Here is an 86716-nt window from a genome sequence, read left to right as displayed (position 1 = left end):
ATCATGAAAGATGCTTTCAACCGTGACTAAAACAGTTTCGGAACTCTCCACAATGAAACTCATTGATATTTATTGTTTATATAAATATGAGAAGAATACCAATAAGAACAAACAGACTTTCCATTCCAACAAAGTCTTCCAGATACTTTAATACAAAAAACTTGATTGCGGAGAAATTTTTTCTAAAACGGATAATATATTCATACCCCCCCCCCCTTCTCTCTTATATAGATATATCATCCGACTTTTTCAACAAAACGTGAGCTTATTTTTCCAGTTTGTGAGAGGAATTTGTTCATTAGCTGATGCATTAAAGATGGATTTTTCAGTTAATAGCTTTATAGTTTCCTTTTGAATTAATATTTAGTATTTTTATGTAAATCATATTTTTTATAAATTATTGTCAATTTTATAAGTTTGTAGCATACGGAGATTATTTTCTTTAACATCCTTTCTTACTAAACATTGCTCAAAATTGAGGTGTCCTAAGCCTTTAATTGCAATAGCTCTTTGCAACCCCAAATTATATAAAACTTTACCATCTTCGATAGTCAAATTAATAGTTGTATAATTTCCTTTATGATTATAACAACCAATAGCTAACAATCCCCATAATACTTTAATTTGACCAACATGCGCCATCAGATTATTAACAGAAAGTAACTCTAATACACATTCCAGATCTAAATATTTCATATTAATTCTCCTTAATATCAATATAACTTTCAAAGGTAACATCTTTTAATGTAAAATTAGTATTTTTTTGTGCAAAATTTGCTTCCATTTCTTTCTTGATAGCTGATAAATCAGGATAAAATTTTGTATCTATCTGTCTGAGAATAAAACGCGAATAACGATATTTTTCCCAAATTTCATCAACTTCATGTGATGCTGTTAAAGTCAGTAATTTTTTAAGGTCTTTTTCCTTCACAATTTGTGTATTTAAATATGTTAACATCCCATCTATCAAATTACGAATACTCCTCAATAAATCCAAACTACAAACATGAACAGCTAAATCCAAACACCATATATAATACCGTTCTTCCTGATTGGAAAAAGTTACAATAAAATGAAACTTAGGTAACTGAAAAATTTCTTTTGCTTCGATAGAGAAGTCTCCTATCCCCATTACATCGAGCTTTCCCATAAAAAGATCAACAAATCCTATAGACATATTTCTCTCCTTATTTTTTTCAATGGCCTCCCAACAGAGTTTTTGCCTTATCCACAACTGCCCAAACCGAAACACCATATTTTTCTTTCAATTCTGTTGATTTACCTGATTCCGTAAACGTATCAGGAACACCTACAATACCCACAGGAAAACAACGGGATGCAAAATATTCCGCAATAGCGCTCCCTAAGCCACCAATCACACTATGATTTTCTAATGTAATAACAGCTTTAACCTGCTCAGGAAGCTGATCCAGATGCTGTATATCTAAAGGTTTCAATGATCGCACATGGATCAATTGAACCCCAATGCCCTGTCGACTTAACTCTTCAACACTATCAAGTGCCTGTTCTAAGGTTGAGCCATCAAACAACAATGCAATATCATTACCGGTCGAAGTAATAAGTTTATTAGAAATATCAAAATTACTATCTTCTTCATCGCGATAAATCAAAGGTACAGGTTCCCTAGAAACTCGAATATAATACATACCATTATGCCATGCAGCATAACGCAGAGCAGCTCTGACATCATTTTCATCGCACGGTAGAAGAATATGCATATTAGGTACACAGCGCATCAAAGCCATATCTTGTGTTGCCTGATGACTAGCTCCATCAGGACCAGCATCCAAACCAGGATGAGTAGCCGCAATTTTAATATTCAAACGTGCATAAGCAGCCTGCCTAATTTGAGTCCAAACAGTACCAGTCGCAAAAATAGCAAAATTAACATAAAATGGAATGAAACCTTCCAATGCCAATCCAGAAGCTGCACTTAATGAGCTTTGTTCGCCAATTCCCAATTCCCAAAAATGATTTGGTGCTGTCTTATGAAAATCCAGAGCAGAAGTTGACGAACCTAAATCATTATCGATAACAATAATATTTTTTTGTTCTTTATAAATACCAGCCAGTGTGCTGCCGATAACTGCTCGAGGAGCTGTTTTTCCATGAATTTGAACCATTATTTTCTCCTTACTAACTCAATTCAGCTAAGGCTTTCTGATAAGATGCGCCATTCAGTGTTATTGAGTGGCTATCCGGATTATTTTCGAAAAGTGACACTCCTTTTCCTTTTATGGTATGCGCAATAAACACTACAGGTTTTTCATACGTTTGGGAGAGTCCTTCAAATGCATCGAAAATCTGCTGCATATCATTGCCGTCTTTGATAATACGGGCATCCCAACCAAAAGCTGAAAATTTATCCTGCAAAGATCCTAAATTAATTACCTCATCCACCGGATCATGTGATGACAACTTATTACAATCGATAATAGCTACAAGATTATCAAGTTTGAAGTGAGCTGCTTGCTGAGCGGTTTCCCAGATTTGACCCTCGTGAAGCTCAGCATCTCCGCATAACGCAAATACTTTATGAGTGTTGCCAGTCAGTTTACGGCCATAAGCCATCCCCATCGCAACAGCCAAACCTTGGCCAAGAAGCCCTGTATTCATTTCCATTTCAGGAATTTTATTAATGTCCGGATGCCCTTGAAGCCGTGAATTTAATTGTTTAAGGGTACAAAATTCGTCCTCTTTGACACAGCCGTAACTGTAAAGAATAGCATAAGCCATTACAGCTACGTGACCTTTCGATAATATCAAACGTGAACGTCCGGGAGCATTTAGATCAGAAATAAACATAGCATAGACAGCAACAGCTAAATCCATTGCTGAAAATGATCCCCCTAAATGTGCCACAATATTACTTTGATGCATCATTTCTATCAAAATCCTACGTGCTTGTTTAGCCTTTTTTTCGAGTTCTGTAACAGAAATTTTAGCCATTTTCTTCCTCTGTTTCAAAATATTTACTATATAAAGAATTATAATATATTGTATAAAAATGTAAAACAAATGTCAATAATTAAAAAAAATATCTAATGTTTTACAAATATCGGCAAAAAACAATTACATTAAAATAGATTTACTTTTATTTTACTATATAAAATGAATTTTGCAAGCATGTTAGTTTAATGATAGAAAAAATTATAAAACTTTCTGGAATAATATAATAAAATAAATTGGAATTTTTTGTTGTAGTTTATAAAATATCATTCAGGGATATTGTTTATAAATTATATGTTCCTAAAAATTGAAGTTGGTATATTTTTTATTATCTACGACAAAATAGCAAATCTTAAATTACAGATTTGCTATTTTGTTTATTTGCCCGAGACAGGAGTTGAACCTGCACATCCGTTACAGATACAAGATTCTGAATCTTGCGTGTCTACCAATTCCACCACTCGGACTTCTTTTCATATTCTAAAGCAATTAAGAGATTTTTTCAAGAATTTTAGCTAAAATATTCCTAGAAATGAAAAAATATACTATAATTGAAAAAAAATAGAGGTCCTTATGATTCCAGAGCTTTACAACTCCGCCACACGAAAAATAGAACCACTTCCTCAAAAACAGACATTTAATATTTACTCCTGTGGCCCTACCGTCTACGATTTTGCGCACATAGGAAATCTTAGAACTTTTCTTTTTGAAGACCTCTTGATACGCAGTTTAAAATTTCTTGGTTATTCAGTCAACCACGTCAGGAATATTACTGATGTTGATGACAAAATTATTGAACGTGGCTACCAAAAAAAACTAGAGTGCCAAAAAATCACAGACCTTTTTAGCAAACATTTTTTTGAAGATCTAGAAACTCTTAACTTTGATCAGTCCAGCACAACCTATCTCAAAGCAACCAACTACATCCCACAAACGATTGTATTAATCCAACAGTTGATTAATCGAGGGGTTGCCTACGATAGCGAGGATGGAGTATACTTCCAAACAAAAGCCTTTCCAAAATACGGAGATTTTCCAGGATTAGATTTAAAACACATTAAAACAGGAGCTTCTGGCAGCGAAGAATTTCTCGATAAGCAAAATTTAGATGACTTTGTCTTATGGAAAAAACACAAACCTGAAGATGGTGAAATTTTCTGGGAGAGCCCTTGGGGCAAAGGACGTCCGGGTTGGCATACAGAATGTGCAGCAATAGCAACAAACACCTTTCCCGAAGGTCTTGATATTCATACAGGTGGCATTGATCTCTTGTTTCCGCACCATACCAACGAAAAAGCACAGTACGAATGCTTATCCAATAACACGATGGCAAAAATCTGGCTTCATACCACTCATTTGTTGGTAGACAATAAAAAAATGAGCAAAAGTTCCGGTACTTTTTATACGCTTAAGGATCTACTCAGCAAGGGATTTTCGGCGCGTGCGGTACGTTTTTATTTACTGACAGGAGCACATTACCGTACACCTTTGAATTTTACTCTCGAAGGTCTGGCCGCAGCTGAACAATCGCTTAAGCGACTAGACAATTTTATTCATGAATTTTCAGCCAAAGATGCTCCTGATCCTCAACTTAAGATTCGTTTTACAACAGCACTCATGAAAGATTTTAATATTTCAGCTGCTATGTCGGAAATTTTTGAATTAGTAAACGATTTTTTTCAAAGAAAAAATTTTCCTGTTCAAACAATATCCGATTTAAAAGAAATCAATAATATATTAGGATTTCTGAGATTCGATAACAGTGAAACATTAACACCTGAAGAAAAGCTTCTATTTGATATGCGAATAGAAGCTAGAGATACTAAAAATTGGATTGAATCTGATCGTTTACGTGACGAATTACTTAATTTAGGAATCGAAGTACGGGATTCAAAAGAAGGAACTTCATGGCGGCGCCTTTAATTTTAACAATTCGTAACAACTAGAGAGAATGTATCCGTTCATAAAAATTCTTTATAGAGTCTGCAATAGCTCGATAATTTTGAGTTTCTAACAGTTCTTTCTGAAAAATAGAACCTTTCACACCCACTGCAGCAATACCAATACGAAGCAATTGCAAAGAAGTATACAACGTTAATCCACCTGTCAACATAAGTTTGATATTTGGCATATGCTCTAGCAGTGAACTGACCGAACGTAAAGGGGCTTGACTGGCCGGAAATAGTTGAATTAGCTCGGTACCTGTTGTTTGGGCCTGATAAATTTCTGTAGGAGTCAATCCAGAAATAATTGCAGGAATTTGATATAAAGATGAAACAGTTAAAATTTCTTTAGCCATCACAGAGCTGACAATAAACTTAGCACCACCGCGAATTGCTAGTTCTGCATCTTCCGAAGAGTATAAAAATCCAGCACCTAATTGAAGCTCTGGATATCGAAGCGACCATTCTCCCAAAAGTGAAGCGGATTCCAAATGGTTTTTAGACCGAAAATTTACTTGCAACACTGGTACTCCTTGATTCAACATCACATCAAATAACGCAAAAGGATTTTTAAGACTGTCTAAATCTATGATAGGTAAAAACTTAAGATTTAAAATAGTTTCAATAGGACTCATGATATTCTCCAAAAATTGATATTTGGTTTTTTTGATAAAATATTTTATACTTTATAAGAAAGAAAATTTTGGAAGCCGCCATGAAAAAAAATCAGCTCTTCGACGACATTAAAATCATCTCCAATAACAAAAAAGCTTATCACGACTATGAAGTTCTGGAAAAATACGAAGCCGGCATAGTCCTCAAAGGAACTGAAATAAAATCGGTACGTGAAGGCAGAGTCAATCTAAAGGAAAGTTATGTTTTAGTCCGAAACGGTTCCGCTAAAATTCTCGGTATGAATATTAGCATATATAAATTCGGCAACTTAAATAATCATAATCCTTTACGGGAACGCACTCTCTTGATGCACAAAAAAGAAATTATCAAACTGGAACAACATTCCGCACAAGGTGGACTAACCATCATTCCCCTTTCAATGTATATCAAAGGACGATTAGCGAAATTGTCTATCGGATTATGTAAAGGCAAAAAACTTTACGACAAGCGTGAAAAACTAAAAGCAACAACTGTCAATCGTGAGATCCAAAGAGCCCTTAAAAACGCTCGACATTAAAATTATTACTTTCGCATACCGAACAACTTGGATCATCAGGCAGCAGCTGGACATGACAACCAAAAACCTCACGCATGACGCTTTTTGGCAAATCATGCGTTGAACCAATATATTTAAATTCATTCATGAGCAATGCAATTCTGTCGGCAGATCCAGCAATCGCCCCAATATCATGAGAAATAATAATAATTCCCATATCTTTTTCCGAACGCAGTGTTGAAAGCAAATGGTAAAAGCGGTCGATAGAAGTGAAATCCAATGCAGTAGAAGGTTCGTCCATAAACAAAAGCTGCGGCTTGCTGGATAAAGCTAAAGCAATCAGTGCCCGCTGCCGCTGCCCACCCGATAAATCGCGGAACATAGAATATTTTTTATCTTGCAGATTGACTTTAAGCAGTGCTTCCTCCGCCTGAGCATGTTCTTCAGGCGTGAGCTTTTCGAACCAAATTTTTCTAGCTTTAAAACCTTGAGTCACAATATCATATACGGTCAAAGGCAATAAAAGATTAGTATTATGATGCTGAGGTAAATAAGCAATTTTTCCTGCATAATGCTTGATAGCACGTTTGGGAGGCATTCCTCCAATTAATATACTACCGCTATCCGGACAAAGAAACCCCAAAATCGTTTGCAATAAAGTTGTTTTACCGCTACCGTTTGGTCCGATAATGGCTAAAATTTCAGGATATTCCAATGAAAAATTAATATTCTTCAACACAGGTTCTGTATGATAACGCACAAATAAATTCTTAACTTCAAGTGTTAGCATAATCCTTCACTCCCGGAGCGCATTTTTTATTTTGCTACATATATCTTTTTTATCTGGTATATCAAAAATTAATATTTTCCGCTTTGATTTCAACCCTGAAACAATATGAATAGATTTTTTGGGACAAGAAAGAAGATTTGAAAAATAATCTATTACGGCCTTATTAGCTTGACCATCAACAGGAGAAGCCGTGATTTTGAGTTTTAACCCTTGATTTTCGCGGATTAAAACCGTACGCGAAGACTTCGGCACAACAGTTAATTCCAGTTTCATTATATCAACGCAATACCAGATTCGCAAGAATCCTTACTAAAAATTCCAAAAGATTAAGAAAAATCATCATGTAAAACGGAGAAAAATCAATAATACCAATTCTAAGTGGGGGTAAAACTCTCAGCAATGAAAAGTATACCGGTTCAATGAGAGCATCGATAAACCGAAAGAGAAAAAAGGAACGATCTACAGGAATCCATGTTGATAAAATCCAAATAAAAAACACAATATTATAGCAGTATATCAAGAAAAATAAAAACTGAAATATTTGCACCATACAGCGAACTCCTTGCAGATTTTATCGGTAATAGCAATTAATAACTTAATTTTTAGTGAATAGTATCTGCCCTAAACGCACCATGGTTGAACCTTCAAGGATTGCCCATTCAAAATCACGACTCATACCCATAGACAACTCTAATTTAGGTAAAGAGTATTCTCGAATTATCTTTTCTCCTATCTGACGCAGAATCGCAAATGCATGACGGGTTTGAAATTCGTTCGCATCTAAAGCCCCAATAGTCATCAATCCAGAGAAAACTCTGCATTTTTAGAATTCAAAAAAATTTCAACCATCTCGCCCAGCTGGGCAAGAGAACGAAGACCATGTTTAGCATCATCTTGAGCCGTATTAATTTGAATAAAAAACTTCTTTTTAACCAATAATTGATCAACTTTAGTACAGAGCCGTTGCGCCTGCTTCAACGACTCAACAGTTTGGATCACATCAAATAGTTTCAATGTATTATTTTCTTTATTTTGCTGGAGGGGTCCAATTAAATGTTTCACAAATAAACGAGGCTCAAGTTGAGGAAATTTTTCGCGCGCTTCTTGAACTCGATTCTCACCAATATTAACAATACCTTGATCAATAAGTTTAGCTGTCTCTTCAGGAGAATGGTTCTTAGTGACCCCGAGAACCGTCACTGTATCATAACGCCCTGCTACAGCAAGAGCATGATCAATACGTTCAAAAACGGCTTCAAATGGCATGTTTCAATGCTTCCTCTTTACGTTTAAGAGACTGTAGTTCCCTTAAAAACAAAAACACAGTAATAATTCCCATAAGTATGTTGGTATAAGAAAACGAATACCAAACACCTTTAAGACCCATAATTTTAGGAAGAACCACTTGAAATACTAGCGAAAACACCGGATAAATCAACAACAAAAAATAAGATTCCTTAGCATGACCCATAGCTTGAAACGCTTCAGCTACTACTGTAAAAAATGCCCAACCACAAAAAGAAAATCCAATTATTTGCATAATTTCGCGACAAAGTGCGATAACATTGATATTACTTGTGAACAAGCGAAACAAAGGCGTCGGTGCCCACAAAAACAGCAGTGTAATAATAACAGAAATTTTGAAGGCAAGGCCTGTCATTTCAAGAACAATATCCCGCACCCGCTGATAACTATTAGCTCCGTAATTAAGGCCAATTAACGGCTGGCCTCCAATTGATATACTAACAATCAACATAGCAGTCAATGGCAAAATACGATTAACGATCCCAAAGGCTGATAGTGCATTGACACCGTAAGGGCTGATATTCTTAACGGCAACAGCCATTGTGAAAGAAACTAATAATAACCGCATTCCCGAAGGTGTCCCAATAACAAGAATATCTTTTAAAACTGTCGGACGGAATTGATGCAGTCGAAAACGAGTATGATAGACTTCGGAAACTTTTCTCAACGCAGCCACAAAAACAATAATTTGTGAGATCGCTGTTGCAAAGGCAGCACCTTTAACACCCCAAGAAAACTCCATAATAAACAAAGCATCTAAGAAAATATTAAGGACTGCTCCTAATAAAGTCAGACAAGTAGACATCATGACTAAACCTCGACTTCTCAGTATGCTGAGAAGAAGATTATTAACAGGGAGCACAAATCCTGTCCATAAAATGATACTGCCATAATCACGAGAATATTGCAAAATCTCATTGGTTGAGCCTATTGCGCGTAAAAAATCATCCAATCGCAACAGCAAAGCAAAACAAATAATACTATTTATAATCAGAGATGACCAAAATGCATGTACAGCAACATCAACAGCATGGCTATCATTACCAGAACCCAGAGCACGTGAAATAACCGATGCAGCACCAACACTGAAAAATAAAGCGGTAGCAATAAAAAAGAATTGTATTGAATTGATCACGGAAAGTGCTGCTAATGCTTGATTGCCGACAAAATGTCCGATAAAAATAGAATCAACCGTATTATAAAGCGCTTCGATAGTACCAGCAATCATAGACGGCACCGAAAGCCCTAATAACACTTTAGGAATATTGTCATCATGAAGAAATTTTTTTGTATCCGACATGAATTCTCCTATTTTTGAAGTTTGGCTCTAAGGAGAGGCAACTGTATTCTCAGCATGATAACCGCAAGTGTAAAATTGATGAAATCTGCGATAGGAAGTGTCATCCAAATACCCTTCAAGCCAAACCACATAGGCAGCGCCAGGAATCCGATAATATGAACCAGCGGCCTAGAAACCGATAAAAATAATGCAGCTTTGGGATGACCTGTTGACTGCATCATGCCAACAATAATCATTTGACAACCAAACAAAAAGAACAACGAACCCATAATCCGAGAGGCCCGTCGCGAATAATCAATGGTTTGAAGATCGTTCGTGAACATTTGGAACAAGCCCGCTGGAGCCAAAACAAAAACAATGGAGCCTATTAGTGCAATAACTGTTGAAACGCTGATTGAAACTGTTAATGCTTTGACTATTCTGTCATAACGTTTTGCGCCAAAATTAAATGAAATAATCGGCTGGACACCCAAATTACAACCAAAAATCGGCATAAATGCTAAGTTGACAATACGGTTAACAATCCCATAAGCAGCAAGTGGTACAGTTCCATAACTCTGCAAAGCTCGGTTAGCAACAAAACTCATTAATGAAAAGGTACCCAATCGAAGTCCTGTCGGCAACCCAACCATAATAATCTGAGATATCAAAGAGCGATCTAAGGATGCATGTCGGAAATCCGAGCTCTTAATGGCATAATTTTTGAACATGAAATAAAATGAAAGTCCTAATACTACAATCTGTGAAAGCACTGTTGCAACAGCTGCTCCTTTGACACCCCAACAGAATCGAATAATAAATAGAGCATCCAGACCTATATTAATTAGTGCTCCTGCAGAAATTAAAATCATTGATAAATTAGCCAATCCTTTTGCACGCAGTACGCCAGACATCAGTGCGTTAACAGATGGTACAAAGCCTGTCCATAAGATTATGCCAGCATAATCTCGAGTATGTGATAAAAAACTTTGTGCTGAACCTAAAAATAACAACATTTGGTCCAGAAAAAAAAGCATCGACCAAGATAAAATCAAACTAAGCCCAAAACTTAAACTTAGCCCGTAGATCAAAACAATATTGACCATTTGATAATTTTTAGCACCAAGAGCCTGCGAAATCAATACCCCTGTACCAACACTCATCATTGCACCGACGGCTACCTGAAGCATTTGAATAGGATTATTGACCGTCAACGCTGCTATTGCCTCGCTGCCAACGTAATGACCCACAAAAATTGAGTCCACTGTATTATACAGTGCTTCCATCAAACTTCCGACCATCATTGGAAACGATAGTTTCATTAGAAGTTCAAAAATATTATCACTATCTAAAATAGCATTTTTATTGTGAGATTTACTCATAAGTTCCTCTTTTACAAGTCTTGCAATGCATGCTGTTTACGGGTTAGGAGTTTGAACTCCTTATTCATAATGACAGCCGTAAGCAGTGAATTAGTGATGTCGGTGATTGTAAACGTATACCAAACTCCTGCCATTCCAATAAATTTTGGAAGAATGTTCATTGTAAGCACCATAATAATAGGACGTGCAAGAGATAAAATAAACGCTTCCTTAGGATGTCCAATCGCCTGTAGAGCTCCGGAAGAGATAATTTGGTAACCGTACATAAAAAAAGTCAGACCGACAGCAAAAGAAATCTTTTCAGCATAGGTAATAATTTCAGGAGAATCCGTAAAAAGCCGGAATAAAAATACAGGTGTCATAACTAGCAGTATCGACGGAATCAAACCAACAATAGTACCAGCAACAATACCTTTTTTAATAATTTGTTTGACTTTTGAATAATGCCGAGCTCCGTAATTGTAACCTATCATCGGCTGAAGGCCGAGATTGGATCCAAAAATAGGTTGATACGCCAAATGCATCATTCTATTTACAATGCCAAATGCCGCAACAGCTTCCGCACCGTAAGGTGAAAGCTGCCTATTTGCAGTGAGGTTCATAAGAGCAAAAATGCCGCTGCGCAAAAAAGCAGGCCCACCAATCAACAAAATCTCTCCAAAAAGCCGAATACTTAAGTTTTTACAATTTAAAGAATTAAACTTTAATTGATATTCAGAAATTACCATATTCAAGGCAAGAATTGTCACTAACATTTGCGCACAGATTGTGGCCCAGGCTGCTCCAGATACACCCCAACCAAATATAATAATAAAAAGAGCATCCAGAAAAATATTCGTTAAAGCTCCACAAAGCATTAAAATCATAACTTTTTTGGATAATCCTTTTGCACGAAGTGAGCCACCTAAAATGCTATTCAATGGTAGGATAAAACCTCCCCACAAAATTACACTTCCATATTCTCGCGAATAACTAAGAACTTCTTCAGATGATCCGATAGTTCGTAAGATATTATCTAAAAACATTAACATTAGCCAAGACATAGATAAAGTGGTTAAAAATCCTATAACAATGCCTGTAATGAGTGTTTTTTCGACTTTAGCATGATTTCTAGTTCCGAGTGCCCGCGAAATAATAGACGCAATACCTACAGAAAACAACGCACCAACAGCTAATAGACCTACTTGTATTGTATTATTTACTGCCAAGGCTGCCAAAGCCTTGCTTCCGACAAAATTCCCAACAAAAATAGAATCTACTAAGTTATAAAGAGCATCAAAAAATCCGCTGACCATCATCGGAACTGATAAAATAATCATTGATTTGATAATATTATCGGATGCCAGCAATTTTTCAGAATCGGAGGACATGTTCACCTCTCAGGGAAATCCTATAAAACCAAGAACTTGATTACTTAGATTGAGTCAAAAGATATACTTTACCCATCGCAAAATTACCCCAAGATGATAACGGAAAACGGTCTAACATTTCTTGATATGCTTCAACCGCACCTTCAATATCATTGAGAATTTCTTTATTACGTGCCACAGAAATTAAAACATAATCACTCAAATAATTTTTTTTATCTGTTTTGAGAGCGCTTTCATAACTGCCAATAGCTTTGGCAAACTGCCCTTTTTTTTCGTAACTGATGCCCTCTGCTATATAAACCACCGCTCCCCAAAAATCAGGATGCTTTTTCTTAACCTCATCCAGATAGCCATCAACATCATATTGCAATTGGTTCGTGCCTTGTAAAGGTTTAAGGATCGGCTCATCGGAAATGCGTATCAAAATTAGAGCAGCTCTCGCTCCTGCAACCGTTCCTGCATAATCCAATGTAAGTGTATCAACTGTTTCAAGAGCACGCTGATAAACTTTTTCAACCGTAACCGTATGCTCATCGCCGGGAGTATGGACATGATTAGGTTGTTGAACATCCTGTATTACAGCAGAAATATTTTGCCATGCCTCATCGAAAAGGTCTGCCGCTTCATCTTCCTTATTTTTATGAGACTGATAAACATACCCCGCTGCAATCGAAGCTGCTAAAATAGCTCCTAAAACGCTCAATACTATTATTCGTTTTCTTATTAACGCGTCCATTAGAGCGTTGATATCAAAGCCTTTCATAGATGCCTCTTATTTCCCTGATTTTTTGACAGAATCTAGCGCAGCTCCTAAAATATCGCCCAATGTCGGATTTACAGTTTGCGGATTCATATGTTTTGCTATATCCTGCTGTTCCTGAACTTTCTCAGCCTCTTTAACACTCAGCTCAATACGATTCTGATCAACATTAACACGCCGAACAGCAGCTTTAAGTGTATTACCTTCTTTATACAGAGATCGTGGATCATTGACATGTTCTCTCGATAACTGCGATACGTGAATAAAAGCTTCAAGACCACCTTCAACTTTAACAGTCACGCCATCCTGTGAAACACCAAGCACTGTCCCAGAAACTATAGCGCCGTTAGGATGATTATCGGCAAAATTTTGATATGGATTTGCCGAAAGCTGTTTAATACCTAGTTGTAACCGTTCTTTAGAGGAATCAATATGCAGAACTGTTGCCGTTACAGGATCGCCTTTTTTGAAGCGCTCTGTAAGATCAAGATCTGTGTTGATCCAGTCAATATTTTCTTTACGGATAAGACCTTGAATGCCGTCATCAAAGGCAACAAATATCCCAAAATCAGTAATTGAAGTGACAATACCTTCATGTTTAGTTCCAACAGCATATTTTTGAGCTGCAGAATGCCAAGGATTTTCTAATAAATCACGCAGTGAAACAACTATTTTTCTTGTATCAAGCTGTATTTCTTTGATTTTTACTTCGATGCGGTCACCCAAATTAAGTAGGCGCTTAGGGTCGGAAACACGCGATGTCCAGCTCATTTCGCTAACAGGAAGTAGCATTTCAACACCCTTATCATCTTCAACAATGACAAGATTCCGCGCAAAACGCACTGTTTTTGCAGGTACATTATCACCAATACGGTGTTCTGCAACAAAAACATCAAACGGATCTGGAACAACTGCTTTACGGGATACTTTAACAGACCGTTTTTGAGGGTCGATGCTTTGTACTGCCACTTCAAGAATGTCACCTGGCTTAAGGACATCCTGCAAATTTCTAACATACTTCCAATCAAATTCTGTGACATGCATAAACATATTCACACCTTCAGCAGTAAGCAAGGCAAATGCTTCTTCGACACTTTGTACTTTAGCAGAAATTTTATCACCGGGATTGTAACCAGAGCTGAAACTGTCAAATGATTCTCTTTGTGAAATGTAACGAGCTTTACGTTCGGAGACAACAATACGAGAACCTTGACGATCTCGTTTAATATCAAGCACCAAAACAGCAAATTCTTTTCCTATAAGATCTTGCGGATTCTGAACAGAGCGGACATGCGATATCGGTAAAAATGCTCTTACACCTCCGATGGATACTTCATAACCAACAAGCTGGCTATCCTTGCTAACTAAAACCTCAACTATAGCTTGTAGCAGAGAATTATCCTTAAGGGCTTGACGAATATTTTCCATAGCCTGCATTTGCATAGCTTTTTTCATCGAAACATAAGGAACACCGTCTTTATCCCCTGTGAATGCAACCATTACAGTATCGCCAGGAGACAAATCATTAACCGTCTCAGACTCTGGAAGTATTACTTCCGTTTTACCGCTGCCACTGAGAAAATATTCGGCATCACCTTTGCTTATGACAGTCCCGGAAAACAAACCTCGTAAATTCACCTCAACCGATTTATCCTCATTCATTGCCTGGAGGAAAATATCGTCTTGTATACTCATCGCCAAACCCCGCTACATAATTTTCAATCATTTTCAAATCACTCTAATTATCCATGATTTTTTCAAAAAAATCAAATTTATCTTCAATTAATAGGAATTTCTATACCGGTCAGTTCGAAATCGCCAGCACTCCTCGTACCGTCATAGCTGATCGTCTTGAACGACACTGGAATATACTTGCCGTCAAACTCTTTCCACACAATAATAATCGCAAATTTTTTCTTTTTGTCCTCAAAATAATCCAGCCGTTCGACCAGTCCAAGCTTACCTACCCGAAACATATAAGCCACTTCCGCATCACCTTTGTTGAAGCCGACCTGCATAATATCCGGTTTAGGCTGCGCAATAACAAACAATTCCTGAAAACGCCAGTATCCTGAACTCGAAAGCAATGGCAAAAGCATTTCATTGATATGCCGCTCGTAAGCAGAAAGCGCATTTTCATAGAAAGAATCCGTATTTTTTACTCTAAGTTGCAACCCCCGATCAGCATGAAACTGCACTTCAACAAAATAATCCCCGGAAGGAATTTTTTCACGGAGCAATTTTTTCGATCCGGCATCCGTCAAGCGTGCTGAGAATTCCTTTGCCGCAACACCGCCCGCATGCTTAGCTCTCAGCTCCAGAAAAACCTGCCGTTCTGGGGACAACTCCTGTCCAAAAACAGGCATAACTACCAACAATATCCATAATAATTTCATAGGCATTCCTAACTGATTATTTTTCTTAAAAAGCGGACAAATCGCGAATTACGCCACCATTCCAATGTGCGCTCGGCAAGATCTTTTGTTTGTTTAGTTTCATCCTGGATATTTGATTTTGCCTGATTTTCTGTGATATTCGTAATCCGAAGACGCACTAGCCCATCCGACCCATATGATGCCATTATTTCACGACGCCGACCGGCCCCTACATAACGGGCAATACCCTCTTTTTGATAAGTTTCTGCTTCGATTGTCAATGTTTTGTCAGGATTGAACCGAACACCCAAAATACCGTTTGAGCCGTCAGCAATCCAAATAATATCTTCGTAAACATACAACCCCAACCCTTCACCTATCAAATTCAAATGAGCAACAAACTCTCCGGGAACATTTCGAGCTTTGCGTTCATAGATCGTCAAGCCATCGAGCCGATCGACAACCGCAAGATATTTTCTCCTATTCACCTCAAACGGCACTACCGATTCAACCTCAGAAAATTCTCGTGCGATTGTTTTGAGAACTTTACCGGAATTTCGATCTGCCACCGCAAATCCCGCAGTACCTGCTGCCAAATACAAAGTTCTGGCATCGGCTGTCATATTGCGGACACTCGGCATAATAAGGTTGGTTTTGACCAACTTAATGCTTGTATCAATCTTGTAGCGCGGCAGCAGCCGGAAAATTTCCGCCAAAACCCGAGTATCAATAGCATTAATAATCTCAAGATAACGGCCTTCCTGCCAAAAACGATACAACTGCTTAGGGTCAAGTCCAGAACTTTCAAAAAGTGGCACCAGTTTCGTCAAAAGATTAGCCTGGCTGAATAACGCTTCGAAAAGGGCTGTCATTTCGGGAGCACTCAACGCCATCAATTGGGATTTGAGTTCGCTCTGACCGTCCAACCCTATCCTTCGGCCTAAAAATTCTGCTGTTGCTTCGATTTCTTTCCGTGCGTTCGGGATCGGCCTTCGGTTTGTGAATGGATTATAATTAGTATCATGCACTTCCTCAAGATCAACCCTATACTCAGCCAGAAGATTAAGATTCGACAAATAGGCCTCTTCAAAAAGCGTTTCCGTAGGTTTGCCGCTTTTGACAGCATCTTGTACAGTATTTTCAACATTTGAAACCAGCCTGCCAGGATCCTGTAAAACCTCGCCTAACCCCTCCTGCGACAAAACATTGCCAACTCCTGCCACAATTGCATTGGAATTTTGCAGAACAATATCCACAACATCGGCTACAACAACATCTTGAGCAAACTTGATAGTATTCGAAACATTCGGTTGGGCTTGGATTTTATTTTTTTCTTCAAAGGCACGTTCAATCAAGATCCTATTTTTCTCCGACAAAAACGGAATGTTGCTTAAAAAGTTCTCAGGCAAACTACCTCCCTCAAGCAAAAGCCGCAATAAAGCATCAGAATTAGTAACAGACGCAAGGGAATTGCTTTCGGACGGAGGAGCAAGCTTCGAAAACAGACGTGCTGGCAGCTCGAGCCCTGAAAGTGCTACATAGTTAACTAGCGAAGCAATATCCGGCTGCTCAAAAAAACTGTTAGAACTATACGTGAGATGATAAGTGAGAACGCCCAAATATTCATTTGCAGCAATGATACGAAAACCACCTTCGGGGTCAGACGTAGTGTGAGTGCGCCTAATACGGAGATTAGGTGCCACCTTTAGCGAACCAAGTGGGCGTGTGTATTCAGGGGAAATCTCAGCTGCACCGATTCCACCGCCGCTGACGGTATCGTAAGCAAAAATCAAGTTGGTCGAACTAGGGGTTTCGATAATTTCGATTGTGCGTACAAAAACTTGCTCCAAACTACCGGCATAAAGATTAGTGAGAGAAAGATTTAGCGCCGGCTCGACAGAATCACCAAGCATACGGTAGACCAAAATACCACCCGACCCTGCTGCAACATAAATGAGATCACCATACAATTCAAAGCTACGGATTTCCTCATGAGCAGGAGTCATTGTGCGGCTGACCGTTACCAGAGGATAAGCTTTTGTTTCGTCATAAGCAAGATTTACACAGGATGTAAAAAAAATCAGCGCTGCTATCAAAAATTTTTGAAAAAAAAATTTCACAAGTCCTCGTTTTTGTTATGCAAATATTTTAAATTATAATAACACACGCCGAAAATATCAATATTGAATCCGGATTTAAGGAAATATTTATTTGCAAAACAGACGGTTTATGGATATACTATACAAAGAAAAACAATTTTCGGAGGCTGCATTGATGAAGCACTTTGGATGGATAATTTTGCTATGGGCAGGATCGGTATTCGGGGTAGATCCGACGATCCAAGTAAAAGTTAACCCTCAAGCAATAGGTACCAACGAAGTGGCAGAAGTGTTTGTTTCTGTAACCGGCGAATCCCTCCAACATCCACCCGTTTTGTCAGCCGAACCCGACGGTTTTGATATTGCGTTTACAGGGAGCTCATCGCAAACGCAAATTTCCATTATCAACGGTAGGCAACAGTTAAAAACTTTATATTCTTATATTTATCAAATTGTACCGAAACGATCAGGGATTCTCAGCATTCCATCATTCATCGCAACTACCAAAAAAGGTAAAGAACTTTACAGCCCGCCATCCAGCATAGATGTACAAAATACAGGCTCTATCAACCTCCGACAGAATCGATTCCGCACGTTCGATCCTTTTGCACCTTTTGCGGACGACCCTGGACAAGCATTTCTGCAGTGGCGCATTTCCAAAAGCAGGGTTGTTCAAAATACCGGTCTGATCGCGGATTTGTATTTATTTACAGACAATGAGCATTTTTTGAATAATCTTTCGCATCTGCGGTTGATTGAACGACTGCGTTTTGATGGAGGTATTGTCCATGAGATGCAGTTGCCTGAAGAAAAAAATATTATCAATGACCAATTTGGTGGTGATCCGTTCAGTGGAATTTTGCTGAAACGATTTATTTTATTTCCTTTGGAAGTCGGCACTTTGAATGTTCAGTCGCCTATCCTCTACAATAACAATGGCCCATTCAGTGCGCAGATTTACGGGAATCCTATTCAGATCTATTCTATGCCTGTCACTAAAAAATTGTCCTACATTGGAAATGAACTAGAAATTCAAAACGAACTGTCAGTAGAAGACGCTACCGTTTCTGAAGAAATAACTATGACTGTTATCATCGAAGGCGACGGCAATACCGATTATTTTTCGAACCCATATTTGGATATGAAAATCGACGGCTTGTTTATTAGCGAGCCCCAAAGCACTGTTGAAGCCGGCATTGATGAAAAAACAGCGGATATTTTCATGCGCAAAATCTTGAAATATACGTTGATCGCCCGCAAAGCCGGAGAATTTACGATTCCGTCAATTGAGTTGGAATATTATGATTTCAACGGAAACAAGCATAAAACCGCATCCGAACCCCTTTATTTTTCTGCGCAGCCGAGCCAATTGACAAGTACTTCAAAGATGCAATTTCCAAGCCTACCGACTAAAGATTATAAAATCACCTACTATCCAGGCTGGCGCTTTATTATTCCGAGCGTCTTGATCAGTATTTTTTGGGTATTAGGCGGCTTTTTGAGCTACAAAAGACGTCAGAAATTGAAAATTGATCCGGGATTTGCGCGGCTTACGCAGTCAAAAAAACGTCTCAACCATACACTGAAGAATGCAACCGAGGCGCTTGAAAAAAAACAATTTAAAGATGCCACACGCCTACTAAAACAAGCATTAACAACATTCTGTATGGATAAGTTTGGATTACTACAGACAGCATCTCAAAAAGAGATTTTAGATACTTTAACAAAGAGAAATCTGAATCCCGGAGCCATCAAACAATTTCAAAAATTGATCAGCGAACTGGAATTTTGTGCTTTTGGCGCAGAACCGAACGATCAACAAGTACAAAATTATTTCTCGCAGACTGAAAATCTGTTGGTTCAAATAGAAAAATTGAAATCAAAATAATTTTATTTTCTGCGCAAAGGCAGCAATCCCAACCATTTTCGGAGGCGTATCATCAGGCAGCCGAATACAGCTTCATAAATGATACTGCCATGCAACTTAGTTTCGCCAACGGTACGGTCAATAAATATAATAGGCACTTCTTTGACATTGAAACCACCGTAATAAACTGTCGATTTCATCTCGATCTGAAACATATATCCACGCGCATGAATACGATCTAAGTCTACCGTATTGAGTACATCTGTTTTGTAAGCATTGAAACCGCCAGTGAGGTCAGTTAAGGGTACGCCGGTTGCAAGCCGAGCATAGATATTAGCGCAGATACTGAGAAATAAACGTTTGACATCCCAATCGAGAACTCTCACTCCGTCAACATAACGCGAACCACAAGCGGCATCCACACCATTTTTCAAGGCTTCGACAAAACGTTTTAAGTCGGATGGATTATGCGAAAGATCAGCATCCATCTGTATGACAAAATCATAATTATTTTCCAAGGCATACTTAAAACCGGCAACATAAGCCCGTCCGAGTCCGTTTTTTTCGGAGCGGGAGAACAAAAATATCCGCCTATCGAACTCGGGATTTTCGCAGACCAGACTTCCTGTACCGTCAGGCGAATTGTCATCCACAACTAACACATCCAATTCCGATTCGTTCATGATGCGCGGGAGGATACGTTCAATATTGCCTGCCTCGTTATATGTGGGTATTATTACTATTCCTTTCATACTTACTCCCACTAGATTATAAGCAAGTAAAGAAAAAATTTCAAATTAAGAAATATGCTTGCAAAAATCAGTAGCTTTAAGTATAATTAAGGGACTTTCTTTAATTAAAGGATTTGTTATGAAATATAAATTACTGGCAATATTGTGTACTTTTCTTTTGACAATTGACATTCAGGCCACCGAAACCAAAATAATTTCCGACAGTGGCTTTCAGAACTTATGGCTTTGGCAGCTTTCAAACACATCAATGACCGACCAACAAGGAATTTCACTGTCAAAAGAGTCGCGTTTGGAATTTGACACGCCAGCAATCCTTTGGACCATGGAAGAAGTTAATGGTTTGTTGTATCTTGGAACAGCTGATGAAGCACGTATTATTCAAGTTAACTCAGACAAATCCAGAAAAGAAATTTTTCGGCATACAAACAAGTCATTAGTAGGAGATTTTGCAGCTACAGAAGATGGATTTATTGCTGCATTTTCGCCCGACGCAGAACTTATTCGTTTCGACCGCAATAAAAAACCAATCACCAATCTGACTCTTAGCAATACTTATATTTGGGACATTATCCCTAATCCCAAAGGCAGCTATGATATTCTTACAGGGCTGCCAGCACAGATTTATCGTTATCAAAATGACTCTCTTACTGAAACGGCAGAATTCGACGATGAAGAACATCTTATTAAAGGCTTATATATTGGTTCAGATTTGTGGGTACTGAGCGAAAAAGCTCTCTACAAAAAAACAGACGATAAAATCACTGCATTTGCTGGATTCAGCGGCATAGCAGCAGGATTTACTTATCATGAGGGAGTATTTTACGTTATTCAGTCGATCACAACACCCGCAAAAAATGACGAAAACAATAAAGACCAAATTATCAGTTCGCTGCTGGCGGTTAAAGAGGATGGTTCAGTTCAAGAATTAATGAGTCTTCCAGGATTTTATTTTACGGCTATTGCAGCGCAAAACAAGACAATTATCATTGGAGGCGGACAGTTCGGTCTTTACATAGAGTACGATACAGTCACTGGCAAGAATTTATTTTCGACGCTGGGTGAAGGTAAAGTATTGACTATTCTCCCTTCAGCTGAAAAAATGAAAATAATGACCAGTGATCCTTCGGTAATATGGACCGTTGAAAATAAAATTGCACGACAAGGAATCTTTATTTCGGAAGTATATGATGTAGGACTAGTATCGACTTGGGGTACATTTAATCCCAACGTATCCACACCACAAGGCACAGCTATTAAATTTTTTGTACAGAGTGGCGTAACAAAACATCCTCTCTACTGGACCGATTGGCAGGAAGTCACACCCGGCAAAAAAATTCCAGCAGCTCCAGCTCAATTCATCCGCTACAAAGCCCAGCTCTCATCGGATGGCAAAGCTACTCCATATGTTTATGGGGTTGAATTTCCCTATACCCAGCACAACCTTGCCCCTAAAATTAACACGCTTTTTATGGAACAAAAAAATAATATCCTGAATGTATCTTGGAACGCTTCCGATCCCAACAACGATAACCTTATTTTCGACGTATATCTTGCAGCGGATGGCATGCAGAAAATAAAAATCAATCACGAACCGCTGTCGGCAACAAATTTTAGTTTTTCAAATGATGCATTTCCATCAGGAGTCAAGCGCATTACGGTGGTAGCTAGCGATCTGCCATCCAATTCTCCCGAAACAGCCCTTACTCATGAATTGTCTGCTTTACCAGTAATGTTTGATAGTGAACCTCCTACTATTGGCGAGATTCTTCTCAAAGACGAAAACAGTCATTGGGACATCAGAGTTACTATAAGCGATCAGGAATCTCTTCTAAAAGAAGTAGCTTACTTGATAAATGGCCAAAACAGTACAATTATTTTGCCGGAAGACGGTATTTTAGACGAAAAAACCGAAATATTCCGGTTTAAACTACCAAAAAGTCAAGGATTTTTCCTCCAAATCCAAGCAACTGATACTACCGGCAATCAATCTTCAAAGGGTATATTTATCAGGCAGTAATGGAGAATTTATGAGAAGAATCTGCCTTTTAGGAGCCACAGGATCTGTAGGCGGATCTGTGCTATCAGTAATCAGGCAATACCCCGAATTATTTACTTTGTATGGATTTTCTGCATGGAGCAACATTGGAAAAACCATTGCACTTATTGAAGAATTCGCTCCAAAATATGTTGTTCTTGCACAGGAACATCCTGATTTGCCATTAATGTTCCCGAATGTGGAATTTATGTTCGGCGAAGAAGGTATCGTCGATTTAGCGATGCACGAAGAAAACGATACCATTATCAATGCTGTAACGGGGACAGCGGGATTTTTGCCATCACTAGGGGCACTCAAAAAAGGCAAAACATTAATTATCGCTAACAAAGAATCGCTGGTAGCCGGTGGCAAATTTCTCATCGAGGCCGAAAAAAAATACAATGGCTCTATCATTCCGCTCGACAGCGAACACCTAGCTTTATTCGATCTCCTGCGTGGAAAAGAAAGTTCAGAAATCGAAGAAATTATTTTAACGGCATCAGGTGGCCCTTTTCTACACAAAGAAATTAATGAAACTATTTCCATTGAGGATGTTCTGAATCATCCGACTTGGAAAATGGGAATGCATATAACAGTCAACAGCGCTAATATGATGAATAAAGGCCTCGAGCTCATCGAAGCTATATATCTTTTTGGAACGACAGAAGATAAAATTCGTATTTTAATACACCCACAATCGCTGGTACATGGAGCTGTACATTGTAAAGGAAGCCACTGGCATATGCTGGCATCACCTACAGACATGAGATATCCTGCATTATATGCACTATTTTTTCCAGAAACTCCGAAAGAAGCGCCTTTTGGTATTTACGATCCAACCCGTGAACCGCTTGAATTTTTGGAGCCGGATGAAAAAAAATTTCCACTTTTGCCGTTTATCCGCCAAGTAGCACGAGAAAATGGTGTACTTCCCGCGGTATTATGCGCTGCTAACGAAGTTATTGTAGAAAAATTTCTTGAAGGTCGTATTAAATTTTACAAAATCCCTGACTTAATTCAGGAAATTGTTGAAAATTATCCTAATATTGCTAATCCTTCTGCCGAAGAGATTTTAATTGCTGACAAAAAAGCTCGTATTCTTACACTCGAACGAATCACCTTTAAAGGTGATGATCTCCGATTATAAAGCCCGTTCCGCAAGATAAAGCGTATTTTCCAATAGCGAAACAATAGTCATCGGCCCAATACCACCCGGTACTGGAGTAATAGCCTTGCACTTTGAGGCAATTCCAGCAAAATCAGCATCACCTTGTATACGATATTTTTTGGGGTTATGGGAATCGGGCACTCTGTTAATGCCAACATCAATGATAATAACACCATCTCTGATCATATCAGCAGTTATGAGATTGGGACAACCTGCAGCAGATACAATAATATCTGCTTCGCGGCATAATTGTTTTAGATTCTTGGTTTTTTTATGAGCAATACTTACTGTCATATCATGTTGAAGCAGCAAAAAAGCTGCCGGCTTGCCGACGATATTACTTTTCCCAATAACCAGTGCATTTTGCGATTCCAATGAAATATCCATGCTCTTCAGCAACGTTAAAATTCCTTTAGGTGTGCAGGGCGAAAATTCGGAAACACCAGCAAATAAACGCCCTAGATTCAACGGATGAAAACAATCAACATCTTTTTCTGGTAAAATCGCAGAAAGAATATTTTTTTCGGAGATGTGTCCCGGCAACGGTAGCTGCACCAAAATACCATGAATTTTGGGATTTATATTTAACTGCTCTATGCAATGTAGCAGTTCAACTTCAGAAATTTTTTCGCTCAGAAAAACAGGATGCGAATAAAAACCCACTTCGCTGCATGCTTTAATTTTAGCGGCAACATAACTGTATGAAGCCCTATCCGAACCTACGAGCACTGTTGCCAAACCCGGAGTTAAATTTTTATCGGCCAGGATACCTATAATTTGATGTTTCTTTTTTTCTGCAATTTTTTTTCCGTCTAATATCAATATAAACTCCTTAAATTACGATAATATAAAGAAAAAGGTACTATTATGAAAAATGATATGCTTGTCATCAAAGGCAAATTTCACTTCAAAACTAGTAATACATATGGATTTTTTGCTATTCTGCTGGATTTAGTTCAAAAATCACTGTTTGAGGATTATATTTTTGTTTCACATTTCAGTGACATCAACCAAATCGATATCAAATTGATGTGGCTGATCCTTGAGGAGCAGATTAACAAAATTTTAATGCGTGGCAGCTATGCAAACAATATGACCACCGAATTTAAACGTATTTTTTCTGACAACCTAAGCGGTGATTATGGTTTGGCACCAGGACTGATTGTAGACTACCAATTGCGAAACAAGGAAAAAATCCGCAGTACTTTAGAAAATTTTTTTACCACCCTCCAAAAAGATAAAAATTTTTCTATTGAGCTAGAATTTGAAGAGACAAGTAAAGAAAAAATCTTAGCAGCCCGCGAAGAACGTAAAGCTATCGAAGCAAAACACGCCAAAGCTCAACAAAAAAAAGAACAACAAGCTAACACACCTTTTGAGATCGCGCCTACTGATCAAATTATTCCAGCATCTCCTATATTTTCACCCATTAATGGTATTTCCTGTTCATTACTTACAAAGGGCATGAAGATTCTTATGCGATTAGATAACAGTAGCAAAAAAGGTCAAGAATGGATTGCTTACTTTCATGCATTTGATGAAGAACAAAATATGCTTCTTCCTTTAATCGGTACAATTGATCAGATTAAAAAAGGAGAGAAAAATCAATATCATTTTCTTATTCTCTATGGCCCTGGTCAAATCACACAATTAACACTTGACGATAGGTTTAAGATCAAACTATATGATCAATTTTCAAATGAACGCGTGATTGAGCCGATTACTAAAAGTATAGTTCCTGATTTTCATGTTGTTAATTCTATTTCTGACCTGTTCCGTGATAAAAATTTCACTCAATTTCTCATGTGGAGTGCGATGCTTATAGTTCTGCTACTAGCTGCACTGATTTTGATCATCTAAAAAACAAACAATAATGATCCAATCCAAAGTATCAGCACTAAAACATAGATACTGTACACAACCCAACCTTTTTTCATAAAATTCAGCACGGCCGTTATTAAACTAACTGCATATATCGTAAAAATCGTATAAATAACATCAAAAGGTACTCCCTGCCAAAAAAAGTAATCCCCAGCTAACGAAGCTGCTCCAAACACCATCAAATTAAAAACATTACTGCCAAAAATATTTCCCAAAGCCATATCGTTCATATTCTTTTTGACCATTTGAAATGCAGTCACCAGCTCTGGTACGGATGTTGCAACTGCCAGTATAAGCGTTCCAACAAAATGAGCCCCTAAAGTATATCCAAGATACGGCAGCTTAATACGTGAAAGCTGCTCGCACAAAATTACTAGGATCCACGACAAAAAAATTAAACTAATTGAATAAAATACAAAATTAAGCAACGTATTTTTAAGTTCTACTCCGGTTTTTTGATTGTCATCAGGGTCAAGGCTGAAACTAATATACATAAGAAGACAGTACACTAAAAATATAACCGCAGCAACCATCCATTTATTGAGAAGAACGTCATATGTTTTATGGAAAAAAATGATAAAGCTTACCAATGTCAGCATAATCAAACTAGCGATCATCGCAAAAAAAGAAGCTTGAGAGAGGATTATTTTTTGTTTTCGAAGAATAAGGAAAACAAAAGCCAAAATGGAGATATTAGCAGCGCTGGAACCAAAGATACCTCCGGTTGCAAGGCCTAACTGCCCATGGGTCACAGCGGTAAAAGTACTGACTATTTCAGGAATTGATGTAATAATAGCAACAATTAAAAATCCGATCCAAGCTCCCGATAAGCCAGTACTTTCAGAAAGACGCCCGGCATAAAAAACAAGTCTCTCACCTACATAAAATATAACAAGTGCAGTAATAGCAACACCAATCAAGACAGCAAAAAAATTATTCCATAAAAACACGAAAGTCATAAAGAACAACATTCCAATGATGGCTACAAATTTAACCAAAGAAGTAAAAAAATCAGAGGTAAAAATTTTATACAAAAAATTGTCCATAAACATTCCTTTTATTGACGTACTAATTGACAGGCTGCAAAATAAATTACAACAGCAACAGCAACAATCAGCGAACCCGGCGCTATATCCCATACAAACGACAACAAAACACCAGTAAGCATAGAAAATAAAGTAAAACAGAACGCAATCATAAGAGTTCGGATGGTATTTTTTTTCCAAAGCAACGCAAAAGCAGCGGGCAAAACAGTCATAGCAGCAACAAGAAGTACTCCTACAAGCTTTATTCCTAAAACAATACTAGCAGACAAAGCTGCATAAACCAGTGTATCCCAAAGATCGGAGTTGGCTCCTGCTACAATAGCTCCCTGTCGGTCAAAGCTAAGATAAATAATTTTACCAAAAGCTGGCACAATAATAAAAATAACAATAGATGTTAGAATAACTGCAGTTATAAGATCAGTATGGGTGATTCCGATGATGTCGCCAAACAAAAAACCCATTAAGTTAAACCCCGAACCGCGGTTGAGTGAAAAAAGCATAGTACCGAAAGCCATGGCCGCAGAAAATAAAAGACTGGTATTTGTTTCGGGTGTGAGATGACTTTTTTTGGAGCTCAGCCCCGCTAAAACTGTTAACAACATTGAAAATCCAAGTGTTACGGGAAAAACATTCCAACCCAAAAACTTTGCCAGCCCGACACCTCCAAATGCCGCATGTTCAGTGCCAACAGCAAGAAATGACAATTTTCTAACAACAATGATAAATGATATCAATGCAAAAAGTATCGACAAAACAAAGGAAATTCCAACAGCATAGCGAAAAAAAGAAAATTGCCACAACATTTCATACTCACTTTAAGTATTTTATAAATGATACAAAAAAAGGGAAATATTTTCAAGAAAAACGACCATAAATTCAGAAAATTTGACAAAAAAGAAATTAAAACATAAAATAGAAAATAAATATTTTAAAAAAAATTCTTCATAAAACATTTAAGAATCACTCGACTGATCACAGACTCTAATTTATGGAAAGGATGCTTAATGAAAGCACAGCTGTTTGTTGTGGGCACACCTATCGGTAACCTTGAAGATATAACATTAAGAGCTATACGCACTCTGCAAGAAGTACCCATTATTGCTTGCGAAAATATACCCCGTACCTGTATTTTATTAAGCCATTTAGGTATAAAAAACAAAAAATTATTAGAATGCTCGCCGGCAAATGAAGTGAATTCTGCAAAAGGAATAATAAATTTCCTGCAACAAGGAAAAAATATTGCATTAGTGAGCGATGCGGGCAGCCCGTGTATTTCGGATCCTGGGTTAAAAGTAGTTCAAGAAGTCAGCGTTGCTGGGTATGATGTCATTCCAATTCCTGGTCCGTCAGCACTAAGTACTATGCTTTCTGTTGCAGGAATAAGCGGTGATATTATTGTTTTTTTAGGGTTTCTATCAAAAAAAGAGGCTCAAATACAAAAAATATTAGTACAATATGCAAAAAAGAATACGATTATTGTAATTTTTATATCCTGCCACAGGATAAAAAAATTCTTAAAAATGCTCAAGGATTTACAAATTTCTGCCGAAATTAGTTTAGGGAAGGAACTCACAAAAATATATGAACATATTTACAGAGGAACTCCCGAAGAAGTCGAAGCACAATTGAGTGAAAAAGAAAAAGGTGAATTTGTTGCTACGATCAAGCTTGATGGAGAAATTATTCTTCCAGAAGCAATTAAACCTTTTTCAAAAAAAGAAAAAAGAAAACTAAAAAATATACAGAAGATTTAACAGGAGGTTCAGAGAATGGAAATCAGAGGCATTAGCGGTGTTACTCCCCCCGAAAAACCAAATTCTCTCAAGACAGATCAAGCTCCTTCTTCTATAAAAAGATCAAATAATGATGATATACTGAAAGTATCTGATGAAGCACGCTTTCTAGAAGATGAAGCATTTATCAGAGAAATTTTAGCTAAAACTCCAGATATAGATGAAGTGAGAATTAAAGAAGTCAAAGAACGCTTAGAAAATGGATACTACGACAAACAAGAAACTATCAATACATTAACAGAAAAATTACTTAAAGCATTGGGGTTATAAAGGAGCACGATATTGTTCAGTTATCTTCTGAATCCATTAGAAGATCATGAAGATCTTCTTCATTAAAGGTTTCTAAGATTTCATGAATTTGCACAGCACGGCGTGATCCAAAAAGTCCTGGTTTTCCTTTAAATTTAACATTTCTACCGATAAAAATATCTACATCAGAGCTTACACTATTATCAAAACGAATCACATCGCCTTCTTTCAGCATACTTACTTCAGAAAAAGATAACGTTGTTTCAGCCAACTGAGCAATAACTGTCAAACGGATATCATTCAATTGTTGTTTAATAAAATTAATATGTTCCGCTGTTACACCTCGGTTGATTGCAGAGTACCAATATTGAGCAGAAAGCTTATTAATAATTGGTTCGATCGTAATATACGGTATACAAAAATTAATCATTCCCTCTACTTCGCCAATTTTGGTATCGAAAGTTGTTAAAATCACCATACTGTTGGGTGGAACAATCCCTACGAACTGCGGATTTGTTTCGATGTTACCTAAGCGCGGGCGTAGATCCATCATATTTGCCCAAGCTTCCCGAAGATTTCCTAAAAGTCTCACTAAAATACCTTCAATAACAGACATTTCGATATCCGTCAATTCTCGATTTTGCTTGAGTGTTTCTCCCTTACCACCAAATAATCGGTCAATGATAGAAAAAGTAATAGCAGGATCTACCTCGATCACAGCAGAACCTTTCAACGGATCCATATTTACAATACCTAAAGTTGTAGGCGAGGGTATCGAACGAGTAAATTCTTCATAAGTGAGCTGGTCCACTGAAACAACATGCACCTGTACTAGTGAACGAAGCTGTGCTGCCAAAGATGTAGTTGTCAAGCGAGCAAATGTTTCGTGGATCATTTGAAGGGTGCGAACTTGGTCTTTCGAAAACTTGTCAGGCCGCCGAAAATCATATACTTTTAAACGCTTTCTGTTGTTATATGATTTCGTAGTGGTTTCGTTTTGAACCTCATCATGAGGAACAGGTGCCCCGGAAACCGCCGTAAGCAGAGCGTCGATTTCATCCTGAGACAAAATTTCTGTCATCGGTGCTATCCTTATCAGTTATTTTTAAGAAACAGTGAACTCTGTATAGTATACTGCTTCAACTTCGCCGTTTATCAGAATATTATTGATAGTCCGCCGAATTTCTTCTTTAAGCTGTTCTTTTTCTAAAAACTCATCGATTTGATTTTTTTCTTTAGAGTTCAAAAGACTAAGGATAATGTCCCTAATCTGTGTACCTCTGTCCGTAAGCTCCTGCTGAAGCTGTTTATTGTTGGGATTGTAGCCTAGCGATAATGCAACCCGTACAAAATAACTAGCATCAATATCAGCAGTATTAATTTTGAATTCACCCACATCATAATATGATAATGGTGCAGGTTTTGGCTGAAGTTGGACAGTTATAATATCTTCATTGCGTTCTTTGGAAGCTCCCCCTTTGAATACGACAAACATAATAATTACCGACAAAATCACGGAAATTAATATAGGAATAAGATAAGTTAATACTTTTTCAAGCAGTTTAGCAACAGGACTGGTAGGACGGGTCTCCTCATCAAGACCGTCTTCAAAAATTTCGTCATCTGTCGGCATACGCTCCCCCACGAATTATTCTAATTATATAGTATATTATACATATCTAAAAAATGCAAAAATTTCAAGCTACATTGCAAAAAAATGAAATATTTTGTATAATAGAGTCCAAAAAGGAGAAAAAGTTTATGATTTACAAGCATCAAAATGGAAATTTTTCAGAAAACACATGGATTTTTGTCAACGACAATACCAATGAAGCAATTATCGTTGACCCTGGTAGTGACATGCTTCAAGTATTCAAGATACTCAATGGCAAAAATGTAACGGATATTTTCATTACACACGGCCACATCGATCATATTTTAGGTCTTGCCGAAACAAAAAATAAATATCCAAATGCACGAATTGTTGCACACGAGCTAGCCAATGAAACTCTTCCTGATCCTCATAAAAATTTATCTTATCTCTGGGGATACCCTATTACGGCACCTAAACCCGATTATACTTTCTCAAAGCAAGGAACACAAATTGAGGCTGCAGGCCAGAAATGGAATTTGTTCCATACGCCGGGGCATGCTTACGATCATGCTGTTTTTCTGGGTGAAGACGGCACATTATTTGGAGGTGATGTTCTTTTTCAGGACGGAGGTATAGGACGTGTCGATTTTGAAGGATCCTCTCCATCAGATATGAGCGAAAGCTTAAAATTCGTCCTCAATTTTGATCCTAAAACTGTCGTACATCCCGGACATGGTGATACCTTCTTGATTGAAGATGCAAAACCATTTTTTAATTTTTAGGAAAGTGCTAATAGCTCTTCATGAACAAAGTCGACAATTTCGCGGACATATTCCCGGGAAAAATTCAACTCAATACCTGCTGTTTTATAGATATCAGTCAAAGATTTTTTTGTGCCTGCATTGAGAAAATCTTTATAAGCTTGTACTGCTTGTTTCGGGCTGCACCGGAAAAAACGATATAACGCCAACGCACCAAGTTGTGCAATACCATACTCAATATAGTAGAAAGGTACTTCAAAAATATGCAATTGGAACATCCATTGAATTTTGCGGAATTCTTCCAACCCAGACCAATCAACACCGGTACTTGCTGAAAACCGGTCAGACAAGCGAATAAAAATTTCCTCACGCGCCTGAGCATCTGCATTTTGAGTGTATATTTCCTGCTGAAACGCATCAACTGTCATGCACCAAGGAAAAAATCTCAATGCATCTTCTAGTTGATCCTTTTGGGCCTTTCTAAAATCCGCAGGATCCGTATAACAAATATTCCAATGAGGCATAGTAAGCATTTCCATGCTCATTGACGCGAGTTCAGCAGATTCCATAGGCAGCTCGAGAAAACTAGTGTAAGGATGATTCGCACGCGCAAACTCATGCATAGCATGACCAGCTTCGTGGACAAGCGTAGTGAGATCACTGTGGAGACCGACCGCATTCATAAAAATAAATGATGCTCCGTACTTGTAAAGCGGATAACTATAACCACCAGGAGCTTTATTTTTGCGATTGAGAAGATCAAGCAGATCTGAATCGTTCATATTTTGGAAATTTTGACCGAATTCGGGATCAACTTGCGTGAGAATTTCCACACCTTTCGGAGCTAAATCTGCAGGATTAGCAACCGGTTTAAGTACTTTTCCATCCAACGGAACCGCCATATCCCAAGGTCTAAGTGTATCAAGATCAAGTATTTGTTTTCTACGATTGTTAAACTCCTTAATAAGAGGCAACATTTCATGCTCTATCGCATCGTGAAATGCAAAAACATCATCTACACTATAGGAAAAACGGCCTTTCGCAATATGGACATAATCACGGTAATTGGAAAACCCAGCATTTCGAGCAATTTCCTGACGCAAAGCATACAAACGGTCAAAAAGTATATTTAATTGCTGCTTGTGCCCCATCATTTTTTCGGAACGAATCTTCCATGCCTGTTCGCGGATATTTCTATCCTTGTCTTTGAGAAAAACTCCCATTTCCGGTAAAGTTTTTTCTTCACCGCGGAAATCGACAGTCATTCCCCCGCTAATGGTTCGGTATTCAACACCTAATTCGGATTCACGCACAGCAAGCGGAATATTTTCTTCGCGGAAAATATCGTGATCTTTCTTAAGAATCATATGCAGCAAAGCTCCTATACTGCCATACTGTTGCACCCATTCCTTACAGGCAGGAGAATCAAGAAATTTCGACTTAAAATTAAAATCTTTCTGTGCATAATAAGCAACTATGTTCGCCTGAAAAACAGAATATTGAGAGGCTAATGACTTGTCGGCAGTATTGCACGTCATCGCTATGTATATTTCAGCACCGAAATCAGCAATTTTATGCGCAAGTTCATCAACTTTTTCCAGAAAAATCGTTATTTGCTCAGGCGAATCGAGAGGAAATTTTTCTAACTCATCCGTCCAACGCTTGAGATTGGAAATATCTTCAACATCCAGAGCTTCCAAGAAATAATGTTCTTTACGGATTGGTAATTTCATTTTGGCTCCTTTTTAATCCCACATTGTATGTGCGGACCGAGTTTTTTCGAGCTCGCTGAGGATTTCTGCAAGTTTTTCTTTTTCTTTCTCAACAACAGAAGCTGGAGCTTTCGATAGAAACTGCTGATTTGCCAGCTTGCCTTCAACCGAACGGGCAGCTTTTTCGAGACGGGACATTTCTTTTGCAAGACGCTCTTTTTCTTTGTCCTTATCAATCACGCCACCCAAGTCCAGAAATACCTGAAAATCAAATTCGGATCGCACAGCTTCACCAGGCCGGGCCGTACGATTTAAGGAAGCAATTTCTAGGGAAGATAATTTCGCTAGCTGGCAGAAAACAGAAGCATTTTCCGCAAAAAACGGAGCTAAAACATCATCTGCAGCAATAACGCATGAAGGTCGCACTCTTGGAGGAATAGAACTTTCAGCACGCAACTCGCGCACCATATATAAAGCTTGTTCAAGGCGCTTCATACGGGCATTTTCATCAGAAAATTCCTCCAAAAGAGGATCATAAACAGGATATTGACTGAACGCCAAATTTTGTTTTCCAAAAACTTCACGATACAATTTTTCAGTAAGAAAAGGCATAATCGGATGTAGAAGTTTTAATATTCTAGAAAAAACAACCATCATAATAATCCATTTGCTTTCATGGATGGAAGAATCATCCTGATTGAATGAAAACTTTAAGCTCTCGATGTAACGGTCGCAAAAATCGTTCCAAACAAATTCATAAATATCTTTTGCTGCTTCGTTGAAACGAAACTTATCAAAATGATCCCGAACTTTATGGATAGTTTCGTTCAGCCTGAAGAGTATACTTTTATCAAAATCGTCTTTATCAAGCAGAAAATAAGGAGCTGTTGTCCCAAACAATATCTCATAAAGAGAATTGTTTTCAATAGCTTCTATTATATTAAGATCTCTATCTATTTGAGATTTTTCAGGTTTGTTGATCAGTGCAAACCGGGCTGCATTCCAGATTTTGTTAGCAAAGTGCTTGCCGAGTTCGACCTTTTCGGAAGAATACAAAATATCATTTCCTAGCGGCGCCAGTCGAATCATTGTATAACGCAACGCATCAGCTCCATATTCTTTCATGATATCCAATGGATCAGGAGAGTTGCCTAGTGATTTGCTCATCTTGCGGCCAGCATCGTCACGAATAATCCCAGTGAAATAAACATTCTTAAATGGAATTTCATGCCGAAAATGCCCAGCTGCCATAATCATGCGCGCTACCCAGAAAAATATAATATCCGGACCCGTAACCAACGTATTTGTAGGGTGATAGTAATTTTTATCTTCTTCATTCAGATGCACCGCATATGACCAAAGCCATGAACTAGCCCATGTATCCAGTACAGATTCGTCCTGAGACATTGCAGCACCGCACTTGGGACAAGAAATCATGACTGTTGTATCCGCATATTGATGCCCGTTTGCGCATGTAAACACGGGAATCCGATGTCCCCACCAAAGTTGTCGTGAAATGCACCAATCTTTAATATTATCGAGCCAGTAAAAATAAGTTTTTTTCCAATGCGCAGGATAAAATTCTATAGAACCATTCTCAACAGCAGTTTTTGCTGGTGTAGCAAGATTCTTCATTGACATAAACCATTGTTCCGACAACATCGGCTCAATAGGCACATGCCCGCGCTGAGAATAACCAACCTTGTGAGTATGTTCTTCGATTTTTTTGAGAAGCCCAAGGTGTTTTATACCCGCAACCACGGCTTGACGAGCTTCAAAACGGTCAAGTCCACGGTATGACTCGGGAACATCAGAACTCATTTTTGCTTCTTCGGTCATGATAACAGGCATTTCCAGCCCGTGCCGAAGCCCGACTTCATAGTCGTTCGGATCATGGGCAGGAGTAACTTTAACCGCACCAGTTCCAAATTCAGGATCAACATACTCGTCGCCAATAACAGGCAGCTCACGTCCCACAAACGGTAACACTGCCCTCTTTCCAATTAAATGTTGATAACGCTTGTCTTTGGGATGCACCATAATTGCAACATCCCCAAACATCGTCTCAGGACGGGTTGTTGCAATAGTGATTGTTTCATTTGAATCTTTAATAGGATAAGCAAAATACCATAAATAACCGCGTTCTTCGATATGTTCTACTTCTTCATCGGAAATCGCCGACTTCGATACCGGACACCAATTGACTATTCGTTTGCCTTTGTAAATAAAACCCTCATTATAAAGATCCACAAAGCTTTGGAGCACATCATGAGAATATTGTTCATCCATCGTGAAGCGTTCACGATTCCAATCGCATGATATACCCAGCCGTTTCAGTTGATCGTTGATAATGCCTCCGTATTCGTCCTTCCACTGCATCGCATATTCTAAAAAACGTTCACGTCCTATTGTTTTTTTATCGATATTTTGACCAGCAAGCCAACGTGTAACTTTAGTTTCAGTAGCAATCGACGCATGATCCAAACCTGGTATCCAGCACGCTTCAAAGCCATCCATACGTTTGTAGCGAATGAGGACATCTTGGATCGTGTTGTTGAGAATATGCCCCATATGCAGCATACCCGTAACATTAGGTGGCGGCATCACAATCGTATAAGGCTTCTTGAACGCGTTACGCTCCGAGCGGAAACGTTCAGTTTGAACATCTTCAAGCGCCATATTTTGTTCAAAATCGTTGGGATTGTAGTCGGGCAATGATGGCACGGCATCCTCCTGAAAGTTATATCTTCTTATTATAAGCACAGACATTAATATTGTCAAGGACTTGCGCCGAACGGGTATGATCGGTTATAATAAGAAATGAATTTTGATGTAAAACGCGTTTATATCCACTACCCGTTTTGCCTGACAAAGTGCCATTACTGCAACTTTGCTGCTGGCGTGCCTCCCAAAGAAGAATTTCTAAAGCCGTATCATGATGCTTTGCTTTTGGAAATTAATGCCTACCGGGAAATGCTGACAGAGCCTTTAGATTCATTATATTTTGGAGGTGGCACTCCATCGCTGATGCCGATTCCTGATCTTGAAGCTATCCTCCAACAGTTCGAACCATTGATTCGATCCGAAACAGAAATCACGCTCGAGGCAAACCCTGAAACTGTCACCTCAAAATTAGCACAAGCATGGGAAAAACTCAATATTAATAGGGTTTCGCTAGGTTGGCAGTCTATGAATAACAGCATTTTGAAATTTTTAGCTCGCTCAGGTAACGCTGAAGACAATATCCGTTCATTTGAGACGCTGCGAAATGCCGGATTTAATAATATTTCTGTTGATAGAATTCTTTCTGTTCAACACGATACAGAAGACGACTTTTTTACTGCCTTGGAAGCTTGCATGCCAGAGCATATTTCAACATACCAGCTGACCATAGAAGAAAAAACTGTACTTCATGCATGGACGCAACAAAAAAAATATCTTCCACTGACCGACGGAGCTGCTTTAAAAATAGAAGCTAAAACCGAATCACGACTTGCTGAGCTTGGATTTGAACGCTATGAAATTTCAAACTACTGCCGAAATAAAAATATCGGCCGACATAATACAGGATACTGGAATTATGATTATTATTTAGGTCTTGGTGCTGGTGCGGCCGGATTTTTGCCAGAAGCTCACTCATGGGGGTTACGTTATACAAATCCATTCTCATTCAAAAATTATTTGAAATCAAATCGGCCAGCCGAATCCGAACAAATTCATCATGAGACAGCTGTCAAAGAAGCTTTAATGTTGGGAATACGTCGGCTTGAAGGAATTGAAAAACATTCTTTCGAAAACCGCCTAAATATCAAATGGGACACTTTGTTTCCGAACGGCACGGATCCTCAATTTTTCGACGACACCCCACAGCGACTCATCTTAAAGCACTCGATGATTCCACTTGCCAATCCTGCTGTTCTCAGTTTATGGGAGGCTTTAAATTTGTCAATTTTTTCATAAAAACATATAATATCAGAGAAGGAGAGATATTTATGCTGACATTAAAAGATTACAATAATGCAATTTTACGTGAATTTACGGAAACCCAATTCAAAAAACATAAAGAATTAGTCGAAACAATTGCCGAATTAAATGATTTCGGTGAAGACACCGGCATTAATGCTATGCTACTTTACTATATCGCTTTGCTTACTCAAATTGAAGAATCATGCACATTCGGCAGCAGCGACATGTCATTCAAGATGACATTCAACCAAAGCATTTTATACGATCTCGCTGGTGAACTGTCTCGCCTGTGCTACAAATATAGCTGTCCAGTCTCTCATGAGAACGACTGGGAAAACGAACATCCTTAAACTTGCTTGACTTCATAACCATTAAGAATAAGAATTTCTGGCCTATACTCGAAATGGATCGTGTCGTAAAATAGCCACTTGCCACCCCAGACAAACCCGTATTTTTCAAAAATTTTGACAATTTCAGCCAGCGGAATCCAACGTCTGGAAAGAGGTTCACGCACCCAGTCGACACGTAGTTTTTTTCTCCATAACCAATAAACATTTTTTTTAGTATTTCTGCTGTCTAAAATATCAATACCTATACCATAGGAATGCATGCTTCTTAGAGACGAACTCTCAACCTTGCGCCAGTAGAACGAATAAACTGTATCAATCCTTCGCAGAAAATCAGCAGCTTCCTTATTAGTCCCAGCAAGAGCAAGAATTTCACGCTCAACACATTTCAACGGTTTATACGCTAGACGATGTACACGTACTTGCTTTCCTAAAAAGCGACTTTTTATAATATTTTTATTAGTATCTGTATGACGGCGCATTGCGTATAAAACCTCGTGATACTCAGGATGATAAGGTTTTCTACTTTTGAAATTCACCGCATTCAAGGCTCTAACTTCATCATCCGAAAGCTTTGACAAATCCGGTACCGATTCGGGATACACGTAAAATGTATTTGTCCCATATTTTTCCCAGTCCTCACGGGCGTTTTCCGGCAAGATTCTATTACTAATCCAGTAAAATACTTTACCGTTAACAAGTATTGCTGGATCGACAGAAGTATTTTCGTAAGTTGTAACAATCGAAGGATATGATTTTTCAAGAGCCTTAAAAACATCTGTTCCGGAAAAATTTCCAAATGCAGTGCCATGTAGTAGAAAAACCAACCAGACTTTTTTCATCGAAATTTACTTTTCACCATCCCGCGCAAAGTTTTAATTCCTTTTTTATAAGGAGGATAACGAAACGGAAGCTCTAAACCAAATCCTTTACGAAAAACACCAGCCGAACGCGAAAATGCTTCAAATGAGAATTTCCCATGATAATTGCCCATACCACTGGTACGCACCCCTCCAAACGGCAGGCTGTGCACTAAAATCTGTGAAATCGTATCATTAATCGCAGCTCCTCCAAAACTAATATTTTCCAGCATAGTGCGGATAAATACTTCGTCTTTCGAGAAAACATAAAATGCTAAAGGATATTCACAAATCTGACGAATTTTATCAAGCGCATCTTGTTTATTAACATAAGAAATAACAGGCAATATCGGACCGAAAATTTCATTAGTCATCACAGAAACGCTTAGTGAAAACGGCTCCAAAAGCGTCAGCTCAAGCAGTAAATTTTTATCATCCGAACTGCCTCCAGTGATTATTTTCCCGTCTTTGAGATAAGCTTTTAATCTTTTGTAGTGGTGCTCGTTGATAACACGCTGATAACGGCGCTCTACTTTATACTCTTCCAAAACACCAGAAACTGTATCAAAAAACTCATTTTTTATAGATTCCGGTACCAGTACATAATCAGGCGCAATGCAAGTCTGACCACCATTAATAAATTTGCCCCACAACATACGTTTCACAGCTTTTCTAAGATCTCCAGCAGGCATTTCATCAAACACGCAAGGAGATTTGCCCCCAAGTTCCAATGTCACAGGAGTGAGATGTTTCGCGGCTTTCTCCATGACAATACGACCAACTTGCGGCGATCCCGTAAAAAATATCTTATCGAAATCAAGTTCCAACAAGGCTTTATTGGTATTGATATCTCCTTTAACTACAGTAATATAGGCAGGATCAAAATATTCACGTACTGCTTGTTCTAGCACGAACTCAACATGAGGTGTCAACTCTGAAATTTTGAGAATTATACAATTTCCTGCCGCAATCGCACCTACCAGAGGTAGCAAAGACAGCTGAACAGGATAATTCCAAGGCGCCATAATTAATGTTACGCCAAAAGGTTTTTGTACGATTGTTCCATATCCATCAAGAGTCGTAAATTCACGAGGAACTTTTTTAGGTTTTATCCATTTTTTGCCGTGCTTGAGTGCACATTCGATATCGGCAAGCACCGGCATAAATTCGGATGAAAGTGCTTCGAATTCACCCTTTGCTAAATCTTGTTCCAGAGCTTCCAGAATTTTAACCTGATAAGTCTCCAACATTCTTTTGAGATTATTCAGTTGCTGCGCTCGAAACTCCCAAGGCAAAGGAGCTCCTGTTTTAAAAAATTCATATTGTTTTTTCTTGATATCTTGTACTTGTTTTACATGCATTGAAATCCTCCATAAATTATAATTCTGAACGTATTAATTTTTTTGCCAGACTAACAATTTTATCAAGAACTTCGCTAGGAAATATATGATCTGTGTTGATGACAATAGCATTTTTAGGCACACACAAAGGGCTAATCGCGCGATTTGAATCATCATAATCACGGCAGATCATTTTCTGAAGCAATTGATCCTTATCTACTGTAATACCTCGCTGGAGCAACTGCATACGACGACGTTCAGCTCTGATTTCAGGTGAAGCATCAAGATAAATTTTAAGTTCCGCATCCGGAAATACAGCAGAACCCATATCACGTCCTTCGGCTACGATATTAGTGCCACGCGCAATAAGCCTTTGTAAATCTTGCATCACCGAACGCACATAAGCATTTTGACTGACTTCGGAAGCACGTTTGTCGATTTCAGGAGTGCGAATCAAACTACTGACATTTTCTCCGTTAAGAAACACTTTTCCATCCCAAAATTCAACAGTAAAATCGGACAACATATCATGATTCAAAAGCTCTTCCAATGTGAGATTTTGTTTGTCCATAAAATAAGCAACACAACGATACATCGCACCCGTGTCTAACACCATAAATCCCAACTCTTGCGCTACTTTTTTCGATATAGAACTTTTACCTGCTCCTGCAGGTCCATCAATTGTTATTATCATAAAATAATAATAACATATCTTAAATTTTTTGTCCAAATTATGCAAAGTACCCCCAACAAATGTTGGGGGTACTTTGGGCCTAGAGAATTTAATATAGTTCCCGATCAGAAGTAGGAATAATAAAATCCACCGTCGTAATAATTTCGGCTGGCATTCTATGATAAACCATGCCTTCAATTTTCTTCTTATTTTTCTTGTTTTTATTTTTGCTGTTGAGTGTTTTAAAGTGCTCTTTTACCGTCACCAAGTGCAGTTCTGGCGCACCTTTGCTATCATTGTTCATACGAATATAAAAACCTTGTTTTTTCTGAACATCCTCATTGGTAGGGTTTTGTTTCGGTCCGTAGAATACTAGAAAATCTTCTCCTTCTCTTTTCAAGATTGTATACATACTTTTGCCTTTGATATCTTTCGAAATCCCATCGTAAATGAACACAGTATTAGTATCATCAAACATCAAATCTTCTTCGTAGTACGATAATGTTCCTTGATTTTCGTCGGTCCAAGGTCGATAAATCCCATATGTTCGGTACCACGTCCCCATTAAATCTTTAGGTTCCAATCCGAATCCAGAACCCACAATTCCTAATCCTAATAAAAGCAGCAATAATTGTTTCATTACTCACTCTCCTTTTCTATACTTGATAAATCAAAGTTAATGACAGTATGTCTTTTCTGTCAAATTTAAATCATGACGATTTTTCAATATCCCGACAAGTATCATATTCTAAGAATTTGATTTTTCTTAAGAAATAATTTCTTGATATCCTTGCAAAAAAAATTGTTTATTGTTAAAATATATTTGATAAGTATAATTTTTGTTAAGAGGTTTTTCCATGAGAAATTTGTGTTGTTTCCTTTTCAGCTTGGTTTCTATAACCTCTTTATATGCACAAGATTACGGCTACGAGAATGCTGCAGATTACGATTATGCTTACGGAAATTACAGTGATTATCAAGAAAATCCCGTAGATATACAGTCTGATCCCATGCTGGCACCCATAGAAGAAACAGAACCAACACTTCCTTCCTCCGATCCTAGTGAACCTATCGATCTTAATAATTTTACTCTTGATGTTTTTCCACAACCATTTCCTTCTACCCCACCCTCACCAGAAACACTGCCTCATATTAATTCCATGTCCTCTATAATTGCTCCCGATATGTCTCTCCAAGATATTATGAATAATTTTGCTCCCAAAGATGAAACTTATATCGGCAATGTTCAATTTTTACCGCCGGAAACAGCAGTAGGGATTTGGTGGCGATTTTACTCACAGAATACATCTGTTTTCAATATACCTTCCGTTAACGAAGAAATGATTATTATCAGCACTAATGCTGATGTTATATGGCTCCAAGATGTAAAGACGAGTTCTTCCGTACGCTCTAAGTCACAACGGCTTCTTAAATTAGCATACTTTAATTTAATGAACCACATGTTTTTTGTATTTTACTACGATGGACAGGATCCTTACAATCAAAAAGTGCGTGAAGAACAAGGATTTTTTGTGAGGATTATCAGCGAACAAGGCTTTATGGAAATGTCCAAAAATCCAACATTTCCACGCGATCAAAGCATTTATTGGCGCTACCAACCGCAAAAGCTTCCCAATCTAGCAGAAACACCTACTGTCACATCTGAACCCACTCCTGAAACCAAAACTCAAAAAAAGAGGGCTAAATGAAACATTTAATCTATTTATTTTTTCTGTTTTCTGCGCAAATGCATGCCCAAGAGCAAGTCACTCATGCAGTCTTGATTGGAGCTTGGTCTTACTTTTACATAACAACAGATTCTTTCGCTCAGGATAAAAACATCGCTACAGAACAACGGCTTATTTTCAGAGATGGTCAGAATGTGACGTTGAATATCGTTGCAAAAGAACAAGAATATTTTCAAAATACATCTTATGAATTAAAATATGCGCTGTCGTTACGCGATAATGTGCCTTACTTAACGCTTTTCTCTCCAGAAAGTAAGGAAATTTTAGGAGCATATGTGCGTATGCCTTTAGATAATGCCCTTGAATTGGCTTCTGATCCGGGATTTACTAAACAATCACAATTATATAAACGCAACAGTATTTTGCTGCCTGGCCAAATTTCTCGGCCGCAACGCGGACCAAAAGTGACATCACCACGCTGATTACTCAGGAAAATGCGAATTGATTTTCAGATAGTCAAAAGACAAATCAGATGTCCACAAAAAACTGTCGGCAGTTCCTTGATTTAAATTGACAATAATTGTGCATTCCATAGGTACCATTTCAGCATGTGCGGAAGAAATAGCTGCTGAATTATCTTTACCCTGATTAAAAAGAACCAAATCATTTAATTTTATTTCAACACTATTAAGATCAAAATCGACGCCACTATAAGAAATTATTGTTAAAATTTTCTGCCATCCTGAATGCTGACCAAAAACTGCAGCCTTGAATTGATAAGATTCAGCAATAGCACGCACTAATTTTTCTGCCTGGTTCGAATCAGCAGCTCCTTGTACTTGAAGATGAATCATTTTTGTCACACCCAAGCCATTTTTTATCAACACCTTACCAAGTTCGACTAAAATTGTTTTAAGAACACTCAAAAATTTATCATATCGAGGATCCTGATCAGAAATAATAGGTTTGTTTTCTGCCATGCCATTTGCTAACAAGAAAACACTATCATTTGGACTAAGATCATTATCGATACAAATTCTGTTCAGCGATCCAGGTAAGCTCTCGGACAACGCATGACTTAAAAGTTCTTTAGAAATAGAAATATCTGTCGTTATAAAACAGAGCAGCGTTGCATGCATTGTTTTAAGGTCGGGTTTGATCATGTTGGCTCCTTTAGCCGTCGCTCCGATCCGCACTTTTACTCCGTCTAAATCAAACTCACAGGCAATATTTTTCTGACGGGTATCAGTAGTCATAATGCCAGAACAAAAATTACGGATATTGTTCTCAGATCCGATGATTGCTCCTAAACGTTCGATCCCATAGCGAATGCGAGTCATATTAAGAGGCAAGCCTATAGCGCCTGTAGAAGCTAGTAAACACTGGCCCGAAGCAATACCCAATACTTCCTCCGCGATTTTCAACATTTCATATGCATTATTTACACCTTCCTGCCCAGTAAGGCAATTGGCATTACCGCTGTTCACCAGAATAGCCCGAATCTTATTACCGAAACGTTCTTTATCAACAGCAATATGCGCACCCTGAATGCGGCTAGATGTAAACGCCATAGCAGCATTGCAAGCAGTTTCACTGATTAACAGTGATATATCTTTAAATCCTCCGACTTTCAAGCCACATGATACACCCGTCGCTCGAAATCCTATTGGTGATAGCACACCTTCTTCAAGATAACATATTTCTGGCATGATAGCTTCCTTGTTATTGATTTGCAAGCTTTTCCCGCACTAAAAGATCAATTTTTTGGAGTTTTTCTGGATCTGATTCTAAAGCCTGAATAACACTATCACGGCCTTGCGCAATACGCTCTTCACCCTGATAATACCAAGAACCTTTCCGCTCGATAACACCCAATTCCGAAGCCGCATCGACAATACAAGCCACACTAGAAATACCCTCACCAAAACGAATTTCAAAGGTAGCGGTTTTATGAGGAGGAGCCATTTTATTCTTAATTACTTTAACAGAAACGAGATTGCCGATAATTGTTTCGCCACGCTTGAGCGCCTCTTTACGCCGGACCTCAATTCTCACCGATGAATAAAATTTCAATGCCATACCGCCGGTTGTTGTTTCTGGGCTTCCGTAAATAACGCCAATTTTCATACGGATTTGATTGATAAAAATAATAGCACAATTAGCTTTGCTCACAATGTGCGTCAACTTGCGGAGTGCTTGGCTCATCAGACGGGCTTGCATACCCATTACTGAGTCTCCCATATTGCCTTCAATTTCGTTTTTTGGAACCAGTGCTGCAACCGAATCAATCACAATTAACTCAACCGCCCCGCTCCGGACCAATGCTTCAGCAATCTCCAATGCCTGTTCACCGTTATCAGGTTGCGAAATTAACAAATCATCAATATTAACACCGATATTTTTCGCATACTCGGCATCAAGCGCATGCTCAGCATCAATGAATGCACATGTCGAACCTTGTTCTTGAGCTTCCGCAATAATACTCAGGGTAAGGGTAGTTTTTCCTGAAGCCTCTGGTCCGTAGATCTCTGTAATACGTCCGTAAGGAATCCCTCCAACTCCCAATGCCAAATCCAATGTTAAAGCGCCAGTCGGAATCACTGGAACCTTTTCAATTTCACGAGCACCCAAACGCATTACTGCGCCTTTGCCATATTGTTTTTCTAGCTGACCTATAGTTGCATCAAGAGCTTTTTTCTTATCTGCACTATTGTTTTCTACTGCTGTTTCTTTTATTTTTGGTTCTTTCATTTCGCTCATCATGTACCCCTATTTAATTAAATATATTATACATGATTCTCCAAAATAGCGCAAGAATTCTTCAAACGAAAACCTCTATTTCTGATAATTTAAAACTTGCGATTAAAAAAAAATTCACTTATAATAATCAAGTTCATAAAAAAATCTGGAGGATTTATGCGTTTTTTCCCGATGATCGTCTTATTATTTTTACAACCGGCTTTCGGACAGAGTATCACGGTGTTCAACGCATCGTCTGTTGCTGACATTATTGACAAACATTCGGCAAAATACAAAAGTTTCTCGGGACGTTTTGTATACAAAAAAAACAATCGAACCCAATCAGGAACCATTATTTATGCAGTACCTGATAAATTAGTAATGCAGTTTGGGACAGCAAACGATCCCCAAAATCAAAAAATTATTTCAGACAGCAGATTTTTATGGATTATTGACGGTGACATTATTGGACGGCAATCCCTGGAAACAGTCGCAAATCCTCTTGGTGCCTGGAACATTAAACGTTTGATCTCACAATACACCCCAACTGCTCCTGATACCGGTCTTGAAATCATGTATGGTTCGATGCCGGCTTATAAAATCATTCTTGAACCTAAAAAAAATACTACTAGCTTTCGGCGTATCGAGCTTATCGCTGAAAAAAGCGGCCTTATTAGGCAGATTAGCGGAATATCACGTGTCGGCATCAAAACAGAACTATCAATATCGTATAATGAATTCAATCAGGAATACGACCAAAAACTTTTTCTTGTTGAGACCACCGAAGATTCGCAAATTTACGATAATATTTTTAATTAGGACACCGTTATGAAAATAAAATTTTTAATTTTACTACTGTTGTCGTCAGGTTGCGCTATTCAAGGAGAAATTTACCGACTCCAGCAGCGTATGAATCCTTGGATGACTTTGCTTTCGGATGAAGAAGACCAACTTTTTGCTTCGAACAACACAAATGAACTCGGTGCAATTATAGATAACAAAGAAAAACTTGATCCCTTTTTTGCAAAAAAAATGAGAGAACTCCGTATTGCCGAAGCTATTATGAGTTTTGACGGCACTCAAACAGCTCATTTCTACTATCACGTACTTTTGAAAGATCTTGCAAAATTTTCTTACCATGATTTTATGAAAAACCTTTCACCTGATGAGTTAGATATTTTTCTTGCAGAAAATAGACAATTTAAAGATAATCCCTTCTCTAGCAACAAAAAAATAATAAAAATTATCGAAGATGCGAAAAAAAATTATGGAATGACCGGATTCAACGATATACAGATACTTAATTACTACCGAACAATATCTTTACCAGCCATAGTTTTTCCTGTTGTTTACGATTTATTGGCATTTCTTGCAAAGTATGGGGCACTATCTGATTTTATGGCAGGTGATTTCAACCGAACAATACAAAATTTATCTTCTATTGAAAAAAATAAAAAATCACGGCGTGTTCCAACCCGAAAACAAGCAGAAAAAGATAGCTTAGAATGGAAAAATATCATTGAACGTACACAATTTTTCAGTATTTCCGACGAAAAATTATTAGAAATTATTAAAAACGTTATTTTACCAGAAATGGATCCTGATATACGAGAAAGAACACTCAGTAATATCAGCACACGTTTTGGGGTGGATCTATGACACAGGAGCTTCAAGTCCTAAGTGAACAACTCAAAAAAGAATGTGAACGTCTAACAATGACAGATATAATTATTTACGATGTTAAAGGGATTAGTCCATTAACTGACGTTGTAGTAATTGCAACGGCTGATCATTTTCTTCAGCTGGAAGCAGCACGAAGAAGCCTTTCACAAATTGCAAAGCAAGCTGGTTTCAAACTTCAAAACCCTACCGAAGATTACTCTGAAGGCTGGTTAGCTATGGATTTTTCTGATTTAGTAGTACATATTCTTGTTCCAGAGAAACGTGATTTTTATGATCTCGACAGCTTGATGTCAAATATCAAACAAATCAGGAACATTCCTGATTTTTCAAGCGAAGACCTTAACGATGGGTCTCCAGCTCCCCTAACCCATAAACAGCTCAGAAAACTCAAGGATTCATTAGATATCTTTAATGAGGATGAATTATAAACCCTTCAGGAGGCATCAATGATTAACGGTATTTGGTTATTTTTTATTATCACAGGAATATCAGTATCGATAGCAAACGGGACGATCAATGCCATTACGGATGCAGCTATTGAGTACGCTAAAATTTCTGTCGAAATTGCTATCGGATTGGTAGGTACTATGGCATTATGGTTAGGTTTGATGCGTATTGCTAAAGAAGCAGGTATTATTAGCGGGCTTGGCAAATTAATCCAGCCTTTACTAAAGAAAATATTTCCCGAAATTCCTGACAATCATCCGGCAATGGGAAGCATTACAGCAAACTTAGCAGCTAATTTTTTTGGGCTGGGTAATGCAGCAACACCGCTTGGAATCAAAGCAATGCAAGATTTGCAGACTCTCAACAAAGAAAAAGATAAAGCAACAAATTCTATGGTTATGTTCTTAGGAATCAACACATCCTCTGTGACCCTGATTTCATCAAGTGTAGTTGCATACCGAGCAGCAGCACACTCTTCGAATCCAGCGGAAATTGTTGGCCCTACAATAATTGCCACCTCGATCTCAACATTAACAGCCGTTTTAGCAGCAATGTTTTTTCAGAGATTATCCATTTTTAAGGATTAGGAGCTGCCAATGTTTATGACAATTATGACAAAAATTTCTGCATATGCGATTCCGACAATGATAGTATTGATTCCATCCTATGCTTTTTTTGTGAAAAAAATAAAAGTTTATGAAGTATTCTGCGATGGCGCAAAAGACGGTTTCGAAACTGCAGTAAGAATAATTCCTTTTTTAGTTGGAATGTTGGTTGCTATTGGGATTTTGCGTAAATCTGGAGCTATTGATCTGATGGTTCAATTTTTCGCACCGTTGTTGGCACCGTTGGGTGCGCCAGCTGAAATTCTCCCACTCGCTGTCCTTAAACCCCTGTCAGGTGGAGGTTCTGCGGGAGTATTAACTGACTTATTTGCCACATATGGTCCCGACAGCTACATTGGACGTATGGCTTCCATTATGCAGGGATCCACAGAAACAACTCTTTATGTTCTAGCAGTATACTTCGGAGCAGTGGGTGTACAAAAATCCAGACACGCTGTTGCTACAGGCTTAGTTGCCGATTTAGCAGGGATGATTGCTGCTGTCATTATTACTAATATTATGTTTGGTGCCAAATAATGCCGGCCAAGCTCCGCAAAGGTGGAAAAATTGCTATTGTTGGATTAGCCAGTGCAGGTGATAAAAATCTTTTGGATCAAGCAGTTACAAATATTAAAAATTATGGCTACGATGTTGAGATAGATCCAACTTGTTTCCTCAATTGGCATGGTTTTGCAGGATCCGATCAAGAAAGAGCAAAAGCTCTTAATAGATTATTTGCTGATAATTCTATTAATGCTATTATGGCCATGAGAGGTGGATTTGGAAGCATTCGTATTCTAGACCAGATTGACTATTCTGTTATCAAAAAAAATTCCAAAATTTTCATCGGTTTTAGTGATATTACATCGCTGCATATGGCATTTTTTTCTCAAGCGCAACTTCAAACAATTCATGGTCCTATGGCTATTAGTAATTTTGCTCAAAAAGACGACATAACAGCACAATCATTATTTTCTTTAATGGGAGGCCAAACTAAAACTTTATTGTCTGAACTTAATATTCTTAAGAATGGTACAGCAAAAGGCGTCTTGATTGGAGGCAATTTAACTGTTTTGATGTCCGGACTAGGTACAAAATATGATGTTGATTTTAAGGGAAAAATTTTATTCCTTGAAGATATCGGGGAAGCAAGTTATCGTATTGACCGAATGTTAACTCAGCTCCTTTTAATGGGCCGACTTCAAGGATTGAAAGGAATTATTCTTGGAAACTTCAAAAACTGCAATTCATCAGGAAATGAATTATCGCTTCAGGAAATTTTCGAGGAAAAATTTTCTCGTTTCAATATTCCTGTTGTTTACAATGCTGCAGTTGGGCACTGTACTCCAAATTTAAGCCTACCATTCGGTACAGAAGTTTTGTTGGATACTCAATCTAAAACACTCACTTTAATAGGAAACGCAGTTCGATGACTTTATTAAACTCACTGAAACCGATCCAAAATTGGCTTATTGATGTCAGGCGTGACTTTCACCGGCACCCGGAGTTAAGCGAAAAAGAATTTCGAACAAGCAAAAAAATTCAGCAATATCTGTCAGAAATGAATATTCCCTATCAAACAGGCATTGCTTGTACAGGCATTATTGGGAACATTTCGGGAATTTCTTCTAACATTAATATTGCATTAAGGGCTGATATAGATGCCTTGCCGATCCAGGATGCAAAAATCTGCAGTTACCGTTCGACAGTTGAAGGTGTGATGCATGCATGTGGACATGATGCACATACAACAATCTTACTGGGTACAGCAAAAGCATTTTCCTCAGGTTTGGTAGAAGCTCCTTGTGAGATTCGTTTAATTTTCCAGCCGGCAGAGGAAACAATAGGCGGCGCCGAAAGAATGATTCATCAAGGAGTTTTAGACGGAATAAATGGTATTTTTGGATTGCATGTCGATTCCAGCCTTGAAACAGGTAAAATCGGCATAAAATACGGAGCATTAAATGCTTCATCCGATATGATTACCATCAAAATTTCAGGAAAAAGTGGACACGGTGCTTACCCAGCGGATACAGTAGATGCCATAGTAATCGCAGCTCAAGTAATTAATGCTTTGCAGACAGTTATTAGCCGTAATACCGATGCCCGCGAAACAGCTGTATTAAGTTTAGGGGTTATTTCGGGAGGTACCGCTCGAAATATTGTTGCTGATGAAGTTGTTATCGAAGGAACTATTCGAACCTTATGTCCCAAAGTAAGAGCAACTGTAAATGAAAAGGTTCGTGATATTGTTGAAACTCTCCCTAAAGCTTTCGGCGGACATGGGGAATATACCTGCCAGCCGGGATATACGTCATTAATTAATCATAATTTTGCAGTTGATATTGTTAAAGATAATGCAATCAAATTACTAGGAAATAACTCAGTTTATGAAAAAAAGGCTCCAAATATGGGAGTGGAAGATTTTGCCTATTATTTGGAAAAAGTCCCCGGTGCTTTTTTTCACTTAGGAGTAGGCAATCCAAAAAAAAATATTACAGCACCTGGACATAATAAATATTTCGATATTGACGAAGATGCTCTTATTCTTGGAGTTGCAATGCATATTCTCAATATTAAGAGTGCAACGGAATACTTTCGCTCTTCAGGTAAGGAACTAACACATCCGGAATTTTGATAGAACCGTCTTCTTGTTGGTAATTTTCGAGCAAAGCTACCATCGTACGTCCTACTGCTAATGCAGATCCATTCAAAGTATGAACAAATTCATTTTTTTTCGCATCAGGTGATTTAAATTTAATTTGCGCACGCCGAGCTTGAAAATCACGCATATTGGAAATAGAAGCAATCTCACGATATGATCTTAAAGAAGGCAGCCAGACTTCTATGTCAAAAGTCTTAGCAGCCGAAAACCCCATATCTCCTTGACTTAACATTACTACACGATAAGGAAGCCCTAATTTTTGCAAAATTGCTTCAGATGTTTCAAGCATGCACTGATGTTCTGCATCGGACTCTCCCGGACGGCAGACTGTTACTAATTCTACTTTATTAAATTGGTGGACTCTAATTAATCCCTTTGTTTCGCGCCCATAAGCTCCTGCTTCCTTTCGGAAAGAAGGTGAAAATGCTGTAAATCGAAAAGGAAGTTTATTACCATCAATAATATCTTCACGGTAAATATTTGTCAAAGCTACTTCGGCAGTAGGATTCAAATATAAATCACTATCTTGAATTTTGAATAAATCTTCACCAAATTTTGGAAGATTTCCTGTACCATATAAAGCAGCAGAAGACACCGCAAAAGGCAACCATATTTGTTCGGTGCCAGCTGAAATATTATGATCTAGCATAAAATTTATCAATGCAGTTTCAAGCCGAGCTCCCCAATTACGCAACAATGGAAATCCCCGACCGGAAATTTTTGCTGCTCGTTCTGGTTCCCACATGTTAAGAATTGTTAAAATTTCATCATGGCTTCGGGGTTCAAAATCAAAATCTCGAATTTCTCCCCATCTTTTAAGCTCGCGATTCGATAATTCATCTACACCAACAGGAACATCATCATCAGGAATATTAGGAATTCTTGATAACATATCTTTTACACTATTTTCGTACTGGTGTTGTTGGGCTTCAAGATCTTCAAGATCCGACTGCAGACTATTTACCTCTTCCAATAGACCTTTAATAGACAATTCATCACTTTGAGCTTTCGCTATGCCCACTTGTTTTACTAATTCATTCCTTTTCTTGCGATATTGGTCAGCTTTTGTCTGCAAACGCTTTCGGTTTTCATTCTCTTCAATAACATTATCTATTAACTTGACATCTTCGATCCGGTATTTTAATAGTTCTTTTATTTGCTCCATATTCTGAGATAATTTGTTGATATCCAGCATGAATTCTCCTCCTAAGCTACGAACGATAACGCTCTAAAATCAATTCCACCCAAGTAGGTGATACTTTAAGATTTTTAGCAATATCACTAACACTCCAATTTTGTTCATGAAGTCGTACAATATTTTTAATTGCTTCATCTCCTAATTCGAGCTTGCCATTGCCAGGACTACCAACACCTGTCGCGGCTCCGACCCGTTCTATATTATTAATGGCTTTAGCAACCCACTCACGCATTTTATCCAAGCGCTTCATTTCTTCATCAATATGAGCTGTTACATGTTCGAGCTCGCTAAGCTTGGATACAGCATTACGAACCTGTGTTTGATCCCCAGCAAGCTGATGCATTTCTCCTTGAATCAAGGCTAATTTATTCTGAAGTTCTCCAGAGAAGAGGTCAATCGCATCCAAACGGCTAATTAAATCTTCTGTACTTTCACCGAGCCGCGAAATTTGATCGATATTTTTCAACATCTCCTCAACAACGATCTTTCTATCTTCAAGAACTGCAAGCGACTCCTGCAAATCATTATACGATGCTAAGTTTCTCATTAAAAGTTCTTGTATTTCACGAGCATGATCTTGTTCTTCCTTGAGTACCTGAAAAATTTTTGCTGTTTCCTTTGCTTCATCCATGACAGAAACTAAAAAATCCTGAATATTCGACGCTTCGATCGACTTCTCATCAAGACGTTGAATATTACTTTCCACAACATCATTATATTTGCGAAGATCGTCAATTGTTTCTTGGCTCTTGATATGAGAATCCTTAAATGTATGCACAAGAGTATTCATTTCTTTACGGATTGCTTCGATCTCTTGCAAGCGCCCACTGAGTTTTGCTGCAAGGTTTTCGGCCCGCTCAAGCATTTCGGTTTTTTTCATAAGGCTGTGGAAATTTTTATCAACATCTCGAACTCTGCCACTCAACCGTTCGAATTCTTTATTAACCTGGTCTCTGACAAGCCTCTCTTGATCCCACAACTCCTGTTTGATATTTTTCATATCCGACTTTGCCTGTTCCACATGATGCATAAAATCATCCTTATTGCTGCGGAGAAAATTATCGGTATATTTTTTAAGCTCATCAATACGGCGTTCTGTTTCCTCAGTAAGGCGCAAAGATTCAGACTTTAAATTGTTTAGAGACGATGTTTCTATATCACGCATCATATGCTTGATTTCGTCGATATCGTTTTGAATATTTTGATAGGCCGAACGCGCTTCACCCAGCGTGTCATCAAAATGTTCCTGCCAAATTTCACGATCACGGCGATATGTTTCCGTGCCTTCATCAAAAAAAACTTGAATATTCACTTGCAATTCATTTTGCAGGTGCTGTGCTGTCTCTTCCATTTGCTGTTTAATGGTAATAATATTTTGTTCTCTATCTTTCTGGAGTTCTTCACCCATTAAAATAATTTTTTCTTTTTCGCTGTCAAAACGGTGAAGAATATCTTCTAATTGCCTGTCTAACAAGCTGATAGCATCAATTTTTTGAGATACCAACTCTGATAAGTCTTCAGATTTTTGAGCAATAGCATCAATAATTTTCTGATATTTTTTCTGATATTCGACTTCTAGAGTTTTTGTTATTTCGCTGATGCTTTGGAACATACGTTCCTGATTTTCTTCACGAAAGCTGTCCTCAATACGCTGCATATTTTCTTGAGCTTTTTGGCGCACAAATTCTTCAAATTCCTTAATTTTTTCAAGAATTTTTTCTTGAGACTGTTTTAATATATCATCGGCGAGATCTTTTGTACTATGCACCGATGTTTGGAGTTCTTTCAAATTAATCTGTACTTCTTTTTCCTGATTAGATATCTGCTCAGAAAAACGCTGAGATAACTGTTTAAATTCGTTTTCCAGGAACTCTTCTTGCGCAATAAACGCACTATGAATACGATCTAATTCGCTTTTTACGGTATCGATTTTATCGTCGAGATTTTTTTCTATGTTTATTTTAAGGCTACTGCCTAATAATTCCAAATCACGTGATAAATAGCTCACACTGTTTTCCAAATATTGCAGTCTTTCCTGAAGCACTGTATCAATGTTTTCACTAACCTGATCCATTTCTTCTCGAAGCTTGGCTTTCGCAAGACGGAAAAACTCATCTTTTTCCTGCAAATTAGTTTCCATCATAATTTTTTCTTCTTCAACCTTCTCACGAAGGCCTGCCCACATGTCATAAACTTCTTCAATATTCGTCTGAGCCATTGTACGCGCATGGGCCAAATCAACTTCAAAACTATCTTTCAGATTATCGATGCTAGCTTCACTAAATGCTTTTAAATCATTGATCTGACCAAAAATCAATTCCGAACGCGCACTGAATTCCTGCATTTGTTCGGCAATTTGATGGTCTTTTTCTCGAAGATGCTCGCGGGCTTGTTCCAAATATGATGTCAAATCTTTTTGCATGTTGGCAAAAAAAGTTTTTAATTCCTGTTCACTGTTATCTTTAAGACCAGCAATGGTATTATGATAATCGTCACGAAAGTGTTGCATTTCCTGATGTAACGTATCGAGCTCACGGCGTCCGCTTTCTGCATGATCTTTCATGTTGAGAATTTGTATAATTCTGTCTTCAATATCGATAAATTCAGCACGGATACGTTTGTATTCAGCCAACGTATGACTAACATCACCTGACTCCAAACGCAGTGCTTCAAATAGTTCCTGACCTTCAGCAAGGTCCTGGTCAAAAATATCAACTTTTTCCTGTAAAGTTTGTGCCAGTCTATTCATACGATCAACGACAATTTCTGAAGCAATCATTTTATCTTGAAAATCCTTTTCTTTTTTGCGCACAAATTGCTCGACTTTTTTTTCTGCCTGCCTGATGTAATGCTGCAGCTCACGGACCGACACATTACGCGCATCGGTCAGTCTGAAGTAAAACATCAACCCGCTGAAAAGAAAAAGAGCAGCAACTACTACCCATATCTCCATAAAAACGATTCCGCTCCCAGTGATTACTGCATACATTATAACGCCAAACACAAAATATTTCAAATGCGGGCAAAGAATTATTTTCGGTTCGGAAATTGATTTAAATGCATTTTTTCCCTATAATTTAAAATATTTTAAGGAGCTTTCATGAAAACTGAATTTTATCCTCAAATCCTCAGTCTTGCACCTGCTTGGAAACGACTTATTGCTTATTTAGTTGATCTTACTTTTCTGCATATACTGGTGATTTTCCTCATTATCAGCACATACGGCCGCGAATTTTCTCTGGTATTTAACTACATCGAACAGCATGGAGCTATGGAATATATCATCAAAGAAGGACTCTTTAAAGATAAACTCGAAATCATTCAAGCCAGCCCAGTTGCTGTTCAAAATATGCTTTACTTACAACATTATATTTTCACACAGTATTTTTATTTAGTATTCGTATTTTACAATGTAGTATCGATTATTTATTATGCTTTATTTTGGATGGGTACGGGTCAAACTCTCGGTGCTAAATTACTCAACATTAAGGTTATTTCCGTTAACGGAGAACCAATTTTCTTAGCCTCCAGTATTATGAGATCGTTAGGTCTGAAAATTATTGAAATGTGTTATGGCATACCGGCACTTTTCATGATTAATCCTATTTATAAGCAGTATTTTCATGATAAAATATCAAATTCGGTAGTCATAGAAAATAAAGACTGGCAAAATATTATCTTTGAGAAACCCGAAAATGGAAAAGCTGCAGAAAATATAGAGAATCATTAACAAAATATTAGTCCAAAGGAATCGAAATACCAATTTCGCTTTCTTCTGTAAACTGTTCTACCACAGCTGCCGATGTCAAACCTAAAATACCTGCTGCTATCAGAGCTGAACCAATAATAATATGTTTCACCATTTTTTGGTTGCGCTTATGATTATGTATCGTATGAACCATATATCTTTTCTGTTCTTCAGTAGGAGCAGGTATATCACTGTGATGATTACGATAAAATTCTTTTAGCAGTTCGTCCATAGTATGGTCGATCAGCCGGTATTCTTTGTTATGCATGATAGACTCCTTCGGTCATAAGCTTTTTAATTTTTGAACGTGCTTGATACAAGCGGTTTTTGATAGCGGTTTCTGTAGTATTTAACATACTAGCAATTTCCTTAATCGGATAGCGCTCATAATAATAGAGATCAATAACTTCTTGCATATCTTTGGTCAGAGACCCGATCGCATAATCCAAAAACGAGCGCACAACAACGCTACTTTCTGTATCACCAGAGTCGGGAATTGTTTCGATACCTTCTTCATTTTCACCGAAGACGGCAATATTTTTCTTATCTTTAGCGCGCTTTTTCGATACCTTAAACGCGTAATTCAACACAATACGGTATGCATAAGTAGAAAATTTTGCATCACCTTTAAAGCCTTTCAAGCCTTTATAGATCAGCAAAAAGGCTTCATTAACATAAGCATCCAACTCATTCATTGGCAGCTTCAAAATACGACGCAAAATTGACACTACCATTTTATAATACGCTTCGTAAATTATACTAAATGCTTCATTATCGCCATCTTTTACGCGCTCGATAGCATTTTGAATTTCAAGTTCGGTAATTTCCTCAATCTGATTTGCAACCAATTCCGTGCCCTCCCAATCTTTCTATAATAAAGATAATGAAAGGCACTTAGAAGGTCAAATTATATTTTTTTATTCTGGATACGGACAGCGTTAAGGATCGCTAGCAGAGCAACACCAACATCTGCAAAAACAGCTTCCCAAAGCGTCGCTAGCCCGTAAACTCCCAACACCATCACTAAAATCTTCACAGTGAATGCTAAAATAACATTTTGAAGTACTACCTGACGTGTATATTTTGCAACTTTAATTGCATCTGGAATTTTAGAGGGTTGGTCCGTTTGAATAACAATATCTGCTGTTTCAATTGCCAAATCACTCCCCATAGCTCCCATTGCAATGCCGATATCACTGAGAGCCAATACCGGTGCATCATTAATACCATCCCCAACAAATGCAATTACTTGATGTCCTTCCTGTTTCAAATTAGAGACAAAATCAGCTTTATCGATAGGCAACAAATCGCCATAAGCTTCATCAATACCTATTTCACGAGCAACTTCCTGAGTTATTTGAGTTTTATCACCGGACAGCATCACAATTTTAATCCCATATTCATGCAGCTTTTGAACCGCCTGAAAAGCATCTTCCTTAATTTCATCAGACAACACCAACGAACCCAAAAATTGGCCGTCTCGAGCAAGAAAAACCGTTGTTTTGACTGTTTTAACAAGATCTTCTGGAATTTGAACGCCATATTTCTTCATCAATCCTGCATTTCCAGCAAGCAATTCAACTCCATTGAGAAATCCTTTAAGCCCATGACCTGCCACTTCTTCGGTTTCTGAAAGCTTTAATAACGGTATATTATGAGTTTCTGCATACTCAATGACAGCACGTGCAATAGGATGATTACTTTTTTTCTCTAAAGAAGCCACCATGGATACAAATTCTTCATTGCTGACATCTTTTGTTCTGATATCTTGGACAGTAAACACACCTTTCGTCATTGTTCCTGTCTTATCACAGACCAATATGGTTAATTTTGTCATTGCTTCGAGATAATTACCTCCTTTGAATAAAATACCATTCCGTGATGCCAGGCCTATCCCGCCAAAATAGCCCAGCGGCACACTAATCACCAACGCACAGGGGCACGACACTACTAAAAAAATTAATGCACTGTAGAGCCAGTCTTTGAAAATATAATTCGGTACAACAAAGTAAGGAACAACAATAATCAACAACGCTAAAGCTCCGACAGTGGGAGTGTAAATTCGCGCAAATTTACGAATAAAAGTTTCTGTAGGTGCTTTATGCTGGGATGCATTCTGAACCATATCTAAAATCCGGGACAAAGTACTGTCGGCATAAAGCTTAGTAACTTGCATTGTAATTGTTTTATTAGACGCAATCATACCAGCCAGCACAGGCTGACCCTTTTCTATTGAACGCGGCATACTCTCGCCGGTCAAGGCTGACGTATTAAAAAGAGCTTCATTGGTCACCAAAATCCCATCTAAGGGGGCACGTTCACCAGTTTTAACCTCAAGTATCTCACCGATCACCACTTCCTGAGGAGGTCGAGCAGAAATCACACCGTTTTCCACTACATATGCAACATCAGGACGTACATCAAGAAGTGCTTTAATACTACGTTTTGCTTTGTTAACTGCCAATTCTTGAAATAATTCGCCTACCGTGTAAAAAAGCATCACAGCAGCACCTTCGGAAAATTCTCCGATAATAAAGGCTCCTAGGGTTGCCGTAACCATCAGAGTAAGTTCGTTAAAAAAATCATGGCTACGAATACTAACTAACATTTCACGAATTACTGGCAGGCCTACCAATAAAAACGCTCCAAAATACCACACCAAACGCACTTCAAACGGCTGGAAAAAGTCCAGCTGTAAATGCTCTATTACCATACCGGATGCAATCATTAAAAACGAAAGCACTGCAGGCCAGACTTTCTTAAGAGTTTCATGATTTTGGTTTTCAGGTTCGCAACTTTGATTATTTGTACAACAACAATTCATAAGGTTCTCCTTAAGGATATTTTCATTGTAAAATAAGCATTCCGTCTCCGTAGCTGAAAAAACGATACTGCTGAAGAATCGCTTCAGCATAAGCATGGCGGATGTTATCAATTCCAGCGAAAGCTTGCACAAGTAGTAATAAAGTAGATTGAGGAAGATGAAAATTCGTGATCAGGCCATCAATCATACGAAATTGGTAGCCAGGTTTGATAAAAATATCAGTCTCTCCACAAAACGCTTTATTTCCAGATGCCTCCAAAGCCCTGCAGACTGTTGTTCCGGCAGCAATGACACGTTTTTTTTTATTTTTTGCCTGCAGACATAATTGTATTGTTTCATAGGGCACAGAAATTTTTTCTTTATGCATTTTAAAATTTTCGGGAAGCTGATCCATCGGTTTAAATGTACCTAATCCGACATGAAGTGTCAACTCGGCAACCTGAACCCCTTTATTTTTAAGGGATTCAAGGATTTTCTGAGAAAAACGAAGCGAAGCAGTTGGAGCTGCTACCGACCCATAATATTTAGCAAACAATGTCTGATAACGCTCTTCGTCCTGAAATGAATATAATACTTCAGAACGCTTTTTGCGCTGCTCGATGATATACGGGGGCAAAGGCACCAAACCTATCTGATCAGCCCTTTCTGCACTAAAAGGTTCTTCAAATCGGATGCGCCGAAGACCACTATCTAACACTTCCATAACTTTAGCCCTTACGCAGTTAGCAACAATAATAAGATCTCCTTTCTTGAAACGTCGGGCTTTTTTCAGCATTGCTGTCCAGGTGTAAGGATTTTCGGCTTCAATTAGCAGCATTTCTGATTCAAGATCACTCCGGACCAGCCGAATTGATAGACGGGCTTTAAAAACCTTACTATTATTGACTACCAAAACATCCCCTTCATTAAGGAACAACGGCAATTCTGTAAACATATAATGATTGAGTTTGTTGTGATTTATTAGCATCAAACGATCGCCATCACGTTCCGGAGCAGGGCTTGTAGCGATGAGATTTTCAGGAAGATCAAAATCCAAAAAATACTCCATAAATCCTCTCTAAAAAAAACCCCCTCCTTTTTGGAAAAGAAGAGTTTTGAGTTATGATAATTCTACCATTTTGAGAATGATCCTCACCGTATCAACCAAATCCACAATACGGATATATTCTTTTGTACTATGAATTTCTTCCATGCCAACACTCAATACGGTAGTCGGGATACCCATTCCAGCATAAATATTTGCGTTAGTGCCACCGCATGATGCCTCATAAGAAGCTTCAATACCTACTTCACGCAACGCACGGGCTGCAAATTCAACAATAGGGGTCGACTCATCAAAATTATAACCGTCATTGGTTTTATTGATCATACATTCAATCGAAACTGCTTTCGGTTTGACTGCATCGACAATTTCTAAAATTTGATCTCGAATCGGAAAACATTTTTCATGGATTAAAGATCTAAATTCACCAATAATTAAGGTTTCTGCAGGCACAACATTCCTTGCTTGCCCACCCTCAACAATACCGACATTTGCAACCGTATCATCTGCCAAACGCCCGGAAGGAAGCTGCATAATAATTTCAGCAGCCAGTTTAATTGCATTGATACCTTTTTCGGGATTCATTGCTGCGTGAGCTGCTCGACCTGTAATTGTAATACGATAATCATAGTGGTAAGGCGCTTTTGTGGTAATGGTTCCTACAGGACCGCCGCTGTCCAATACAAAACCATAGTCGATTCCCAAAAGTTCCTCTTGAGGAATATTTTGCGCACCGACTAATCCAACTTCTTCAGCAGAAGAAATAATGAAAACTAAATCTCCATGTGGTAATTTTTTTTCTAAAATAATATCCAACGCGCACAGCATCGATGCAATGCCACATTTATCATCAGCTCCTAAGATTGTAGCACCGCTAGAACGGATAATGCTGTCTTCAACAACCGGCAAAACATTATGACATGGCAAGACTGTATCAGCATGTGCATCAAAAAATAATGACTTTTTAGATGCATCTGTTGCTGGCAGTTTAATGATCATATTTTCGGTACAACGTCCGTCAAATTTTGAAGAAACGTAAGAGATTCTTCGAACTTCTGCATGTTTTCCCTTGAGATGATTTTCAATGAAATCGAATACAGGTTTTTCTTCAAATGATGGTGATGCAATTTTTACAAGTTCTAAAAATAACGAAACAACTTTTTCTTGAAAATATTCTGACATAACTGCCTCTTTATTTATCTGAAAAAATTCTAACATAAATATTCAAAAAAATCAAAATTGCGAACGCTTGCGAAAAAGAAATTTTCTGATTATAATATAAGATAAGGAGGGATCTGTGGAAAAATCATTACGTATGAACATACAAGCTCAACTCTCCGGGCAAACCATAAAACAAATAACGATTTCTGCTGATATCACTCCCGAGCTTTTAGATTTGCTTAATCAAAACTCTTCAATTCAAATTTTCTCAAAGTTTCCCGAGCTTTCTTTACATGAACACAGTTTTTTAAATTTTTACAAAAAAAAATTCAAAAATGTAAAAAAAAATTACATTATTTTTGATGCCCCTTTTGAATCTGAAATCCTAGATTTTATCGGAACAGTACCTACTTATTTTTCTATTGACAGGAGTCCGGCTATTTCGATAGAACGCTCTCCTAGACTATACTGTCCTCGGATATTCCTTAACGCATCCGTTGGAACATTACAGTTGCTTAAAAACGATTCCCTCTTGATACCCCATCTATTCCAGCCTTATGTTATTAAAAATAATACTCTTTACCCTGTCTACACATTTCTTATGCCCGAACAATTGGAAAATTTATATCAAGGTTCTTACAGCATAAGCTGGGAAGAATCAGAAATGCTCATTCGGAAATTACAAGAACAACCAAAATTATTCGCAAAAATGCTCTCGGCTCCTCGTATTGTCGAACCACCAAAAATCAATCCAATACTTGAATTTAACTACTCCACCGACAAAAAATATGAACTTAGTTTATTTATCGAAGCAGAAATAAATAATCAAAAAAAACATTTTTTTTTAGATCTAGAACGAACTCAAAAAAATATTAATCAGAAATTACCTTTAACATTTGGAAACACAGAAATATTAGTAAAAATAGATAAAAATCATCCCGCATACCACAATATTGAAAATATTACCAAACAAAGTTTCCAAAACTTTTACAGCGTTTTAGGGGAAATCCAAGGTAATAAAATTGTGACAAGCGACCGCAGTAATCTTTTTGGGCAATATCTGCCTAAAATTTCTAACGATACGGAAATCTACCGTAAAAACAAAAATACAAAACTTCATTTTATTTTGGTTCAAGATCAAGCATCCATTGTGATCAAAAATAAAAGTTCAGTACCTTTGTTTGGCAGCACAGACTGGCTCTCGATTGATTTTTCATATGACAGTCGGTCTATTAAACTATCATTGAAAGATTTAGAAAAAATACTACATCAAGGCTTCATCGAAAAGGACGGCACATTAATTGCGCTTCCTGAAGAAGAAAATGACAATCTTGCAAAATTGCTTAGCCTTGGCAAAAAAAATCCAAAAGACGAGGAAATCCAAGTACAAGGCTCATTTCTGCCATGGATTTTAACGCTCTATCCCAACGCAGAAATTCCAACAGAATGGCAAGCGCTTCGTGATTTCGTTCATGAACACAAAGTCCCGGAAATCTATCTTTCGGAATATGCAGAGACTATTCTACGAGACTATCAAAAAATCGGAGTTAAACGTTTATCTTTGATGCATCATTTTGGATTTGGATCCGTGCTTGCTGATGAAATGGGACTCGGAAAAACACTTCAAGTTTTGGCATTCCTGGACTTACAACAAACACAAGGTCAAACATTAATTGTCACGCCCAGCTCTCTTACCTTCAACTGGCAGGCTGAAATTGAAAAATTTTTTCCCAACCGTTTCAAAACACTAATTGTTAACGGTACAAAAACGGAACGTGAAGAAAAAATAAAAAAAAGCAGAAATGCCGATATCATTATTACTTCCTATCATATGTTGGGTATTGATTTAGAACAATATAAAGATCTGAATTTTGGATTTTTTATCATCGACGAAGCTCAGCATATTAAAAATAAAAAATCCAAACGTTCTAAAAGTGTTAAAAAAATCAAAGCCCGAACAAAAATTGCAGTCAGTGGAACCCCTCTTGAAAATAATATTTCAGAACTTTGGTCCATTTTCGATTTTGTAATGCCGGAATTTTTGGGATCAGCAAAGAGTTTTTCTCACGATTTCGAAGAGCCTTTAAAACAATTTGACCTTGAAAAACGAAAAAATACTTTATTACAGCTGCATAATATGACCAGTCCGTTCATTATTAGGCGAACAAAAGCAGTAGTTTCCAAAGAATTGCCTCCTAAAATTGAACAAACTATTGTTACTGAACTTACAGATAAACAAAAAAGCCTTTATATTCAAACTTTATCAAGAATTAAAAATCATTTTTTCACCATGATCGAGGAAAAAGGATTTAATCAATCACAAATTGATTTTCTTTCTGCTCTCACAAAGCTCAGACAAATCGCATTGCATCCAGCACTGGTTTATCCCGAACTAGAAAATTTAGAACCCGAAATAATTTCATCTAAAATGTCAGCACTCAAGGAACTTCTTGATGAAGCATTTGATTCTGGACACCGTGTTCTCATTTTTAGCCAATTTGTATCCATGCTACAGCTCATTAAAAAAGAATTAGAAAAAGAACAAATTTCATACCTCTACATCGATGGAAAAACAGCTCATAGAGTAGAATTAGCAGATTCGTTCAACCAAGCAGAAATTCCAGTATTTTTGATTTCGCTGAAAGCCGGAGGAGTTGGCTTGAATTTAATGGGAGCAGATACAGTTGTTTTATTTGATCCATGGTGGAATCCCTCTGTAGAAAATCAAGCAGTAGACCGAGCTCATCGCATTGGGCAGGAAAAAACCGTCAATGTTTATCGGTTGATGACAAAAGGTACGATAGAAGAAAAAATTTACAATTTACAACGGAAAAAAGACTTTTTATTTGAAAATATCATGCAGGAAGATGCCAATTTCGGAGCATTTTCCAAGGAAGATTTACTATCCTTGTTGAGTGACGATTTCCTTGAACAAAGTTAATAAACAAAATTTTTGCCGACAAATTCTAAAGCAACCAGCAATGCCAAAATCCACAAGCATCAAGAACGTCCAAATTTTGACACTTCAAGACACTCATATTCAATTTTATTTTTATCAAGCATATCAACTAAATCCAAACTATCTTGTTTTAGCATAATAATATCATTTGCACCTACAGCAATAAAAAAATTGGGTATATTTTTATTTTTGAGTACATTTTCAAAATAAGCATGATAACTGTTTTTATCCCACAATTTTTGATTAATCGGTGTACCATAAACATAACGCCGCTAAGGAAGGCTAAGCAAAATATTTAAAGCTTTTGTAGGTGGCTTTCCAAGAGCTGTTATTGCCGACGAAAAAATAAACACCATTTCGAAATACCTGGGATCATTCAATGCAAAAATCAATGCGCCATGCCCCCACCGAATAACCTCCAAGAGCACGCGCTGATCTTTTATTAAACACAGGAAAGTTCGTTTCAACATAAGGAAACAAATCATTAATAAAAGCAGACTGCATATTAGTACCTTGAATATCTGCATACCAAGTATCATGGGAACGTGGAAAAATTACAATCGTTTCTGGAATCAGTTGAGCAGGAATAGCCCGATCCAAAATTTTTTTTTAGCTTTTCCTTTACAGGTCCATGTCTTATGAGTACCATAAGCACCATGAAATATAAAAATTACAGGATATTTTTATCTATAGAGTAGTTTTTAGGATAATATATAAAATAATCCCCATTTCGTCCCAGCTCTTTGGAATAAAAAGATTCAGTTTTTATAATTCCTTGTTCCTTCTATGGAATTTCCATTTTAAGAAAACAAGATAAATTTCTATCTTGAATTTTTGATTCATCATGACAAACACTCAGTATAAGCAATATCAATAAAAATCCCACACAGATTCTCCAAAAAAATCTTCCTCGTCTGAGGGGAATTTTTATGTATTTTCCTTTCTGACAATATCTTTAACTTTCATCAAACGGGAAAGATTAGAACGTTCTATTTCATCGAGCTTCATTGTAATGAATAGAATCATTTCCTTAGTATGAGGAATTAGTCTGTATTCTAAGGCATTAACACGTCTTCGGGTTTTTTCAATTTCAATAGCAAGCAACTCTACTAATTTTTCAGCTTCAGCAAGCTCAATTAATTTAAGCGTAACACCAGAAAAAATATCCAAAGCAGAATCAACTTCTGCCGAAGTCCCGACAAGACCATATTCATGCATTGAGCCTTCCTGTTCAAATTCAAAAGCAGGCGACCGAACACCTAATGTATTAACAACATGCACTTGCAATTTAATTTCCGCACGCGAAGACTCAAATACCATATCTGCTGTTGCCTGATCCATAACCCCTCGGGCAATCATAAAATATGAATATGCCCTTTTAAGTTCACGATCTGCCTGTTCACGGAGTTCCTTTACTTTATGCACCTTTTCCAAAAACATTTTCGTCAATGCATCTTGTTTATCTTTTAATAATTTATGACCACGCGTTGCTGTACGAAGTTTTGCTTTTTGATTTTGCAGTTCCATCCGATTAGGATTCGCTTGTATCACTTGCTACTCCTATTTTTTTTCTTTGTCGGTATATTCTTTCAAATAGGCATCTTTATATTCTTGTCGGATACGTTTGAGTTCAGCAACTGGCAATTTTGCCAGAAGTTCATAACCAATACGCAATGTATCCTTAATAATATCACGATTTTCCGACTCCCCTTGCGCCACAAAACGACGTTCATACCCATCCACAAAGCTAGCAAATTTCTGATCATCCGGTGTTAATGCACCTTCACCTAAAATTGCTTCAAGTTCTTTTGCTTCCTTTCCACGCGCATATGCCGCAAAAAGTTGGTTCGCAACATCAGCATGATCTTCACGTGTCTTGTTTTTACCAATGCCCTTATCCCGAAGTCGGCTCAACGACGGCAAAACATCTACAGGAGGATAAATCCCTTTTGCTTGCAGCGAACGCGATAAAATAATCTGACCTTCAGTAATATAACCAGTAAGGTCAGGAATAGGATGTGTTTTATCATCTTCAGGCATCGACAAAATCGGAATCATTGTTACTGAGCCTGTTTTACCGTTGACTTTCCCAGCTCTTTCATAAAGAGTGGCTAAATCTGTATATAAATATCCAGGATATCCACGGCGCCCTGGAACTTCCTTACGTGCTGCTGAAATTTCGCGTAACGCTTCTGCATAATTTGTCATATCAGTTAGAATTACCAAAATGTGCATGTTATGTTCAAATGCAAGATATTCTGCTGCTGTTAATGCCATACGTGGTGTAGAGATACGCTCAATTGAAGGATCATCAGCTAAGTTAATAAACATAACAGTACGTTCAATAGCACCAGTTTTCCTAAGGTCGTCCATAAAAAATTCAGCTTCTTCATAAGTAACACCCATGGCTGCAAACACAACCGCAAAATTATCACCATCTTTAAGAGTTCGTGCTTGACGAGCAATTTGCGCTGCAAGACGAGCATGAGGTAATCCCGAACCAGAAAAAATCGGTAGTTTTTGCCCACGAATTAAAGGACTCATCCCATCAATGGACGAAACCCCTGTTTGAATAAATTCGTCCGGATAATCCCGACTGAACGGATTAATTGATGCACCATTAATATCCAAGTACTGATCAGGAATTAAGTCAGGAGCATTATCTTTAGGTTTGCCGGAACCATCAAAAACTCGTCCTAACATATCCAACGAAACCGGAACAGATAATGTTTTTCCTAAAAAGGTTACTTTCGTATTAGCAACATCAATTCCTTGAGTCCCTTCAAATACCTGAACTAACGCTCGATCAGTTTGAGTTTCTAAAACTTTACCGTTTCGTTTTGTACCATCAGCAAGTTCGATTTCTACAAGTTCCTCATATTTAACATCAGAAATTTTTTCAACAATAAGAAGAGGCCCTTCAACCCCGCGGATTGTGCGGTATACTTTAAGCATTATTACCTCCTGTACTTAAGCCGGCAAATTCTTTATCGATACTGTCATTTAGTTTTTTGAAAAATTCGTCCTTTTGGGCTTCCAAAACATATTTCATTTCAGGAAAAAATTTATTACATTCTAACGCTTCAATTTGAGAAAATTCTACTCCTGATTTAATTGCTTCCATACCTTTATTATAGAATTTAACAATAGCTGAAAGCATCGCTACCTGTTTTTGAATAGATGTATAGGTATCAACATCATGAGTAGCATTTTGATGGAGGAAATCCTCACGAACTTGTTTCGATACATGCAAAACTAAACGTTGTTCACGGGTCAGCGAATCAATCCCAACAAGCCGTACAATCTCTCTCAGCTGTGCTTCTTCTTCAAGCAGTCTCATACCAACCGCACGCGTCTCAGACCAATCTTCCGAAACATTAATACGCCAATAATCTGACAGCTGATCCACATAAAGCGAATAACTTTGGATCCAATTAATCGCAGGAAAATGGCGTTGATAAGCCAGAGATGAATCTAAAGCCCAAAATACTTTAACAACACGGAGAGTGTTTTGAGTGACAGGCTCAGAGAAGTCTCCTCCTGGAGGTGACACTGCACCAATAACCGAAACAGAAGCTTCTTTACCTTCTTTTCCGAGAATTTCAACAATACCCGCTCTTTCATAGAAAGTAGCAAGACGTGACCCCAAATATGCCGGATAACCTTCTTCACCAGGCATTTCTTCAAGACGTCCACCCATTTCTCTCAATGCTTCCGCCCAACGTGAAGTAGAGTCGGCCATAATGGCAACATGATATCCTTGATCACGGAAATATTCTGCCAAAGTGATTCCAGTATAAATAGAAGCTTCACGAGCTGCTACCGGCATATTGGACGTATTTGCAATTAACACTGTCCGATCCATCAAAGGTTTGCCAGATTTCGGATCGATCAATTCAGGAAATTCTTTTAATACGTCAGTCATTTCATTTCCACGCTCACCACATCCAACATAAACCACCACTTGTGCTTCGGACCATTTTGCCAACTGATGCTGTGTGATGGTTTTACCGGATCCAAAAGGTCCAGGAATAGCAGCAGTTCCGCCTTTAACCAAGGGAAAAAACGTATCAATAACACGTTGGCCTGTAATCATTTGAACACGAGGAGAAAGCTTTTTCTTAACCGGACGAGGAATCCGCACCGGCCAGTAGTGTGACAAATGAACCTCAACATCTTTACCTGTTTTTTCATCTGCAATGATGCCAACAACTTCACGCACTGTAAACGAGCCACTATTTAATTTTTTCAATACGCCTTTCACACCATATGGAACTAAAATTTTTGTTTCAATTAAAGCAGTTTCTTGGACAGTACCTAAAATATCACCAGCTTCAAGAACATCTCCTTCTTTTACAGTAGGTTTGAATTCCCATTTTTTCTCACGATCCAAAGCTGGAACATCAATCCCCCGGGCAATAAAAATACTACCGGAAGCTTCTTCGATCGCTTCAAGCGGACGCTGAATCCCATCAAAAAAGTTGCCGATAAGTCCCGGACCAAGTTCTACTGATAACGGCTGTCCAGTAGAAATCACAGGTTCTCCAGGTCCAACACCGGATGTATCTTCGTATACCTGAACAAATGCTTTATCTCCGTCCAAGCGAATAATTTCACCAATCAGCTGCATATTGCCGACTTTAACCATGTCATACATTTTTGTACCGGTCATCCCGCTGGCAACAACAAGAGGACCTGTCACTTTGACTATTTGTCCTTGTTCTTTCATTTAGTTTCCTCCCTTTTGGGCAAAAATATCTATCCCGATTGCACGCGTCACTTGTTCGCCTAGCCGCTTCAAAGCAATACCACCTTGACCGCTAGCACCAGGAATAGGGGTAACAGACACATCTCGATAATGATTATTAACATCTGCTACCACATCAATAACAGGTTCAGCAAGATTTTCTTCAACAAAAATAATACCATAAATGCCTTCCGAAGCCAAACGTCGGAGTGTTTCTGCTAATTCCAAAGGCGATTCCGCTTGAAACGAATCCGCGCCTATCGTACGAAACGGCAACACAGTATCTTGACCACCAATGACGGCTATTTTTTTATTCAACATGACGCACCCTACCTTTAATAGATTCGACGCTCATACTATTAAGTTTGCCGATAATAATCAACTTTAAGTTCTTGAGTTCGATATCAAGTAAGCGTAACATTTCTTCAACTACCGCAGGACCTTGACCAATAAATGAAAAATTACGGACTATTTTTATCAAAAATTCGTCTATTTGTTTTTCTAGAATAGTACAAGACCGCGTGTTCACCCAAAAATCTATGCCCTCACTAAGTGTTTCTGCATAAGCAGTTTCTCGAACAAAATCAATAAAATCTTCTGCAGGAAGAACCGCCTCTTCAAAAAGTAATTCCGAGCTAATATACCCACCAGGTATAATAATTTCAAGTATTTGATCACGTTCTAGATCCATTTTTTTGGCACGAAAAATATTTTTTATATTTTCACAGTCAATTTCTTTTCTATACAAATCTAAAATCTGACTATAATCATGCGCATTTTGAATGAAAGCTTCTTTAAGTAAATCAAGCCTATAAATATAAAAAGCACGATCTATTAAAAAATCTATCTGCCGCACATCATCTCCAGATATTTGCTTTAATTCAATTAACGCTTGCTCCACGGGCTTTGGAAGTTCATTATAAAGCTCATGCTCAACAATTGTATACATTTTTTCAGCAGGAATAGCCCCTTCATCTGATAGCCTATCCCATACAACTTCCTTTTGCATCGACTTAGCCTTATACAAAAGTTTAAGATTGTTCAAATCCATTTTAAGAGCATGAACTTTTATGATGCCTGGATCAGGAATCATTGATTTAATCTCATTAAACCTTGTACGGTAAAAATTGTCGAAAATCTCGGCAAAATCCTTTAAAGTGTGCCCTTGAAACAACGGTCCATAAACAGTATCTTCAAGAGACTTTGCTAATGTTTCAGCATTGGGAGTTTCAGCAAGCGCCACAAAATCACTATCCGTTAGTGCGTAAACTTTTCCAGCGCGTAAAAGTCCGCTTAAATATCCCCAAGTCGACATAAACTACCTCACAAAGAGCAGATCAGCTACAGGTTTTTCAGTTTTTTCTCTGATAAGCGCAAATAATATATCTGCTGTAATATTAACAAAAGAATCTTCTTCTTTCAGGAGAACTCCTCCTTCGAAATCCCCGGATTCTTTTGAAAAAGTCAACTGTCCACTACAGGACTGATTGACAGATTCCAGCCATTGAGCATCAAGTCTTTTTTCATTTTTGCCCACAATAATAGTTTCTTTTTTTGTTTCTACCGATTGAAGCACAAGTTTTTCCATAATTTCGGGATAATCTGCCGAGGACAAAAATTCATCTTTTGCTTTAGTATAAACTTGATTAATTCGGAAACGTTTTTGTTCGAGTATTTTATTAGCAACAGTCCGTCTGGCATCAATGACCAAACCACGCTCGAGATTTTCCGCTATATTTTGAATATTACGTTCGTGTTCTTCTTTATAAATCCGAGCATTTTCTTTGCCAGCCTGTATGATTTTGTCAGCATCTTGTTGCGTAATCTCCAAAAGTTTAGCTCTTTTCTTTTCTGCGTCGGCAATAATTTTTTTTCTGATATCTTCTAAGCTCATGCTTTTCTCCTTACGGTCCTACAAGAGCCCCATAAGAAGTATCGATGCCAGCAACCCAAACACCGCAAAAGTTTCAACCATCGCAGGAAGAATAATTGCTTGACCCATTTGTTTCGGACGGCGCGCAATCAATTGCATCCCCGTAGCGCAAATTTTCCCTTGCCACAGACCAGAAATATAACCAGAAACAGCAACAGGCAAAGCAGCAAAAAGCAGTCCTAACCCTACCGTAAAACCAGCCGCATCAGGTGTCAGATCGCTAACACGGCCGAGTACCATAAACGTATAAAGAAGTCCATAAATTCCCTGAGTCATTGGGAGGGCTTGCAAAACCAGAACGCTACCAAATTTTTTAGCATCTTCGGTAAGAACAGCATTTCCAACTTCACCGGCCATACCTACGCCAATACTAGATCCATAACCACCGCCGAAAGTTGCCAGCGCAGCTCCTAAGATCGCAAAAACCAATCCCCAATTGACTTGACTGAGCATACTTGGGGAAGAAATCCCTATTTCTTGAGCAAATAAAGGTGCAGCAAAAACTGTAGCAAAAATTGAAAGAGTAAGTGTTTTCTTCATGGAAAACCTCCGATTTTTTGAGAAATTTATTTTTTATTGTTATTTAACAGTATAATGAGAACCCCGACGTGCAAGAGGATTATAATCCTTGCCCCCACCTTCCATAAACTGGCCGAAAAACTCGACAAATTGAAGACGCAGTGCATGCACAAAAGCACCAAAGCCACCTAAAACTAGGTTGAACGTATGCAAGAAAACCAACAACGCAACACCGAAAATACTCAATATAGGATTAATTGCAGAGAGAAAATCAATCATTCCAAACCCAAGTTGATTAAAAACGTTAGAAATGATGCCAGACGACAAACCTAATGCCAAAAGCCGCGCATAAGACAATAAATTACTAAGGTAGCCTGATAGTCCATATAAATCCCATAATCCGGCAAGAGGTCCAATAATTCCCGATACAAAATTTTTCTGAAACCCAACACGTATCGCGTTTACAATAATCAATACAGCACCTATTTTCATTAATAGGAAGAATATTTGTGCTGTACTTTCAGAGACGAGATGCAAACCTGCCATTCCTGCAATCCAAACAAAAACAGCCCATCCGAAGAATCCTGCTAAAAGAATAAGCCAAGACAATTCAGAAAACAAAGCAGTTAATCCATTTCGTTTGAGACTTACAACAAATTTAATAAAATAACCGTACCAAAGCTGCACTGCGCCAATAAGCAAAGAAATAAACAAAACAAACAAAGGTTTATCAAAGAATGCAGAACCATCATTAAACTTAAAGCTGAGATTTTCAAGGAAAGTCACAGGAATGTATTTTGTAAATAGATCTCCAGCATACGAACCGAATAAAACTCCTGCGATTATGGCAGAAAATCCGCTCCATGCAAGCAACGCATAAAAATTAGCTGCATTTTTATTGGCATTATTGCGGAACATCATAATCAGTGAAAAAAGCAGTAATACAACCCCATATAATGCATCACCCATACACATACCGTAATACACAAAGTAAAAAAGCGACAAATGAGGCGTAGGGTCGACAGTTTCGCCGTACATAGGAGTACCATACATAGTAGTGAGCACGGCAAAAGGGCGCGTAAGTCCGTTATTTTTTAGTGAGACAGGTACTTTATCATATTCATCTTCAGAAGGATCAGAAATTGAAATATCAATATTTTTATACATTGAAAGAATTGCTTCAACTTTCGGTAAAGCCTCTTCAGGCACCCATCCTCTGAAAAAGCTTACTGAGTCAGTAGATAAGGCCAAGCCGCCAGCTTTTTTCTTTTGAAGTTCAATCTCCAGTATATCGTGAATAAGTGCTAATTCTTTGATTTTTTCCGAATAAAACTTCCAAGTTTGAAGAGCGTTATTATAACGTTGAACATTGTGCTCAATTTCCGCATTGAGATCTTTGAGAATCTGAGCCGTCTCCCCAGAACGACGCGTTACATTTAAAACATTGAATGGTTTTTCACGAAGCACTGTACTGACCGAATCCCAAGCATCAATAGATGTCAAAACATAGCAAAAAACTTCACGATCGGCGGTCCAAGCAATCAAAACATCCACAAGATCTGTCTCTTCTGCAAGAGAATAACGAAAATCTTCAAATACCGCTTCGGAAATTTGACCGATAGCTCCGCGTAAAAATTCACTTTTCCCTTGAATCGGATCAAAATTATCAACAACACCCGCCCATTGAGCTACTGCATCATGTTCCTGCTTAAGAGCAGCAATAGCAACTTCACTTTCACGGGTCTCACGATCGAGAGCTTTTAATTTTTTCGCCACCTCTTCAAAATTATATTTTGACTGAAGCTTATCTAAAGTCTCTTGCGAAGTTATTTCAAACTCAGGAGCAGCAATATTATATAATTCTTTAATTCTCGTTAATGCACCTGCAATTTCACGGCGTATTTCTTCAAGTCCCATAGTATCAGCTTGAACTACTTTCAAATCAGTCGCCCAAGCATCTTTAGCTTTAGCTTCTTCAACATCTTGATAATCCAAAATATCAATATGTATTGAATCTGTAGCTTGTAACTCATTGAGTAATTCATCTCTGATACTGTCGTCAACAGCCAGAGTCAATTTCTTCATCCTAACGATTGCCATAAGACACCTTCATTTCCGACAAAACAAATGCTATTGCTTCTTTTTCGCCGACATCTGCTTTTTTATCAACGTGCATTAAATCAGTTTTCAGCATTGATAAAATAGTTTCCGCTTGTTCCGTACCTTTTTTGCTGTACTCAACAAGGATTCTGTCTTCCTCTTTTCGGACATAGGTTTTTGTTTCATCCATCAATTTATTGACTTCGTTATGTGCATTACGGATTATCGTTTGACTTTCTTCATCTACAGTTGCTAAAATATTCCGTGCCATTTGTTCGGCATCACGGATCTCGCGGAGTTTTTGTTCATCCATAAAAGTCCTCCTTGCCTGACCTAATTATAAAAATTAATAATTTTTTTCAATATTATAAAATGTTTTTTTTACTTTTGCAAATTTTATTTTTCACAAATTAATTTCCAAATCTTGATTATTTAATCGAAATAATTTATTCTTAATACGGAATATCTTTAACATAAAGGAGAAACTATGAAACATTCTTTCAGTCATCTGCTGTTCGGCGCAGCACTAATGTTGACTTATTTCGGATCAAATGATAAAGTTATTATTCCTGTTTCCAGTATCAGGGTAATCAACACTACTACTGTTCTCACAGGTCCAGCAAAATCTTCGCGCGTCACGCAGATAATTTTTAATTCAGGCACCTCTTCTATAAAAGTCCAAGAGTCACTTGAAGAAATTTACGAAATGATTAACAAATAACTTCCAACCCCACACTTTTTAAAGAAGAAAAATCTTCTTTATGTCTTTATTTTTAAATTCGCCTCGTTTTATTTTTAAAGAGGCATAGAGGTTTTTATGAAACATTTGTTCGTTATTTTTCTCCTGCTCACACCTGCAGGAGTATATGGTTTTACGGGAGTGTTCTTAGGGTGGGAATCTTTCAGCAATCCTGCCGTCCCTCTCGACTCTCAAGCCGATAATTTATCCGTCGGCATCATCGGGTCTACACCGACACGTATCTATTTTTACTACAATCTGCTTGGCAAATTCGTCTTCACACGCGGCGCATCTTCCGGCAACTTAGGCTGGGGTATGGATATGGGTGCAGGAATAGGCTACCGCTTTATGAACGCTGCATACAAAAGATCTGGCTGGGATTTGGGTATGGATCTTTTCGGCTACTTCAACCCTTATTTCCTTAACAGCGAAACTGGTTACACCGATACTGTATTATATTACGGAGTTGGTTTGGGCTTCAACAGCATTTATAAAATTAACCCGCATATTGGTGTAGGCCTCAGGGCTGCACTCAAATATAACATAGGTATTAAGCACCTTTCTTCAAAGCAGTCAGACCAGGGTGGTATCTTGTTCACTATAGGTGCACTGCTGACTTTCTAAGAAAAAAGCCCCAAAATAGGGCATTTTTTATCGAGTTGGTCTAGGTTTTGCAAAGTTTCCAAATCGGAATTTCACACCCGCAACACCAAAGAATTGCGTACCTTGAAGCTCTAAACCAATATTAACCAAAAGCCAGTTAAGAGTCAAAATATTAAAGCCTGTCTGGAAAGCAGCACCATAACGTACCCAACTCCCTTGAAGTGTTTGTCCAAATCCTAGCCCGACATACCAGTCCAGACGATTTGCCATAGTAACATGGAACGTCGGATTAACTGTCAAAGATCCTGTAACCGCAGCACCAAACAAAATACTTGAGTTTACAGTCCCGCCTAACGCCAAGCCAATGCCGTTAGCATCCCATGCTCCAAAAATAATTTCAACCGAAGGGTTGAAAACAAAACCGTTCACACCATAAGTATAATTAGCATTACCACCACCGATACCAATGCCCACTAGCAAATTGCCAACACTATAATTTTGTGCAGCTCGAGCCCTACTTGAAACTCCTAACATTGACACACCTAATGCTAAAAATAAAACAAACCGTTTCATTTCTACCTCCTAATAATTTATAAAATGTGTTTTTCCCCAATCAATTTCAATTTTCTACTACGAGGTAGCGATTTAATCATGCGTTCACGCTTAAGCGCCGCACTGATATCATTGCATGGTTCCGTATAAACAATACGAAGTGGCCGATTAATACGCGTATAACGCGCACCTTTGCCAGTAGCGTGTACAACAAAACGTTTTTGAGGATCCTTTGCTATCCCAGTGTATAAACTGCCATTCTCGCACTCGATCATATAAACAAACCACATGAATAATCTCTTCAAAATATAATAAACTATTATAGAAAAATCAAAAAAAAATGTCAAAAAAAAGCATTAATATATTATATCATAAGTTTTTAAAATTTTTCTTGACATAAAATATTTTACAGTGTATAATTATTATGCTACATTTCTACCGATTTCTGCACTGCTATATAAAAGCCTACACATTCTCGTATTTCGGACGAAATAATCGCCTGTAGCGGTTTGTACGTTTTCGAGGACGAGCATGTGCAAGAAGAGTGTAGTTTAGTTGTAGAGATGTAGCAACGTACATAACCCTACAGGCTTTTTGGGTATGTGCGCTGCAAGGTTAACACTCTTCTTCATAGGTTTCCTTGGGTGTTCATGGGACACCCCGCTGCATGTTTGCAACGGGGTGTTTTTTAATATATTTTAAAATATTTCCTAATATATTTTCCGAAAAATCCGAAACTTATATACGAAGAGGATTTCCAACACAGGAGGGAATATGAGCGATTCACAATTATCACAAGACGAACTCGATGCACTGCTCCAAGGCACACCCATCGAAAGCACTGCAAACAACTCTTTCAGCAATGCCGAAGAACTTGCACTTTCTAAGCTTTGTACGGCTTTGGGATCGGCACGGGCTGCCCAGCTATCCGAATTAACTGGCACCACTGTCACATTGGAACAGGCCACATTTACTACTGGCTCGTCCGCAAAAATTACCGAGGACTTGACAGACCAGATTATTGGTTCGAAAAATTCCTTAAATGGCATTGTTACCGGCGATTGGACGATTTTTGCTCCGTCAGGCACGGTTCTTCAAGTGACTGGCGCCATGATGAATCAGGAAAATACCGAAGTTTCTGAGGAAATTATCGATGCTTTCTCTGAAGTGTTAAATAATGCGTTAGGTTCTGATATACGGATTCTTACGGAGCAGCTTAAAAACGAAATTTCCACGACACCAGGAAAAGCACAATCATACACAAACGGTGAGTCGCTGATCACGGCAATCGGAATATTGGTGCGTCTTTCATTTGTATTTAATATGAATGGAAGAACAATTCCGTTTTACATTGTAACACCCATAAAAACTGCAAAAAACATCACTGATCTGTTACTGCCTAAACCAAACGCTGCACAAAATAATCAACAAAATACCAACAATTCCAACCAAAATGGAACCGTACCACTTCAGGTAGCACAGTTTCAGCAATTTGCGCCTCTCAACAATATTGAGCCACTGGATAACTTAGCTTTGCTTCTAGATGTGCCGATGCGTGTTACTGTAGAATTAGGAAGAACTCGTATGACTATTAAAGATATTTTGAATCTTGGTGCAGGGTCAATCATCGAACTCGAAAAACTTGCCGGTGAACCTGTCGATGTTTTGGTAAATGATAAATTAATCGCGCTAGGTGAAGTTGTTATTATCGACGAAAACTTCTCCGTCCGTGTTACAAAAGTAGTAACACCAATGGAACGTATTTTTGATAGAGAAAACCTGCATGGAAAAGGTGGCGTTTAAAAAACACCTCCCATTTGGTTGGGAGGTGTTTTTTAAGTACCCATTTCAAAGTGTAGCATCTGCTTTTCACGATTTGCAATGCAGGAATCTATATCTCCCGCAAGAATTTTTTCAATAATATCACACGATTCATCAATAATTGGTGCCAAACAATTCAACTCGTCCTTCGAAAAAAAACCTAAGACATGAGACTCCAAACTAACAGAAGGATCAGGACGTCCTATCCCAATTCTGATTCTCGGAAAATTATCTGCCTTCAGAAATTTAATTAACGACTTTATACCATTATGTCCACCTGAAGATCCATACTTACGAACTGAAAGCTTACCCAAATCCAAATTAGCATCATCACAAACGACAATGATATTTTCAGGTTGTATTCTCAAAAAACTGGCCATATAAAGTACTGCTTCCCCACTGAGATTTACAAATGTTTGAGGCTTAAGAATAATAATTTTATCATTATTGAGCTTCATTTTTCCAATGAGCGATTTTTTCTTTTTAATATCAATCGCTATTTTATGGCGTTCGGCCAACCTATCCAACACCAAAAACCCCAAATTATGCCTGGTCTTTTCATACCTGTCACCAGGATTACCAAGTCCTACCACTAATTTCACCTAAGACCTCCTCATGGGACGCGTTCTATTAACTATTTTACTTCGGCAAGTACAGCTCCTTTGTTGGTGCGGACAGCTATACCATCAGCAACCTCTAGATCACGCACAATGACGTATTGTTTTTTTTGGAGCTTCGAAATATCGACAGTAATTTTTTGAGGCATCTTTTCAGGCATCGCCTCAACCAAAACTTTACGCTTGTATGTTAAGAGATTACCACCTTCACGTACGCCGATCGGCACACCGACATATTCAATAGGAATAAAAGTTTGATATTCTCTTCCTTTTTCGACCGCATAAAAATCCACATTCATAAAACGCCGTGATATAGGGTCTATTTTGTAATCTTTGACGATCACTTGATATTCCTTACCATTCAAAACCAATGCAAAAAGCTGATGCCGCTCGTTGACTGCAAACAATTTCTCAAAAGCAACATAATCTACCGATAGATTGATATTTTCCTTAATCGAAGGTCCGTAAAGCACTGAAGGCAAACGAAATGCTGCTCTGAGTTTTGCATTGGCACTCTTGGTGCCCAACGCCCGCGCCTGAGCTTCTAAGCGCGTAGTGGACCATTTTGATCCTGACATATTTTCCTCCTGGGTATCGGTTTGACAACCTACAACCAGCTTCCTAAAATGTAGGAAGAATAGTGTACGGCTTCTACTGAATATTATAACATATTCGATATTGGTTTTCAATATTATTTCTGAAAATATTGTTTTTCATAAAGTTTTTGCAAAACACGCCGATTTTATAACGCAGAACAAATTAAAATACCCATTGGAGGTTTTTATGACGCACAATTCGGACCATACGCTTATGATGTTTGCTACTGTTTTGAAAGAAATAAAAAATCTCATGCATGGTCTTCTCGAATCAGAAGATAACAAGTACGACGCACTGCGCAGTATTGATATATACAAGCTCATCAAGAGCAATGAAATTCAAGAAGAATTATTATCTTCCTTTGAGATTTTGGAGAAAGTACGCCAAGACCATGTCGAAACATTATCATTGATGCTTGGTTTTGATGCATCACTATCGTTGTCTGAGTTTGCTGCAAAAATTCCGCAGCCTCAGGCAGATATTTTATTGTCAGAATCAGAACAAATACGCATATTGGCAGAACGTATCAGTATTGCCACAGAACGTAACAGCTATATTCTCAACAATAATGCCGAAATTATTGCACAGATTCTTGAAATTGCAGGCGGAAATTTAGGCCAACATTACGATCGTTACGGTTCTGCTGCTGCGGAAACTCCTATACCTTTGTATGTGTTAGACCAAACTATATAAGATAGAAACCAGCAAAAAGTAAGAGGTTTGTTGGTTAGATTCTCAAGGAGTTTTGAGGAGGAGAAAAGATATGATTTCATCATTTTTAGGTTTGGAAATGGGCAAAGGAGCACTGCAGACATCGCAGAAAGGCCTCCAAACTGTCGGGCATAATCTTAATAATCTCAATACGGAAGGCTTTTCACGACAACGGGTTACACAAAAGACAATGCCGGCTTTATTTCCCCCCGGGATCAACAAACCTACCATTCCCGGGCAACTAGGCACTGGAGTTACGGTAGAGGAAGTAATCCGGATCCGTGACGTTTATCTAGACGACAGAATTATTTTCGAAAACGGCGGTTTAGGCTTCTGGAAGCAGAAAAAAACTATGCTTCACCAAATGGAAATGCTGCTGAACGAACCTGGCACATCTAACATACGGACAGATCTTGAAGAATTTTGGGAAGCATGGCAGACAGTTGCAGAAATGCCAGCCGACGACGCAGGTCGAATTCATTTGCTAGAACGGGCAAAGACTTTGAATCAAAGTTTCAAGGCTCAGTATCAGGCACTGAAGGACATGCAGGTTCAAACGAATGTTTTGGTCGAACAAAAAATTACTCGGTTAAACAACATTACTGAAACACTTGCAGAACTTAATAAACAAATTCAAAAACAAGAACTTTTAGGTGACAACCCAAATGATCTTTACGACAAACGTGATAAACTGATCGATGAATTATCGAAGTTTGCAGATATTCGACTTGAGCGGGACAATCCTAAAGAATTTATCGTATATATCGGTGCAGAGAAATTGGTTCAAGGGGAGCATGCCGCCCGTGTACAAGCTTTTTCTGATCCTGAAAATCATGGTTTTGTAACAGCGCGCTGGCAACAGACCGGAGAAAATATCAATTTAGGTCCGGGCGAAATTTCCGGACTAGTTGAAGTTCGAGATAAAGACATAGACACAATGTTGACAAGGCTTAACGGACTTTCATTCGGGATTGCCGATGCTGTGAACTCAGTCCATCGTGATGGTTTTAGTCTCGACGGCACTACCGATAATAACTTTTTTAAAGAAATTGCCCTCGCAAAAAATGCTGAAGGTTCAATCGACCTAAATGAAGATGGCACCCTTGATAGTACAGCATTGTTTCGTATTACGGGTTCAGAAAAGCTGACAAATGACACAGTTTTAGCAGCAAATGGTGTACTAAATTTTGGACCTAACAGACCAGGAGGTCGTGATATAACAGTCACTTATAGTGCAACAGATACTGTTGAAAAAGTAATTGAACGCATTAATCGTTCAAATGCCGAAGTAACAGCTTATTTGGATTTTGCGGGAAGGCTTTCCTTTAAGGCGCAGGAATCTTCAGACAAGAATCATATTAATTTTGCATTGAGGCATATTGAAGATTCCGGAGATTTTTTAACAGGTATTGCGGGGGTTCTTGCCAATTCTGGTCAAGACGCCGCATTCGACTGGCAAAGTCCCGATGCAATTACAATGCTTAGAACACCACGCAATTTGATTTCTCTTACGCCGGAAGAAAATGCCGCAGGTTGGATGGCATTAGATGATTCCGTCAACAACAGGCCAGAAGGCATTGCTGCAGCTCAAGGTTTCGACACAATAGGAGATGGTAACCCTGATCAACTGACAGGTTTCAATGACAACAGAAACGCACTTGCAGTGGCGAACCTTCGTTATCAGACGATCATGACCGGCAATGCTGAAACTTTTGCTGACTACTTCCAGCAAACCGTATCATTATCAGGCACGCTCAGCGAACAAGCGATCAGATCCCACGAAAAAACCGATGCTTTGACGGCATCGCTTTTGGGACTGCGGAGCAAAGTTTCTGGCGTTAACGTTGATGAAGAAATGACCAAGATGATCACCTTACAACATGCTTACAACGCTGCAGCACGTTTGGTTTCTACTACTGACAGGTTGCTAGACATCATCATCAACCGCATGGGCGCGTAATAAAGGAGGCACATTATGATAGGACGAGTAACACAAGGTTTTATGAAGGATGATTTTCTTCAAAACCTGAAAAACAATAACGAAAACTTACAACGGACACAGCGTAAGTTGAACAGCGGCATGAAAATCCTACTTCCCAGTGATGATCCCGCAAACACAATTAATTATATGAAATGGACAGGAAAAACGCAGGATTTGAACAAATACAACGAAATTATTGGAGCCTATAAAAACAAATTAAATTTTGTAGACGGGCATTTGGATTCGGTAACGCAGAGCTTACAGCGCATACGAGAACTGACAGTTCAGGCTGCAAATGGAATTTATACTAAGGAAGACCGAATTGTTATAGCAGGAGAAGTCGATCAGCTGATCCGGCAAATTGTTTCGACAGGCAACGCAGAATATAAAGGCATGCCGGTTTTCGGGGGCACGTCGACGAACTTACAGCCCTACCGCATTACAGAAAATTTCGAAGAAAACATGAATATGCCGTTTGTGAGTCGTATTGACTATTTTGGCAATGCACAAGAACGTGTTATGGACATAGGACGAAATGATAGAATTACCTCAGTGATGCCAGGCACGAATATTTTTGAAACAACAAAAACAATTATTCAAGGGACACGTGATATTTCTGGATATGTTGCAACGCAGGATGCAAAAATCATGATTGAAGGCACAGAAATTAATATTCTGACAGGCGATAATTTGGAAACGATTGCACAAAAAATCAACGACTCTGATTTGACAGTTAGAGCTTCTATTCAAACGCAAGCTGACGGTTCGGCGCGGTTTCGACTGGAAGCTATTTCCGCACGTGAACCTTGGCTTCAAGACACTGCGGGAGGTACAGTTTTTCAAGATTTGGGAATTTTGAATCCCAGTTCCGAAGCACCACGTAACTACGCCACAGCAGCAACCATCCAACGAAATACTATTTTTAATACGCTGATACGGATGCGTGATCAATTGATGAATGATGATGTTTATCGGATCGGCGGAGAATCTTTAGGGCTGCTTGATCAAAGTATTTCGAATATTCTACGTTATCGCACCTATACAGGGGCTGTTGCAGAGCGTTTAGAAAAAACGTTTGCACGCAATGAGACAGAAGCGTTATATTTGAAAGATTCCGCAGCAAATGCAACAGGCACTGACTATGCTAAGACGATTACCGAACTTAAAATGGCAGAGTTCGCACACCAAACGGCATTGAATGTAGGAGCAAAGATCATTCCGACAACGCTGCTCGACTTTTTAAGATAAAATCTCGATAAAAATCTGGAGGAATATTTGTGGAAACCATAAAAACACGCGATTTCGGCGAAGTTACAGTTTCGAAAGACAGTCTTATCACGTTCAAGAAGCCTATTTTCGGCTTTGAAGACTTGAAAGAATTTTATCTGCTGCAGCTGGAAGAACCAAGCTCTTTCTATCTGCTGCAAAGTAAAGAAGAATACAACATATCGTTTATTCTGACGGAACCGCGACAGTTTATCAGCGACTATGTTCTGGACATAGACGATAACGATGCCGGGCTTTTGGAGTTTACGGATCATAGCGATTTGATCGATTTTGCGATTGTCACAATTCCAGAAAATATCGAGGAAATGACCATGAATATCCTTGGACCTGTTGTGATCAATACAAAAAATCGCTTCGGCATTCAAAGCATTTCCAACTGCACGCATTATGGCACCAAATGCCGTTTATTTTTGCCACAAGCTGTTGCTGTAGAAACCCGGTAGCAAGGAGGCGGTGTGCTTGTTTTATCAAGAAAAGAAAATGAATCGATCGTGATCAACGATGAAATAGAAATTAAAATTGTCCATATTAAGCCAGACCAGGTAAAAATCGGAATTATTGCTCCGAAAGAAGTCAAAATATACCGCAGAGAGATTTTCGATGCTATTCTGAAAGAAAATCAGGAAGCCCAGCAACCACGATCAATTGGTGCTTTGAAGGATTTTTTTTCGCAAAAAAATAAAAAAAAGAATTGAGCATAAAAGTAGACATTATTCAGAAAATTTATTAAGATATATAAATAATGCGGAACAATTATAAAATTGAGGTGTATTGGTATGAAAAAACTTACTATAACATATCTATGCTTGATTCTTTTCGGAGCTGTGAGCTGCGCACGCGGAGCAAAACCCACAGATCTTGCAGTTCAAGCAATGGAAAGAGCTCGGGCTGCTGAAGCTCCCACTTACGCGCCGGATGAATTTGGAACAGCGGAAAACCTTTATAGAGCTATGCGCTTGGCTATGGAAAACGGTCAAGACAAAGAAGCTAACAAATTAGCTGAAGAAGTGATTGATGCAGCTAACGAAGCAGCAAGAAAAGCGCGTGAAAACAAAGCAAAACAACAAATCACGCGTTTAGAGCAGCTGCTGGATCAAGCACAACAGTTAGGTTTGGATAAAAGCGATCCGGATACCTACAATCAAGCTAATCAAGCACTTATTGATGCTAACGGATTCCTTAATAATAATGATTTCGAAAAAGCAATCCAAGCTGCAGAATCTGGAATTCAAATCTTAGAGACAGTACTTAGCGGACAAGCAGCTACAGCGCTTGCTAATTTAAATCGAGCAAGAGAATTGCACGAGCGTGCACTTAAAGCAACTGATTTAAAAGATTCTCAGCCTATGATTGACGAAGCCTCAAACTATATTGAAATGTCTGCAGAAGCATATAATAATGGCGATTATAATAGTAGTTTAGAATATTCAAATAAAGCTATTGACATTTTACAAGATGCATTATCAAGATATCCCAATACCTCATCAATTAAACTTAAAGTAAATGATGATGATCTTCAACTGCAAGCATATAATCTTATCAGACTTTTAGGGAAAACTATTGATTCTTTAAAGAGTCAAGGGTATACAAATGATGTTTATCCTAATGCAACATCAACTCCTAAAAAACAATTTACTCCTAAAAATCGTAGCATAAGTATTTCAAATATTACTAACTCTTCCCAAATACAAAATAATGAAGAATCTGAAATATTAATTCTTTTTGAAGAAGAGAAAATAACACCGGACGATTATGAAGAAGAATATCAAGTGATCGATATGATAGGATTAAACTTTCACAAAACTGAATTAAAAGCACAAAGTTTTAATTACAAAGACCCTGATATTATTACTATTCAATTGATAGAAAATTACTACAGTAATGCACAGTCATCATATAAAGATGGTAACTATATCAATGCTACAGATTTAGCACGGGAAGGACTAAGATTATCTGAATTATATCTTTCTGGTCAAACACTTACAATGCATCGGGTAATTAAAGGTGATACTTTATGGGATATTTCTGGAAAAATTTACAAAAATCGGCGCTATTGGCTCTGGCCGAACATTTGGCGTGCAAATAAATTAATTATTAAAGATCCAGACTTAATCTATCCAGGACAAAACTTCCGTATTCCACCAGCACCTCAAAATATTAGATAAAAATTTATACGGAAAGCATAATGCTTTCCGTATTTTTAAGGTCACTCATGATTTTGGAAAAAATTAGGATGGTTGATTTTCGCTCTTTTCAAGAAATAACAGTTGATTCGTTCGGACATATTAATTGCTTAATAGGCGAAAACGGCACGGGAAAAACAAATTTCCTAGAAGGTATTTATCTCTTGTCTTCAAATCGAGGATTTCGTACTAATGATAGGCACAAATTAACAAGACATAACTCTGAAGGATTTTATATAGGTGGTACATTTAATAACGAAAAAATTGAGCGTATTATCAGTGAAAAAAAGAAAAAACTCCTATGTAATGGAACATCAATCACTGCAAATGAGCTGCGCACATACAATCCTATTGTTACTTTTTCTCCGAATGATATTTTTCTCAGTTGTGGCTCATCAGAGATTCGGAGAAAATTTTTTGATTCTGCTATTGCACTTTTAGACAGCAATTATAATATTCACTTGCTGCATTATGAGCGGGCATTGCGCCAACGAAACAGCTCTTTGAAAAAAGATCCTCAAAACTGCGGTATCTGGAATTCTCAGCTTGTTACCCATGGTGCAAAATTAATTGAAAAAAGAATTAACTTTGCACGAAAACTTGCAGAAAAAGTAAAGAACTTATATGAAGAATTCACCGAAGGAGAAGCAAAATTAACATATTTTAACAATTTTTCAGTATCTGGAAGTTGGGAAATGTCTTTAGAAAAAGCATTAGAATCATCAAAATTTCAAGATTTAAAGCTAAAACACACTTCTAAAGGGCCTCATCGTGATGAAATTTCAATCTTAATCGATAAGCTACCTGCAGCAGAATCAGGGTCTCAAGGTCAAAATCGAGCATTAGCTTTTGTTTTGAAAATCGGCGCCGTTCAAATTATCGAAGAAACCCTTAAAAGAAAACCAATTTTGCTGTTAGATGATGTTCTACTAGAAGTCGACCTGAAAAAACGAAAATCTATTTTTAATGCTCTTCACCGCTCTGAATTGCAATTATTCCTCACAGGCACAGACAAAGATTTTTTCAATTTTATCGAACACGAAACACAATTCTATTCATTTCATAAAGATAGCATACGGATACTTTCAAACAAAGGAATAGAGTAAAAAGAACCGGCCCAGCATGTATAAGGAACCAATCGTACCATTTGGGAATCATCGAGAATACCCAAATACACTGCAGCCATATTGTCAAGCTTTTCATAGAGCTGGATGCCCCCTGAAATTTTACGGCCAGGAGTTTCAAAATCGAATACACGAATTTCAGACCATAAATGCCTATATTCAGCTAATACGTCTGCAATATCCTGAAATTCTTTATTATCCATCACAGAAACATATAGAATAACATCTTTCCATTGAAGCCATTCATCTAAAGTACGGCACAAATTCAAAAAAGACTGCCCATTATGGGCCGTATCTGCAAGAACAGGACCATCAAACAGCTGCATACGATAAGGGATCGATTGTACAGCTGTTTTATTGACACTGTCTTGGCTTAAGGAACCTAAAACATGTTCTACAGCGGCCACAGCCAAACAAAAATTATACACATTCGCATAAGACAAACGTTTAAGAAAAATTTTAGGGAATTGAGCAACCTTGTTTCCTGATTTAACATAGAGATCAAAAAAACAACCATTTTTCGAAACTTCAAAATTTTCCAGAGAAACGGCATCATGAAAAAAAATTAATTTTCCTTTATTTTCGTCCTCAAAAATTTTACGGACTTCATGACTTTGATCTGCACTAAATGTTAAAATGCCAGGTTTCATAATGCCTGCTTTATCATAAGCTATTTTTTGAATAGTATCGCCTAAAAAATCACGATGCTCCATAGAAATATGGCCAATCAAAGCACATTCTGGAACACAGAAATTAGTAGGATCAAAACGGCCTCCAATACCAACTTCCAAAACAACATACTCAAGATTTCGGCTACTAAAATAAACCAAAGCCAAAAAAAGACATGCTTCAAAAAAATGAAGCTCATATTGACGAAACAAAGGAAGATATTTATTGACTAGATTGATAAAATCTTGCTCAGAAATCAGTCCATCATTATCTTCAAAGCGCTCACGAATAGAGAAGATATGAGGTGATGTAAATAAACCAACTTTATGTCTCTCTGCTGTAAGCAATTGAAAAATTGTTCGCGAAAGAGAACCCTTCCCTTTAGAACCGGTAACATGAAAAAATTTAAATTGATTCGGATCAAAACCTTGATTTTGTAAAAGTTCAGCAACACGACGTGGGTACACAGATAAATCAACATTTCTATTAGAAACTCCAAGATTCATAATTGCTTGTGCAGATTCTTTAAAATTCATTATTTATTTTAACTCCAAAATCTTTTCATAAGTTAAATATGGATTGCTACGCTTTACTCCCACTACCCAAACAGCAAAATCCGCTTCCGGCACTGTCCAATTCTGAGCAGTAACAAAATCAATAAATATTTTTTCCCAATCTTTATACTTTCTGTTAACTTGAGAAAAATCAGCAGAAACAGGCAACATAAAACTCTCTTTCATAAAATTAATAATATGCCGGTCCAAAATAGCCAAACTGCGACCCATACCAATATTTCGCAAGAAATGAGACACTTCTTTATAGCTCATGCCATAAACATTTTCTACAAGAAATTCTCGTTTATCTGATTCTGCAGAAATAGCTAGCATATCAGTAATAATTTTATTACCTTGTTCGCGCCAAAAAATCAACCGTTGAGCTTTTTGATTATGAAATCGAATATATGGTTTGGCACACAAACAGGCAGCAATTTCCTCTTGAGAGGCACGAAAAAAAAATCCATCCGTAAACAAAACCTTATGTGTGGCATAAGCACATTCAGCTTTTGTAGCAGGTGTTAAAAAACAATAAACAGCTTCCCGAAAAATAACTTCAGGATCCGATGCCTCAAAAGACTGTATCTTTGCTTGTACTGAATCTTTATAGAATCGATAAAAATATTGAACATCTTCTTTAAAACTCATCGATTTCCCTTAAAAAAGCCTCTAATTCATAAAAAAGCTTATCTTTTATAGGCTTATAACTAAACAATTTATGGCGTTTTGAATAAGGGTCTTCAGAACGAGGAGTATCAAAAACAATCTCCCGAATAAAAGATGATGCCACTTTGCGTTTGATCAGAAGAAAATCATTAAAATTTGTAATACGGTCCCCTTTTTCATAGGCCAGAAACAAAGGTTGTTTGATCAGATTTAATCTTTTTCTGGTTTTTGCCAATCCCAGATTCATTGAATGTAACGTCAATCCATAGTAAAAACCTTCCGAACCAAATGTATCCTCCACAAATGCTCGTTCTTTTTGATATCGAACTGGTGTATCCATGCCATGTTTAGGCAGCAGAAAATAAAGAAACCCTGAAAGAAAAATACCAATATTACGCAACCACGAATGCTGAGGACCGATAAGATACATCGGTGCAGCAACCACAGCAACTGCCTTCAAAAACACCAAACTAGGAGCAAGAGTGAGTGCAATAGATCCACCTTGCGAATGTCCGCATAAAACAATATCTTTATAGTTTTCGGTACTGACAATAATTTTTTGGAATGCCACACGCAAACTATCTTCCCATAAAAATGCCGGTTGATTTTTAAGCTCATCAACAGAATTAGACGAATTGGGAAGAACTGGGGCATATACATCCCAATGCTGGCGGTGAGCCAATTGGGCAAAGTGTTCAAAAGTTGCCGGGGACGAATACATCCCGTGCAACATAATCAAAAGTTTTGAGTTTCCGTTTTTCAGCCAAAAATCTCTATTAGAAGAATATGAAGTTGTTAAAATATCTTTTCTCGGCCTAGGATGAAATAAAAGAGTTTGAGTTGAGAGTACAACAAAAATCAGAAAAACTGTGAAAACAATAATTCCTATCATATTTCGATCCTTTGATAAAGACCACCAGGAATCTGACGTAAAAATCCTTTTATTTCTAAAATAGACATCATTGCATTGAACCCTGCTGGATTCATATCTAGTTCCCTCAACAAATCGTCAGCAGAAATCGGATTTTCAGTGAGTAACAGTACCTTTTGCTCTTCAGGACGAAGG

At 38.0% G+C, this 86716-nt stretch carries 89 protein-coding genes and 1 tRNA gene (1 of these 90 only partly in view); 32 read left to right on the top strand and 58 right to left on the bottom strand.

Going from position 1 to position 86716, the window contains the following annotated elements:
• Positions 1–390: 390 nt before the first annotated feature.
• The 5 genes from BM018_RS02455 to BM018_RS02435 all read right to left on the bottom strand — a co-directional run bounded on the left by BM018_RS02455 (position 391) and on the right by BM018_RS02435 (position 3437).
• On the bottom strand, positions 391–696 hold the full coding sequence (locus BM018_RS02455) for a hypothetical protein (RefSeq protein WP_092318167.1): 306 nt from the start codon (positions 694–696) through the stop codon (positions 391–393).
• 1 nt (position 697) lies between these two features.
• Positions 698–1177: a hypothetical protein gene (locus BM018_RS02450; protein ID WP_092318164.1), complete on the bottom strand. Its 480-nt coding sequence runs from the start codon at positions 1175–1177 to the stop codon at positions 698–700.
• A gap of 19 nt (positions 1178–1196) precedes the next feature.
• Positions 1197–2144 (bottom strand): transketolase family protein, encoded by a 948-nt coding sequence (locus tag BM018_RS02445; RefSeq protein ID WP_092318161.1) that lies wholly within the window; start codon positions 2142–2144, stop codon positions 1197–1199.
• Positions 2145–2157: 13 nt separating this feature from the next.
• Positions 2158–2988, bottom strand: a complete 831-nt coding sequence (locus BM018_RS02440) for a transketolase (protein ID WP_268750997.1) — start codon at positions 2986–2988, stop codon at positions 2158–2160.
• Positions 2989–3352: 364 nt separating this feature from the next.
• Positions 3353–3437, bottom strand: a tRNA-Leu gene (locus BM018_RS02435).
• 106 nt (positions 3438–3543) lie between these two features.
• Here BM018_RS02435 and cysS point away from each other — a divergent pair.
• A complete protein-coding gene (gene cysS / locus BM018_RS02430; RefSeq protein ID WP_092318155.1) occupies positions 3544–4893 on the top strand; it encodes a cysteine--tRNA ligase in 1350 nt (449 codons plus the stop codon).
• Between the two features lie 19 nt (positions 4894–4912).
• Here the strand turns inward: cysS and BM018_RS02425 are convergent, their stop codons facing one another.
• Positions 4913–5548 carry a bifunctional 4-hydroxy-2-oxoglutarate aldolase/2-dehydro-3-deoxy-phosphogluconate aldolase gene (locus tag BM018_RS02425; protein WP_092318152.1) on the bottom strand — a complete coding sequence of 212 codons (636 nt, stop codon included), beginning with the start codon at positions 5546–5548 and terminating at the stop codon, positions 4913–4915.
• An 80-nt stretch (positions 5549–5628) separates the two neighbouring features.
• On the opposite strand from BM018_RS02425, the gene smpB reads away from it, so the two are divergent.
• Complete coding sequence (gene smpB / locus BM018_RS02420) at positions 5629–6105, top strand: SsrA-binding protein SmpB (protein WP_092318149.1); 477 nt, start codon at positions 5629–5631, stop codon at positions 6103–6105.
• Here the strand turns inward: smpB and BM018_RS02415 are convergent.
• From BM018_RS02415 to BM018_RS02360, 12 genes are all read right to left on the bottom strand, one after another.
• Positions 6086–6874, bottom strand: a complete 789-nt coding sequence (locus BM018_RS02415; RefSeq protein ID WP_092318146.1) for a metal ABC transporter ATP-binding protein — start codon at positions 6872–6874, stop codon at positions 6086–6088. The genes smpB and BM018_RS02415 overlap by 20 nt on opposite strands.
• A gap of 6 nt (positions 6875–6880) precedes the next feature.
• The gene (locus BM018_RS02410; RefSeq protein ID WP_092318143.1) at positions 6881–7147 is read right to left on the bottom strand and encodes a DUF167 domain-containing protein; all 267 of its coding nucleotides are present in this window, start codon (positions 7145–7147) and stop codon (positions 6881–6883) included.
• 4 nt (positions 7148–7151) lie between these two features.
• Positions 7152–7424 carry a YggT family protein gene (locus BM018_RS02405; RefSeq protein ID WP_092318140.1) on the bottom strand — a complete coding sequence of 91 codons (273 nt, stop codon included), beginning with the start codon at positions 7422–7424 and terminating at the stop codon, positions 7152–7154.
• Between the two features lie 45 nt (positions 7425–7469).
• Positions 7470–7673: a type III PLP-dependent enzyme domain-containing protein gene (locus BM018_RS08120; RefSeq protein WP_092318137.1), complete on the bottom strand. Its 204-nt coding sequence runs from the start codon at positions 7671–7673 to the stop codon at positions 7470–7472.
• Positions 7673–8140 (bottom strand): alanine racemase, encoded by a 468-nt coding sequence (locus BM018_RS02395; RefSeq protein ID WP_092318134.1) that lies wholly within the window; start codon positions 8138–8140, stop codon positions 7673–7675. Before BM018_RS02395 ends, BM018_RS08120 begins: the two co-directional genes overlap by 1 nt.
• Positions 8130–9479 carry an MATE family efflux transporter gene (locus BM018_RS02390; RefSeq protein WP_092318131.1) on the bottom strand — a complete coding sequence of 450 codons (1350 nt, stop codon included), beginning with the start codon at positions 9477–9479 and terminating at the stop codon, positions 8130–8132. Before BM018_RS02390 ends, BM018_RS02395 begins: the two co-directional genes overlap by 11 nt.
• An 8-nt stretch (positions 9480–9487) precedes the next feature.
• Complete coding sequence (locus tag BM018_RS02385) at positions 9488–10840, bottom strand: MATE family efflux transporter (RefSeq protein WP_092318128.1); 1353 nt, start codon at positions 10838–10840, stop codon at positions 9488–9490.
• 11 nt (positions 10841–10851) lie between these two features.
• Positions 10852–12210 carry an MATE family efflux transporter gene (locus BM018_RS02380; protein WP_092318125.1) on the bottom strand — a complete coding sequence of 453 codons (1359 nt, stop codon included), beginning with the start codon at positions 12208–12210 and terminating at the stop codon, positions 10852–10854.
• Between the two features lie 40 nt (positions 12211–12250).
• Complete coding sequence (locus tag BM018_RS02375; protein WP_092318121.1) at positions 12251–12973, bottom strand: tetratricopeptide repeat protein; 723 nt, start codon at positions 12971–12973, stop codon at positions 12251–12253.
• Between the two features lie 9 nt (positions 12974–12982).
• Positions 12983–14665: a S1 RNA-binding domain-containing protein gene (locus tag BM018_RS02370; RefSeq protein ID WP_092318118.1), complete on the bottom strand. Its 1683-nt coding sequence runs from the start codon at positions 14663–14665 to the stop codon at positions 12983–12985.
• A gap of 83 nt (positions 14666–14748) precedes the next feature.
• Entirely contained in the window at positions 14749–15366 is a 618-nt protein-coding gene (locus BM018_RS02365) for a hypothetical protein (RefSeq protein WP_092318115.1), read from the bottom strand.
• A gap of 8 nt (positions 15367–15374) precedes the next feature.
• On the bottom strand, positions 15375–17465 hold the full coding sequence (locus tag BM018_RS02360) for a hypothetical protein (protein WP_092318112.1): 2091 nt from the start codon (positions 17463–17465) through the stop codon (positions 15375–15377).
• 109 nt (positions 17466–17574) lie between these two features.
• Between BM018_RS02360 and BM018_RS02355 the strand changes: the two genes are divergently transcribed.
• Entirely contained in the window at positions 17575–19332 is a 1758-nt protein-coding gene (locus tag BM018_RS02355; RefSeq protein WP_092318108.1) for a BatD family protein, read from the top strand.
• Positions 19333–19334: 2 nt separating this feature from the next.
• Here the strand turns inward: BM018_RS02355 and BM018_RS02350 are convergent, their stop codons facing one another.
• On the bottom strand, positions 19335–20063 hold the full coding sequence (locus BM018_RS02350) for a polyprenol monophosphomannose synthase (protein WP_092318105.1): 729 nt from the start codon (positions 20061–20063) through the stop codon (positions 19335–19337).
• A gap of 118 nt (positions 20064–20181) precedes the next feature.
• On the opposite strand from BM018_RS02350, the gene BM018_RS02345 reads away from it, so the two are divergent.
• The gene (locus BM018_RS02345) at positions 20182–22080 is read left to right on the top strand and encodes a hypothetical protein (protein ID WP_143280378.1); all 1899 of its coding nucleotides are present in this window, start codon (positions 20182–20184) and stop codon (positions 22078–22080) included.
• Positions 22081–22090: 10 nt separating this feature from the next.
• The gene (dxr, locus tag BM018_RS02340) at positions 22091–23245 is read left to right on the top strand and encodes a 1-deoxy-D-xylulose-5-phosphate reductoisomerase (protein WP_092318099.1); all 1155 of its coding nucleotides are present in this window, start codon (positions 22091–22093) and stop codon (positions 23243–23245) included.
• Here dxr and BM018_RS02335 read toward each other — a convergent pair.
• A complete protein-coding gene (locus BM018_RS02335; protein WP_200778556.1) occupies positions 23240–24088 on the bottom strand; it encodes a bifunctional 5,10-methylenetetrahydrofolate dehydrogenase/5,10-methenyltetrahydrofolate cyclohydrolase in 849 nt (282 codons plus the stop codon). The two genes, dxr and BM018_RS02335, sit on opposite strands and share 6 nt — an antisense overlap.
• 45 nt (positions 24089–24133) lie before the next feature.
• Here BM018_RS02335 and BM018_RS02330 point away from each other — a divergent pair, with 45 nt between their 5' ends.
• Positions 24134–25126, top strand: coding sequence for a hypothetical protein (locus BM018_RS02330; RefSeq protein ID WP_092318093.1), 993 nt, complete (start codon positions 24134–24136; stop codon positions 25124–25126).
• Here BM018_RS02330 and BM018_RS02325 read toward each other — a convergent pair.
• Both BM018_RS02325 and BM018_RS02320 read right to left on the bottom strand, forming a co-directional pair.
• Positions 25123–26193, bottom strand: coding sequence for a sodium:calcium antiporter (locus tag BM018_RS02325; RefSeq protein ID WP_159428138.1), 1071 nt, complete (start codon positions 26191–26193; stop codon positions 25123–25125). The genes BM018_RS02330 and BM018_RS02325 overlap by 4 nt on opposite strands.
• A gap of 11 nt (positions 26194–26204) precedes the next feature.
• On the bottom strand, positions 26205–26996 hold the full coding sequence (locus BM018_RS02320) for a metal ABC transporter permease (protein ID WP_092318087.1): 792 nt from the start codon (positions 26994–26996) through the stop codon (positions 26205–26207).
• Positions 26997–27197: 201 nt separating this feature from the next.
• Here BM018_RS02320 and rsmI point away from each other — a divergent pair, with 201 nt between their 5' ends.
• Both rsmI and BM018_RS02310 read left to right on the top strand, forming a co-directional pair.
• Positions 27198–27947, top strand: a complete 750-nt coding sequence (gene rsmI / locus BM018_RS02315; protein ID WP_092318084.1) for a 16S rRNA (cytidine(1402)-2'-O)-methyltransferase — start codon at positions 27198–27200, stop codon at positions 27945–27947.
• 15 nt (positions 27948–27962) lie between these two features.
• Positions 27963–28256: a flagellar biosynthesis anti-sigma factor FlgM gene (locus BM018_RS02310; RefSeq protein ID WP_092318081.1), complete on the top strand. Its 294-nt coding sequence runs from the start codon at positions 27963–27965 to the stop codon at positions 28254–28256.
• 16 nt (positions 28257–28272) lie between these two features.
• Here BM018_RS02310 and fliM read toward each other — a convergent pair whose 3' ends face one another.
• Positions 28273–29316, bottom strand: coding sequence for a flagellar motor switch protein FliM (gene fliM / locus BM018_RS02305; protein WP_092318078.1), 1044 nt, complete (start codon positions 29314–29316; stop codon positions 28273–28275).
• A gap of 24 nt (positions 29317–29340) precedes the next feature.
• Positions 29341–29868, bottom strand: a complete 528-nt coding sequence (locus BM018_RS02300) for a flagellar basal body-associated FliL family protein (protein WP_092318075.1) — start codon at positions 29866–29868, stop codon at positions 29341–29343.
• Positions 29869–29996: 128 nt separating this feature from the next.
• Here BM018_RS02300 and BM018_RS02295 point away from each other — a divergent pair, with 128 nt between their 5' ends.
• Positions 29997–30611 carry an MBL fold metallo-hydrolase gene (locus BM018_RS02295; RefSeq protein WP_159428137.1) on the top strand — a complete coding sequence of 205 codons (615 nt, stop codon included), beginning with the start codon at positions 29997–29999 and terminating at the stop codon, positions 30609–30611.
• Here the strand turns inward: BM018_RS02295 and BM018_RS02290 are convergent.
• Positions 30608–32323: a M3 family oligoendopeptidase gene (locus tag BM018_RS02290; protein ID WP_092318070.1), complete on the bottom strand. Its 1716-nt coding sequence runs from the start codon at positions 32321–32323 to the stop codon at positions 30608–30610. The genes BM018_RS02295 and BM018_RS02290 overlap by 4 nt on opposite strands.
• A 12-nt stretch (positions 32324–32335) precedes the next feature.
• Complete coding sequence (locus BM018_RS02285; protein WP_159428136.1) at positions 32336–35026, bottom strand: valine--tRNA ligase; 2691 nt, start codon at positions 35024–35026, stop codon at positions 32336–32338.
• Positions 35027–35122: 96 nt separating this feature from the next.
• On the opposite strand from BM018_RS02285, the gene hemW reads away from it, so the two are divergent.
• On the top strand, positions 35123–36262 hold the full coding sequence (gene hemW / locus BM018_RS02280) for a radical SAM family heme chaperone HemW (RefSeq protein WP_092318064.1): 1140 nt from the start codon (positions 35123–35125) through the stop codon (positions 36260–36262).
• A 32-nt stretch (positions 36263–36294) separates the two neighbouring features.
• On the top strand, positions 36295–36618 hold the full coding sequence (locus BM018_RS02275) for a hypothetical protein (protein WP_092318061.1): 324 nt from the start codon (positions 36295–36297) through the stop codon (positions 36616–36618).
• On the opposite strand, the gene BM018_RS02270 is transcribed toward BM018_RS02275, so the two are convergent.
• Genes BM018_RS02270 through BM018_RS02255 form a run of 4 tightly spaced genes read right to left on the bottom strand, consistent with a single transcriptional unit; the run spans position 36615 to position 40128 of the window.
• A complete protein-coding gene (locus BM018_RS02270; protein ID WP_092318058.1) occupies positions 36615–37457 on the bottom strand; it encodes a M15 family metallopeptidase in 843 nt (280 codons plus the stop codon). The genes BM018_RS02275 and BM018_RS02270 overlap by 4 nt on opposite strands.
• Positions 37454–38836, bottom strand: a complete 1383-nt coding sequence (locus tag BM018_RS02265; RefSeq protein WP_092318055.1) for an aldehyde dehydrogenase family protein — start codon at positions 38834–38836, stop codon at positions 37454–37456. Before BM018_RS02265 ends, BM018_RS02270 begins: the two co-directional genes overlap by 4 nt.
• 16 nt (positions 38837–38852) lie before the next feature.
• A complete protein-coding gene (cmk, locus tag BM018_RS02260; protein WP_092318052.1) occupies positions 38853–39554 on the bottom strand; it encodes a (d)CMP kinase in 702 nt (233 codons plus the stop codon).
• A gap of 43 nt (positions 39555–39597) precedes the next feature.
• Positions 39598–40128: a hypothetical protein gene (locus BM018_RS02255; protein ID WP_092318049.1), complete on the bottom strand. Its 531-nt coding sequence runs from the start codon at positions 40126–40128 to the stop codon at positions 39598–39600.
• A gap of 217 nt (positions 40129–40345) precedes the next feature.
• On the opposite strand from BM018_RS02255, the gene BM018_RS02250 reads away from it, so the two are divergent.
• Both BM018_RS02250 and BM018_RS02245 read left to right on the top strand, forming a co-directional pair.
• Complete coding sequence (locus tag BM018_RS02250) at positions 40346–41197, top strand: hypothetical protein (RefSeq protein WP_092318046.1); 852 nt, start codon at positions 40346–40348, stop codon at positions 41195–41197.
• Positions 41194–41658 carry a hypothetical protein gene (locus tag BM018_RS02245; protein ID WP_092318043.1) on the top strand — a complete coding sequence of 155 codons (465 nt, stop codon included), beginning with the start codon at positions 41194–41196 and terminating at the stop codon, positions 41656–41658. The genes BM018_RS02250 and BM018_RS02245 overlap by 4 nt, the downstream gene beginning before the upstream one ends.
• On the opposite strand, the gene argJ is transcribed toward BM018_RS02245, so the two are convergent.
• Together argJ and recA are read right to left on the bottom strand one after the other, a co-directional pair.
• A complete protein-coding gene (argJ, locus tag BM018_RS02240; RefSeq protein ID WP_092318040.1) occupies positions 41659–42885 on the bottom strand; it encodes a bifunctional glutamate N-acetyltransferase/amino-acid acetyltransferase ArgJ in 1227 nt (408 codons plus the stop codon). It abuts the gene before it with no gap.
• A gap of 13 nt (positions 42886–42898) precedes the next feature.
• Positions 42899–43936, bottom strand: a complete 1038-nt coding sequence (gene recA, locus BM018_RS02235) for a recombinase RecA (protein WP_327020467.1) — start codon at positions 43934–43936, stop codon at positions 42899–42901.
• 156 nt (positions 43937–44092) lie between these two features.
• Here recA and BM018_RS02230 point away from each other — a divergent pair, with 156 nt between their 5' ends.
• Genes BM018_RS02230 through BM018_RS02200 form a run of 7 tightly spaced genes read left to right on the top strand, consistent with a single transcriptional unit; the run spans position 44093 to position 49288 of the window.
• Complete coding sequence (locus BM018_RS02230) at positions 44093–44734, top strand: LolA family protein (RefSeq protein ID WP_092318037.1); 642 nt, start codon at positions 44093–44095, stop codon at positions 44732–44734.
• Positions 44735–44743: 9 nt separating this feature from the next.
• Positions 44744–45574: a hypothetical protein gene (locus BM018_RS02225; protein WP_092318034.1), complete on the top strand. Its 831-nt coding sequence runs from the start codon at positions 44744–44746 to the stop codon at positions 45572–45574.
• On the top strand, positions 45571–46026 hold the full coding sequence (rsfS, locus tag BM018_RS02220; protein ID WP_092318031.1) for a ribosome silencing factor: 456 nt from the start codon (positions 45571–45573) through the stop codon (positions 46024–46026). Before BM018_RS02225 ends, rsfS begins: the two co-directional genes overlap by 4 nt.
• A gap of 18 nt (positions 46027–46044) precedes the next feature.
• Positions 46045–46632 (top strand): nucleoside recognition domain-containing protein, encoded by a 588-nt coding sequence (locus tag BM018_RS02215; protein ID WP_092318028.1) that lies wholly within the window; start codon positions 46045–46047, stop codon positions 46630–46632.
• 9 nt (positions 46633–46641) lie between these two features.
• Positions 46642–47187 carry a spore maturation protein gene (locus BM018_RS02210; RefSeq protein WP_092318025.1) on the top strand — a complete coding sequence of 182 codons (546 nt, stop codon included), beginning with the start codon at positions 46642–46644 and terminating at the stop codon, positions 47185–47187.
• Positions 47187–48083 carry a S66 peptidase family protein gene (locus tag BM018_RS02205; protein WP_092318022.1) on the top strand — a complete coding sequence of 299 codons (897 nt, stop codon included), beginning with the start codon at positions 47187–47189 and terminating at the stop codon, positions 48081–48083. The genes BM018_RS02210 and BM018_RS02205 overlap by 1 nt, the downstream gene beginning before the upstream one ends.
• A complete protein-coding gene (locus BM018_RS02200; protein WP_092318019.1) occupies positions 48080–49288 on the top strand; it encodes a M20 metallopeptidase family protein in 1209 nt (402 codons plus the stop codon). The genes BM018_RS02205 and BM018_RS02200 overlap by 4 nt, the downstream gene beginning before the upstream one ends.
• Here the strand turns inward: BM018_RS02200 and serS are convergent.
• Both serS and BM018_RS02190 read right to left on the bottom strand, forming a co-directional pair.
• Positions 49227–50510 carry a serine--tRNA ligase gene (gene serS, locus BM018_RS02195; protein ID WP_092318016.1) on the bottom strand — a complete coding sequence of 428 codons (1284 nt, stop codon included), beginning with the start codon at positions 50508–50510 and terminating at the stop codon, positions 49227–49229. The two genes, BM018_RS02200 and serS, sit on opposite strands and share 62 nt — an antisense overlap.
• 16 nt (positions 50511–50526) lie before the next feature.
• The gene (locus tag BM018_RS02190; protein WP_143280375.1) at positions 50527–53466 is read right to left on the bottom strand and encodes a hypothetical protein; all 2940 of its coding nucleotides are present in this window, start codon (positions 53464–53466) and stop codon (positions 50527–50529) included.
• Positions 53467–53613: 147 nt separating this feature from the next.
• Between BM018_RS02190 and BM018_RS02185 the strand changes: the two genes are divergently transcribed.
• Positions 53614–54243, top strand: a complete 630-nt coding sequence (locus BM018_RS02185) for an RDD family protein (RefSeq protein ID WP_092318010.1) — start codon at positions 53614–53616, stop codon at positions 54241–54243.
• A gap of 7 nt (positions 54244–54250) precedes the next feature.
• On the opposite strand, the gene BM018_RS02180 is transcribed toward BM018_RS02185, so the two are convergent.
• The 5 genes from BM018_RS02180 to BM018_RS02160 are packed head-to-tail and all read right to left on the bottom strand — an operon-like array spanning position 54251 to position 59309.
• Positions 54251–54529, bottom strand: a complete 279-nt coding sequence (locus BM018_RS02180) for a hypothetical protein (protein ID WP_092318007.1) — start codon at positions 54527–54529, stop codon at positions 54251–54253.
• Positions 54522–55109, bottom strand: coding sequence for an RNA polymerase sigma factor (locus tag BM018_RS02175; RefSeq protein ID WP_092318004.1), 588 nt, complete (start codon positions 55107–55109; stop codon positions 54522–54524). Before BM018_RS02175 ends, BM018_RS02180 begins: the two co-directional genes overlap by 8 nt.
• Before the next feature lie 59 nt (positions 55110–55168).
• On the bottom strand, positions 55169–57085 hold the full coding sequence (locus BM018_RS02170) for a heavy metal translocating P-type ATPase (RefSeq protein ID WP_159428135.1): 1917 nt from the start codon (positions 57083–57085) through the stop codon (positions 55169–55171).
• 22 nt (positions 57086–57107) lie between these two features.
• Positions 57108–58133 carry a tRNA preQ1(34) S-adenosylmethionine ribosyltransferase-isomerase QueA gene (gene queA, locus BM018_RS02165; protein ID WP_092317998.1) on the bottom strand — a complete coding sequence of 342 codons (1026 nt, stop codon included), beginning with the start codon at positions 58131–58133 and terminating at the stop codon, positions 57108–57110.
• A 51-nt stretch (positions 58134–58184) separates the two neighbouring features.
• On the bottom strand, positions 58185–59309 hold the full coding sequence (locus BM018_RS02160) for a M20/M25/M40 family metallo-hydrolase (protein ID WP_159428134.1): 1125 nt from the start codon (positions 59307–59309) through the stop codon (positions 58185–58187).
• 115 nt (positions 59310–59424) lie between these two features.
• Between BM018_RS02160 and BM018_RS02155 the strand changes: the two genes are divergently transcribed.
• Positions 59425–62229 carry a DEAD/DEAH box helicase gene (locus BM018_RS02155; protein ID WP_092317992.1) on the top strand — a complete coding sequence of 935 codons (2805 nt, stop codon included), beginning with the start codon at positions 59425–59427 and terminating at the stop codon, positions 62227–62229.
• Positions 62230–62288: 59 nt separating this feature from the next.
• Here BM018_RS02155 and BM018_RS02150 read toward each other — a convergent pair whose 3' ends face one another.
• The 11 genes from BM018_RS02150 to BM018_RS02100 all read right to left on the bottom strand — a co-directional run bounded on the left by BM018_RS02150 (position 62289) and on the right by BM018_RS02100 (position 71859).
• Positions 62289–62483 carry a hypothetical protein gene (locus BM018_RS02150; protein WP_092317989.1) on the bottom strand — a complete coding sequence of 65 codons (195 nt, stop codon included), beginning with the start codon at positions 62481–62483 and terminating at the stop codon, positions 62289–62291.
• Between the two features lie 136 nt (positions 62484–62619).
• Complete coding sequence (locus tag BM018_RS02145; protein ID WP_092317986.1) at positions 62620–62847, bottom strand: alpha/beta hydrolase; 228 nt, start codon at positions 62845–62847, stop codon at positions 62620–62622.
• Positions 62848–63174: 327 nt separating this feature from the next.
• The gene (locus BM018_RS02140; protein WP_200778555.1) at positions 63175–63798 is read right to left on the bottom strand and encodes a V-type ATP synthase subunit D; all 624 of its coding nucleotides are present in this window, start codon (positions 63796–63798) and stop codon (positions 63175–63177) included.
• 9 nt (positions 63799–63807) lie between these two features.
• The gene (locus tag BM018_RS02135) at positions 63808–65205 is read right to left on the bottom strand and encodes a V-type ATP synthase subunit B (protein ID WP_092317983.1); all 1398 of its coding nucleotides are present in this window, start codon (positions 65203–65205) and stop codon (positions 63808–63810) included.
• Entirely contained in the window at positions 65195–66976 is a 1782-nt protein-coding gene (locus BM018_RS02130) for a V-type ATP synthase subunit A (RefSeq protein ID WP_092317980.1), read from the bottom strand. The genes BM018_RS02135 and BM018_RS02130 overlap by 11 nt, the downstream gene beginning before the upstream one ends.
• Positions 66977–67315, bottom strand: coding sequence for a V-type ATP synthase subunit F (locus BM018_RS02125; RefSeq protein ID WP_092317977.1), 339 nt, complete (start codon positions 67313–67315; stop codon positions 66977–66979).
• Positions 67305–68309: a V-type ATPase subunit gene (locus BM018_RS02120; protein ID WP_092317974.1), complete on the bottom strand. Its 1005-nt coding sequence runs from the start codon at positions 68307–68309 to the stop codon at positions 67305–67307. Before BM018_RS02120 ends, BM018_RS02125 begins: the two co-directional genes overlap by 11 nt.
• A gap of 3 nt (positions 68310–68312) precedes the next feature.
• Positions 68313–68888, bottom strand: coding sequence for a V-type ATP synthase subunit E (locus tag BM018_RS02115; protein WP_092317972.1), 576 nt, complete (start codon positions 68886–68888; stop codon positions 68313–68315).
• An 18-nt stretch (positions 68889–68906) separates the two neighbouring features.
• Complete coding sequence (locus tag BM018_RS02110) at positions 68907–69380, bottom strand: V-type ATP synthase subunit K (RefSeq protein WP_092318206.1); 474 nt, start codon at positions 69378–69380, stop codon at positions 68907–68909.
• A 126-nt stretch (positions 69381–69506) separates the two neighbouring features.
• Positions 69507–71546 (bottom strand): V-type ATP synthase subunit I, encoded by a 2040-nt coding sequence (locus tag BM018_RS02105; RefSeq protein WP_092317969.1) that lies wholly within the window; start codon positions 71544–71546, stop codon positions 69507–69509.
• Entirely contained in the window at positions 71533–71859 is a 327-nt protein-coding gene (locus tag BM018_RS02100) for a hypothetical protein (protein WP_092317967.1), read from the bottom strand. Before BM018_RS02100 ends, BM018_RS02105 begins: the two co-directional genes overlap by 14 nt.
• 174 nt (positions 71860–72033) lie before the next feature.
• Between BM018_RS02100 and BM018_RS02095 the strand changes: the two genes are divergently transcribed.
• Together BM018_RS02095 and BM018_RS02090 are read left to right on the top strand one after the other, a co-directional pair.
• Positions 72034–72267, top strand: coding sequence for a hypothetical protein (locus tag BM018_RS02095; protein WP_092317964.1), 234 nt, complete (start codon positions 72034–72036; stop codon positions 72265–72267).
• A gap of 96 nt (positions 72268–72363) precedes the next feature.
• Positions 72364–72909: a hypothetical protein gene (locus BM018_RS02090; RefSeq protein ID WP_092317961.1), complete on the top strand. Its 546-nt coding sequence runs from the start codon at positions 72364–72366 to the stop codon at positions 72907–72909.
• A gap of 27 nt (positions 72910–72936) precedes the next feature.
• Here BM018_RS02090 and BM018_RS02085 read toward each other — a convergent pair whose 3' ends face one another.
• Both BM018_RS02085 and BM018_RS02080 read right to left on the bottom strand, forming a co-directional pair.
• Positions 72937–73461, bottom strand: coding sequence for a hypothetical protein (locus BM018_RS02085; protein WP_092317958.1), 525 nt, complete (start codon positions 73459–73461; stop codon positions 72937–72939).
• 17 nt (positions 73462–73478) lie between these two features.
• On the bottom strand, positions 73479–73730 hold the full coding sequence (locus tag BM018_RS02080) for a GIY-YIG nuclease family protein (protein ID WP_092317955.1): 252 nt from the start codon (positions 73728–73730) through the stop codon (positions 73479–73481).
• 484 nt (positions 73731–74214) lie between these two features.
• Here BM018_RS02080 and fliN point away from each other — a divergent pair, with 484 nt between their 5' ends.
• Positions 74215–75243 carry a flagellar motor switch protein FliN gene (fliN, locus tag BM018_RS02075; protein WP_092317952.1) on the top strand — a complete coding sequence of 343 codons (1029 nt, stop codon included), beginning with the start codon at positions 74215–74217 and terminating at the stop codon, positions 75241–75243.
• 32 nt (positions 75244–75275) lie between these two features.
• On the opposite strand, the gene pth is transcribed toward fliN, so the two are convergent.
• Together pth and BM018_RS02065 are read right to left on the bottom strand one after the other, a co-directional pair.
• Complete coding sequence (pth, locus tag BM018_RS02070) at positions 75276–75863, bottom strand: aminoacyl-tRNA hydrolase (protein WP_092317949.1); 588 nt, start codon at positions 75861–75863, stop codon at positions 75276–75278.
• Positions 75864–75895: 32 nt separating this feature from the next.
• Entirely contained in the window at positions 75896–76456 is a 561-nt protein-coding gene (locus tag BM018_RS02065) for a 50S ribosomal protein L25 (RefSeq protein WP_092317946.1), read from the bottom strand.
• A 205-nt stretch (positions 76457–76661) separates the two neighbouring features.
• On the opposite strand from BM018_RS02065, the gene flgN reads away from it, so the two are divergent.
• The 7 genes from flgN to recF all read left to right on the top strand — a co-directional run bounded on the left by flgN (position 76662) and on the right by recF (position 83743).
• The gene (gene flgN / locus BM018_RS02060) at positions 76662–77168 is read left to right on the top strand and encodes a flagellar export chaperone FlgN (protein ID WP_092317943.1); all 507 of its coding nucleotides are present in this window, start codon (positions 76662–76664) and stop codon (positions 77166–77168) included.
• Between the two features lie 70 nt (positions 77169–77238).
• Entirely contained in the window at positions 77239–79146 is a 1908-nt protein-coding gene (gene flgK, locus BM018_RS02055; protein ID WP_092317940.1) for a flagellar hook-associated protein FlgK, read from the top strand.
• 15 nt (positions 79147–79161) lie between these two features.
• Positions 79162–80415: a flagellar hook-associated protein 3 gene (locus BM018_RS02050; RefSeq protein WP_092317937.1), complete on the top strand. Its 1254-nt coding sequence runs from the start codon at positions 79162–79164 to the stop codon at positions 80413–80415.
• 29 nt (positions 80416–80444) lie between these two features.
• Complete coding sequence (gene fliW, locus BM018_RS02045; RefSeq protein ID WP_159428133.1) at positions 80445–80897, top strand: flagellar assembly protein FliW; 453 nt, start codon at positions 80445–80447, stop codon at positions 80895–80897.
• A gap of 12 nt (positions 80898–80909) precedes the next feature.
• Positions 80910–81149 (top strand): carbon storage regulator CsrA, encoded by a 240-nt coding sequence (csrA, locus tag BM018_RS02040; protein WP_092317931.1) that lies wholly within the window; start codon positions 80910–80912, stop codon positions 81147–81149.
• 81 nt (positions 81150–81230) lie between these two features.
• Entirely contained in the window at positions 81231–82619 is a 1389-nt protein-coding gene (locus tag BM018_RS02035; RefSeq protein WP_092317928.1) for a LysM peptidoglycan-binding domain-containing protein, read from the top strand.
• A gap of 20 nt (positions 82620–82639) precedes the next feature.
• Entirely contained in the window at positions 82640–83743 is a 1104-nt protein-coding gene (gene recF / locus BM018_RS02030) for a DNA replication/repair protein RecF (RefSeq protein ID WP_092317925.1), read from the top strand.
• Here the strand turns inward: recF and BM018_RS02025 are convergent.
• The 4 genes in view from BM018_RS02025 to dprA are tightly spaced (at most 3 nt apart) and all read right to left on the bottom strand, a layout consistent with a single transcriptional unit that may run on beyond the window.
• Positions 83698–84966: a bifunctional folylpolyglutamate synthase/dihydrofolate synthase gene (locus tag BM018_RS02025; protein WP_092317922.1), complete on the bottom strand. Its 1269-nt coding sequence runs from the start codon at positions 84964–84966 to the stop codon at positions 83698–83700. The genes recF and BM018_RS02025 overlap by 46 nt on opposite strands.
• A gap of 3 nt (positions 84967–84969) precedes the next feature.
• On the bottom strand, positions 84970–85632 hold the full coding sequence (locus BM018_RS02020; protein ID WP_092317919.1) for an 8-oxoguanine DNA glycosylase: 663 nt from the start codon (positions 85630–85632) through the stop codon (positions 84970–84972).
• Positions 85622–86542, bottom strand: a complete 921-nt coding sequence (locus BM018_RS02015) for an alpha/beta hydrolase (RefSeq protein ID WP_092317916.1) — start codon at positions 86540–86542, stop codon at positions 85622–85624. The genes BM018_RS02020 and BM018_RS02015 overlap by 11 nt, the downstream gene beginning before the upstream one ends.
• Positions 86539–86716, bottom strand: the 3' end of a protein-coding gene (gene dprA / locus BM018_RS02010; RefSeq protein ID WP_092317913.1) for a DNA-processing protein DprA. The gene runs 959 nt beyond the window's last position; only the last 178 of its 1137 coding nucleotides appear in the window; its start codon lies beyond the right edge, outside the window — the gene reads right to left on this strand; it ends in the stop codon at positions 86539–86541. Before dprA ends, BM018_RS02015 begins: the two co-directional genes overlap by 4 nt.

Source organism: Brevinema andersonii (genome assembly GCF_900112165.1).
Taxonomy (GTDB): domain Bacteria; phylum Spirochaetota; class Brevinematia; order Brevinematales; family Brevinemataceae; genus Brevinema; species Brevinema andersonii.
This window is presented reverse-complemented; position numbering and strand designations above follow the sequence as displayed.

What these genes read in the sequence shown, in the direction of transcription:
- BM018_RS02065 (WP_092317946.1), bottom strand. Translation starts at nt 76,456, where the DNA reads ATGTCAGGATCAAAATGGTCCACTACGCGCTTAGAAGCTCAGGCGCGG.
- BM018_RS02120 (WP_092317974.1), bottom strand. Translation starts at nt 68,309, where the DNA reads ATGTCGACTTGGGGATATTTAAGCGGACTTTTACGCGCTGGAAAAGTT.
- BM018_RS02200 (WP_092318019.1), top strand. Translation starts at nt 48,080, where the DNA reads ATGACTTTATTAAACTCACTGAAACCGATCCAAAATTGGCTTATTGAT.
- BM018_RS02290 (WP_092318070.1), bottom strand. Translation starts at nt 32,323, where the DNA reads ATGAAATTACCAATCCGTAAAGAACATTATTTCTTGGAAGCTCTGGAT.
- BM018_RS02170 (WP_159428135.1), bottom strand. Translation starts at nt 57,085, where the DNA reads ATGAATTGTTGTTGTACAAATAATCAAAGTTGCGAACCTGAAAACCAA.
- cysS (WP_092318155.1), top strand. Translation starts at nt 3,544, where the DNA reads ATGATTCCAGAGCTTTACAACTCCGCCACACGAAAAATAGAACCACTT.
- BM018_RS02450 (WP_092318164.1), bottom strand. Translation starts at nt 1,177, where the DNA reads ATGTCTATAGGATTTGTTGATCTTTTTATGGGAAAGCTCGATGTAATG.
- BM018_RS02080 (WP_092317955.1), bottom strand. Translation starts at nt 73,730, where the DNA reads ATGTGGTTTGTTTATATGATCGAGTGCGAGAATGGCAGTTTATACACT.
- recF (WP_092317925.1), top strand. Translation starts at nt 82,640, where the DNA reads ATGCTTTCCGTATTTTTAAGGTCACTCATGATTTTGGAAAAAATTAGG.
- BM018_RS02445 (WP_092318161.1), bottom strand. Translation starts at nt 2,144, where the DNA reads ATGGTTCAAATTCATGGAAAAACAGCTCCTCGAGCAGTTATCGGCAGC.
- BM018_RS02405 (WP_092318140.1), bottom strand. Translation starts at nt 7,424, where the DNA reads ATGGTGCAAATATTTCAGTTTTTATTTTTCTTGATATACTGCTATAAT.
- BM018_RS02355 (WP_092318108.1), top strand. Translation starts at nt 17,575, where the DNA reads ATGGATATACTATACAAAGAAAAACAATTTTCGGAGGCTGCATTGATG.
- BM018_RS02130 (WP_092317980.1), bottom strand. Translation starts at nt 66,976, where the DNA reads ATGAAAGAACAAGGACAAATAGTCAAAGTGACAGGTCCTCTTGTTGTT.
- BM018_RS02215 (WP_092318028.1), top strand. Translation starts at nt 46,045, where the DNA reads ATGATTAACGGTATTTGGTTATTTTTTATTATCACAGGAATATCAGTA.
- BM018_RS02295 (WP_159428137.1), top strand. Translation starts at nt 29,997, where the DNA reads ATGATTTACAAGCATCAAAATGGAAATTTTTCAGAAAACACATGGATT.
- fliM (WP_092318078.1), bottom strand. Translation starts at nt 29,316, where the DNA reads ATGACAGAAATTTTGTCTCAGGATGAAATCGACGCTCTGCTTACGGCG.
- BM018_RS02375 (WP_092318121.1), bottom strand. Translation starts at nt 12,973, where the DNA reads ATGAAAGGCTTTGATATCAACGCTCTAATGGACGCGTTAATAAGAAAA.
- hemW (WP_092318064.1), top strand. Translation starts at nt 35,123, where the DNA reads ATGAATTTTGATGTAAAACGCGTTTATATCCACTACCCGTTTTGCCTG.
- flgK (WP_092317940.1), top strand. Translation starts at nt 77,239, where the DNA reads ATGATTTCATCATTTTTAGGTTTGGAAATGGGCAAAGGAGCACTGCAG.
- BM018_RS02425 (WP_092318152.1), bottom strand. Translation starts at nt 5,548, where the DNA reads ATGAGTCCTATTGAAACTATTTTAAATCTTAAGTTTTTACCTATCATA.
- BM018_RS02265 (WP_092318055.1), bottom strand. Translation starts at nt 38,836, where the DNA reads ATGCATGTAAAACAAGTACAAGATATCAAGAAAAAACAATATGAATTT.
- argJ (WP_092318040.1), bottom strand. Translation starts at nt 42,885, where the DNA reads ATGCCAGAAATATGTTATCTTGAAGAAGGTGTGCTATCACCAATAGGA.
- flgN (WP_092317943.1), top strand. Translation starts at nt 76,662, where the DNA reads ATGACGCACAATTCGGACCATACGCTTATGATGTTTGCTACTGTTTTG.
- BM018_RS02270 (WP_092318058.1), bottom strand. Translation starts at nt 37,457, where the DNA reads ATGAAAAAAGTCTGGTTGGTTTTTCTACTACATGGCACTGCATTTGGA.
- BM018_RS02050 (WP_092317937.1), top strand. Translation starts at nt 79,162, where the DNA reads ATGATAGGACGAGTAACACAAGGTTTTATGAAGGATGATTTTCTTCAA.
- recA (WP_327020467.1), bottom strand. Translation starts at nt 43,936, where the DNA reads ATGAGCGAAATGAAAGAACCAAAAATAAAAGAAACAGCAGTAGAAAAC.
- BM018_RS02245 (WP_092318043.1), top strand. Translation starts at nt 41,194, where the DNA reads ATGAAACATTTAATCTATTTATTTTTTCTGTTTTCTGCGCAAATGCAT.
- BM018_RS02380 (WP_092318125.1), bottom strand. Translation starts at nt 12,210, where the DNA reads ATGTCCTCCGATTCTGAAAAATTGCTGGCATCCGATAATATTATCAAA.
- queA (WP_092317998.1), bottom strand. Translation starts at nt 58,133, where the DNA reads ATGGAGTATTTTTTGGATTTTGATCTTCCTGAAAATCTCATCGCTACA.
- BM018_RS02225 (WP_092318034.1), top strand. Translation starts at nt 44,744, where the DNA reads ATGAAAATAAAATTTTTAATTTTACTACTGTTGTCGTCAGGTTGCGCT.
- BM018_RS02160 (WP_159428134.1), bottom strand. Translation starts at nt 59,309, where the DNA reads ATGTCAGAATATTTTCAAGAAAAAGTTGTTTCGTTATTTTTAGAACTT.
- BM018_RS02390 (WP_092318131.1), bottom strand. Translation starts at nt 9,479, where the DNA reads ATGTCGGATACAAAAAAATTTCTTCATGATGACAATATTCCTAAAGTG.
- BM018_RS02125 (WP_092317977.1), bottom strand. Translation starts at nt 67,315, where the DNA reads ATGTTGAATAAAAAAATAGCCGTCATTGGTGGTCAAGATACTGTGTTG.
- BM018_RS02085 (WP_092317958.1), bottom strand. Translation starts at nt 73,461, where the DNA reads ATGAAACGGTTTGTTTTATTTTTAGCATTAGGTGTGTCAATGTTAGGA.
- BM018_RS02415 (WP_092318146.1), bottom strand. Translation starts at nt 6,874, where the DNA reads ATGCTAACACTTGAAGTTAAGAATTTATTTGTGCGTTATCATACAGAA.
- BM018_RS02330 (WP_092318093.1), top strand. Translation starts at nt 24,134, where the DNA reads ATGAAAAATGATATGCTTGTCATCAAAGGCAAATTTCACTTCAAAACT.
- rsmI (WP_092318084.1), top strand. Translation starts at nt 27,198, where the DNA reads ATGAAAGCACAGCTGTTTGTTGTGGGCACACCTATCGGTAACCTTGAA.
- BM018_RS02035 (WP_092317928.1), top strand. Translation starts at nt 81,231, where the DNA reads ATGAAAAAACTTACTATAACATATCTATGCTTGATTCTTTTCGGAGCT.
- BM018_RS02395 (WP_092318134.1), bottom strand. Translation starts at nt 8,140, where the DNA reads ATGCCATTTGAAGCCGTTTTTGAACGTATTGATCATGCTCTTGCTGTA.
- BM018_RS02275 (WP_092318061.1), top strand. Translation starts at nt 36,295, where the DNA reads ATGCTGACATTAAAAGATTACAATAATGCAATTTTACGTGAATTTACG.
- dxr (WP_092318099.1), top strand. Translation starts at nt 22,091, where the DNA reads ATGAGAAGAATCTGCCTTTTAGGAGCCACAGGATCTGTAGGCGGATCT.
- BM018_RS02350 (WP_092318105.1), bottom strand. Translation starts at nt 20,063, where the DNA reads ATGAAAGGAATAGTAATAATACCCACATATAACGAGGCAGGCAATATT.
- BM018_RS02310 (WP_092318081.1), top strand. Translation starts at nt 27,963, where the DNA reads ATGGAAATCAGAGGCATTAGCGGTGTTACTCCCCCCGAAAAACCAAAT.
- BM018_RS02250 (WP_092318046.1), top strand. Translation starts at nt 40,346, where the DNA reads ATGAGAAATTTGTGTTGTTTCCTTTTCAGCTTGGTTTCTATAACCTCT.
- BM018_RS02455 (WP_092318167.1), bottom strand. Translation starts at nt 696, where the DNA reads ATGAAATATTTAGATCTGGAATGTGTATTAGAGTTACTTTCTGTTAAT.
- BM018_RS02370 (WP_092318118.1), bottom strand. Translation starts at nt 14,665, where the DNA reads ATGAGTATACAAGACGATATTTTCCTCCAGGCAATGAATGAGGATAAA.
- BM018_RS02100 (WP_092317967.1), bottom strand. Translation starts at nt 71,859, where the DNA reads ATGGATGAACAAAAACTCCGCGAGATCCGTGATGCCGAACAAATGGCA.
- BM018_RS02230 (WP_092318037.1), top strand. Translation starts at nt 44,093, where the DNA reads ATGCGTTTTTTCCCGATGATCGTCTTATTATTTTTACAACCGGCTTTC.
- BM018_RS02020 (WP_092317919.1), bottom strand. Translation starts at nt 85,632, where the DNA reads ATGAGTTTTAAAGAAGATGTTCAATATTTTTATCGATTCTATAAAGAT.
- BM018_RS02365 (WP_092318115.1), bottom strand. Translation starts at nt 15,366, where the DNA reads ATGAAATTATTATGGATATTGTTGGTAGTTATGCCTGTTTTTGGACAG.
- BM018_RS02410 (WP_092318143.1), bottom strand. Translation starts at nt 7,147, where the DNA reads ATGAAACTGGAATTAACTGTTGTGCCGAAGTCTTCGCGTACGGTTTTA.
- BM018_RS02255 (WP_092318049.1), bottom strand. Translation starts at nt 40,128, where the DNA reads ATGAAACAATTATTGCTGCTTTTATTAGGATTAGGAATTGTGGGTTCT.
- BM018_RS08120 (WP_092318137.1), bottom strand. Translation starts at nt 7,673, where the DNA reads ATGACTATTGGGGCTTTAGATGCGAACGAATTTCAAACCCGTCATGCA.
- BM018_RS02105 (WP_092317969.1), bottom strand. Translation starts at nt 71,546, where the DNA reads ATGGCAATCGTTAGGATGAAGAAATTGACTCTGGCTGTTGACGACAGT.
- BM018_RS02320 (WP_092318087.1), bottom strand. Translation starts at nt 26,996, where the DNA reads ATGTTGTGGCAATTTTCTTTTTTTCGCTATGCTGTTGGAATTTCCTTT.
- BM018_RS02095 (WP_092317964.1), top strand. Translation starts at nt 72,034, where the DNA reads ATGAAACATTCTTTCAGTCATCTGCTGTTCGGCGCAGCACTAATGTTG.
- BM018_RS02110 (WP_092318206.1), bottom strand. Translation starts at nt 69,380, where the DNA reads ATGCTCAGTCAAGTCAATTGGGGATTGGTTTTTGCGATCTTAGGAGCT.
- BM018_RS02090 (WP_092317961.1), top strand. Translation starts at nt 72,364, where the DNA reads ATGAAACATTTGTTCGTTATTTTTCTCCTGCTCACACCTGCAGGAGTA.
- BM018_RS02300 (WP_092318075.1), bottom strand. Translation starts at nt 29,868, where the DNA reads ATGCCGACAGATGACGAAATTTTTGAAGACGGTCTTGATGAGGAGACC.
- rsfS (WP_092318031.1), top strand. Translation starts at nt 45,571, where the DNA reads ATGACACAGGAGCTTCAAGTCCTAAGTGAACAACTCAAAAAAGAATGT.
- fliN (WP_092317952.1), top strand. Translation starts at nt 74,215, where the DNA reads ATGAGCGATTCACAATTATCACAAGACGAACTCGATGCACTGCTCCAA.
- BM018_RS02325 (WP_159428138.1), bottom strand. Translation starts at nt 26,193, where the DNA reads ATGGACAATTTTTTGTATAAAATTTTTACCTCTGATTTTTTTACTTCT.
- smpB (WP_092318149.1), top strand. Translation starts at nt 5,629, where the DNA reads ATGAAAAAAAATCAGCTCTTCGACGACATTAAAATCATCTCCAATAAC.
- BM018_RS02115 (WP_092317972.1), bottom strand. Translation starts at nt 68,888, where the DNA reads ATGAGCTTAGAAGATATCAGAAAAAAAATTATTGCCGACGCAGAAAAG.
- BM018_RS02345 (WP_143280378.1), top strand. Translation starts at nt 20,182, where the DNA reads ATGAAATATAAATTACTGGCAATATTGTGTACTTTTCTTTTGACAATT.
- BM018_RS02190 (WP_143280375.1), bottom strand. Translation starts at nt 53,466, where the DNA reads ATGGAGATATGGGTAGTAGTTGCTGCTCTTTTTCTTTTCAGCGGGTTG.
- BM018_RS02210 (WP_092318025.1), top strand. Translation starts at nt 46,642, where the DNA reads ATGTTTATGACAATTATGACAAAAATTTCTGCATATGCGATTCCGACA.
- serS (WP_092318016.1), bottom strand. Translation starts at nt 50,510, where the DNA reads ATGCTGGATATCAACAAATTATCTCAGAATATGGAGCAAATAAAAGAA.
- BM018_RS02185 (WP_092318010.1), top strand. Translation starts at nt 53,614, where the DNA reads ATGAAAACTGAATTTTATCCTCAAATCCTCAGTCTTGCACCTGCTTGG.
- BM018_RS02385 (WP_092318128.1), bottom strand. Translation starts at nt 10,840, where the DNA reads ATGAGTAAATCTCACAATAAAAATGCTATTTTAGATAGTGATAATATT.
- BM018_RS02205 (WP_092318022.1), top strand. Translation starts at nt 47,187, where the DNA reads ATGCCGGCCAAGCTCCGCAAAGGTGGAAAAATTGCTATTGTTGGATTA.
- BM018_RS02180 (WP_092318007.1), bottom strand. Translation starts at nt 54,529, where the DNA reads ATGCATAACAAAGAATACCGGCTGATCGACCATACTATGGACGAACTG.
- BM018_RS02015 (WP_092317916.1), bottom strand. Translation starts at nt 86,542, where the DNA reads ATGATAGGAATTATTGTTTTCACAGTTTTTCTGATTTTTGTTGTACTC.
- BM018_RS02025 (WP_092317922.1), bottom strand. Translation starts at nt 84,966, where the DNA reads ATGAATTTTAAAGAATCTGCACAAGCAATTATGAATCTTGGAGTTTCT.